Raw genomic sequence first — 111,213 nt, 5'->3', positions numbered from 1 at the left:
GGAGCGCTGCGAAGCACCCCGGACTCGCTGGCGCTCGACCCGCCCTGCCGGAAGTAAAAGCGTCTTCCGTCAGCCAGCCTTTGCCGTCTCCGATCAGCCCGTGGGCCTGACCTCCGACGGCGGCAGGAAGCTTGCGTAAGCCCGCTGTCAGCCCTTGGGGCTGCCTTCGGCCTCACTCCACCTTCCAACAAGCACCGCGCAGCCTGAGGCCTGCACGGGTAGCGCCATCTCCTCCGAGAGGAGGACTGGCGACTACGGGAAGCCGTCGAAAGTGTGCCGACACACTTCCGGAAGCATCTGGCAGTGTCTCGGGGATAGCAGCGCCACCAGATCTCTCCGGACCACTCCCGTGTCCGGTATGGAACAGGCAGGGATTCACCTCGCGCGCGAGGCGAAGCCGAGCGCGGTGGAGCGGAGCAAGAATAAGGGCAGCAAAGCAGCGCTGGGCCGCGCGGCGCTACGCCCGCCCCTTCGGCCAATGGCCGGAGGTGGTTTTTTTTGACCGCCGACAGTCTGCGAAGGACTCCGATATTGGCTCTCCATGAACGCCTCACACAGGAGCACGCCATGACCTTGAAGTACCACCAATCACCCGATTCCGGCACCTGGACTCGCTGCGTCGCTCGCGGCGCGAGTAACGGGGGAAGGGACTGCCCCTTCGGCGCGCCCACCGTCGACCACCTCGACCGCACCGAGATTGCCCTACGCAGCGGCGGCATCCTGAGGACGACACAGGGCGGCAAGGAGAAGCGCTTCGTTGTCACGCCCGTCATTGGGGGCGCGTACGCAGTTGTCGGCGCTGACGGCACTGCTCGCACCTACACGGAGAAGGGCGAGCTGATCCCCGCGAAGGCGCGGCGGGCGTTCTATGACAGCAAGCTCATGCCCGCGCTCACCGACCGACAGTCTGCGAAGGACAGCGGTGGGGGAGAGGAGACCAAGTCAGACGGCAGTGCGCCGGTCCACAGCACGCCCGACGACGACGGCAGTGATGCGGCGCACGGCTCCGGCAAGTCTTCGAGCAGTGCGCCGGTGCGCGGCTCATCGAGCGCCGCCGGCAAGACTCCTTTCCGACAGTCTGCGAAGGACAGGGCGAAGGCGCGGCACGAGGCCACCAAGGGCGTGCTTCGCTGGGTGGGCACGCTCGCAGCGGGCCACGGCAGCACGAGCGCATCACCGGCGCACAGCGCGAAGATGAGCAACGCGTGGAGCTTCCTCGTCGCCTGGTTCGCACAGCTGTTCACCGACACACAGCTCTGAGATCAACAGGTGTTGATGCGACACCTAGAGACTGCACCACCACGTCGAGCCGTAGATCTTGTAGCCGAGGTCTCGCGTGCCGAGGTCGGTCCACATGTTGCGACCGTCGCTCCCGATCTTGGCCCAATCAGCAAGCCGTTCGTAGACGTCAACTGTGATGTACGACGGGTATGCCGTGGGCAACGCCGCCATCTTCGCGGCGTTGTTGCTCGCATTGCCGACCCACACGAGGTCGTTGCTGCCACGGATGCCGGTGCGGGCGACGAACAACTGCGACGTGTCGATGCCGACGCGCTGTTTCAACTCGAAGTCCGTGTCGTACTTCTTTTCAAGCTTGGCTTGCACGATCTCCCGACAGGCCCAGTTGATCTGAAGAGCGCACTTCGCGGCCTCAGAGTTCTTGCGATCACCGATGAACACGCCCATCACGCGGTCGCCGTCGTAGGCGGTGATGCTGCCTCCCCGAGCGCGGATGATCTTCGACGCGCAGTAGAGGTAATTCTTGTAGACCTCGGCCGCGAACCAGTCCTTATAGCCCTTAGTCATCTTCGTGCTTGCCGCGAGGTCGGCGTAGAGCACGGTGGCGTCAAGCTCGACCGCGACATTGCTCAGTGGCAGGTCGTCGGGGTCGGGGACCTTCTGACCTTTGCGCCTCGTCCACTGATCATCGAGCACCTTCTGCACATAGGTCCCGAGCTCGTCCTTGAGTGCCATGTGTTGTCTCCTCCTCGCAGCTACAGGACCGTGATGAGTGCGGCGGCACCCGCGAACAACACGCCGAAGGCGAGCACGGCCAGTGCCCAACCACTGGCAAGAAACTTGCCGCGGGCGACGACGCTGTTGGCCCACACCTGAGCCGCCACCTCGCGAAAGTACCTCTCGTCGTCGCTCAGCAACTCCTTGACGGCATCCGCGTGGCTGTCGGCATCGCCCTTGTATCGACGGGCCACGTGCTCGAAGTAAAGCAACGAGACCGGCTCGCCGACACGCAGCGTGGGTATCAGTGCGTAGAGCGCGAGTCCGGCAGCGATGAGTGCCGCGACGCCAGACAGCACGCCGAACACGACTGCGCCGCAGGGCGCGGACTGGTACTTGTCGCTGAGGCCAGCAGAGGCAAGTGCACCGGCGAGGACGCCTGCGCCCGCCAACGCGCCTCCCGCTTTGGCGTCGGCGAAGCGCACCCACTCGTTGGTGGCGTTCAGCAGACGCCAGGCATCGTCAATCACGCTCGGCAAGTTACCTGCTGCCTCCGACAGTGTTCGGACCGAAAGCTTCGCAGGTCGTTGGTCACTTGGATGGTCAGGAGCGTCCGCGACATAGTGAACGCCCTCGGACCCGTCGCTTCTCGGTTCGAGCCGCGAGCTGTCGTCCCCGCCTGCGTCCCTCGTCACGCAGTTCGCGATGATCACATCCCTGAGTTGGCCCGTGCGCTGCTTGAAGTGAGTCAATGACTGACTGATGCGCCACCGCCTACAGATCGTCTCGCTTGATTGCGCTCACACGGCGCCGAAGCGATATTCCTTATGCCTTCATCAACTACGACCAAGGAGCAAGGCTATGAGGAAGTTTCACATCAACGGCAAGGGCGACGCAGAAATTTGCAGAAACGTTGACCGTTGTCAGCGCGGTGAGCTGGTTGAGCACTACGGCTCAGCATCTGCTGCGCGCCTCGGTTACGAACGATTCATGTTCGGTCACACACTTCCATTACCGCTGTCGAAGAGTCGACCCCGTGCCTAGGGGATGCTTCTACAGCCGTCGGCGCCGGAACGTGAAAATGCGTTGAGGCTCGGCATCGTCGTTTTGGGCTGCAGCCAAAGCGCCACCTCGTGCCGCGCAACAACGTCGTGTCACACGGGCCGACTCCGATATTTGCGACACCACCGCACGGAAGGTCCAGGCCCATGAGCAACACCCACGGCCAGACAGTCACCTATCTGCGAGTCAGCAGCGACACCCAGCAACTCGACCGCCAGGACGAGCTTCGCGAGCACGCCGATCGCGTCTTCGAGGAGTACGCGAGCGCTGCGACACGTCAGCGGCCAGTGCTCACCGAACTCATCGCCTACGTACGCGACGGCGACACCGTGCGCGTGTGGAGCATGGACCGTTTGGCGCGCTCGCTCACCGACCTGCTGGCGCTCGTCAAGGAACTGAACGGCAAGGGCGTCACCGTCAGCTTCACGAAGGAACGACTCGACTTCGTGCCGCATCACGACGACCCGATGAGCACGCTCCTGCTGCACGTCATGGGCGCGGTTGCGGAGTTCGAGCGCAGCGTCATCCGGCAGCGACAGGCTGAGGGTATCGCGAAGGCGAAGCAGCAAGGCAAGTACACAGGACGACAGCCCGTACTCGCTGCCGCTCAGGTAGATGAAGCGAAGGCTCGACTGGCTCTCGGCTTGTCGAAGGCTCAAGTCGCTCGGGAGCTGGGCGTCTCGCGGTCGACGCTGCACCGAGCGCTCGACGGCACTCTCGTCCTTCGGGGCTCAACGGTGGGACCATCCAGACGTGACCACGAAAGGCCGTAGCAATCACTCGTGGCAGCCGGGAGAGCGGAGCGGAGACACCTTCGTCACGGAGTGCGCTCACTGTGGCCTGCGCGAGTGCGAGCGCTGGCTGTCTGACGATCAGGGGAGGGCTGCTGTCGGACTCGTGTGGGCGAGTCCTTACGGCGCGACTGTCCCCGTGCGGCCGTTCAAGTTCAACAAGGACCGACGACCGGCGACGTGACCAACTACGGCCTGGCACGAAGAGTTCCCCGCCAACCTTCTTGGTCGCACGCCCATTTGCCCGAAGTCACGTCGCGCATGGGATACGCCCGGCAACTAGGAGGCGGAAAGACACTGCCGCGGCGCTCATCGCAAGTAGCCTGGCCAACGTGCCAGACCAAGACGATCCGACACATGTGCTCACCATCGCCGCGGTGCGCTGGGGCATCGACACGCTCGGAGAGCAGAAGCTCCACCCGACCTTTGTCCCGTACCTGTATCTACGTGAGCAGGCCCGCGCGGGACTACTCGACTCGGCATCCAGTGGCTCAAGCGAGATGCTCAAGCTCATCGAGATGCCGGGCCATCCGACGAAGCCGAACTACTTCCCACTGATCAGTCGCGGAAAGCGAGACGCTGGGCCGCTTGCCACGTTCTGGCGGGCAAGCAACATCGCGGGCAGCTGGTCGCCTGGCTCGATCGGTCGTCAGGTGTCCTGGCTTGAAGTGCCTGGTGGAGGCGCATACGCGATGCCTGATGACCACGTGCAGCGAGCGCTCACGGACATGCTCTACGGGGCGAAGGTATCGGCGCTGGCCCTTGGAGCGTACTTTCTGCGCAACGACGGGTTTGTGCTCAGCGACGCACCGACTGCTGATGACGTGATCGACGCCTTTCGAGATCGCTTTGACTACCCAGTCGACGCCGACGACGAGTTCGAACCGCTGTTCTCGACGGAGGTGCCCGACGTCGACTTTGAATGGTTCGAAGAAGTGACGCCCGAGCTGAGTGCGGAGTTCACGCCCGTCGAAGAGGAGCCGAGCGATGTTTGAGTCGTTGGTGGCCGGCGTGCGCACTCTGTCCGCTGACGATCTGGGCATCGGTGTGGAAGCGAAGGCGCAGACAACTCATGCTTCATCCGCGCCAGACGCCCCCGAGGTGCCAGCCGACCACCCGCGCGTGGTCGAGATCATGCGCCTCGCGAAGATCTTTGGCGGCGTGATCCTCTCCGGCCCGCCTGGCACGTCGAAGTCCTTCTACGCGGCTGCGGCCGCGGACCACATGACTGACCGCGATACGGAGCGGTACCGGTTCGTGCAGTTCCACGCGAGCTACCAGTACGAGGACTTCATGCTGGGCTTCGCTCCGACGACTACGGGGTTCACTCTCAAGCCAGGTCCGTTCCTCGAACTAGTCGAAAGAGGCAAAGACCGTCCTGACGATGAGCTGCATGTCCTCGTCATCGACGAGCTTTCGCGCGCAGACGTCGGCCGGGTCTTCGGCGAAGCTCTCACCTACGTAGAGCGCACCAAGCGCAAGCTGCCGTTCCGCATTGCCAACGGCCAAGAGATCTTCGTGCCGACTAACTTCGTCATCATCGCCACGATGAACCCCTTCGACCGAGGCGTCGATGAGGTTGACGCTGCCTTCCAGCGGCGCTTCGCCAAGGTCACGATGGACCCTGAGCAAGACGTACTCGAAGCGATACTCCTGCAGAACGACATGGACGAAGCGCTGCGCCGCCGGCTGCTCGCCTGGTTTGGACGCATCAACGGTTACGCGCAGAACAACCCCGCCGCCGCGGTGGGACACGCCTACTTCTCGGCTGCGAGCGACGAGGAGTCTTTGCAAGATGTGTGGGACTACCAGCTCAAGTACCTGGTCGAGCGAGCCTTCCGCCGCGACGAGAACAGGAGGGCAGATCTCGAAACGGCGTGGCGTCACGTGCTGGAGGGACCAGCGCGGCGTCAGCCTGCCGAGCCCGTCGAGGATGAGAGCGACGAAGCTTCGGCGGCCGCGGGCGAGACTGACACGCAGTGAAGGTTCGTGAGCGGGATGGTGTCGTCTATGTCGACTGCGTGGAGTACGAGCAGCTCGACATAGACGCGCGCCTGTGGCTAGGTGAGGGCCACGAGGCGATTCTGAACGCCGAGATCGACGGCCGCGACGTGATGCGAGCCAACTTCAGCAAGGGTCGGCTTCGCCTACAGGCAACGTCCTTCGTCGGAGTCATTCCGCTCAACGACCAGGTAGTCGTGCGAGTGAAGCCGCGAGTCCCCATTGCCAACCTCACTCGCATGGTCATCGACACTGGGCACGCGGTGTTGCCGCTGACCGCCATTCGCGACTACGCGGCACGTGGACGCGCAGACGAGTGGTCCATGAACCTGTACGCCGACGCGTTACTCGCCTACGTCGACGCGATCCTCGACGCCGGACTGCACCGCGAGTACGCGCAGCGGACCGGAGAAGGTGCCCACCCTCGCGGAAGATTGCTTGCCACGCAGACGATGCAGCGTTTCACTGCTCGTGGAGTGCCCAACAAGGCAGCTTTCACATGGTTCGAGCGAACGGTGGACACCGCCTTGAACCGCTGCGTACTCGCGGCAATGGAGGTCGTGTATGACTACCTCAACCAGGTGCGGGCGCAACCCCGAAAGGGCAATCGCGCACGTCTGGCGCGCCTCGCGGGCCATTTCGCAGCCTTCGAAGAGGTGACCTTCGATCGCGACTACCGCTTTCTGAACGACCGACGCGTCGCTGGGCACGAGCCCCTTCCAGACTCCCGCAACTACTACAAGCCCGCCCTCGACTTGTCGGTCGCGATCTTGCGTGAGACAGGACTGGCACTTGACCTCGGAGGTAGCGATGTGCAGCTTGGCTCGCTACTCATCGACACCAACAAGCTCTTCGAGAACTTCGTGCGCGTGAGCCTGGCACGTACAAGCGAGAAGGCCGGCTGGCCCGTCGACGTGCTCGACGGCAACACAGACGGCTACGTTGACCTCTACGACGTGCCCGACACTGTGCCCGCCCCGTTCGGAGTGCCGCTCACCGCCCTCTCGACGCAGGACAAAGGGCGCGCGCAGCCTGACGTGGTGTTTCGTCTACCCGATGGTGCGGTTCCACTCGTTGCAGAGGTGAAGAACACCGCGCATGGAAGTCGCGCGAAGGCCGACGACGTACTGCCGGAACGCGGTGAAGTTGAGCAAGCAGTCACGTATGCGCTGCGGTACAACCTGTCATTCACCGTGCTCATTCACCCGTGGATCAAGGGCACCAAGGGCCTCGCGTACGTGGGCCGCGTGCGCACCATCGACGTTTACGACTACCGACTCGATCTGTCGACCGACACTGGGCTAGATGCCGCCCTTGAAGACATGGCCCGCACCATGGCGCGGCTGTCAGGTGTGGACGCGGTCTAAGCGCCCACGTCCGGCTTGTTCATGAGCGGAACCAGGTCAACGCCGATCGCATCGCGCCGCTCCGCCACTGCCGTCTTGAGCGTCGTGCCCGTACCAGCGAACGGATCGAATACGACGCCGCGAGTGGGCTGCCCGTGACCGCAATCAGTCCATCCCACAGTGCGCTTGTTACCGAAGGTGAACTCGCGGAAGTACCCGCCCAGTGCGAGCTTCGCTTCGGCAGCGAGGCGCTGCACATCGAGGCTGTTACGCCCCGTGCCGTTCTGGTACTTCGTGGCCTTACCGACGTCTGACACGCCGAACGCCTGGATCGCTCGAATGTGAGCGGGAGTGAGCCCGCGCTCCTTCGCGAGCTCCATCGCGCGTCGAGCTTGCGGCCGCTTGGGATCGAGCTCGCCCGTGCGCTCGATGACGCGCTGACGAGGCGCGCCGCACTCGCCGCACACCTGCAGGGGAGCAGCGAGAAGGACTGCGCGGCGTACGAGTTCCTTGGGGTAGGGCGCAAGGTGCTGCCCCATGTTGCGCTCGGGATTGATCGTCCACACGTCGCCGGGGTTAGCGCCGTTGCCCATCTCGGCGGAGTAGCCCGCGAGGTCGTAGTAGTAGTTGGGCTTCGCGGTCAGGTGGATGACGTACTCATGACGGTTGGCGAGGCGGTTCTTCACGGGATCGGGCATGCCCGACTCCTTGGCCCAGATGATGCGGTTGCGCACGAACCAGCGACGGTTGTTCACCGCGTCCCACTCGATGCGCCCAGGAATGCCGAGCAGGGACTTCTTGTGGTACGTGTCGCCGACGTTGAGAAACACTGATCCGTGAGGCCTCAACACGCGCCGCCACTCGTCCAGGCAATCAAGGATCGCGTTGACATACGCCTCCGGTGTGGTCTCCTGACCGATCTGATCCGCATGCCCGTAGTCACGCTTGTTCCAGTAGGGCGGCGAGGTCACGATCAGGTCCACGGAGTTGTCCGGCAAGCCGGTCTCACGCGCATCGCCTGGAGTGAAGGTGAGTTGCGGTTCAGCGAGCTGCGACTCCCAGTCTTCGAGCTGGCCCACTGACGCCGCCGACAGTGTCGGACGTGCTGCTTGAGGGTCGGCGTCGTCGCGCCGTGCTTTCGCGGAAGACTCGCTCATCGGTTCTACAACTCTCCTGTGCCTGCCTGGCCTCCGTGGGTGCGACCGTGACTGTAGAGACAGCCGCCGACACATCACCAAACTGCAGCTGAACGAGACCAACCTACCGTGGTGCTTCGCCTGCCTTCGCGCATTGCCGACCCGTGTCAATGAGGTCGCACGACCCGACCGCTAGGCGTGTGCGAGACGCTCCTCGCTGCGGTCTAACGGGTGGTGAGCGCAAGGACACAACGTTGCCGCACGCACGGTGCTGTCCTGCTCCAACCGCTGCTACTTGCGCGCGGGCGACGTTGGCTGGGCGGGTGTCATCGTTAGCAGGAAAGTGAAGCTACAAATATGGGCTTCGACGCAACGTCATGACGCAACATTTCATGTGCTATGCATTAAACGCCGTTGACCTGCATCTTTGCGGTAGTTAGTGCATTCCCGCCAGCTCCACAGATGGGACTCTGACGGCTTGGTCTGCGCTGAATGCGCGGCCCAGGCCGTCAGGGCTTTTTCCTGCCGCCGGCGCCCTTGCGCCGCGTGGTTTGGTGGGAGACGGGTGCGAATGTTTCGGCCGTGACCGGTGGAGGTGACCGGAGTGACCCTCTTCTCGCTGGTGGTCACCGTCCTGGTGACGATCGGGATGGTGGTGCTGATCCTGCTGTTCGAGCGCAAGCGCGCGGAGGGCATCCAACGCGACCTACGGCGGCGGCGACCCGACGAGGGTCTGGACGGCCCGGACGACCGACCGGGGGCCGATCGGCCGTGACCGCGCGGCGGCGAGGGCTCGGAACGGCTGCGCCGGGTACGACGCGATCGTGGTGAGGAGACTCGGCGTCGAGGAGGAGCTGCTGCTGGTGGACCCCGACAGTGGGCGCCCCCGGCCGGTGGCCGCGGAGGCGCTGCGGGACCAGCGTGCGGACACCTCCGAGGTGGTGGAGTCCGAGCTCTTCCGCTACCAGGTCGAGACCGCCACCGACCCGTGCACCGGACTGGACGAGCTCGCCGACCAGCTGCGCGCCCGACGGCGTGCCGCGTCCGCGGTGGCCGAGAGCGTGGGTGTCGCGGCCGTCGCGGTGCCGACCCCGGTCCTGGCGGACGAGGGGGACGAGGTGACGCGCGCCCCGCGTTACGAGCGCATCCGTCAGGAGTTCGGCGAGCTCGCCCGGACCTCGCTCGCCTGTGCGATGCACGTCCACGTGGAGGTGGCACCGCAGGAGGGTGTCGCCGCCCTCGACGCGATCGCCCCCTGGCTGCCGGCGCTGGTCGCGGTCAGCGCCAACTCGCCGTACGTGCGCGGACGGGACACCGGGTACGCCAGCTGGCGCACCCAGGTGTGGTCGAGCTGGCCGTCCAACGGCACCGGTCAGGCGTTCGGCTCGTCCGCGGAGTACGACCGCGTGCGCGCCGCCCTCGTGCAGTGGGGCGCGGCGCTCGACGAGGGAATGGTCTACTTCGACGCTCGCCTGTCGGCCGCCTACCCGACGCTCGAGGTCCGCGTGGCCGACGTGTGCACGGACCTCGACGACGCGCTGCTCGTCGCCGCACTCGTCCGCGGCCTGGTCGCCACCGCCGCCGACGGGGCGCTCACCACCGACGAGCGCTGGCGCAGCGACCTGCTGCGCGCGGCGAACTGGCGGGCCTCCCGCTACGGGCTGTCCGGTCAGCTGGTCCACCCGATCCGGATGGAGCTCGCACCCGCACGGGCGGTGGTCGAGGACCTGGTCCACCGGATCCGGCCGGCCCTGGGGGAGGCGGGCGACGACGGTGCGGTCGCCGACCTGATGGAGCGCCTGCTCGCTCGCGGCGGCGGCGCGACCCGCCAGCGGCGGGTGCGGGAGAGTCGCGGCACCCTGGAGGCGGTGGTGGCGGACCTGGTCGAGCGCACCCGTGTCCCGGACTGAGGGGCGGACCCATCCGCGGCCTGGGCGGCCCCGAACCACCCCCATGCAACGCCGCACCCTGATCCGGGCGGGGCTCGCCACGCTCGCCGCCGTCGGGGTGACGCCAGCCCTGACGGGCTGCGGGCAGGATGTCCCCGTGCAGCGAGCAGACCCGACCGGCGGCCCGACCGGCGGCAGCCGACACGCCTACGGCGACCACCCGAGCCAGTACGGCGAGCTCGCCGTCCCCGAGGGCACCCCGCAGGGTGTCGCGGTGGTGGTGCACGGCGGCTTCTGGAAGGCGCAGTACGGCATCGAGTACGGCCGACCGGTCGCGGACGCGCTGCTCGCGAACGGCTGGACGGTGTGGAACATCGAGTACCGGCGGGTCGGCGACGGTGGGGGCGTGCCCGCCACACTGGACGACGTGCAGGCCGCGATCGCCCACCTCGACCGCCTGGACGTGGGGGTCGAGGTGGCCACGGTGCCGGTGCTCGGCGTGGGCCACTCCGCGGGTGGCCACCTGGTCACCTGGGCGGGCGCCGGCGGCCGGCTCAGCCACGTGATCAGCCAGGCCGGGGTGCTCGACCTGCGGGCCGCGGCGGACGCCGGACTGGGCGGCGGCGCGGTCGAGGCGTTCCTGGGACACCCAGCCGGGGAGGCCGACCGCGAGGTCGACCCGATCCGCGGGGTCCCGCTCGCGGTTCCGGTCTGGTGCGTGCACGGACGCGAGGACGGCACCGTCCCGATCAGCCAGTCGGCCGACTACGTCGCCGCCGCCACGGCCGCCGGTGGCCGGGCCCGCCTGGTCGAGGTCGACGGCGACCACTTCGCCGTGATCGACCCGGCCACCGCCGCCGGAGCGGCCACCCTCGAGATCGCCGCGGAGATCCTGCAGGAGCACGCCGCGTCCACCGGATCGGGCTGAGGCCACATGGCCCGCACCGCCGTTGTCGTCGGGTCCGGCCCGAACGGTCTGACCGCCGGGGTCGTCCTGGCCCGCGCCGGATACCAGGTGAGGGTGCTCGAGGCCCGGGACCAGCCCGGCGGCGGGACGCGCAGCGCGGAGCTCACCGTGCCGGGCCTGCTGCACGACGTCTGCTCGGCGGCCCACCCGACCGGCGCCGCCTCTCCGGCGTTCCGTGCCCTGGACCTGCACCGACACGGTCTGCGCTTCGCCCATGCTCCGGTGGAGGCCGCCCACGTGCTCGACGGCGGGCGCGCCGCTTCCCTGCTCCGTGACCTGGACGCCACGGCCACCGGTCTCGGCGTCGACGACCAGGCCTGGCGCCGGACGTTCGCCGGACCTGTGGACCGAGTCGACGACCTCACCGACGCGATCCTCGGCCCGCTGCTCCGCGTGCCTCGCCACCCCGGCGCACTGGCCCGCTTCGTGCCGCGGGCGGTGCTGCCCGCCACCGGTCTGGTGCGCGGCTGGCGGACCGAGGAGGCCCGTGCGCTGGTGGCGGGGATGGCCGCCCACGCCGGCCTGCCCCTGGACAGTGCCGGCACTTCCGGCATCGCGCTCCTGTTCGGCATGCTCGGTCACACCGTCGGGTGGCCGGTCGCGGTCGGAGGATCGCAGGCGATCTCGGTGGCGTTGATCGCGGCGCTGGCCGAGGCGGGCGGCACCGTGGAGACCGGGCGACGGGTGACCAGGCTGCCCTCCGCCGACCTGGTGCTGCTGGACACCTCACCGGAGGACGCGCTGCGGATCGCCGGGCCGATGGTGCCGCACCGGGTCGCGCGGGCCTACCGACGGTGGCGCCGGGGCGGCGCGGCGTACAAGATCGATCTCGCGGTCCGCGGTGGCGTGCCGTGGTCGGCTCCCGATGCCCGCCGCGCAGGCACGGTCCACGTCGGCGGTACGTTCGAGGAGGTCCATGCCGCCGAGCTCGCCGTCCGGGCCGGGCGGATGCCGCAGCGGCCGTTCGTCCTGGTCGGGCAGCAGTACCTCGCCGATCCTGGCCGGTCCGACGGGGACCTGCACCCGGTCTGGGCGTACGGGCACGTGCCCTTCGGCTCCACCGCTCGGGCCACCGACGCGGTGCTGGGGCAGATCGAGCGCTTCGCGCCGGGCTTTCGGGACTCCATCGAACACTTCGCGGTGCGCACGCCCGCAGAACTCGCGGCCGAGAACCCCAACCATCCGGGCGGGGAGATCGGCGGCGGCGCCGCGACCCTGCGGCAGACGCTGCTACGACCGCGTGCCGCCCTCGACCCCTACCGGATCGCGGACCACGTCTACCTCTGCTCGTCGTCGACGTCGCCCGGCGCCGGGGTGCACGGAATGTGCGGCTACCACGCGGCGCGGCACGCGATCGCCGACCACGCCGGGGCGGCGGGGGTCAGCGCGTCGCGGCGCTGACCGCCTCGGCGACCGGCACGTCGCCGCCGACCAGGTTCCACTGGTGTCCGGCGCTCTCCGGCGCGTCCAGGATCGCGGCCAGGGTCGCGGCCACGTCGGCCCGGGTCACCTCGCCGCGCTCGACGTCCGGTCCGAGCGCGACCAGACCGGTCGCCGGGTCGTCGGTGAGCAGGCCGGGGCGCACGATCGTCCAGTCGAGGTCGCTGGCGCGCAGGGCGACGTCCGCGTCCCGCTTGGCGGCGACGTAGGCCTTCCAGACCTCGCCGGCGTCGTCCGGCACCGGTCGGTCCACATCGATGGCGGAGACCTGGACGAAGCGGCGGATGCCGCGGGTCTGAGCACCGCGGATCGACTTCAGCGACCCCTCGAGGTCCACCGTCCGCTTCCGCTCGATGTCGCCGTCGGGTCCGCCGCCGGCGGCGAAGACCACCGCCTCGCAGCCCTCGAAGGCGGCGGCGAAGGCCTCGTCGCCGTCGTTCTCGATGTCCAGCAGCCGCACCTCGGCACCGATCTCCTCGAGCTCGGCGCGATACTCCTCGCGGCGGACCAGCGCCACCGGCTGGTGCCCGCCCGCGACCAGCAGCGGCTGCAACTGCAGGGCGATCTTTCCGTGTCCTCCGACAATCGCGATACGCATACCCCCAACCTACGAGCCCACCGGTGAGCACCCGCCTACGCTGGTCGTGCGTGAGCGTGCAGCCGCAGTGAGGAGCCCGGCATGAGTACGTCGACACCGGCGGCAGACACCCTGCCCGGCCCGGTCGAGGTGCTCGCCCGATGAGGCCGGACGCGCTGCTGGAGGCCGTCGCGCGCTGGGAGGTCGCCGGCGGGACCTGGCGGTTGAGTCCGACCGGCCCCGGCGCCGCCGATGTGGTCCTCTGCCGCTGCGACGGAGGCGAGGAGGTCGAGCGCCTGGCCTGCACCGATCCGGGCACCCTGACCCGGCTGCGGCGCCGGTCCGTGGAGCCGGGATGAGGACGTTGGTGGTGCTGGCCGCGGCGACTTCGCTGCTGCTCGCCCTCACCGCCTGCACGGGCACCGACGAGGAGCCGACCTCTCGCCCGAGCACCAGCCCGACCGGCAGCCCGACCAGCAGCCCGAGCGCGAATCCTGGGTCCTCGTCGCCGCTGCAGCCAGCCCCCGACCCGATCTCGGTGGCGGCGCTCGCCGACGCCGACCTCCCCGGCGGTGATCTCCGTCTGGGCGCGGTGCGCGAGCGGACCGACTCCTTCACCTCCTACGACGTCACCTTCGGCTCCACCCGGTCGGGGCGCGGAAGCCGCCGGATGACGATCAGCGGCGTGCTCAACGTGCCGACCGGGCGCGGTCCCTTCCCGGCGGTGGTGCTCGCCCACGGCTACATCGACCCCGCCTACTACGAGCGGGGCCAGGGAATGACCCGGGAGCGTGGCCACCTGGCGACAGCCGGCTACGTCGCCCTCCACGTCGACTACCGCAACCACGCGGAGAGCGACGACGACCCGCGGGTGGAGACGGCGGTCCGGCTCGGCTACAGCGCCGACGTGGTCGCCGCCGCGCGGGCACTGGCGGCGACCGACCGGGTCCGGGTCGACGCCGACCGGATCGCTCTCTTCGGCCGGTCGATGGGCGGGGGAGTGATGCTCAAGGCCCTGGGGGCCGAGCCCGGTCTCTTCGCGGCCGGCGTCGGTTGGGCGTCGGTCTCCAGCCTGGAGGCGGAGAACTTCGCGCAGTTCCAGGCCTCCGATGCCAGCACCGCCCGGCTGCGGGCGGCGACCCGCGGCCGCCACGGGCTCCCGACCGACGACCCGGCGTTCTGGCGGGGGATCTCCGCGCGGCCCCTGCTGGACCGGATCACCGAACCGGTCCTCCTGGTGCACGGCCGCCTGGACGAGACCTGCCCGCCGCGCTGGGCGAGCGCCACCCATCGGGCCCTGCGCCGCGCCGGCGTGGACGCCACCCTCGAGTGGTACGACGACCAGCACGCCTTCGGGCCCGCGTTCGTCACGGCGATGGACCGGACCGTCCGCTTCCTCCGGGACAGCATGCCGCAGTGACCGGGCCGGGCCCCGAGCGTGCGACCCGGCCGAGAAGTTCACCTCCGCCTCGCCGTGGCGCCACCTCACCCTGGTCGGCTGAGCGCCATGACATCTCGGAACTCTCGGGTCGGGGCACGCCCCGCCGCCCTGCTCACCTCGCTGACCGTCGCGCTCTCCGCCGGCCTCGCCCTCGGCGTGGCCCCGGCCCAGGCCGGTCCCGACCGCCACGGCCACCCCGGCCACTCCGCGCCGGACGGACACGGCAAGCCAGGCAAGCCCGGCAAGCCCGGCAAGCCCGGCAAGCCCGGCAAGCCCGGCAAGCCCGGCAAGCCCGGCAAGCCCGGCAAGCCCGGTCATGGCAAGCCCCACCGCGCCGGAGACCCCCTGGTCATCGCCCACCGCGGCGCCTCGGGCTATCGCCCCGAGCACACCCTGGCCGCCTACCGCCTCGCCATCGCCCAGGGCGCCGACTACATCGAGCCCGACCTCGTCTCCACCTCCGACGGGGTGCTGGTGGCCCGCCACGAGAACGAGATCAGCGGCACCACCGACGTCGCCGACCACCCCGAGTTCGCCGGCCGGCGCACCACCAAGACGATCGACGGCCGCCCGGTCACCGGATGGTTCACCGAGGACTTCACCCTGGCCGAGCTGCGCACCCTCCGGGCCGTCGAACGGCTCCCCGGGGTCCGCCCGGACAACACCGCCTACGACGGTCGGTACCAGGTCCCGACGCTGCAGGAGGTGATCGACCTGGCGCGGAGCGCGTCGCGTCGTACCGGCCGCCGGATCGGGATCGCTCCGGAGACCAAGCACCCGACGTACTTCGACTCGATCGGTCTCTCCATGGAGGAGCCGCTCGTCGCGACCCTCCGCCGCAACGGCCTGGACCACCGGCACGCGAAGGTGGTGCTGCAGTCCTTCGAGATCGACAACCTCCGCGATCTCGACGCGATGACCAGGGCGCCGATCGCCCAGCTGATCAACGGAAGCGGCGCGCCCTACGACGTGGTGGCGGCCGGCGGCTCCACCAGCTATGCGGAGATGACCACACCGGCCGGCCTCGCCGAGATCGCGACGTACGCCGAGTGGGTCTCGCCGGTGAAGGACCTGATCCTGCCCCGGGACGCGGCCGGCGCGATCGGTGAGCCGACCTCGGTGGTGGAGGACGCCCACGACGTCGGACTCAGTGTGGTCACCTGGACGATGCGGGCCGAGAACCAGTTCCTGCCCAGCAACCATCGCAGCAGCACGGACCCCAACGCCCACGGCGACCTGACGGGCGAGGTGACGGCGTTCCTGGAGGCGGGGGTCGACGCGGTCTTCTCCGACCACCCGGACATCGCGGTGGCGGCCCGCGACGACTTCGCCGACGGACACCGGTGGCACCGCCGCGCCGGATGAGACCGCGCCGGCAGGACCGTGCCTCTACCCTCCTGGCATGAGTGAGACCTCGGCCGGCTGCGTCTTCTGCGACATCGTCGCCGGCGACGCGCCGGCCGATCTCGTGCTCGACACCGAGGAGCTGGTCGGGTTCCTGGATCGCCGGCCGGTCTTCAAGGGACACGTGCTGCTCGTGCCCCGCCAGCACGTGGTGACCCTGCCGGACCTGCCCGCGGGCCTGCGGGACGGCTTCCTGTCCACCGCCCAGCGCCTGTGCACCGCGATGATCGACGGTCTCGGCGCCCAGGGCAGCTTCGTCGCGGTCAACAACACGGTCAGCCAGTCGGTGCCGCACCTGCACCTGCACGTGGTGCCTCGCACGAAGGGTGACGGGCTGCGCGGCTTCTTCTGGCCGCGACGCAAGTACGCCCCCGGCGAGTCCGCGGAGTACGCCGCCCGGCTACGGGCCTGCCTGGACGCGTAGGCTTCCGCCGACCGACCACCTGCCATAGGAGTAACCAGCATGGGCCGTTTCGACGGACGCATCGCCGTGATCACCGGTGCCGCACGAGGCATCGGGTTCGGCACCGCCACCCGATTCGCGGAGGAGGGCGCCTCGGTCGCGATCGTCGACCTCGACGAGTCCGCCGCCGGTGACGCCGCCGCCCGGCTGCCGCTGGCCGACGGCGTCAGGGCGATCGGGGTGGGCGCCAACGTCTCCGACGAGGCCTCGGTGGACGCCGCGTTCGAGCGGATCGTCGCCGAGTTCGGCGGCGTGCACGTGCTGGTCAACAACGCCGGCATCACCCGCGACAACCTGCTGTTCAAGATGACCGGCGAGGACTGGGACCTGGTCATGGGCGTGCACCTCAAGGGCGCGTTCCTGATGACCAGGGCCGCGCAGAAGCACTTCGTGGAGCAGAAGTACGGCAAGGTCGTGAACATCTCCTCCACCTCGGCGCTCGGCAACCGGGGCCAGGCCAACTACTCGGCCGCCAAGATGGGCGTGCAGGGCCTCACCCGGACCCTGGGCATCGAGCTCGGCCCGTTCGGCATCAACGTCAACGCGGTCGCCCCGGGCTTCATCGCCACCGAGATGACCGACGCCACCGCCGCCCGGCTGAAGATGGACGTGGAGGAGTTCCGCGCGCTGAACGCCGAGCACAACCCGGTGCGCCGGGTCGGCGAGCCCGCCGACATCGCCGCCGCGGTGACCTTCCTGGCCAGCGACGAGGCGTCCTACATCACCGGGCAGACGCTGTACGTCGACGGCGGCGTCTCCCTCGGCGTCTGAGCGTGCGCACGGGCGCCCGGCGGCGTTCGCCTCGGTCGACGACCGCTTCGCCCTCCAGGTCGCCTTCCCTCGGCGTTCGCCTCAGTTCCTAGCGCCCTGCACGTAAAGCGACACGCCCGCGCGGCTGCGCGGGCGTGGTCGCGTCGCGGCGGAGACTGATGTGTCGCCGCAGCCGAACAATCTCGTGAGACCGATCGGAGTACCGACGTGAAGATCCGCACCCGCGCCGCGCTGCCCGCGGCCCTGGTCGCCCTCAGCCTCAGTCTCGCCGCGTGCGGTGGGGACGAGGAGGAGCCGGCCTCGAGCGAGGAGTCCACCGCTCCCGCCGAGGAGGCCCCGCAGACCTGGCCGCTGACCGGCCTCGAGGCCACCGGGAAGCAGGACCCCGAGCAGGACCGCCCCGTGATGGTCGTGAAGATCGACAACACCGCAGGCAGCGCCCCCCAGGTCGGTCTGGACAGCGCCGACCTCGTCGTCGAGGAGCTGGTCGAGGGGGGCGTCACCCGACTGGCCGCCTTCTACTACTCCGAGGTGCCCGACCTGGTCGGGCCGGTCCGGTCGATGCGGGCCAGCGACATCGGCATCGTCTCCCCGGTCGACGCCACGGTCGCCACCAGCGGCGCCGCCCAGGTCACCCTGGACCGCCTGAAGGACGCGGGCGTCACCTGGGTCACCGAGGGGTCGACCGGGTTCGCGCGGGACGAGAGCCGGACCGCGCCGTACAACCTGATGGTGAACCTCTCCGAGGCCGCGAAGGAGCAGGAGGACGGGGAGACGGCCCGGCCCGATGACTACCTCCCGTGGGGCGCCGCGGACGACAAGACCGGCGGCAAGCCGGCGGGGACGCTCACCGCGGACTTCGGCTCGCACTCGACGGAGTGGACCTACGCCAAGGACGGCTACACCAACGCGAACAGCTATGCCGAGGCCGACAGCCAGTTCCCGGCCGAGAGCGTGCTCGTGCTGCGGGTGGAGGTCGGCGACGCCGGCTACACCGACCCCGCCGGCAACCCGGTGCCGGAGACGAAGTTCGAGGGCACCGGCGACGCGCTGCTGTTCCACGGCGGCAAGGTCGTGAAGGGCACCTGGTCGAAGAAGTCGCTGGAGTCGGCGATCCAGCTGGAGACGGCCGACGGCGAGCTCACCGTGCCGGCCGGCAAGGTGTGGATCGAGCTGGTCCCGAACGACGCCTCGGGCGGATCGGTCAGCTACGCCAAGTGATCGGCAGCGACTGACGCCGACGGCGTCGCTCAGCCATCGACCGGGTCGCCGTCGGCGGCCCGGTCGCTCACGTCCGGGAACTCCACCCCGGCCTCGACCAGGCTCTGCACCCCGCTGAGCAGGAAGCCGATCGCGGTCTCGACCCGCTGCGCGGCGAGCACCGGATCGCCGGAGGTGGCCACCGACTCGCCGGCCGAGGACATCGCGCCGAAGAAGATCCGCGCGTAGGTCTGCAGCATCTCCTCGTCGAGGTCCCAGGAGCCCGCCGCCAGCGTCGACCGCACGATCTCGAGCACGTTGGCGAACGTGGAGCGCTCCTCCTGCTCGCGGAACCGCTCGTAGCCGAGCACCGACGGGCCGTCGGCGATCACGATGCGTCGGTAGCGCGGCTCCTGCACCACGTTCAGGAACGCGCGAAGTCCCTCCCGCGCCTTCTCCCAGGGGTCGCCGTGCCCGCGCAGGGCGCGCTGGATCCGCTTGGCGGCGTCTTCCTCGACGCGCTCGAAGACCGCTTCGAAGAGCGCCTGCTTGCCGGCGAAGTGGTGGTACAGCGCGCCCTTGGTGACGCGGGCTCCCGCCACGACGGCGTCCAGCGAGGTGGCGGCGTAGCCCTGCTCGGTGAAGAGCTCCTCGGCGATGTCGACCAGCGCCCGCTTGGTCGAGGCCGAGTAGGCGGCCCGACGGGACTTCCCGGCCTTGGCGTCCACCCCGGGAACCTTCGGGACCTTGGGGACGAGCCGGGACATCGATGCCTTCGCCACGCAGGTCAGCATAGGAGTCCGGACCCGTGGCCGGTGCGCCGGGAGGTGACGGCGGTCACGGCGGCGGCAGGTGCCGGGGTGGGCCGAATCACGCTCGGAGAGGTTGGGGAGGACGCCGGCCAGAGCCATACTCGGAGTACGTACCAGCGGTATGTCGGATTCCCCGGGTATCGGCATTCAGTGCCCTTCCCCGTGGGAGGCCGGCTCCGCCAGAGGAGTGAGGAGCCCGACCATGACCTGGAAGGCTTTCCACAGCCGTGCCGAGGTGCTGCGTGCGGTGATCGACGCCGCCGATGCCCGGCGAGACGGTCGTCTGCCGATGGATGTCGAGGGCGTCGCCGGCGCCTTCGACGGCGAGCTCGACCTGCTCGCCGCGCTGCAGCTGAAGTGGCACACCCGGCTCGCGGGCCGCATCGAGCGCGTCTTCGCGGACCAGCCGATGGACCTGCCGGACGCCGTGGTGCAGGCGTGGCGCGAGAGCGCCCGGGAGCTGCCCGGTGTGCGCCGGGTGCTCGACCGCCATCGCGACCACCCGCTCGACGACGCGATGGCGGCCGCGATGTCCGTCGCCACCGACAAGGAGCACGTGTTCCTGGCGGTGATGGCCGGTCGCTCCAGTCTCGCCGACGACGCCGCGCGTGTCGTCGGTGCGGACCTCGAGGAGCGCGCCCGCCGGGGCGTCGACGCCGCTGCGACGGTGACGGAGACGTCCCGCCGCCCGCGTCTGCTCGACCGGCTCCGCGCGGTGGTCGCCGCCTGATCCCGGCTGACCACCGGCTGATCACCGCCCGATCTCCGGACCGCCTCCGCCCCCGCCCCCGCCGAGGCTCGCCTCGGGCCCCGGACTCGGCCCCGGACCTGCCGCACCTCCCTCCCTCCCCGCGGCACGGTCCGGGGTCGACCTCGTCCTGCGATGGGTCATGATGGAGCGGTGAGCACGACCGCTGCGCCGGCCCCGGGGATGCTGCTCCTGGCGAGTCCCGAGCTGCTGGATCCGAACTTCGCGGACACCGTCGTGCTGCTCCTCGACGTCAACGCCGAGGGAGCCCTCGGCGTGGTGCTCAACCGCCCCTCGGTCGTCCCGGTGGGAGAGGTGCTCGGTGCGTGGGGCGAGGTCGTCGAGGACCCGGAGGTGCTCTTCCAGGGCGGCCCGGTCTCCACCGACGGTGCACTCGCGGTCGCCGAGGCGCTCGGTGACGGCGAGGGTGCGGCCGGCTTCCAACGGCTGTGGGAGAACGTCGGTCTGCTCGACCTGGACACCCCGACCGAGCTCGTCGAGGGCACGGTGCACCGGCTGCGGATCTTCGCCGGGTACGCCGGGTGGGGCGCGGGCCAGCTCGAGGGCGAGATCGCGGAGGGGAGCTGGTACGTCGTACCGGCGGTCTCCGACGACGTCTTCAGCGGCGACACGCGAGATCTCTGGCGCCGGGTGATGCGACGCCAGCCCGGCGACCTGGCACTGCACCTGACCCGGCCGGCGGATCCCGAGCTGAACTGATCCTCGCGTCGGCGAATGCGCTCGTTTGAGACATTCACGCCTCAAATGAGACACTACTGTCTCAGGAGGTTCCGATGTCGACCAATGACTCCGTGCTCGCGGCGGCCCAGCGCTGCCTCAACGACGACCCGACCGCGTCGATGGCCCAGATCGCGGCCGCGGCCGGGATCGGTCGCGCCACCCTGCACCGCCACTACAGCAGCCGTGAGGCGCTGCTCCACGAGATCGGCAGCCGCTCGCTGGACCGTTGGTCGCAGAGCATGGCGGCGGCCGGCATCGACGAGGTCGCGGCCTCCGGTGACGCCGACCGGATCCGGGACTGCATCGACGAGCTGATCGCCCGGTACGTCGACGACCTCGAGGGCTTCGGCGTCGCCCTGACCGACATCGCCGTCATGTCGGCCGAGGACCTCCGGGCGCGCTGCGCCGAGCTCTTCGAGGTCGAGGTCGGCCTCTATGCTGCGGCGCAGCAGGTCGGCGTGCTGCGCGCCGATGCCTCGCCACGCTGGGTCGGTCACGCCGTCTACGGCCTCCTGGTCGCCGTGCAGGACGGGCTGCGCGACGGGGACCTCGCCCGACGGGACGGGGCGGCGATGGTGCGTCGCACGCTGTTCGACGGACTCCTCGTCGACGGAGGTGACCGGTGAGCGCGCCCGCCACCCGCCGCTGGGCCGGCCTTGCCGTGCTGGCCGCCAGCCTGCTGGTGGTCGTGATGGACATGACCATCCTCAACGTGGCCCTGCCCGACCTGAGCCGCGACCTCGGCACCGGCACCGTCGCCCAGCTGTGGATCGTGGACGTCTACGCGCTGGTCCTCGCCGGGCTGCTCGTGCCGGCGGCCGCGATCGGCGACCGGTGGGGTCGCCGCCGCACCCTGCTGATCGGCTTCGGGCTCTTCGCCGCGGCCTCCGCCGCCGCGCTGGTCGCCGACTCCTCCGGTGAGGTCATCGCGATCCGCGCCGTGCTCGGGGTCGGCGGCGCGCTGATCATGCCGGCCACGCTCTCGCTGATCCGGGTGCTCTTCCCGGACGCCCGCGAGCGGGCCTTCGCCCTCGGCCTGTGGGCGGCGACCGCCGCGGTCGGCGGTGCGATCGGACCGATCATCGGCGGCGCCCTGCTGGAGGCGTTCAGCTGGCATGCCGCGTTCCTGGTCAACGTGCCGGTGATGGCGCTCGGGGTGGCGGCGGGCCTGTGCTTCCTGCCCGAGAGCCGCTCGGCCCGGCCCGGCCGGATCGACGCCGCGGGCATCGTGCTCTCCGTCGGCGGGATGGTGGCCGCGGTCTACGGGATCAAGCACCTGGCCAAGCACCCGGACCTGCTCGGTGTGGGCCTCGTCGCGGTCGGAGCGGTGGTGCTCACCGCGTTCGTGCGCCGCTGCCTGGCCCAGGACGAGCCGATGCTCGAGGTCCGCCTCTTCGCCGACCGGGTGTTCCGGTCCGGGGTGGTCGGCGCGCTGGTGACCAGCACCGCCCTGATGGTACTGCTCTTCCTCGGCAGTCAGTGGATGCAGGTGGTCCAGGGGTGGTCGCCGATCCGCACCGGCGTCGCCCTGCTCCCGATGGCGATCGGGGGCCTGATCGGCCCGCCCTTCGCGCCGCGCCTCGCGGAGCGGATCGGAGCCCGGCCCGTGGTCGTCGGCGGCATGGCCCTGCTGGCGGCCGGGCTGCTCACCCTCGGCCTGCTGCCCCGTCCGTTGGAGTACACCGGCGTCGCGGTCGCCCTCCTGCTCGTCGGCTTCGGTACGGCGGCGCTCGGCCTCGCCTCGGCGCTGATCATGGGCAGCGCCCCGGCGGACAAGGCCGGGTCGGCGGCCGCGATGGAGGAGATGTCCTACGAGATCGGCGGCGTGCTCGGCGTGGCCGTGCTGGGCAGCATCGCCGGGGTGCTCTACCGCTCCGGTCTGCCGGCCGACGCGCCGGACTCCGCGCTGGAGTCCGTCACCGGGGCGGTCGGGAGTGCGGTCGAGGGGGCGGCGCTGGCGTCGTACGGGGACGCGTTCGCGATGGTGGGCCTGCTCGCGGGCGCGGTGGTGGCGGTGGTCGCGCTGCTCCTCTGGCGTGATCTGCCGGCCGATCTGGATGTCGGCGGCGGACACGGGGAGGACGCACCGGAGTCCGAGGCGGCTCCCGTAGACTCCCGTTCGTGACCACCATCGGATTCTCGACAGAAACGGATGTCCGCGAGGACCGCCGTACCGTCCCGACCGACTCCGGTGACCACGACCGAATGAGTCACTACGTCGCCAAGGAGAAGCTCACCGAGGCGATGGTGATGGGGACCCCCGTGGTCGCGCTGTGCGGCAAGGTCTGGGTGCCCAGTCGCTCCCCGGAGAAGTTCCCGGTGTGCCCGGAGTGCAAGGAGATCTGGGACGAGCTCCAGGGCGACGGCCAGGGTGGCGACCAGGGCTCTGGCGAGTGACGGGCGACGCCGACGGCGTCGCGCTCCCGCGCACCGGCCTCGGGCCGGCGTGGCCGGAGCGCGCCGCCTGGGGGACCGCCCAGTCCCTGCGTGCCTGGCAGTCGGCGGCGCTGACCGACTACCTCGAGCGCGGCCCGCGCGACTTCCTGGCGGTCGCCACGCCGGGTGCGGGCAAGACGACCTTCGCCCTCTCGGTGGCCGCCGAGCTGCTCGGTCGGCGGATCGTCGACCGGCTGATCGTGGTGGCACCCACCGAGCACCTGAAGACCCAGTGGGCGGCGGCGGCGGAGAAGGCCGGCATCCCGATCGACCCGAGCTATTCGGCGGGCAAGGGCAAGATCTCCAGCGACTTCGTCGGTGTGGCGGTCACCTACGCCGGGGTCGGGGTGAACCCGCTGGCCCTGCGGATCCGCACCGAGCGGTTCAAGACGCTGGTGATCCTCGACGAGATCCACCACGCGGGTGACTCGCTGACCTGGGGTGAGGGCGTGCGCGAGGCGTTCGAGCCTGCGGCCCGGCGCCTCGCGCTGACCGGCACCCCGTTCCGCTCGGACGTCAACCCGATCCCGTTCGTCGGCTACGAGCCGGGGGCGGGCGGCGTGCCGACGTCCCGCGCCGACTACACCTACGGCTACGCCGAGGCGCTCGCCGACCACGTGGTGCGTCCGGTCCTGTTCCTGGCTTACTCCGGAGCGATGAGCTGGCGCACCCGGGCCGGCGACGAGGTCGCCGCCGATCTGGGCGGGCCGATGACCAAGGACCTCACCGCACAGGCGCTGCGCACCGCGCTCGACCCGAACGGGTCCTGGATCCCGTCGGTGCTCGCCGCCGCCGACAAGCGGCTCTCCGAGGTGCGCCGGCACGTGCCGGACGCCGGGGGCCTGGTGATCGCCTCCGACCAGGACTCCGCCCGTGCCTACGCCAAGCTGCTCAAGCAGATCACCGGTGAGTCGGCCACGGTGGTGCTCTCCGACGAGAAGGCGGCGTCGAAGAAGATCTCGGAGTTCAGCGAGAGCGACAGCCGGTGGATGGTCGCGGTGCGGATGGTCTCCGAAGGCGTCGACGTCCCGCGTCTCTCGGTGGGCGTCTGGGCCACCACCACCTCCACCCCGCTGTTCTTCGCCCAGGCGGTCGGCCGCTTCGTCCGTGCCCGCACCCGCGGCGAGATCGCCTCGGTCTTCCTGCCCTCGGTGCCCGGCCTGCTGCGTTTCGCCGGCGAGCTGGAGATGCAGCGCGACCACGTGCTCGGCCGTCCGAAGGGCGCCGACGAGGGCGACATCTTCGCCGCCGAGGAGGACCTGATGGCGCGGGCGCAGGCCTCGGAGTCCGCCTCCTCCGAGCTGGACGGGGAGTCCTTCGAGGCCCTCGGCTCGCAGGCCCGGTTCGACCATGCGCTCTACGACGGAGCCCAGTTCGGCCACGAGGGCGAGGTGCAGGTCGGCTCGGAGGAGGAGATGGACTTCCTCGGCATCCCTGGTCTGCTCGAGCCGGACCAGATGAAGGACCTGTTGCGCAAGCGACAGGACGACCGCCGCCAGGCCCAGCGCAAGGCGCGGGAGGCCCTGGGCGCCTCGCCCGAGCCGGACAGCGTCGCCCAGGTCGCCACCCACGAGCACCTCGCCGTGCTGCGCCGCGAGCTGAACGGGCTGGTCGGCGCCTGGAACCACCGCACCGGCCAGCCGCACGGGATCACCCATGCCGCGCTGCGCAAGGAGTGCGGTGGGCCGGCAGCGGCGGTCGCCAACGCCGACCAGCTGCAGAAGCGGATCGACCGGATCCGGGACTGGGCCCTGCGACAGTCGTCCTGATCCACGGCGGCGGTCTCGAGGCTCTCTTCGCTCGCACGCCAACAGCCGGGGCGGGCCGTGATGCTGACACCGCGACCCTCATCACCAGGCCTGGAACGGGTTAGGTTAGCCTTTCCTTTCGTGATCTCCACTGTCGTCCCCGCCCTCCAGGGCGACGATCTCGTCCTCGGCTACCACCGCGAGGTGGTCGTGCACGGCGTCTCCGTCCACCTGGAGGCCGGTGCGGTCACCGCGCTGATCGGCCCCAACGGCAGCGGCAAGTCGACGGTCCTGCGCTCGCTGGCCCGGTTGCATCCGATCGCCGATGGCCGGGTACGGGTGGACGGCGCGGACGCCGCGCCGCTCTCCTCGCGGGAGTTCGCTCGCCGCGTCACCCTGCTCTCCCAGTCCCGGCCGCATCCGTCCGGGCTCGTCGTTCGTGACGTGGTCGCGTTCGGGCGCCACCCCCACCGCGGCCGTTTCGCCGCGGTCAGCGAGGCCGACCGCGCCGCGATCGACCACGCGATGGAGGTCACCGGCATCGACGTGATGGCCGACCGGCCGGTGGACCAGCTCAGCGGCGGCGAGCTGCAGCGCGTCTGGCTCGCCACCTGTCTGGCCCAGGACACCGGCGTCCTGCTGCTCGACGAGCCGACCAACCATCTCGACCTGCGCTACCAGGTGGAGATCCTGGACCTGGTCCGCGACCTCGCGGACCACCACGGCACCGCGCTCGGCGTCGTGCTGCACGACCTCAACCACGCGGCCTCGGTGGCCGACGAGGTCGTGCTGCTGCACCACGGACGGATCCGCGCCGCCGGCGCGGCCGTCGACGTACTGACCTCCGAGCATCTCAGCGAGGTCTACGGCCTGCCCATCCGCACCGTCGTCGACCCGGAGACGGGTCTGGTGCGGGTCGAGGCGCAGGGCAAGCACCACCAGCGGCGCCGCTGAGCGCCGACCGTTCCGGCCGGGGAGAACCCGGCCCCGTCATCCACGAGGACCCGATGAAGACACGCTCGATCGCTGCTGCGCTGACCGCGCCGCTCGCGCTGCTGCTGGTTGCCTGCGGCACCACCGAGACCGACGCGGACTCCGAGGCGCCGGTCGCCAACGACTCCGCCGACTGCGCCGACGACGAGACCACCACGTCGACCGACGCGGTCAGCCTCACCGACTCGTTCGGCCGCAGCGTCGAGCTCGACAAGCCGGCCGAGCGGGTCGCGGTCCTGGAGTGGCAGCAGACCGAGGACGTGCTCTCGCTCTGCCTCACCCCGGTCGCGGTTGCCGACGGCGCTGGCTACACGACCTGGGACACGGCCGAGGAGCTGCCCGAGGGCGTCCAGGACGTCGGCACCCGTCAGGAGCCGAACCTCGGCACGCTCTTCGACACCAGCCCCGACCTGGTGATCGTCGAGGCCTACTCGGCCGACGACGACATCATCAAGCAGCTGGAGAAGTACGACGTGCCGGTGCTGGCGACCAAGGGCGCCGACGCGGCCGACCCGATCGGCAACATGATCGCGACCTTCGAGCTGATCGCCCAGGCCACCGGTCGTGAGGACCGCGCTGCCGACGTGGTCGAGGACTTCGAGGACGCCCTCGCCGAGGGCAAGGAGGCGGTCGCCGCGACCGACGTCGACGAGTTCATCTACTTCGACGGCTGGGTCCAGGGCGGCAACGTCGCGATCCGGCCCTTCGGGCAGGGCTCCTTCCTCGGCGAGATCGGCGAGGAGCTGGGCATGACCAACGCCTGGACCGGCAAGGTCGACGAGGCCTACGGACTGGGGCAGACCGACATCGAGGGGATGACCAAGGTCGGCGATGCCACCTTCTTCCACACCGGCACCACCGACCCCGAGGGCGACGTGATGACCGAGCTGGCCAAGAACAAGGTCTGGCAGAGCATCCCGGCCGTCGCCGAGGGCCGCGACCACGCCTTCCCGCCGGGCATCTGGACCTTCGGCGGCCCGCGCTCGGGTGAGCAGGTCATCGACGCGTACGTCGACCTGCTGACCGACTGAGCAGGGAGGACCACGAGTGGAGCAGCAGCAGGCGACCCGGGTCGCCACGCCGACGGACGTGCCGGCCGGTCCGGCACGGGTCGGTCCGGCACGCGTCGGTGCGGCCGGGGCGCTGAGCGCCACCGGCGCGCTGCTGCTGCTCCTGCTCGGCCTGCTCGGGGTGTCGTTGTGGCACCTCACCCAGGGCACCTCCGGCGTCGGTGCGACCGACATCGTGCGTTGGGCCTTCGGTGGCGCCTCCGCCGGTGACGTCGACACCTGGGACCTCCTGCTCGGCTCCCGGATCCCCCGGCTGGCGGCCGGGATCGCGGTCGGCTTCGCCCTCGGCGTGGCCGGTGCCCTGTTCCAGTCGCTGGCGCGCAACGCACTGGCCTCGCCGGACACGCTGGCAGTCACCGGCGGCGCCTACCTCGCGGTCACCATGGTCGCCGCGTTCGGCCTCGCGGTGCCGGTGTGGGCGTCCGGGCTGACCGCTTTCGTCGGCGGTCTCCTGGCGGCCGGTCTGGTGCTCGGCCTGGCCGGTGGCGCGGGCACCTCGACGACCCGGCTGGTGCTGGCGGGCTCGGCGGTCGCGCTCGCCCTGCAGGCGGCCACGTCGACCCTGCTGATCCTCTTCGACGAGGAGACCACGGCGCTGTTCGCCTGGGGGAGCGGCTCGCTGACCCAGCTCGACCTGCGCTCGTTCGAGCGGGCTGCGCCTGTCGTCGTACTGGCCACGATTGCGGCGCTGGCACTCTCGCGCCGCCTCGACCTGTTGGGGCTCGGCGACGACTCGGCGTCGGTGCTCGGGGTCCCGGTCCGCTCCACCCGTGCCCTCGGCACCATCCTGGCCGTGCTGCTGACCGCGGCCGCGGTGACCCTAGCCGGCCCGATCGGCTTCGTCGGGCTCTTCGCGCCGGCCATCGTCCGACTGCTCGGCCGGTTCCTGCCCGCGCTCAACCGGCACGCGGTGCTGATTCCGGCCGCCGGCCTGACCGGCGCGCTCGCGGTGGTGGCCGCCGACGCCCTGGTCCGGGCCCTGCTCGGCGCCGAGGAGGCGCTGGCGATCCCCACCGGCATCGCGACCACGCTGGTCGGCGCCGTGGTGATGATCGCGCTCGCCCGCGGCAGCCGCGACTCCGGCCCGACCCGCCAGCCGCCCGCCGCCCGGGTCGGCGTGCGCAGTCGCAGCCGATTCCTCGTCGTGCTCGTGCTCGCGGTGGTCGCCGCGGTGGGCGTGGTGCTGCTCGGACTGCTCGCCGGCGACACCTGGCTGCGCACCGGCGACATCGGGCTCTGGCTCTCCGGCGAGGGAGCACCCAACATCCAGTTCGCGCTGGACGAGCGGGCCCCCCGGATCGCTGCTGCGGTGCTCGGCGGCGCCGCGCTCGCGCTGTCCGGATCGCTGGTCCAGGCCACCTGTCGCAACCCGCTCGCCGAGCCCGGCATCCTCGGGATCACCGGCGGCGCCGGCGTCGGCGCGGTCATCGTGGTGACCGGGGCGGGCGTCACCCAGGCCGCCGACAACACCTCGATCGTGATCGGCGCGACGATCGGCGCGCTGGTCGCGTTCGCCCTGGTCTACGGCCTGGCCTGGCGGCACGGACTCGACGCCGACCGCCTGCTGCTGATCGGCATCGGCACCTGGTACGGCTCGACCGCGCTGACCACGTTCCTCCTGGTGCGCTCCAACCCGTGGGACACCCCGCGCATCTACACCTGGCTGTCCGGGACCACCTACGGCCGCTCCTTCGAGCAGGTGGTGCCGGTCGCGGTGATGCTGGTGATCGCGATCCCGGTCGCCTACCTGGTACGTCGCGAGCTCGACCTGCTGGCGCTCGACGAGGACACCCCGCGACTGGTCGGCGTCGGCCTGGAGCGGGTCCGGCTGGCGGTGCTCGCGGTGGCGGCGCTGCTCGCGGCGATGAGCGTCGCGGCCGTCGGCGTGCTGGCCTTCGTCGGTCTCGTGGCGCCACACATGGCACGCGCCCTCGTCGGGGCGAAGCACGCCCGCTCGGTGCCGGTGGCGGTGCTGATCGGGGCGGTGCTGGTCGGCGTCGCGGACGCGATCGGACGGACCGTGATCTCCCCGGCGCAGATCCCGGCCGGCCTGATCGCCGCGCTGATCGGCGCGCCCTACTTCGTCTACCTGCTCGCGCGCACCCGGGCCTGAGCGCGGGGAGTGCCGCTGGCCGGCGGCCTCAGCCGCTGGCGCGCCGGGCGCCGGGGCCCGGGCGCCCGGCCACCGCGCGGTCGTCGACCCGGTGGTCCTCGGTGCAGCGCAGCTCGACGTGCACCGGGGCGCCGCAGTCGCGGTGCACGAACTCGCGCGGGGGGCCCGCCTGATCGGCGAGGTGCCGGTCGCCCCAGGCGGTGATCGCGATCAGGATCGGCTGCAGCTCGAGGCCGCGCTCGGTCAGCCGGTACTCGTGCCGGGTGCGGGCTCCGTCGTCGCGGTAGGGCACTCGGTGCAGGATGCCCTGCTCGACCAGCGTCGCCAGCCGGGCGGTCAGCACCTGCCGGGGGATCGCGGTGTGCCGCTGGATGTCGGCGAAGCGACGGACCCCGAGGAAGACCTCGCGCAGCACCACCACGGTCCAACGCTCACCCAGGATGGCCATCGTCCGGCCCAGGCTGCAGTTCTCCACCGACCAGGCGAGGGCGGGAGGTGTGTCGCGGGTCGCGGCGCCGGTGTCCGTGCTCATCGCGTCAGGATAGGACGATCTGAGTCTCATTGACAGACCCAGGTCTCCGCTGGTTCGATGAGTGCCATGGCTGAGTCCACCACCCAGACCCAGAGTGTCGACCCGACGACGCTGGACGGCTTCGAGCAGCTCACCGCGATCGTCGAGGGCCGGCTGCCGGCCGCGCCGATCGCGACCACTCTCGGCTTCGCCGGCATGTCCGTGCCCGAGCGCGGCTCCGCGATCTTCGAGCTGGACCCCGAGCTGCGCCACTACAACCCGATCGGCAGCGTGCACGGCGGGGTCTACGCCACCCTCCTCGACTCCGCCTGCGGATGCGCGGTGCACTCGACGCTGGCGGTGGGGGAGGGCTACACCTCGCTCGACCTGAACGTGAAGTTCCTGCGGGCGGTGACCGTCGACTCCGGCCGGTTGCGGGCTGTCGGGACGGTGCTGCAGCGCGGACGTCGTACCGCCCTCGCCGAAGCGAAGCTGTACGACGCCCGCGGTCGACTCGTCGCGCACGCGACCTCGAGCTGCATGATCTTCAGCTGATCAGCCGGCGTCGCCGACCAGCTCCGCCTCGGCCTCCTCCAGCGGGCTGGGCTCGGCGTCGCCGTGCAGGGCGGTGTGCACGGTGCGGGCGCCGGCCGCCATCACCACCACGCCGATCGCGACCGCGATGCCGCCGAACCAGAACGGGGTGTCGACGCCCTGGTTCTCGGCCAGCTTGAGGGCCACGTAGGGCCCGATCGCGCCGCCGGTGAACCGGACGAAGGAGTAGGCCGCGGAGGCGACCGGGCGCTCCACCGGGGCGCTGCCCATCACCGCCTCGGTGACCAGGGTGTTGATCACGCCGAGGAAGCCGCCGGCCGCCACGATGCCGGTGATCACCAGACCCTGGTGGGTGGTGCCGATGCCGATCACGAACAGGTCCAGGCTGAACAGGCCGAGGGCGGCGATCAGCGCAGGGACCGTGCCCAGCGCACGCTGCAGCGCCGGCGCCGCCAGCACCGAGGTGATCGCCAGCAGCAGGCCCCAGCCGAAGAAGACCCAGCCGATCTGCATGATCCCGAGCTCGGGCAGCGCGAACGGGCCGGCCGCGAGCAGGGTGAAGAAGCCCAGGTTGTAGCAGACCGCGACGACGGCGAGCACGGCCAGCGCCGGGTGGCGCAGGGCGCGGAACGGGTCGGCCAGGCTGGTCCGTCGACCGGTGGCGGGGGTCGCGGGCAGGAAGAAGGTGGTCGCCAGCAGGGCGACGGTCATCAGCACCGAGACGCCGAAGAAGGGCCCGCGCCAGGAGTGCTCGCCGAGCAGCCCGCCCACCAGCGGCCCCGACGCGATGCCGAGGCCGAGGGCGGCCTCGAAGAGGATGATCGCCTGCGCCAGGGACCCGCGTGAGGCGCTGACGATGGTGGACAGCGCCGTGGCGATGAAGAGGGCGTTGCCCAGGCCCCAGCCGGCGCGGAAGCCGATCACGGCGCCGACCGAGTCCGACATGCCGGCCAGCGCGGAGAAGGCGACGATGATCGCCAGGCCGATGAGCAGGGTGCGCTTCGGGCCGATCCGGGTGGAGATCACGCCGGTGATCAGCATCGAGACGCCCATCACCGCCATGTAGGAGGTGAACAGCAGCGAGACCTGGCTCGGCGTGGCGTCGAGCTTGGCGGCGATCTCCTTGAGGATCGGGTCGACGAGTCCGATGCCCATGAAGGCGATGACGCACGCGAAGGCGACCGCCCACACCGCGCGCGGCTGGTGCAGGATCGACCCTCCGGTCCGGGCGGGGCGGGTTCACGGGTGGCGGTGGTCATCGGGGGTCACTCCTCGGTTGCGGTGGTTGGTGTGGTGGCGGTGGGGTCGGTGGCGTCCAGCAGGTCGCGCAGCACCTCGACGGCGGTGTGCAGCGCGGCGAGGTCGTGGTCGGTGGCGGCGAGCCGGTCGGCCACGAAGCGGGCGTTGGCCGCGCGGTAGCGGGCCAGCTCGGCCGAGCCGTCGTCGGTGAGGTGGACCAGGGTGCTCCGCGCGTCCTCGGGGTTGGGCTGCTTGTTCACCCAGCCGAGCTCCACCATCCGGCTCACCGCGGCCGACATCGTCGGCTGGGTGCAGCGGTCGATGGTGGCCAGCGTGGTCACGCCGAGCGCGCCGTACTGGTCGAGGATCGAGAGCGTCCGCAGGTGGGCGCCGACCGGCTCCCGTTGGCGGACCGCCCGCACCAGGCGGGCCGCCTGGACGACGAGCTCGCTGTGCGGGTCGTCGGGGTCTTGGGTGGTCACATCTCCTCAATATACATAGGAAACCTATGTAAATCTAGACAGGTGGACCGTGACGCGTCAGACAACGACCGGCCGCTCAGTGCGCGGTCGTGTCGCCGCACGCCCGATCGAGGAAGCGGAGCAGCCGAGCGCGTCCGCCCGCGTCGGGCAACACGACTGCCGAGGTGTTCTCCGTGTCCCGGCCGATCCGGAGCCAGACTCGGAAGGTCACCGGCTGAGACGCCTGGGAGCGGGCGTGCTCGTCGCAGCGCCCGGGGTCGACCCGGACCGGCAGTCGCGCGCGGGCCCGGTCCGGCCGCAGTGCCGAGGGTCCGCGGCCCGGGAGCGAGAGGTCGAACAGCACCGACCCGGCGACCTCGGTCAGCGCCACCTGCGGGCCGGTGCGGCCGCCGGAGCGGTCCAGCGCGAGCCGCATCGTCAGCACCGGACCGTCGGTGCGGTCGGGCACGATCCAGCTCAGCCGCACCAAGGAGGCGACCCGTTCGCGGGCGCAGGCCTCCGACCACAGCCGGGTCAGGAAACGCATCCCGGCCTCGTCGATCGGGCGGCGCACGGTGCGCTGCCCGTCGGCGGTGGCGGTGACCGCGATCCCGGTGGCCGGGGGAGCGGTCTCGGCGTCCTCGACGTCGACCGTGCAGTCCGGGGCCGGCAGGCGCATCGGAAGGTCGAGTGTGGCCCCCGCGCCCACCACCTCGGCGCGGGGCAGGGTGGGGCCGGGGAAGCCCGGCCACCGCACGCCGATGCGCCGTACCCGCAGGTCGCCGGCGGTGATGTTGATGATCCGCAGGTCGGCGCGGTCGGTGCCCTCGTCGAGGCGCTGCTGCACCACCGAGAGCGCGATGCCCGGCTCGGCCGGAGGCGGGGTGATCACCACGTGATCGGTGGTCGGTCCCGGCTCGGCGCGGTCGGGGTCCGAGGTGCCGGTGCTGCAGGCGCCGAGGCCGGCCGCCAGCACCAGTGCCAGCGCCAGCGCCAGCGCCGCCGGGACGGCGAGCGCCCCGCGGAGACCGGCACCGGCGACCCGCAGCATCGGTCCAGTCTCGGTGCAGACTGCTGCCATGGCGACCCAATTGGCGTTCCTGCGGGCGATCAACCTCGGCGGGCGACGGACCTTCGGCAAGGACCGGATCATCGCGGCGACCGAGTCCATCGGCTTCGACGGCGTTGCCACCTACATCAACACCGGCAACGTCCGCTTCGACACCCGGATGCGCTCGCGCGCCCGGATCGAGCGCGCCCTGGAGGCCGCCTACCTCGAGCACGCCGGGTTCGAGGTGCCGACGATCGTCTTCACCGCCGCCGAGGTGGCCGCGATCCGGGACGAGGCGGACCGACTCGACCACGACCGGCGCCACTACGTCTCCCTGCTCAAGGAGGAGCCGAGCGCGCAGGCCGTCGCGGCCCTCCAGGCCGCGGTCGCCGACGCGGGGATCACCGACGAGCGACTGCACGTCTCCGGGCGGGCGGTCCACCTGCTGCTCGGCGAGAACTACCACCAGTCGCGGCTGGACAACGCCTTCCTGGAACGCCACCTCGGCGTGGCCACCAACCGCAACCTCACCGTGATCCGCGAGGTCGCCGCCCGGTGGTGCGGCTGATATCCGACGTGGATCGCCGGTGTGCCACGATGGGCGGGTGATGACCGCGAGCCCCACCAAGGCGGATCCGGGGGTCGAGGAGGACCTCACCCCCGACGCGGTCGTGGTGGCCGACACCCCGTGGGTGACGCTGGTCTGGAACGACCCGGTCAACCTGATGTCGTACGTCGCCTACGTGTTCACCAGCTATTTCGGCTACTCCAAGAAGAAGGCGGAGAAGCTGATGCTCCAGGTGCACGAGGAGGGCAAGTCCGCGGTCAGCAGCGGCACCCGCGAGGAGATGGAGCGCGACGTGCAGGCGATGCACGAGTACGGACTGTGGGCGACCCTGCAGAAGTCAGAGTGAGGAGGCGAAGCTCGATGGCCGGGTTCGTCCGTGACCGCCGCAGCAAGAACATCATCGCCACCTTCTCGGCCTTCGAGGCCGACCTGATCCGCTCGCTCGCGGCCCAGCTGGTGGAGCTGCTGCACAACGAGGCCGCCGTACCGAAGCCGGACGACGATCCGCTCGCGGCGCTCTTCGACTTCACCGGACCCGTGGAGGAGCCCGAGGACCCGGTGCTGGCCAGGCTCTTCCCCAACGCCTACACCGGCGACGGCGAGGCGGCCGGCGAGTTCCGGCGCTTCACCGAGGGCACGCTGCGCGACTCGAAGTCCCGCGCGGCGGGCACCGTCATCGACACCCTCGAGGAGGCCGGGCTGCCGGCGGAGCCCGACGGGGAGGACCTGACCATCGACGTCGAGCTGGCGCCCGACACCGCCCAGGTCTGGATGCGCTCGCTGACCGACCTCCGGCTCGCCCTGGCCACCCGGCTGGGCGTCGCCGAGGACGACGAGGACTACTGGGACTCGCTGCCCGAGGAGGATCCTCGCGCCCAGGCGCACCACATCTACGACTGGCTCGGCTTCCTCCAGGAGACCCTGGTCCTGGCCGTCTCCGGCCGCCGCTGAGGGCGGTCGGGTCCACCGGTCCTCGGCTACTGCGCGTCCTCGTCCGGCTTGACCGCCAGCACCGGGCAGTGCGCGTCGAGGATCACCCGTTGCGCCACGCTGCCGAGCAGCGCCTTGCCGACCGCCGTACGACGCCGCACACCGACCACGATCAGGGACGCCTCCTCGGCGTCGGCGACCGCCACCACCGCGTCGGCGACGTCGTCGACCAGGTCGTGACGGACCGACACCGCCAGGCCGTCGGCGCTCAGCTCGCGCTCCAAAGCGGCCAGCTCGTCGTCGGCGGCGAACCGCTTGTCGACGTAGGCGTCCCCGCGGGTGGCGTTGACGATGATCAGGGCGACGCCGTCCGTGCGGGCGGTCCGCGCCCCGTGGTCCAGGGCGGCGCGTCCGAACCGGTCGGGGGCGTAGGCGACCACGACGGGTCCCTCCGGGTGGGTGGGCCGGGTGCTCATCGGTGCGACTCCTGGTGGTCGGTGCTGGTCGGGTCGGGGTCGGTCGGGTCGGTGCGGTCGGCCTCGACCGTGTGGTGCGCCCGGCGGCGCAGCGCGCCCACGCCGGCGACGAAGGCCAGCAGCGCCATCACCGCGTAGACCACCACCGCGACCGGCTCGCTCCAGAGGGTGGTGACGTCACCCTGGCTGATGGTCAGCGCCTGGGTGAGCTGCAACTCCAGCTCGGGACCCAGGATCACCGCGACGATCAGCGGCAGCACCGGGAGCGCGAACCGCCGCATCGCGACGCCGAGCAGGCCGAGCAGCAGGAGAAGGACCAGGTCGAAGGCCTGGAAGTTGACCGTGTAGGCGCCCAGGCAGGCGAAGAACAGGATGCCGGCGTAGAGCTGGGGGCGCGGCACCCGCAGCAGCTTGGCCCACAGCGGAGCCATCGGCAGGTTGATCACCAGCAGCAGGGCGTTGGCGATGATCAGGCTGGCGAGCAGGCCCCAGACCAGCCCCGGCTCGGCGTCCAGCAGCTGCGGACCCGGCTGGATGCCGTAGCCCTGCAGGGCCGACAGCATCACCGCGGCGGTGGCCGTCGTCGGGAGTCCCAGCGTGAGCAGCGGCAGTAGGGTGCCCGCGGCCGAGGCGTTGTTGGCCGCCTCCGGGCCCGCCACGCCCTCGATCGCGCCGCGGCCGAACTCCTCGGGGTGCCGGCTCAGCTTCTTCTCCGTGGCGTAGGAGAGGAAGGTGGGGACCTCGGCGCCACCGGCGGGCAGCGCGCCGAACGGGAAGCCGTAGGCCGTGCCACGCAGCCACGGCGCCCAGGAGCGCCGCCAGTCCGAGCGGCTCATCCAGGGCTGGCCGACCGGGATGATCTCCAGCGGCTTGCGCCGCAGGTGGGCCGCGACCCAGAGCGCCTCGCCGATCGCGAAGATGGCGACCGCGACCACCACGATGTCGATGCCGTCGGCCAGCAGGGGCTGGTCCAGGGTCAGCCGGGCCTGGCCGGTCTGGGTGCCGACCAGGGCGATGGCCAGGCCGAGGAAGAGCGAGATGAAGCCGCGCAGCTTGGACGCGCCGAGCACCATCGTCACGGCGAAGAAGGCGAGCAGCATGATCGCGAAGTAGCTGGGGGCGCCGAGCTGGACCACGACGTCGGCCACCCGGGGGACCAGCACCCAGAGCAGCACGGTGGCGATCGAGCCGGCCACGAAGGAGCCGATCGCGGCGGTGGCCAGCGCCTGGGCGGCCCGGCCGGCCTTCGCCATCTTGTTGCCCTCGATGGCGGTGATCACCGAGGAGGACTCGCCGGGGGTGTTGAGCAGGATCGAGGTCGTCGACCCGCCGTACATGCCGCCGTAGTAGATGCCGGCGAACATGATGATCGCGCTCTCGGGGCCGACGGTGTAGGTGATCGGCAGCAGCAGCGCGAGCGCCATCGCCGGGCCGATGCCGGGCAGCACGCCGACGGCGGTGCCGAGCAGCACGCCGATGGTGGCGAAGAGCAGGTTCTCCGGGGTGAGAGCGGTCGCGAATCCGTCGAGCAGCAGGTCCATCAGAGAATCCCGTCCAGGATGCCGGCCGGGATCGGGACCCCGAGGCCGACGTAGAAGCCGTACCAGCTGCCGATCGAGAGCGCCGTGCCCACGGCCAGGTTGCGCACCCAGGTCCGCGAGCCGAGCGCCCAGGTGGCGCCGGTGAAGAGGAGGGCGCCGGTGATCGCCCAGCCGAGCCAGTCGATGAGCAGTAGGTTGCCGACCAGCACCGCGCAGAGCAGCCCCAGCGTGCGCAGGTCGGTGCCCTGGGTGAGGTCGACGTCCTCGCCGTCCTCGGCCTGGGGCTGGTCGCCGCGCGCGGTGGCCACGGCCAGCGCCACGCCGAGCAGCACCAGCACGGCGCCGATCACGTAGGGGAAGGTGTAGGCGTGCACCGGCTGGTCGGCGTAGCCCTCGGTCAGGGTGGAGGCGTCCCAGACGACGAAGCCGCCGACCAGCACCAGGAACCCGGCCATCACGTACTGGGCCTTGTCGACCGCTTCGGTGCCCCCGGTTCCCGCGCCCTTGCCGCCCCCGGTGCCGACGGCCTGGCCGGCGGTGCTCACGAGAGCCCCAGCTCGGTCAGGGTGTCGGCCACCCGGGTGTCCTGCTCGCGGAGGAACTCCTCGAACTCCGCGCCGGTGGCGAAGTTGTCCTCCCAGCCGTTGGCCTCCATGGCGTCCTTCCACTCCTCGGTGTCGTGCATCTCGGTGAAGAGGTCGGTGAGGTAGTCGACCTGCTCCTCGCTGATGCCGGGCGGCGCGAGCACGCCGCGCCAGTTGGTGAAGACCAGGTCGATGTCGGACTCGGTCAGGGTGGGTGCGTCGATGCCGTCGAGGCGCTCCTCGCCGGAGACGGCGAGCACCCGGAGCTTGCCCTCGGCGATCTGGCCCTCGAACTCGCCCAGGCCGGAGAAGCCGACGTCGATCTTCTCGCCGAGCAGCGCGCTGGTGAGCGGTCCGCCGCCGTCGTAGGGGACGTAGGTGACGTCGTTGGGGTCGATGCCGATGGTGTCGGCGAGCTGCATCGGGAAGAGGTGGTCGGGGCCGCCGTTGCTGGAGCCGCCGCCGACGACCACTGCGGACGGATCGGCCTTCCACGCCTCGACCAGGTCGTCGACCGTCTCGAACGGCGAGTCCGCGGGGACCAGGATGCCCTCCTGCTCCTCGACCAGCCGCGCGATCGGCGTCATCTCCTGGGTGGTCGCGTCCGAGCCGTTGGTGTAGACGGCACCGACCACGCCGAGTCCCATCACCATCACCAGGTCGTCGGCGCCCTCCTCGTTGAGCAGCCGCTGCATGGCGACGGTGCCGCTGGCGCCGAGCACGTTGGTGATCTCGAACCGGCCGGTGAGGTCGTTGTCCTCCATCGCCTTGGCAGCCGCCCGCCCGGTCAGGTCGTACCCGCCGCCGGCGCTGTTCGGGATCATCATCCGGAGCCGCCGGTTGTCCGGGTCGTCGCCGCCGCGGGTGACCCCGCAGCCGGTGACGAGCAGGAGCAGCGCCAGCGCGGCGCCGAGCGCCGCGATCAGCGATGATCGGGAGCGGCGTGGGTCGGGCATCGGGTGGTCCTCCGTGGTGCGGGTCTCGGGTGGGCGTCGGGTGACCGTGGTCACGCCGGCCGTCCGTGGAAGCATGGCGCCACCCTGTGGCGCCGGTCACGCTTGCGGACGCAAAGGAGGTTGTGGTCGTTGTGGTCACCAGGAGCGGGTTGAGCCGCCGGGAGTTCAGCCTGGCCGGCCAATTCCTGCTGCTCCAGCTGGTGGTGGTCGCCGCCCTGCTGACGATCGTGGCGGTGCTGAGCATCCGTCAGTCCGACGCCGCCTTCGAGCGGGAGCGCGGCGCGCAGATGCGCTCGGTCGCCGAGTACGTCGCCAACCTGGAGCCGTTGCGGGTGGAGATGGCCGCCGCCGCCGACCCCGACGACCCGGCGTCGACCGACTTCACCCCCGGCCAGCTGGCGCCGTACGTCGACCGCGGGATCAACCTGGCCGGCGCCACCGAGGTCAGCGTGGTCGGCGTCGACGGCCGGGTCTATGCCTCCTCCGACCGCAGCCAGGTGGGGGAGGAGGTCGACCTCGGCGGGAGCGACGTGCTGGACGGGCGCCAGTGGTCGGGTGACGTGGAGACCGACGACGGGCGGGCGGTGGCCGCCCACGCCCCGGTGCTGAACGACCGCGGGGAGCTGATCGGGGTGGTGGTCGCCGAGCAGACCTACCCCACGCTGGCCGAGCGGTTCTCCGGCGCCGCGCCGGACCTGCTCCTCTTCCTCGGCGTCGGCGCGGTCCTCGGCGGTCTCGGCAGCTTCGCGGTGTCCCGGCTGCTCAAGCGACGCTCCCAGGGGCTGGCGCCGACCCAGATCGCCGAGCTCGCCGACCACCGCCAAGCGCTGCTGCACGCCATCCGCGAGGGCGTCGTCGCGGTGGGCACCGACGGCCGGGTGACGATGATGAACGACGCGGCGCGGGCCACCCTGGGCGTCGAGGGCGGCGACCCGCGCGGTCGGCCGGTGCGCGAGCTCGGCCTGCCCGGCGAGGTGGTCGACCTGCTGGTGGGGCGGCCCCGGCCGAGGACACCGCCGCCCTGGTCGCCGGGCGGGTGGTGGTGTTCAACCGCCGGGAGGCCGCCGCCGGCGGGCGCGGGATCGGGTCGGTGACCACGGTCCGCGACCGGACCGAGCTGCTGTCGTTGCAGAGCCGGCTCAGCGCCAACCTCTCGATCACCGACACCCTGCGCGCGCAGACCCACGAGTTCGACAACCTGCTGCACACCATCTCCGGCCTGGTCCAGCTCGGTGAGTACGACGAGGTCACCGAGCTGGTCGGCACGCTGGCCCGATCCCGGGCCGAGGTGAGCGGGTTCGTCGCGGATCGGATCTCCGATCCGGCCGTCGCCGCGCTGCTGGTCGCCAAGCACGCCGTGGCGGCCGAGCGCCAGGTGCTCCTCGACCTGGACCCGGGTCCCGTCTCCCGGACCTGCCCGCCGACCTGGCCGCGGACCTGATCGCGGTGCTCGGCAACCTGGTCGACAACGCCGTCGACGCCTGCGTCGAGGTGGCCGGCCCCGAGCGGGCGCAGGCGACGGCCCGCCGACGGGGGCGCGGGTGGAGGTCTGGCTGCTGGTGGACCGGGACGCGGTCGAGGTCCGGGTGCGGGACAACGGCCCCGGAGTGCCGGCCGACCTGGCCGGGTCGGTCTTCGTGCGCGGGTTCTCCACCAAGCCCGACCTGCCCGGGGGCCGGGGCATCGGACTCGCGCTGGCCCGGATGGTCTGCCGCCGCCGGGGCGGTGACGTCACCCTCTCCCCGGCCCGGCCCGACAGCGACCTGCCGGGGGCCGAGTTCCGGGCGGTGCTGCCCCTCGCCGCCGCCGAGCGGCAGGATGCTCCGGGGACGGAGGTGACGCGATGACCGGGGCGCAGCGGCGGGTGTGGCGGGTGCTGGTCGTCGACGACGACTTCATGGTCGCCCGGATCCACGCCCGGTTCGTGGAGCGGACCGCCGGGTTCGAGGTGGCCGGCACGGCGCACACCGGTGCCGACGCGCTCGCCCGGATCGGGGCGGAGGAACCCGACGTGGTGCTGCTCGACGTCCACCTCCCCGACCTCAGCGGGCTGGAGGTGCTCGCCCGGCTGCGCAGCGCGGGGAGCCGGGCGGCGGTGGTGATGGTCACCGCCGAGCGTGGCGCGGAGGCGGTCCGTGCGGCGCTGCACGGCGGCGCCCAGCAATACCTGGTCAAGCCGTTCGACCACGCCGACCTCGCCGACCGGCTGCAGCGGGTGGGGACGGTGCTGGCCAGCCTGGCCGAGGCGGGCGCCGACACCGACGAGGCCGAGGTCGACCAGGCCACCATCGACCGGGCGTTCGGCGGGGTCGGCCCGCCCGTCGTCGTACCGGCCCGGTTGCCGAAGGGGCTCAGCCCGGAGACGGCGGAGCTGGTGCTCGCCGAGCTGCGGGTCGCGGGGGAGGCCTCGGCGAGCGAGGTGGCCGACACCGTCGGGATGGCCCGGGTGACGGCGCGCCGCTACCTGGAGCACTTCGTCGACGCGGGTGCCGCCGTGGTCCGCCTGCAGTACGGGAGCACCGGCCGGCCCGAGCGCCGCTACCGCACCGGTGGCGCGGCGGACGGCGCTGTCCGTGGCCCGGGCTGATTCCCCCGCCCGCGCGGCGACGGCCTAGGGTGAGACGCGTGTTGAGGATCGATCAGTCATTCGTCGACGCCATCGTCGCGCACGCCAAGCGGGACCACCCGGTGGAGGCGTGCGGCATGGTCGTCGGACCGATCGGCACCGGCCGTCCCGAGCGGCTCGTCGAGATGGTGAACGCCGCCGGCAGCCCGACCTTCTACGAGTACGACTCCACCGATCTGCTGGAGCTCTACAAGGAGATGGACGACCGGGACGAGGAGCCGGTGGTGATCTACCACTCGCACACCGCGACCGAGGCCTACCCGAGCGTCACCGACATCAAGCTCGCCGGCGAGCCCGGGGCGCACTATGTGCTGGTCAGCACACGTGACTCCTTCGACGGGGCCGGGGGGAATAACGACGGCGCTGTGGAGTTCAGGTCCTACAGAATCGTCGACGGCGAGGTCACCGAGGAACCGGTGGAGGTCGTCGACACCGTCACCCCGAGCGACAACCCGAGGAGCGAGTCCTGATGGCCATCGAGGTCCGGATCCCGACCATCCTGCGTACCTACACCGGCGGCGAGAAGGCCGTGTCGGGTGAGGGCGACAGCCTGAGTGGGCTGATCGACTCCCTCGAGGCGAACCACCCCGGCATCAAGGAGCGCCTCATCGAGGGCGGGGACCTGCGCCGCTTCGTCAACATCTACATCAACGACGAGGACGTCCGCTTCCTGGGCAGCCTCGACGCCGAGCTCTCCGACGGCGACCAGGTCGTCATCCTGCCGGCCGTCGCCGGCGGCTGAGCCGGACCGTCGGGAGGCATCGTGGTGGGTGAGCGTCGTACCTTCGTCCTCGTCGACGGCGAGAACATCGACGCCACCCTCGGCAACTCCCTGCTCGGCCGGCGACCGGCCCCGGAGGAGCGACCCCGCTGGGAGCGGGTGACCTCCTTCGCCGAGCGGACCTGGGGCCAGCCGGTCACCGGGCTGTTCTTCCTGAACGCGACCAGCGGCAGTCTGCCGACGTCGTTCGTGCAGGCCCTCCTGGCGATGGGCTACCGCCCGGTGCCGCTCAGCGGCGGACCGGACGAGAAGGTCGTCGACCTCGGCATCCAGCGCACCCTGGAGGCGCTGCTGGGGCACGAGGACGCCGACGTGATGCTGGCCAGCCACGACGCCGACTTCGTGCCGCAGCTCTCCGCGCTGGCCGGTGAGGGACGCCGACTGGGGGTGCTCGCGCTCCGCGAGTACACCAGCACCCAGCTCACCGGACTCGGCATCCCGCTGTTCGACCTCGAGGACGACGTCCACGCCTTCAACCAGCCGCTGCCGCGGGTGCGGATCATCCCGATCGACGAGTTCGACCCGGAGCGCTTCCTGCGTTAGCCCAGGATGCCGAGCTCGTAGGCGGTGGCCACCGCGGCCGCCCGGTCCGCGGCGCCGAGCTTGTCGTAGATGTGGGCGAGATGGGTCTTCACCGTCGCCTCGCTGACGAAGAGCTCCTCGGCGATCTCCCGGTTGGGTCGGCCGCGCGCCACCAGCACGAGCACCTCCCGCTCCCGGGCGCTGAGCCGCGCGCTGCGCCGTGGCGCCCGAACGTGGGACGCCAGCCGGGTCGCCACCGCCGGCGACAGCACCGTCTCCCCGGCCGCGGTCGCCCGGACCGCCTCGACCAGGGTCTGGGCCGGCGCGTCCTTGAGCAGGTAGCCGGCGGCGCCGGCCTCGATCGCGGCCACCATGTCCGCATCGGTGTCGTACGTCGTCAGCACCAGCACCGCCGCTCGCAACCGCCGGCGTTTCATCGCTCGCACCGCCTCGACGCCGCCCCCACCCGGCATCCGGAGGTCCATCACCACGACGTCCGGGTCCAGGGCGGCGGTTCGGCGCACAGCCTCCGGTCCGTTGTCGGCCTCGCCGACAACCTCGAAGTCCGGTTCGGCCGCGAGTCGGCCGACCACCCCGTCGCGGACCACGGGATGGTCGTCGACCACCAGGATTCTGATCACGCCGCTCCCGCCCCGAGTGCCGGGAGACGGGCGGACACAGCGGTGCCCCCGCCCGGACGGGTCTCCAGCTCGAGCGCACCGGCCAGTCGCTCGGTGCGCTGCCGCATGCCGCGGAGCCCGAACGAGGTCGGCGGCGCCGCGGCGACGGGGTCGAAACCGACCCCGTCGTCGCGCACGTCGAGGATGACCTCGGTGTCGTCGTAGGTGAGCGTCACGCCGACCCGGCCGGCGCCGGCGTGCTTGGCGACGTTCGACAGTGCTTCCTGGGTGATCCTGAGGACGGTGGCCTCCACCTCCGGATGCAGCGGTCGTACCTCCCCGGTGATCACGACGTCGGCCCGCGCGGCCTGGTCGGCCGCCCACGAGTCGACCAACCCGGTCATGGCGTCGGCCAGGTCGTGATCGGTCAGCGGGGCAGGGGAGAGGTCCAGCATCGACCGTCTCGCTTCGGTGAGGGCCTCACGCGCGAGTTCGGTGGCCCGGCTGATCCGGCCGCGCGGGTCGGCATCGTCCTGGGCGGCCTGCAGTTGGCTGAGCACCGCGGCCAGGGACTGCGCGATCCCGTCGTGGATCTCCCGGGCGAGCCGTTGGCGCTCCTCCTGCATGCCGGCCGCGCGGGCCTGCTCGACGACGGTCGCGTGCAGGGCGACGTTCTCGGCCGCGGTCTGCTCGAGCTCTGCGTTGAGGCGCTCCAGCTCGGTGATCATCTCGGCCCGCTGGTCGCTGGTCGCGGTCATCCAGGTCGCCCACCGGCTCATCGATGCGGAGAGGCCGAAGTTGACCCCGACGAGGATCACGAAGAGGGCGGTGTGACCGAACGAGTCGAACGGGAGCCCGCCCGACTGGCCCAGCGCCAGGATCACCGAGCACGCCCCGAGCGCACCCCAGACGGCCCGGCCCCGGAAGTGCTCGTCGGCGTCGAGGAACCCGATCCAGCCGAAGAGGCAGAACAGCGGGTTGAGCAGTGTGAGCAGGAGGGCCAGTGCGGTGCGGACGACGTAGAAGGCGATGCCCTCGCGACGGCTCGCGTCGCGGCGACCGAGCCACGTGCCCCAGGCCAGGCAGGCGAGGGTCGCCACGAGGACGACGAGCTGGGCCGTGAGCCTCCACCCGGGCGAGGTGGCGCCGGTGTGGGGCCCGGTCAGGAGCGCGACCACCGCGGCGACCGCGAGCACGACGTAGGGGATGCGGGCGAACATCTGCCCCCACCGCTCCTCGAAGGACTCCACCGGGCCCGTGACCGGGCTCGGTGCTGGGTTCGCTGCTGGGCTCATCGGCTGCAGCCTCTCACTCCCAGCGGAACCTGCGCACCGCGACGAACCCGAGCAGGAGCGTCCAGGCCAGCATCGTGGCCAGGTGGTCCAGCGGGGGGAACTCGCCGACGGCGGCCCGGTTGAGTGCCTCGGTGGCCGCCCCATCGGGGTGCGGATGACGATCTCACGCAGCGTCTCCGGCATCGCCTGCACCGCGATCCACACTCCGGCCGTGAACATCGAGGTGAACATCACGACCATCCCGAGCACGTTGGCGACCGACGTCGTCGGCGAGAGCGCCGTGATCGCGGCACCGGTGGCCATCATCGCGGCGAGGGCCAGCAGATAGGCGACGAGGTACCCGACCAGGTCCCGCGGCAACGGGGCGTCGTAGGCGATCCGGCCGATCAGCAGGCAGAGCACGGTGGCGACCACGACGGCGGCCGCGTGGGCGACGACGTGGGCGAGGAGCAGACGGGCGGGACCGACCGGCGTGGTCTGCAGGCGTCGCAGGATGCGCCGCTGCCGGTAGCCGACCATCACCTCGGGCATCGCCTGCGCGCCGACCACGATCATCGAGAACAGCACCATCGTGGGGACGTAGAGCTGGAGCACGGACTGGCCGCCCAGGTCGTCGCTGGGCTCGCGGAAGGAGGGCACCAGTCCCAGCCCGAGGAGCAGCAGCGGTGGGAACGCGGTCACCCAGAAGACCGAGATCGGCTCGCGGAGGAAGAGCCGGGTCTCCGAACGGATCAACGCGGTGGTGGCGGAGGTCATCGGGTCTCCTCGGGGCGGGCTGGAGGTGGTCGGTCAGGTTGAGGTAGGCGGTGTCGAGCGTGCCGTCGACGACACGGAGGTCGCGGGGCGTGACGTCGAGGCGACGCAGGGTCGTGATCGCCCCCCATGCCGTTCCCTCCACGCCTTCCACGACGATGCGGCCGGAGTCGCTGCGGACCTGGGTCACGCCGTCCACCTCACGCAGGGAGGCGAGATCCACCGGCCGGTCGGCGCGGAAGGAGGTGACGGTGGCGGCCGTGGTGGCGCGGATCAGGCCGTCGGGCGTGTCGAGTGCCCGCAGCCGGCCGTCCTGCACGATCGCGATCCGGTCGCACAGCTCCTGCGCCTCGTCCATCCCGTGGGTGACCAGCAGCACCGTCACGCCTGCATCACGCAGGTCGCGGACGATCTGCCAGACGTCGCGGCGCGCGCGGGGGTCCAACCCGGTGCTCAGCTCGTCGAGGATGGCCACCCTTGGGTCCCCGACGAGGGCCAGCGCGATCGACAGACGCTGCTGCTGGCCGCCGCTGAGCTTGCCGAAGCGGCGATCGAGGTGGTCGGTCAGCCCGAGTCGTTCGGCGAGCGGCGACCAGGGCGCCGGGTCGTCGTAGAAGGAGGACCACAGCTGCAGCGCCTCCCGCACGGTGATCTTCTCCTGCAGCTTGCTCTCCTGGAGCTGGATCCCCAGCACCCGCGAGACCGCACCGCGCTGCCGCCACGGGTCGAGGCCGTGCACCCGGACGCTCCCGGCGTCGCCGGTGCGCAGGCCCGCGATCAGCTCGACCGTGGTCGTCTTGCCGGCGCCGTTGGGACCGAGGATGCCGAAGATCTCGCCGGTCTCGACGGTGAAGCTCACCTCGTCGACGGCCACCTTGTCGCCGTAGGACTTGCGCAGTCCGTCGACGACCACCGCTGTCTGTGTCATGAGCCCATCGTGTCGGGCCCGGTCGTCTCGCACATCGGGCAGGAAGCCACGAAGAGCATCATCCGATCGGCGGATGCGAGACTGGAGGCATGCGCTTCGACAACCTGCTCAGCTCCGTCGGCGGCACGCCGCTGGTCGGTCTGCCCCGGCTGTCGCCCACGCCGGACGTGCGGATCTGGGCGAAGCTCGAGGACCGCAACCCGACCGGCTCGATCAAGGACCGTCCGGCCCTGAAGATGATCGAGGAGGCGGAGAAGGACGGCACGCTGCGTCCCGGCTGCACGATCCTCGAGCCGACCTCGGGCAACACCGGCATCTCGTTGGCGATGGCGGCCAAGCTCAAGGGCTACCGGATCGTCTGCGTGATGCCGGAGAACACCTCCGAGGAACGTCGTCAGCTGCTGCGGATGTGGGGCGCGGAGATCATCTCCTCGCCCGCCGCCGGCGGATCCAACGAGGCCGTCCGGGTGGCCAAGCAGGTCGCCGCCGAGCACCCGGACTGGGTGATGCTCTACCAGTACGGCAACGCCGCGAACGCCCTCGCCCACGAGGAGGGCACCGGACCGGAGCTGCTGGCCGACCTGCCCTCGATCACCCACTTCGTCGCCGGGCTCGGCACCACCGGCACGCTGATGGGCGTCTCCCGCTACTTCCGCGGCGCCCGGCCCGACGTCAGGATCGTGGCCGCCGAGCCCCGCTACGGTGAGCTCGTCTACGGGCTGCGCAACCTCGACGAGGGCTTCGTCCCCGAGCTGTACGACGCCAGCCTGATCGACAGCCGCTTCTCGGTCGGTCCGCGCGACGCCGTCCGCCGGGTGCGCGAGCTGCTCGAGCTCGAGGGCATCTTCGCCGGCATCTCCACCGGCGCGATCCTGCACGCCGCGCTCGGCCAGGCCGCCAAGGCGGTCAAGGCCGGGGAGAGCGCGGACATCGCGTTCGTGGTCGCCGACGGTGGCTGGAAGTACCTCTCCACCGGCGCCTACGAGGGCACCATCGACGAGGCGGAGGACCGCCTCGAGGGCCAGCTCTGGGCGTGACCCGCCGACGGGGCGACCCGGCCCGCTGACCTCACCGGTCGACCCAGCGCAGGTCCTGCCGCCGGTCCCACCGGCTGCGCGGCACCGGGCCGAGTCCGAGCAGGTCGAGAGCGACGTTGGCCAGCTCCCCGTTGCGGACCGGCTGGCGTCCGCGGAACCGGGGACGCCGCGTCCGCGGGTCACGGCGCCGGTCCGGGTTGGCCCGATAGAGCCGTACCGCGTCGACGCCGGGGCCCCAGACGACGAACGGCACCCGGTAGTTGTGCCGGTTGCGGATCGCCTCGTGGTGCCGGGTGCCCGGCCGTCCACCGTGGTCCGCGGTGAGCACGATCCGCAGGTCGGTGATCTGCCGCTTGCGCAGCACCCGCAGCACGGAGCCGATCATCGTGTCGGCCCGCCGGACCGCGCGCAGGTAGGGACGGCTCATCCAGCCGCGGGCGTGGCCGGCCCGGTCGACCATGCCGAGGTGCCAGAAGGTGAACGCCCGCGTGCGGCGGGCGAGGTCGCGGCGCAGTGCGCGGGCCACCTGCCGGTCCTTCCCGTGCCGGATCACCTCACGGTCCACCGCGGCCGGCCAGGAGCGGGAGAACAGGCTGAACTTCGACTTCGCCGCGAACACCGCGTTGCGGCCCCCGGCCGCGTGCACCACGGAGAAGACCGAGCCGACCCGCGGGTCGCCGCTGGCCTTCTCGACGGTGGTGCCGGGCCGGTCGGTGTTCCAGGTGACGCCGTGCCCACCGCGGGCGGCGGCGACCCGGCGACCGGTCACCATGCTGGTGTGGTTGGGCAGCGTCGAGGTGCTCTCCACCTGGGTGCGCGCGTTGGTGGTCGCCGCGCCGTTGCGCAGCAGTCGGTGCAGGGCCGGCGTGCGCGACCGGCCCAGCCGCCGCAGCGCGGTCGGGTTCAGCCCGTCGACAGAGATCGCCAGCACGCGGCCCTCGGGGCCGCGCCGGTCGCGCCGGCCGCGGTCACGCTCCGCGTCCGGGGCGCGCTGGCGGACGTCGTACAGGCGGCGAGGGGGGTGAGCAGCACCACCGCGAGGGCGGCGACGACGGCCCGGACCGGAGCGGCCGATGTGGTCACACCGGCAGCCTAGGGCTTGGCCAGCCGGACGTGACCTGCGTCCTGAATCCGACCGGTCGCCGCCCGGACGTTCTAGGGTGGGACGGTGCAGCAGCAGGACCCCGACGCCGTGGCCGACGAGATCGTCGATGCGCCGATCGGCATCTTCGACTCGGGATTCGGTGGGCTGACCGTGGCCCGGTCGGTGATCGACCAGCTGCCGCACGAGTCGATCACCTACCTCGGAGACACCGCCCGGCAGCCGTACGGCCCGAAGAAGATCGCCGAGGTGCGCGAGTATGCGCTCGAGTGTCTCGACCACCTCGTCGCGCAGGGCGTGAAGGCGCTGGTCATCGCCTGCAACTCCGCCAGCGCCGCGATGCTCCGCGACGCCCGGGAGAGGTACGACGTCCCGGTGGTCGAGGTGATCCTGCCGGCCGCCCGCCGCGCCGTCGCCGCCACCCGCAACGGCCGGGTCGGGGTGATCTGCACCCGGGCGACCGCCGAGTCGATGGCCTACGAGGACGCCCTCGCCGCCGCACCCCACCTGGACCTGACCACCCGCGCCTGCCCGCGCTTCGTCGACTTCGTGGAGGAGGGCGTCACCGGCGGCGACGAGCTGCTCGCGATCGCGCACGAGTACCTGGACCCGCTGATCGAGCTGGACATCGACACGCTGATCCTGGGCTGCACCCACTACCCCCTGCTCACCGGCGTGATCTCCTACGTGATGGGGGAGGGAGTCACCTTGGTGAGCAGCGCGGAGGAGAGTGCGAAGTCGCTCTACCACGTGCTCGCCGACCGGGGCCTGATGCGGCCCGGCGGGGAGCCGACCCACTCCTTCACCACCACGGGCTCCCCGGCGGAGTTCGCCACCATCGGTCGCCGCTTCCTCGGCTCGGAGCTCGTCGCGGCGGGGCAGTACGCAGGAGGTCTTGCATGAACGTGCCGGTCGGCGGGATGCGGGTGACGGTGGTCGGCTGCTCGGGTTCCTACCCGGGGCCGGGCTCGCCGGCGAGCAGCTATCTGGTGCAGACCCGCGACCCGGACGACCCGTCGCGGGTGTGGAGCCTGGTGCTCGACCTCGGCAACGGAGCGCTCGGCGCGCTGCAGCGCTACGTCGATCCGCTCGCCATCGACGCGGTGCTGCTCAGCCACCTGCACGCCGACCACTGCGTCGACATGACCAGCTACTACGTACTGCGGAAGTACCACCCGAGCGGTCAGCAGCCCCGGATCCCGGTGTGGGGTCCGAAGGGCACCGCGCGCCGGCTGGCCCGCGCCTACGACCTGCCCCGCAAGCCGGGCATGCGCGAGGAGTTCGAGTTCCGCACGTTCTCCGCCGAGCCGTTCACCGTCGGCCCGTTCACCGTCGAGGCCGCCGAGGTGGACCACCCGGTGCCGGCCTGGGCGATGCGGGTCTCCGCCCACGGCAAGGTGGTGTCCTACTCCGGCGACACCGGCCCCACGCCGGCGCTGCTCGACATCGCCGCGGACGCCGACCTGTTCCTCTGCGAGGCGTCCTTCCGCGACGGCGACGACAACCCGCCGAACCTGCACCTGACCGGCGTCGAGGCGGGGGAGGCCGCCACCAAGGCCGGGGTACGACGCCTGGTGGTGACCCACGTGCCCCCGTGGCACGAGGCGGAGGGCATCTTCGCCGAGGCGGTCTCCGCCTTCGACGGCCCGTGCGAGCTGGCCGCGGCCGGCGCCGTCTACGACCTGTGAGCTGACGCGACGGCTGCCGCCACAGCGCTCGTGGTCACGCTCCTGCGTCGTGCACGCAGATCGCGATCTGCACCCGGTTGGTCGCGCCCAGCTTGTCGAAGAGGCGGGAGACGTGCGCCTTCACCGTCGGCACCGAGAGGTGCAGCTCGGCCGCGATCTCGGCGTTGCTCAGGCCGCGTCCCACCGCGCCGGCCACCTCGCGCTCACGCTCGGTCAGCCCGGCCAGCCGCGCCCGGGCCCGGGCGGTGCGGCCCTGGGAGGGGTCGTTGAGACGCTCGATCAGGCGCCGGGTCACCGAGGGGGAGAGCATCGGCTCGCCGTCGACCACCTTGCGGATCGAGGCCACGATCTCCGGCGGCGGGGTGTCCTTGAGCAGGAAGCCGGCGGCGCCGGCGCGGAGCGCGGAGACGACGTGCTCGTCGGCGTCGAAGGTGGTCAGCACGATCAGCTTGGGCGGTTGCGGGTCCGCCAGCAGCGCCGAGGCCGCGCTCAGCCCGTCCATCCGCGGCATCCGGATGTCCATCAGCACCACGTGCGGGCTCAGCGACCGGGCCTGGTCGAGCCCGTCCCGGCCGTCGACGGCCTCGCCGACCACCTCGAGGTCCGGCTGTCCACCGAGCATCAGCGCCAGTGCCGAGCGGACCAGCGGGTCGTCGTCGACGATCAGGATTCGGATCGGGGAGCTCACGCGGACCACGGTAGCCAGGCGCGCAGCTCGAAGCCCGCGTCGGTGGTGCCGTGCCGCAGGCTGCCCCCGCTCACCTCGGCGCGCTCGGTCAGCCCGACCAGGCCCAGGCCGCTGCCCGGGGTGCGGGTGGGGCCGAACCCGACCGGGTTGCGCAGCAGCACCGTGACGCCGTCCACCTCGTCCCCGTCGACGGTGATCCGCAGCGTCGCTCCCGGTGCGTGCTTGGTCGCGTTGGTGATGCCCTCCTGGACCACGCGGAAGACGGTCCGCCCGACCTGCTCGGGCATCCGGTCGGCATCGGCGACGCGCGCGTCGTACCGGATGCTGGCGCCGGCGGCCCGGGCGGCCTCCACCAGGTCCGCGACGTCGGCGTAGGTGGGCTGCGGCCCGGACAGCGCCCCGCTGTCGTCGCGCAGCACCCCGAGCACCTCGCGCAGGTCGGTCAGCGCCTCGTGCGCCTTCTGCTGGATCACCGTGGCGCTCGCGCGCATCTCCGCCGCGGAGAGGTCCTCGCGGTAGGTCAGCGCGCCGGCGTGCATCGAGATCTGGGAGATCCGGTGCGCGAGCACGTCGTGCATCTCGCGGGCGATCCGGGTCCGCTCGCCGGAGCGGGCCTGCGCCGCCCGGCGGTCCCGCTCGGCCTCCGCGGTCCGCGCCCGCTCCTCCAAGGTCCAGACCAGCTCGCGGCGGGAGCCGATGAACATGCCGAAGGCCAGGCTGGCCGCGACCATCAGCACGGTGAACACGGCGAGCAGCCAGATCGGCTCCGCCTCGGTGACCGGCTGCACCGCGTAGTACCCGACGGTGCCGGCCATGTTCAGCACCGCCACCACGACCAGCTCCCACCACACCCGGCGGGTGGCCAGCGAGATGCTGCCCAGCGCGATGAAGCCCGCGCCGAGCGAGGTGAACGGGGTGAGCAGGCACAGCGCCACGGCGATGGCGAGGGGCCGGCGTCGCCGGAACCACACCAGCACCCCGGCCAGTACCGCCACCGCGATGTCCAGCCAGAACAGACCCGGCCGCCGCTCGGCCTGCGCCTCCATCACCGGCAGCCAGGTGGACATCCCGATCACCAGGCACAGCAGGTACCGCCACAGATGGCTCCACCAGTGCAGCCGTGGCTGCCACGGGGCGTCGGTGCGGGTCACGAGTCAGCAGCCTAGGCACCCTCGGCAGGGGCCGGACAGCGCCCGCGGTCCGGGACCACCCCCTACTTTCGTCGGCGCGGCGTCGCCCAGGGTCCCGTGCGTGGCGCAGGGGCGTCGGGCAGGCTAGGGGCATGATCCAGGTCGATCACCTCACCAAGACCTACGGCGGGTTCACCGCCGTGGACGATGTCAGCTTCACCTGCCAACCGGGCCGTGTCACCGGCTTCCTGGGTCCCAACGGCGCCGGGAAGACCACCACGATGCGGGTGATGGTGGGCCTCACCCTGCCCACCCGCGGCCAGGTCACGATCGGCGGGCACGACTTCCGCCACATCCCGAACCCGGGACGTCACGTGGGCGTGCTGCTGGACGCCTCGGCACAGCACGCCGGCCGCACCGGCCGCGAGATCCTGGCGCTCGGTGCCACCACGATGGGGCTGCCGTCGTCCCGGGTCGACCAGATGCTGGAGCTGGTCGGCCTCACCAAGAGCGAGGCCAAGCGCCGGCTGCGCAACTACTCCCTCGGCATGAAGCAGCGGCTCGGCATCGCCCACGCCCTGCTGGGCGACCCGTCGGTGCTGATCCTCGACGAGCCGGCCAACGGCCTGGACCCGGCGGGCATCCGGTGGATGCGCGGCCTGCTGAAGGGGTACGCCGACCGCGGCGGCACCGTGCTGCTCTCCAGTCACCTGCTGCACGAGGTGGAGCTGATCGCGGACGAGATGATCCTGATCGGCAACGGCCGGATCGTCGCGCAGGGTGACCGGGCCTCGCTGATGGCCTCGCGGGTCGGCACGGCCAGCACGTTGGTGACCTCGCTCGACAACGCGGCGCTGAGCGCCGCCCTGGAGGCGGCGGGTCACCCCGTCACCCCGCGGGCGGCGGGCTGAAGGTGTCGGCGACGCCGGAGCAGGTCGGCCGGACGGCGCTCTCCGCGCAGGTGGTGCTGACCGACCTGCGCGACGGCGGCGCCAACCTCGAGGACCTCTTCCTCGAGCTCACCTCCTCCAACCAGCGCGACCAGATCGGAGCCCCGGCATGAGCACCACCGCACCCCCGCTGCACCTGGACGTCTCGGGCACCGCGCCGATCCCGTTCTGGCGCCAGGTCCGGGTCGAGTTCCGCAAGTCCTACGACACCCGCGCCGGATTCTGGCTGCTGGCCACGATCGGCATCCTGGTGGCGCTGGTCGAGGGCTTCATCCTGATCGCCACGCTGGTCCAGGAGACGTCGATCCTGTGGAGCGACTTCGCCTACACCGCCGGTGGGATCACCTCGCTGCTGCTGCCGGTGCTCGCGATCCTGCTGGTGACCAGCGAGTGGTCCCAGCGCAGCGCGATGGTCAGCTTCGCCCTCGAACCGCGCCGCTCCCGGGTGGTCGGCGCCAAGCTCGCCGTCTCCGCGGTCTACGCGGCGCTCACCATGGTCGCGATGCTGGTGATCGGCGTGGTCGGCACCGGGATCTGCGAGCTCGTCCAGCCCGAGCTGACCGAGTGGGACTTCGACGCCAAGCTGGCGATCGCATTCCTGGTCTCGCAGCTGCTGACCATGGCGCTGGGCTTCGCGTTCGGGGCGCTGCTGCTGAACACCCCGGCGGCGATCGTGGTCTTCTTCATCTATTGGTACATCGTCCCCACGGTGCTGTTCGCGGTCGGCTCGCTGCGCGACTGGCTGGGCGACCTGCTCGAGTGGTTCAACTTCCAGGCGGCACTGCAGCCGCTGGTCGACTGGGAGCTGAACACCGGCGAGGAGTGGGCCAAGCTGCTGGTCTCGGGCGTGATCTGGATCGGCCTCCCGCTGGCCGGCGGTCTCTACCGGATCCTGCGCGCCGAGGTGAAGTGAGGCTCGTCGGCGCGGACCGGTAACTTGCGGTGTCATGACGACAACTCCCCGCGAGGACGGCCGCGCCGACGACGAGCTGCGCAGCATCACCATCACCCGGAACTGGCTGGACCACCCGGCCGGCTCGGTGCTGGTCGAGTTCGGTCGCACCCGGGTGCTGTGCGCGGCATCGGCGTCCGAGGGCGTCCCGCGGTGGCGGAAGGGCTCCGGCCTGGGCTGGGTCACCGCCGAGTACGCGATGCTGCCGGCCGCGACGAACACCCGCTCGGCGCGGGAGTCGGTGAAGGGCCGCATCGGCGGCCGCACCCACGAGATCAGCCGGCTGATCGGTCGCTCGCTGCGGGCGGTCATCGACGACGCCGCGCTCGGGGAGAACACCATCCAGATCGACTGCGACGTGCTGCAGGCCGATGGCGGGACCCGCACCGCCGCGATCACCGGGGCGTACGTCGCGCTGGCCGACGCCTGCGCCACCCTGGGTGTGCCGAAGGCGCTGACCGGCTCGGTGGCCGCGGTCAGCGTCGGGATCATCGACGGCGTTCCGCGCCTGGACCTCCCCTACGTCGAGGACGTGCGTGCCGAGACCGACATGAACGTGGTGATGACCGGCGACGGCAGGTTCGTCGAGGTGCAGGGCACCGCCGAGGGGGCGGCGTTCGACCGCTCGGAGCTGGACGCCCTGCTCGGGTTGGCCGAGCGGGGCTGTGCCGACCTCACCCGGCTGCAGGCCGAGGCGCTGGCCGCGCCCGCCGCCGGCTGAGGCGGGACCGGGATGAGCACCGACAGCCCGCGCGTGGTGGTGGCCACCCGCAACGCGAAGAAGCTCGAGGAGATGCACCGCATCCTGGTGCAGCACCTGCCGTCGGTGACGGTGCTGGGTCTGGACGACGTGACCCCCTTCGACGAGCCGGTCGAGGACGAGCCGACCTTCGCCGGCAACGCGCTGCTCAAGGCCCGCGCGTCGGTCGCGGCCACCGGCCTGCCGGCGATCGCGGACGACTCCGGCCTCTGCGTCGACGCGTTGAACGGAATGCCCGGAGTGCTCTCCGCGCGGTGGAGCGGCCCGCCGAAGTCCGATGCCCGCAACAACGAGCTGCTGCTCGCTCAGCTGGCCGACGTCCCCGACGAGCGCCGAGGCGCGCACTTCGTCTGCGCGGTGGCCTTCGTCCGCCCCGACGGTCACGAGCTGGTGGTCGAGGGGCGGATGGACGGCGCGGTGGTCCGCGAGGTCCGCGGCGCCGGCGGCTTCGGCTACGACGTGCTGTTCGTCGCCGACGAGCGCCCGGACGTCACCACCGCCGAGCTCGCCCGCGAGGAGAAGGACGCGATCTCGCACCGCGGCCGGGCGTTGCGCGAGATCGCGCCGCAGGTCGCGGCGCTGCTCGGCTGACCGGTCGGGACCGGCCCGACCCTTAGTCCGGGAGACCGACGGGTCGGGGTCGGGACCGACGGGGTCGGGAGAGGGTGCCGAAGGCGGGAGTCGAACCCGCACGCCCTGAGGCACAGGTACCTAAAACCTGCGTGTCTGCCGTTCCACCACTCCGGCGATCGGACGAGCAGCGCCCGTCCGGGGACATCATCCCAGCCCTGCCGGGCCCGGATCAGCCGGCGTCCAGCCCCAGGTCGCGGCGCAGCTTGGCGACGTGGCCCGTGGCCTTCACGTTGTACTGCGCCAGCTCCACCGTGCCGTCGGAGTCGACCACGAAGGTGGAGCGGATGACGCCCTCGACGACCTTCCCGTAGAGCTTCTTCTCGCCGAACGCGCCGAACGCCCGGTGCACCTCCAGCTCGGGGTCGGAGAGCAGCGGGATGGTCAGCCCGTCGCGCTCACGGAACTTGGCGAGCTTGGCCGGGGTGTCCTTGGAGATCCCGAGCACCGTGTAGCCCGCGGCCCGCAACGACTCGAGCGAGTCGGTGAAGTCACAGGCCTGCTTGGTGCACCCGGGCGTCATCGCGGCGGGGTAGAAGTAGACGATCACCTTGCCCTCGGCCCGGGCGTCGGCGAGCGACACCTGGTTGCCCCGGTCGTCGGGGAGCGTGAAGTCGGGGGCGGTGTCGCCGGCGGCGAGGCGAGCGCTCATGGCATCTCCAGTCAGGTCGGGTGGGCATCCGTCGAGCGACTGGCAGTTGTTGTTGCAACGGCTTCGCAATAGGCTCGCGGACGGGGTCGACCCCATCCAACTACACCCGCCCCGAGGCGCCGACACCTCCCGGCACCCACCACAGGAGTGGCCATGCACGTGCCTGACGGCTTCCTCGACGCCCCCACCTCGATCGCCACCGGTGCGGTCGCGGTCGTCGGCGTCGGCATCGCGCTGCGCAAGGCACGCAACGAGCTCGACGACCGCACCGCCCCGATGGCGGGCCTGGTCGCCGCCTTCATCTTCGCCGGCCAGATGATGAACTTCCCGGTCGGCGCCGGCACCAGCGGTCACCTGCTCGGCGGTGCGCTCGCCGCCGTGCTCGTCGGACCGTGGACGGGGGCGCTCTGCGTCAGCGTGGTGCTCCTGGTCCAAGCCCTCTTCATGGCCGACGGCGGTCTCACGGCGCTCGGCACCAACATCACCCTGATGGCCTTCGTCGGCGTCTTCGTCGGATACGCCGTCTTCCGCCTGGTCCTCGCCGTGCTGCCGCAACGACTGCCGTCGGTGCCGATCGCGGCCGCGATCGGAGCGCTGATCTCGGTGCCGGCCGCGGCGACGGTCTTCACCCTGCTGTTCGCGATCGGGGGCACCGCCGACATCGCGACCGCCAAGGTACTGACCGCGATGCTCGGCTGGCACACCGTGATCGGACTGGGCGAGGCGGTGATCACCGGACTGGTGGTCAGCGCGGTCGTGGCCTCGCGCCCGGACCTGGTCTACGGCGCCCGCGGCATCGTCAGCGCCCGCCCCCTGATCACCGGGGCGGTGGCCCGATGAGCGCCTCCACCGAGGTCCGCCCCGAGCGGCAGCGCGGCCACCGTCGCTTCCTGGTGATCGGAGTCCTGCTCGCGCTGCTGGTCGCCGGGGTGGGCAGCTTCTACGCCAGCGCGCACCCCGACGGACTGGAGTTCGTCGCGGAGAAGACGGGTTTCCTCGACACCGCCGAGGACTCCCACGTCGCCGACAGCCCCTTCGCGGACTACGCGACCGACGGTGTCGACGACGAGCGGCTCAGCGGCGGGATCGCCGGGGTGGCCGGGGTGGTCATCGTGCTGCTGCTCGGGTCCGGTCTGTTCTGGGTGCTGCGGCGTCGTACCGGTCCGCGGGCGGACGATCCGCCGACCGAGGACTGAGGGCGTGGGCGCCGGGCACGGCCACCGGCTCTACTACCACGGTCACTCCTTCCTGCACCGCGCGCCGGCGCACCTGAAGATCCTGGCGCTGCTCGCCTTCGTACTGGTGGTGGTGGCGACCCCGCGCACCTGGTACGCCGCCTACGCCGGCTACCTGCTGGTGATACTCGCAGTGGTGGTGGCGGCGCGGATACCGCTGGGCTACCTGCTCAAGCGCGCCGTGATCGAGGTGCCGTTCCTGCTCTTCGCGGCACTCGTGCCGTTCGTGGCCGAGGGGCCGCGGGTGCCGCTCTTCGGTTGGGAGGCGGTGACGGTCTCCCAGCCGGGCCTGGTCGCCGCCTTCGGCCTGGCCGCGAAGGGGACGCTCGGCGTCCTCGCCTCGCTCACCCTCGCCGCCACCACCGAGCCCGACGAGGTGCTGATCGGGTTGCAGCGCCTCCGGATGCCCCACCTGATCGTGCAGATCATGGGCTTCATGATCCGCTACCTCGATGTGGTCAGCGCCGACCTGGGGAGGATGATGACGGCCATGCGATCGCGTGGCGTCGACCCCCGCTCGCCACGCCAGTGGCCGGCGCTGGGCCGCACCCTGGGCGCCCTCTTCGTCCGTTCCTACGAACGGGGGGAGCGGGTCCACCTCGCGATGCTGTCGCGCGGGTACGACGGCAGCCTGCCCGACGAGCTGCGCCGGGCGCCGCGATGACCCCGGTCCTCGACGTCCGCGACCTGGCGTTCGCCTACCCCGACGGACACCAGGCACTGTTCGGCGTGGACCTGCACGTGCACGCCGGCGAGCGGGTCGCGCTGCTCGGCCCGAACGGAGCCGGCAAGACCACCCTGGTGCTGCACCTGAACGGCATCCTGACCGCCGAGGCCGGACGCGGCGCCGGGTCGGTGTCGGTGAGCGGGCTGCCGGTGCGCAAGCCGCACCTGCTGGAGATCCGGCGGCGGGTCGGCATCGTGTTCCAGGACCCCGACGACCAGCTCTTCCTCGGCTCGGTGCGCGCCGACGTCGCGTTCGGCCCGGCCAACCTCGGGCTGAAGGGGGCGGCGCTCCAGCAGCGGGTGATGGAGGCGCTGGAGATGGTCGGGATGGCCGACTTCGCCGACCGTCCGCCGCACCACCTCTCCTTCGGTCAGCGGCGCCGGGTGGCGGTGGCCACGGTGCTCGCGATGCAGCCGGAGGTGCTGGTCCTCGACGAGCCGTCCTCCAACCTGGACCCGGCGTCGCGGCGGGAGCTGGCCGACATCCTCCGGAGCCTGGAGGTCACCGTGCTGATGGTCACCCACGACCTTCCCTACGCCCTCGAGCTGTGCCCGCGCGCGGTGGTGCTGAGCGAGGGCAGGGTGGTCGCCGACGGCACGACGTACGACGTGCTCACCGACGCCGAGCTGATGCGTGCCCACCGGTTGGAACTCCCGTTCGGCTTCGTGCCGACCCGCGTTGATAACCTGCAGGAGTGAGCAACCAGCCTTCCGACATCGAGCGTGAGATCGAAGAGACCCGCGAGCGACTCGCCGGGACCATCGACCAGCTCCTCTACCGCTCGCACCCCAAGACGATCGTGAGTCGTGAGATCGCCCAGGTGAAGGCGCACTACGTGGACCCGGTGACGGGGGAGCCGCGCACCGACAACATCTTGAAGACCGTCGGTGGCGTGGTGGGCGTGATCGCCCTGGTGGTGCTCGTCCGCAAGATCGCCGGCTGAGGCGACGCGCGGACGTGGCTCAGAGCGTGGCAGGGGCCGACAAGACCCCGATCAAGATGCTGCACGACCGCATCCTCTGCGAGGTCGACAGCGAGGCCGGTGAGCGTCGCTCCTCCGGCGGGATCGTGATCCCGGCGACCGCGGCGATGGGCGGACGACGCCTCGCCTGGTCGCGGGTGGTCGCCGTCGGGCCGCACGCCCGGGCCGTGGAGGCCGGCGACAAGGTCCTCTACGACCCGGCGGAGAAGGCGGAGGTCGAGGTCTCCGGGGAGACCTACGTGGTGATGCGCGAGCGGGACGTCCACGCCGTCGCCGCCCAGCGGCTCGCCGACGAGGCGGCCGGCCTCTACCTCTGACCGGCTCCGGCACCGTCCGGGACCGGTCTCAGTAGTAGTAGCGCTCGAAGTAGTCGTAGAAGCGCTGGGTCTGCTCGGTGTTGTCGGCCGCGTCAACCTGCAGGATCTCCGGCAGCGGCTGCTCGCAGCCGCTCCCGGCGCAGTCCTTGATGGTGAGCCACGCCTGGTGCAGCGCGCTCACCACGTCGGTGTTGCTCCGCATCCACTGCCGGTCGACGGCGAGGTTGTCCCACTGCTGCGGGTCGCGCCAGTTGTCGTAGATCTCGAGCTCTCCGCTGCGGTGGCGCAGGTAGAGGTAGCGCGCGGTGCGGACGCCGGCACTGGTGCGCGGGTCACCCCGGAACGCCTCGATCCGGCCCGGGGAGACCGGGTTCACCCCGGCCTCGGTCAGCACGCCGTTGCTCCACCCCGGTCGCTCCCGGTCAGCACCGGCAGCATCGAGGCTCCGTCGGGGGCGTGCGGAGGCTCGGCGTCCGCGATGTCGAGCAGGGTGGCGGTCAGGTCGGTGACGGTCATCGGGTCGTCGCGGGTGCTGCCGTCGCGCAGGCCCGGCCCGGTGAACATCATCGGCACCCGTAGCGCGGGTTCGTAGGGGTCGACCTTGCCGTCCATCCGGCCGTGCTCGCCCTGGAAGAACCCGTTGTCGGACCAGAAGGCGAGCACCGTGCGGTCCCACTCGCCGTCCGCCTGCAGCTGTTCGACCAGACGCTTGATCTGACGGTCCATCACCACGATCGAGGCCGCCCGGGCGCGGGCCAGCCGCACCTGCGCGCGACGCGCCGAGGGGTTGGTGGGCCGGCCGATGGAGAGGCGTCCCGGCTTGTCGCTCAGGTCGGACTCTCCGGTGCCGTTGCGCCGCACGCCCAGGGGGCGGTCGATGGACCGCACGATCGGCAGCTTCATCGCCCAGTCGGGCGCGGTCGGCGTACCGAGCTTGCGGCGGACGCCCTGCGGGTTGCGGAAGTAGACCGTGTCCACCCGCTTGCGACTCAGGTCGTTGTGCGGGGCGATGTGGTTCACCGAGAGGAAGAAGGGGGCGCCGGTCTCCTCGCGCTGCTCGTGGAAGGAGTGGGCGAGATCGACCGACTGGTCGCCGATCAGGGTCGTCGAGTAGGTCTGCCAGCCGGCGGCGGTGGGCGTGCCGTTGTCGGAGTAGGCATAGCTGAAGTAGCTGTAGGCGTCGCCGCAGGCCGGGTCGCAGTTGACCCCGGTCACCGCCGCCTGCCACTCGTCCCAGCCGTTCGGCACGAAGTACTGCGACATCGGGATCGGCCCGTCGTCGCCCGCCTCCTCCGCCTCGCGGACCAGCTGCAGCGGCCGGTGGTTGCCGTAGCCGTTGAGATACTTCCCGACCAGCCCGGTGGTGTAGCCCCGGTCCTTCAGCGAGGTGGCGATGCTGGTGGAGTCGTCGAACGCGCGGTAGCCGGTGGGGCGCTTGATGTCGTACACGCCGTGGTTGTGCGTCTCCAGTCCACTGAAGAACGAGGCCCGCGCCGGGCAGCACAGCGGGTAGGAGGAGAAGCCGTTGCGCATCGACACGCCCTGCTCGGCGACCAGCCGCCGCAGGTTCGGCGCGTAGCGCAGGTCGTCGAAGCGCATGTCGTCGGCGACGATCTCGACGATGTTCAGGGCGTCCGGGTCGGCCGACGTGGTGCCGGCGTCTCCGCCCGCCTGCTCGCCGAAGCCGCCGTCGGAGATCAGCGAGCAGGAGCTCAGCAGCAGGGCGAGGGCGAGCATGCCCAGCAGAGCCGCACGAGCCCGGTGGGTCGACGGCCGGAACTTTCCACGGCACGGGCCCAGCACGCCGAACACTGTAGGCAGGCCGTCCCAGGGACGGCGCACTAGGGTGGGGTCCGGTGGTGGGGGGACCGCCGCCCCGACGCGCTGGCTGTGGAGTGGCTGCGCGGGGAGGGTGCCCCGGCCAGCGATACTGGTCCCGGCGCCGCGCGACTCGCCGCGGGGGCCGCAAGCCAGGTTGACGGCGACGAGGAGGGGGAGCGACGTGGCGAAGGGGCCGGGCCGCGACCAGCGGGGTCCGATGGAGCGACTGGTGCGGATCGCGGCGGTGCTCGCCGCTGCCGGGCCTGCCGGTGTCCACCGCGACCGCCTCCTGCGGTTGGCCGGATTCGAGGGCGCCGACCCTGCCAGCCAGCTCAGCCGCGAGCTGCGGCACCTGACCAACCAGGGCTGGCAAATCGACAACATCGCCGAGTCCGGCGACGACGCCGTCTATGCGATGACCACGGTCGACAACCGGCTGCGTCTGCGGCTGAGCCCGGCCCAGCAGACCCAGTTGCGCCGCGCCGTGCTGCTCGCCGACCGTGACGACCTGGTCAGCCGGCTCGGTCTGCCCGCCGACGCACGGCCCAAGGACGTCGCGGCCACCGTGCCCGCGGTGCGGGACGGGGCCGGGTCGGCACTGTCGACGGTGATCCGGGCGGTCCGCGACCGGGCCGTGCTCCGGTTCGGCTACAAGGGCACCGCCCGGGTGGTGCACCCGGAGTCGCTGCGCAGCCAGAACGGCACCTGGTACCTGCGGGGTCTCGAGGACGCCGCGGTCGAGGCCGGCGGGCCGGTCAAGGCCTTCGTGGTCGCCCGGATGAGTGCCGTCGACGCGGGCGAGCCGGGTTCGGCCGGAGCGGTGCCCTCGGTGCGGCACACCGGGCTGCACCCGATGACCTGGGAGATCGACCCACCGGTGCAGGTGGTGCTGCGGGCCGATCGGGCCTACGAGCCCGACGTGCGACGCTGGCTCGGGACCCCGAGTCGACGACCGCGGCGGAGGGTGACCAGGTGCTGCTGACCTACCGGGTGACCAACCGGGAGGCCCTGCGGGCACGCCTCAACGAGCTGGGCCGCCGGGTCTGGATCGAAGGGCCCGAGGACGTCCGCCGTGAGGTGGTGACCGCGCTGGCCCGGGCTGCCGGTCACACCTCGGTCGAGGAGGAGGTGGGCAGGTGAGCGCCAACGTCCCCAAGTACGCCGCCCGCATCGCCCGGCTGCCGCGGGTCTTCGAGCGGCTCGCCGTGCACCCGGACGGGCTGCGCCTCGACGACCTGGCCGCGGACCTGGGGATCCCGGCCGCCGAGCTGCGCGACGACCTGCTGGCGTTCTACACCGCCGACGTGAGCGCCGAGTGGCTGCTGGGCCTGACCCGGCCCGACGTGCTGGAGTTCCTCGGGCCCGACGGTGACGACGCCGACCCGACCGAGGCCGAGGTGGTCCGGTTCGTGGAGGAGCACGGCGAGCTCGGCGTCGAGTACGTCGACGCCGCGGAGCTCGCGCTGGTCCACTCGGCGGCCACCTCGTTGCTGGACATCGAGCCGGACAACGCCGACCTGATCGACGCCATCGGCGTGCTGACCGAGACGATGCTCGGCACCCCCGGGGCCGACCCCGGCCGGCCCGACTGGAACCGGCCGCTGCCGTTGCTGCAGGAGGCGCTCGACCAGCGTCGAGCGGCCCGGATCGTCTACTCCCGGGCGTGGCGCCAGGGCGTCTCCGAGCGGGAGATCGAGCCCTACCGGCTGGTGCAGACCCGCCGCGGGTGGGAGGTCGACGCGGGTCCGCCCGCCGAGGACGGCTCGCTGCGCACCTACCTGCTCTCCAACGTCCGCGAGGTCGAGGTGCTGGACCGGGGGTTCACGGTGCCGGCCGGCGCGGCCGAGCTGCTCGAACAGATGCGGCGGACCGAACGGGTGCGGGTGTGCCTGCCGCAGGCGGGCCGCTGGGCGGCGGACTTCTACGCCGAGGAGGTCACCGTGGTCAGCGACGACGAGGAGTCGGTCGAGCTCGATGTCGACCTGCTGCCGCCGCTGGAGCACCGGGTGGGCCTGCTGCTGCTGGCGGCCGGGGAGGACGCGTTCGTGGTGGAGCCGGCGGCGCTCGACTCCGCCGGCGCGGTGCTGGCCGAGGAGCTCCTGCTGCACCACACCAGCTGATCGGAGCTGATCGGAGCTGACCGGGCTGGAGCTGATCGGGCGAGAGCCGATCGGGCGCGGTCAGCTGCTCAACCGGCGCTCCTCGGATCCGCCGTCCAGGCGTGCCCGGCCGGCCGCGCGCCGACCCTCCCCGGCCGCGCCGGGGGCGATGTCCATCGAGGAGCGCCGGTCGCCGCGCCACGTGCTCCGGATCCGGTTGCGGCGCAGGGCCTCGGCGAAGTAGTCGTGCACCGCCACCTCCTTCTGGCGCAGGGCGAGCGCGGTCTCGGTGGAGGTGGCGACCGGCTCGGCGGTCGGGCTCGCCGTCGCCTCGGCGATCGCGTCCTGGCGGGCGGACTCGAGACGCTGCCCGATCCGCAACGCGTAGGCCTCGTAGAACGCGAGGCGTGCGGTGATCGTGGCCACCGGCTTGGTGCGCCACCGCCGCCGCTGCTTGTCCCAGGTGCGGACCGGCTCGCGGTGCCCGGAGGCCAGGTAGCGCTCGCAGTCCGCCACCATCTGGACCAGGAGCGACTCGTAGAGCGCCTTGGTGACCTCGATGTCGGCGGCGAAACCGTAGAGGGTGACCGCGGTCGAGTCGTGGCTGATCGTGCATCGCAGGTCGTTGGGGTGGGCGATGTTGACCAGCAGCCGCACATAGCGGGCAAGACCCCGCTTGCCCGGCTCTCCGATCCGGTAGTTCTCCGCCACCGGACGATCGGTCCGCTCCGCGCGGGCGGTGTGCGCGCGGGCCAGCGCGAGGGCGATCGAGTGGCGGGTGGCCAGGCCCTGGGCCTTGGCCAGGAAGGCGGCCTGCTCGTGCTCGTTGCGGGTGCCCTCGGCCTGCCGCAGCAGCTTGGCGATCTTCGCCAGGGTGCCGTCGTCGACCGTGTGGGTCACCTGGCCCAGTCCCTCCTCCGCGTAGGCGTGCTGCAGCAGCTCGGCCAGCACCGGCTGACCGAGGTCCTCCAGCAGGCGCAGGAAGGTCGCCCGGAACGCCGGCCCGTGTCCCGGCTCCCCGTGCAGGTGGTGGGCCACCTCGTGCAGCACGACCAGCCCACGCAGCGCCCAGCGGCCGCCGTGAGCGAACGGCGGCACCGCGATCGTCGCGTCCTCGAAGGTGTAGGTGGCCGCGCGCGGTCCACGCCGCGCCCGGACGTGGGCCGGGACCCGCTCGCGTCCGTCGTACCGCTTGTCGTGGGAGGTGAGGTGGGCGAGCACCTGGTCGACGTAGCGCCCGACGGCGTCCGGGTCGGTGAAGCGCGGCTCGGTCTCGGGGCGGAAGGAGCGGCCGTCCACCGTGATCTCCTCGTGGCCGGGCCCCAGGGTGTCCAGCCAGCCGGCGACCTGGTCCTCGGCGGTGTAGACGGCTGGGCGGTCCGGGTCGGTGCTCATGGGGCGAGTCTGCCGGGTGCCCCCGACAGGTTCACCCTCGTCACGGGTTGTCCACAAGGACTAGCGTTCCCGGCATGGCCGCCACTCTCGCCCGGATCGCCCTCGGCTCCGTGATGACCCTCGCCGGCATCACCCACCTCACCGTCGCCCGCGACGAGTTCCAGGCGCAGGTCCCGGACTGGTTCCCGCTCGACAAGGACTTCGTCGTCGTCGCCTCCGGCGTCGCCGAGATCGGACTCGGCGCGGCGTTCCTCGCGCTGCCGAGGCACCGTCGGACCGTCGGCATGCTGCTGGCGCTGTTCTTCATCGCGATCTTCCCGGGCAACATCGCGCAGTACGTCGAGGGCACCGACGCGTTCGGTCTGGACACCGACACCAAGCGGCTCGTCCGGCTCTTCTTCCAGCCGGTCCTGGTGCTGCTGGCCCTGTGGGCCGGTGGCTGGATCGGCTCCCGCGGCGACCGGAGGACCGACGCCGCGGGCTGAGCCGGGTCGAGCCCGATCGGCGGCAGCGTCACTCCTCGCCGCGCGCCCGCTCCAGCAGTGCCATGCCGTGGTAGAGCACGATCGCGGCCACGGTCCCCAGGGTGATCCCGGTGAAGGTCATCTCCCCGGCGTGCAGGGTCAGGTCGCCGATCCCGATGATCAGCGCGGCCGCGGCGGGGAACTGGTTGGCCGGGCGGGAGAAGTCGACCCGGTTGTCGACCCAGATCTTCACACCGATCAGGCCGATCAGGCCGTAGAGGGCGACCGTGACGCCGCCCAGCACGCCGGCCGGCACGGTGTTCAGCAGCGCACCGAACTTGGGGGAGAGGCTGAGCAGGATCGCGATCGCGCCGGCCACCCAGTAGGCGGCGGTGGAGAAGACCCGGGTCGCGGTCATCACGCCGATGTTCTCGCCGTAGGTCGTGGTCGGCGAGCCCCCGCCCAAGCCGGCCAGGCCGGTGGCGACGCCGTCAGCGATCAGGGCCGTCCCCGTGCGGTCGTTGATGGAGTCGTCACCGACCAGGTGGGCGACGGAGCGGACGTGGCCGACGTTCTCGGCGATCAGCACCAGCACCACCGGCAGGAACATCGGGACCACCGACCAGGTCACCGTGGGAGAGGAGAACTCGGGCAGCCCGATCCAGTCGGCGGAGCGCACCGCGTCGAAGTCGAGGTCGCCGGCCAGCGCGGTGGCGACGTAGCCGACGACGACGCCGATCAGGATGGAGAGGCGGGCGGCCATGCCCCGGAGGCCGGCCGCGACGACGCAGATGGTGACCAGGGTCAGCGTCGCGATCCACGGGCTGGCCGCATAGTTGGCGGTGGCGGCACCGCCGAGGTTGAAGCCGATCAGCGCGACGATCGCGCCGGTCACGACCGGCGGCATCAGCACGTCGATCCACCCGGTCCCGGTGGCCACCACGATCCCGCCCACCACGGCGAGCAACGCACCGGTGACCAGGATGCCGAAGAGCGCGGCACCCATGCCGTGGTCGCCCATCGCGGCCAGGATCGGCGCGATGAACGCGAACGAGCTGCCCAGGTAGGAGGGGAGCCGGTTCCGGTTCAGCGCCAGGAAGAGCATCGTGCCGAGGCCGGAGAAGAAGAGCGTGGTGCTCGGTGGGAAGCCGGTCAGCAGCGGCACCAGGAAGGTGGCGCCGAACATCGCCACCACGTGCTGGGCACCGAAGCCGATCGTCCGCGGCCACGACAGCCGCTCGGTCGGCGCCACGATCGCATCGGTGGCGACGTTGCGCCCGTCTCCGTGCAGCTTCCAGGACCAGTTCTGGGACATGACGTGCTCTCCTCCCGGGCGTCACGAGGGTCCGTGGCGCCCGGGCGACTCTAGCGAGCCGTCGGCTCAGGACTCCCGTTCGGTCAGGGTCCCGCCGTGCTCGACATAGGTTCTGCCGGTCTCCGCGCAGCGGTGATGGCCGTCGCCGAGGGGCTCCAGGGGTGTGCCGGCGCGTCCGACCCAGCGAATCCGGCGTGCCGGCACTCCGGCGACCAGTGCAAAGTCGGGCACGTCCCGCGTGACCACTGAGCCGGCGGCGACCATCGCCCAGCGCCCGATCGTCAGCGGAGCGACGCAGACCGCCCGCGCGCCGATTGAGGCGCCGGTGCGCACGACGACACCGACCGCCTCCCAGTCGTCGCCGGTCTTGAGAGTTCCCTCGGGAGTAACCGCTCGCGGGAAGTAGTCGTTGGTGAATACGACCGCGGGGCCGACGAAGGCGCCGTCCTCGAGGACCGCCGGCTCGTAGACCAGCGCGTGGTTCTGGACCTTGCAGCGATCGCCGATGCGTACGCCGGGTCCCACATAGGCCCCACGACCGATGATGCAGTCGTCACCGATGACAGCCTGCTCTCGGATCTGGGCCAGGTGCCAGACGAGTGTCCCACTGCCGATCGAGGCGCGGTCGTCGACGTCGGCGGACGGTTCGAGGCGGGCCGGGGAGACGGTCATGGGACCATCCGAGCCGCCACCGGCCGCGACCATCAGATCGAGCTCACCGCGTCCTCAAAAACGGTGATGCTCGGGGGCCAAAGGCGGCCTTCGGACACTGTTCGCAGATTGGCCTCCGGGATAGGTACCCAATAGCAGGGAACGAGGCCGATTTCGCCGCCCGCTCGGCGTCCGGTGGCCGAAGGTGGCGACGTGGTGCAGCGCCTCGCGTGCTGCCATGCCTCAGGAGGTGGAAGAGCGTGCGGCCGGACCAGCAAAGACGGTACGACGGCGGTGCCGTTGTCAGTGTGGTCATCCCTGCTCACAACGAGGGCGCCGTGATCGGCGCCAATCTCCAGCATCTGGTCGACGGCGTGCCCCCATGGAATGCTGGAGGTGGTCGTCGTGTGCAACGGCTGCACCGACGACACGGCTGCCCGCGCACGCACCGTCGAGGGCGTGCGTGTCGTGGAGGTGCCGGAGCCGTCGAAGGCCGCAGCGGTGAATGTCGGCAATCGAGTCGCGACGGTGCTGCCGCGTGTCCACCTGGACGCCGACGTCTCGATCTCGGGTCCCGACATTTTGACTCTGGTGGACGCCCTCGGTGGAGACGTGCACGCTGCGGCGCCCAAGAGAGAGATGCCGATGGCGGGCGCCTCCTGGTCGGTGCGCAGCTACTACCGCGTCTGGGAGGCCCTGCCCCAAGTCCGACGGGGTCTGTTCGGCCGCGGCGTCATCGCGCTGTCCGCAGAGGGCCAGCGTCGGGTGGACCGATTGCCGTCGGTCATGAGTGACGACCTTACCGTCTCCGAGGCGTTCGACGACCACGAGCGGCGGGTCGTGGACGACGCGCACGTCGTCGTACGTCCGCCTCGGACGACAGGTGACCTGCTGCGAAGGCGGGTGCGGGTGGTCACGGGCAACGTCCAGGCCACCGAGCTGGGTGTTCGTCATCGGTCGTCGATGACGAGCCCGGCCGTGCTGGCGAGATTGGCAGTACAAGAGCCGGCGGTCGGACTGCGCCTGCCGGTATTCCTCGGGATCGGGCTGATCGCCCGTTGGAAGTCGCGGCGCGCGGTGCGCGCCGGTGACTTCACCACTTGGTTGCGTGACGAGAGCTCGCGGGTCACCGCGACCGACGCGAGTTGAGACGAGGAAGATCGAGATGTCGAACTACTCCGGGAAAAGCTCCGCCCGTACCCGTCGTCGGCGTCGTGCCGCCGGGTGGATGGCCCTGCTGGTGCCGCTCGCGGGTCTTTCGATCGTGACCGTCAGCCCCTCGCCCGCGGCGGCAGCCGTCTGCGGCCCTGGCGGCAACGAGATCGCCTGCGAGAACAGCAAGCCCGGAACCGACCCATCGGTGTGGGACGTGGACGGCGCTGGGGACGAATCGATCCAAGGTTTCGCCACCGACATCAGCGTCGATGTGGGCGACAGCATCGACTTCAAGATCGACACGAACGCATCCGACTACGACATCACCATCTATCGGATCGGGTACTACGGCGGCGACGGAGCCCGCGAGATCGACACTGTCGATCCATCCGCATCCTTGCCGCAGACCCAGCCACAGTGCATCACCGACGCCAGCACCGAGCTGTACGACTGCGGCAACTGGGCGGTCTCGGCAACGTGGACGTGCCGTCCGAGGCGGTCTCCGGCGTGTACATCGCGCGTCTGCATCGCGCCGATCGCAACGACTCCAGCCACATCACCTTCGTGGTGCGCGACGACTCGAGCCACTCCGACGTCGTGTTCCAGACCTCGGACCCGACCTGGCAGGCGTACAACGCCTACGGCGGTTCGAATTTCTACCGCGGCGCCGACAACGGGCGTGCCTACAAGATCAGCTACAACCGCCCGGTCACCACCCGCAGCGACGTCCCTTGGGGGCGCGACTTCTTCTTCGCCAACGAGTATCCGATGGTCCGATTCCTGGAGCGCAACGGGTACGACGTCAGCTATTTGGCCGGCGTCGACTCCGACCGCTACGGGTCACTCCTCCAGAACCACGAGGTGTTCCTCTCGGTCGGGCACGACGAGTACTGGAGCAAGGCGCAGCGAGCAAACGTCGAGGCAGCCCGCGATGCCGGGGTGAACCTCCAGTTCCTCAGCGGCAACGAGATCTACTGGAAGACCCGCTACGAGGCGTCGGCTGATGCGTCGAACACGCCGTACCGCACGCTCGTCAGCTACAAGGAGACGTGGTCGAACTCCAAGATCGACCCGTCGGAGGAGTGGACCGGCACCTGGCGCGATCCCCGCTTCGCTCCCAAGAGCCGGGGTGGCGGCATGCCGGAGAACGGGCTGACCGGCACCGCCTACATGGTCAACTACAGCGACCTGGCGTTGTCGGTCAGCGCGGCGCAGGGCAAGACCCGGCTGTGGCGCAACAGCGGTCTGGCGACCATGTCCGGCTCTAGCACCACGCTCGCCCCGCACACGGTCGGGTATGAGTCCAACGAGGACCTGGACAACGGCTCGAGGCCGGAGGGCCTGATCCGACTCTCGACCACGACTGGCGCGGTGCCCGAGTACCTGCAGGACTACGGGAACAACGTGGCGCCCGGCACGACGACCCACCACCTGACGATGTATCGCGCACCGAGTGGCGCGCTGGTCTTCAGCGCGGGGACCGTGCAGTGGACGTGGGGACTCGACGAGGAGCACGACAGTGGCTTCGCGCAGGAGTCGGCGGATCGCCGCATGCAACAGGCGCAGGTGAACCTGCTCGCCGACATGGGCGCCCAACCGACCACGCTGATGTCGACACTCGCGGCGGCGACGCCATCGACGGACATCACCGGACCGACCGTCTCCCTCAACGCTCCCGCGGCGGGATCGACCCAGGCGAATGGCACGTCGGTGACCGTCAGCGGCACCGCGACCGACTCCGGCGGCGGAGTGGTCGCCGCGGTGGAGGTGTCCACCGACGGGGGCAGCACCTGGCACCCGGCGACGGGAACGAACGCATTCAGCTACACCTACATCCAGCACGGGCGCGGGGCCAACGACATCCGCGTGCGCGCGGTGGACGACAGCGCGAACATCGGCACCGCGACCACCCGGGCGGTCAGCGTGACCTGCCCGTGCAGTGTCTTCGGTGAAGAGGTGCCGAAGATCACCGCCGCGGCCGACGACGACTCTGCCGAGCTCGGGCTGCGGTTCTCGGCGACCAACGACGGGTTCGTCACCGGTGTCCGGTTCTACAAGGGCGCCGGGAACACCGGCACACACGTGGGCTCGCTGTGGTCGAGCAGCGGCGAGCAGCTCGCTACGGTCACGTTCACCGGCGAAAGCGCCACCGGGTGGCAGTCGGCGACCTTCTCCTCGCCGGTGGCGGTCGCTGCAGGGCAGACGTACGTCGTCTCCTACACGGTGCCCAACGGGCGATACGCGATCGAGCCCAACGCCTTCACCTCGGCCGGGGTCGACGCCTCCCCGCTGTTGGTCGACGGTGGATTCGGTGCGGCGCCCGCCGGGGTCTACGGCAACGCCGGGCGGTTCCCCAACAGCAGCTATCAGAACTCCAACTACTACGTGGACGTGCTGTACACGACCACCGATGAGTCCCCGCTCACCGCGACCAACCACTGGCCGCTGGCAGGATCGTCGTCGGTGCCGCGCTCCACGACGATCACCGCGAGGTACTCCAAACCGCTCGTCCAGGGTTCGGCAGGGATCGTCGTCAAGGACGGCAACGGCACGACCGTCAACGGCACGACCGCCTACGACGCGGCGACACGAACGGTCAGCTTCACTCCGTCGGCCGACCTAGCCGGTTTCGTGCAGTACACGGCGAGCCTCTCCGGCACCGACACGCAGGGCAACCAGGTCAGCACCGGCAAGACCTGGTCGTTCCGCACTGCGAAGCCGCCGGCGACTCCGGGCGTCTGTCCGTGCACGATCTTCGACGAGGACACCCTCCCGGCGCTGCTCCAGGACCCCGACACGGTCCCTGTCACGCTGGGCATGCGATTCAGTGCGGATGTCGGCGGCACCGTGACCGGTGTCCGGTTCTACAAGGGCGTCAACAACACCGGCACCCACACCGGCTCCCTGTGGTCCGCATCGGGCGCCCTGCTCGCGCAGGGCACCTTCACCGGCGAGTCGACGACGGGCTGGCAGACGCTCACCTTCGACGAGCCGGTGGGGATCACGAAGGACACCGACTACATCGTGTCGTACCGCACCGAGGTCGGCCGGTACTCGGCGACGCCCAACGCCTTCGCCACCAGTGACCTTTCGCGGGGGCCGCTCAACGTGACGTCATCCTCGGGCGCCTACACCTACGGAAGCGGCTTCCCGTCATCGACGTCACCGTCCAGCTATCTGGTCGACGTGGTCTTCGAGAAGGGCACACCCACGCTCAACATCACCGGCCAGGACCCGGCGCCGGGTGCGGTGGACGTGCCGCGCCAGGCACCGATCAAGGTGGACTTCTCCGCCGCGATCGGGCCCGGCTACTCCATCAGCGCCACGCAGGGAACGACACCCCTGCCGGGAGTCGCTGCGCTCAGCTCCGACGGCACGAGCCTCACCTTCACCCCGAGCGTCGCGATGCCAGCCGATGCTTACATCACCGTCACGCTCACCGGGGTGACCTCCCTCGAAGGGGTGTCGCTGGCCGCCCAGACCTGGACCTTCCACACACGTGCCGCGAACTCCACCACCGCCCAGACCCTCTTCGGTGACGTGGTTCCCGGGGTCGCCGCCGCGAGCGACGGGGCCGCCGTCGAGCTCGGCACCGCGTTCTCGCCGACCAAGAACGGCACGATCACCGCGATCCGCTTTTACAAGGGAACCGGGAACACCGGCACGCACACCGGGTCACTGTGGTCGTCTTCGGGCACTCGGCTGGCGACGGTGACCTTCACCGGCGAGAGCGCCACCGGGTGGCAGCAGGCCACTTTGGCCAATCCGGTCGAGGTGACGGCGGGAACCACCTACGTGGTGTCGTACCTGGCGCCTCGTGGGCGCTACTCCTACACGTCCGGATTCTTCAACGGGGGCTACACCTCGGGCGACCTGACGGCTCCGGCCGGCAACAACGGTCGCTATCTCTACGGCGCGGCCGGCGGCTTCCCGATCTACTCCTGGGGGGCGTCGAACTACTTCGTCGACGTCGTCTTCGAACGGGCCCCGTCGACCGTCTCCGTGCTCGATCGTGCGCCCGCTTCAGGCGCCACGGACGTCCCCCGCTCCGCCAAGCCCAGCATCACGTTCTCGGCGCCACTCGACACCGGCTGGTCGATGACAGTGAAGCAGGGGACGACGACGATCCCCGGCACCGCCGCCCTCTCGGCCGACGGACAGACCGTCACCTTCACGCCGGCGGCGCAGTTGCCGGCGGACGCTCCGCTCACCGTGACCGTCGCCGGCATCGAGTCGACCGACGGCGCGACGATGGCCGACCAGACGTGGTCGTTCCGCACGGAGGCGGGCGCCTCCACATTGACCTCGTTGCTCACCGGGGTGACCCCGTCGCTCCCGTCGATCAACGACAGCGATGCGGTCGAGCTCGGCATGGCGTTCGTCCCATCGGTCGCGGGCACGGTGACGGCCATCAAGTTCTACAAGGGCGCGGGCAACACCGGCACTCACACGGGATCGCTCTGGTCATCGGCGGGCACACGACTGGCAACGGTCACGTTCACCGGCGAGACGGCATCGGGCTGGCAGTCGGCGACCTTGGCCTCGCCGGTGGCGCTCACCCCGGGCCAGACCTACGTCGTGTCCTACTACGCACCCAACGGGCACTACTCCGGCACGCCTGCCTACTTCAGCAGCGCTCGGACCTCGGGGCCGTTGACCGCTCCCGCGGGCAGCAACGGCCGCTACCGATACGGCGCCGGCGGCGGCTTCCCGACCGGGTCCTGGAACTCCACGAACTACTTCGTCGACGTGGTCTTCCGGACCCAGAACTAGGGCTCCCCAAGTTGGGGTAACCCCCACGCGTTTCTCGGCGGCCCCGGGGCGTGCCGACTGAAATGGTGCGCACCGGGGCCGTTGTCGAGGGGCGGTCCGACTCGATGGGGGACCGATGGAATCTGAGCGTCTCGGCGTGGCTGTCGTCGGAGCGGGGTACTGGGGCCCCAATCTGATCCGCAACTTCCGCACCAGTGAGGAGTGGGACCTGGTCGCCGTCTGCGACCTCGACCCGGACCGCGCCCGCAAGGTGGTCGGCGAACGAAGCGGGGTCGACGTCACCGATGACTTGAGCGCGGTCCTTGCCCGGCACGACGTGGATGCGATCGCGATCGCCACTCCGGCACGGACCCATCAGGCGATCGCGTGCCAGGCGTTGGCCGCCGGCAAGCACGTGCTCGTGGAGAAGCCATTGGCCGACAGCGTCGCCGCAGGGCGGACCATGGTCGAGCTGGCCCGCAGCAACGGATTGACCCTGATGACCGACCACACCTTCTGCTACACCCCGGTGGTGCAGAAGATCGCGGAGCTCGTCGCGAGCGGGTCCCTCGGCGACCTCCTCTATGTCGACTCGGTGCGGATCAACCTCGGCCTCGTGCAACCTGACGTCGACGTCTTCTGGGACCTCGCGCCGCACGACCTCTCCATCCTCGACTACATCCTTCCCGGAGGGCTCCGCCCGAAGGCGTGGCCGCTCAGGGTGCCGATCCCGTCGGCGCCGGGAAGTCGTGCGTCGGGTACCTGACCCTTCCACTGGCCGGGGGCGCGATGGCGCACGTGCACGTGAACTGGCTCAGTCCGACGAAGATCCGCCAGATGGTCATCGGTGGCACCAAGCGGACACTCGTGTGGGACGACCTCAACCCCCAGCAGCGGCTCAGCGTGTTCGACCGTGGCGTAGACCTGGTCCAGCAGAGTGTCGACAGCGCGGACCGGCGGACCGCCTCGATCTCCTACCGGCTCGGCGACACCTGGGCCCCGGCACTGCAGGAACGGGAGGCACTCGGCGAGATGGTGCGCGAGTTCGCGGCCAGCATCCGTGACGAACGGCCCCCGCAGACCGACGGCGCCGCGGGTCTGCGCGTGCTGTCGGTCCTCGAGGCAACCGCTACCAGCCTGAGGGCGCGCGGGGCGCTCGTCGATGTCGTCTCCACCGACCAGCCCGAACTGGAGATCGTGCGATGACCGCACTCAGCGGAGCACGCGTCCTGGTGACCGGAGGGGCCGGCACCATCGGCTCCACCCTGGTCGACCACCTGCTGGACGCAGACGTCCAGCAGGTCGACGTGCTGGACAACCTCGTCCGAGGGCGTCTCGCGAACCTTGAGCCCGCGATCAGCAGTGGTCGGGTCCACCTCGTCGAGGGCGACGTACGGGACCGCGAACTCGTGCACGATCTGTGTGCCGGGAAGGACCTGGTCTTCCACCAGGCCGCGATCCGGATCACCCAGTGTGCCGAGGAGCCGCGCCTGGCGCTCGAGGTGCTCGTCGACGGCACGTTCAACGTGATCGAAGCCGCAGCCGCAGCGAACGTCGACAAGATCGTCGCGGCATCGTCGGCATCGGTCTACGGTCTGGCCGAGACGTTCCCGACCGATGAGCGCCATCACCATCACAACAACGACACGTTCTACGGCGCGGCGAAGTCGTTCAACGAGAGCATGCTCCGCAGCTTCCGGTCGATGGCCGACCTGGACTACGTGGCGCTGCGCTACTTCAACGTCTACGGGCCCCGCATGGACGTGCACGGCCTCTACACCGAAGTGCTCGTGCGGTGGATGGAGCGCATCGCCGACGGACTGCCGCCGCTGATCTTCGGCGATGGCCAACAGACGATGGACTTCGTCTTCACCCGAGACATCGCCCGTGCCAACGTCCTGGCCGCGGCCGCCGACGTCCACGACGGTCACTACAACGTCGCCAGCGGCACCGAGACGAGTCTGCTCGAGCTCGCCGAGACGTTGCTGCGGGTGATGGGGTCCGACCTCGGTGTCGAGCATGGTCCCGAGCGTGCCGTCAACGGCGTCGTCCGTCGTCTTGCGGACACCACCGCCGCAGCGCGCGACCTCGGCTTCAAGACCGAGGTCGGACTGGAGGAGGGGCTGCGTGAGCTGGTCGAGTGGTGGCGTCCGCTGCGCGCGGAGATCGCCGCCGGCCGCCCGAAGGTCGGCGCGCGATGACCCGCATCAACGTGATGCAGCCCTGGATGGGTCAGGAGGAGATCGCAGCTTTGGCGGCGGTCGTGGAATCCGGCTGGGTGGCGCAGGGGGCGCGGGTCGCGGAGTTCGAGACCGCCTTCGCAGCCATGCAGGGCGCGGAGCATGCCGTGGCGACCTCGAGCTGCACGACCGCGCTGCACCTGGCACTGCTCGTGGCGGGTGTCGGCGACGGGGATGACGTGGTGGTGCCGTCGTTCTCGTTCATCGCCACCGCGAACGCACCGACGTACGTCGGTGCTCGCCCCGTCTTCGCCGACGTGGACCCCACGACGGGCAACCTCACCGCCGCGACCCTGGAGGTCGCGCTCACGCCCGCCACCAGAGCGGTCGTCCTCGTCGACCAAGGAGGAGTGCCCGCAGACCTGGAGTCGGTCCGGGCCTTGTGCGACCCGCGCGGCATCGTGGTGATCGAGGACGCTGCGTGTGCGGCGGGGTCGACGTACCGCGGGAGCCCGGTGGGAGCAGGCGCCGACATCGCCGCCTGGTCGTTCCACCCACGGAAGATCCTGACCACCGGAGAAGGTGGGATGGTCACCACCGCCGATGCCGCATGGGCCACCCGTGCGCGTCGACTCAGGGAGCACGCGATGAGTGCTTCGGCTTCGGCGCGGCATGCGAACGTCCTCGCTCCACCGGAGGAGTACGCCGAGGTCGGGTTCAACTTCCGGATGACCGACCTCCAGGCTGCTGTCGGCCTCGTCCAGCTCGCCCGTCTGCCCGAGGTGGTAGAGCGTCGGCGCTCGCTCGCGGCCGGTTACCAGAAGGCGATCGCGGAGATCGATGGACTTCGAGCAGTCACGGATCCGTCCTGGGGCACGTGCAACTACCAGTCGTTCTGGGTGGAGGTGGAGGAAGCCTCCCCGTTCGACCGCGAGGAGCTGATGGTCCGGCTCGCCGAGGCGGAGGTGTCCGCCCGGCGGGGCATCATGGCCGCGCACCGTCAGCCGGCCTACCGCACGGGGGACCACGGAGCTGCCAGCCTGCGCGCCACCGAGCGTCTGACGGACAACACCCTCATCCTGCCTCTCTTCCATCAGATGTCGGACTCCGAGCAGACCCGGGTGATCGACGTCCTGCGCTCTGCGGCGGCGAAGGCATGAGACGCCTGCTCCTGGTCGCTGCCAGCGGCCTCGCGCGAGAGGTGCTCGCGGTCGAGCGGCGCCTTGGTGTCTACGCGGACGTCCATGTCGTCGATGACGATGAGGGGCGCTGGGGGAGCGACCTGGACGGCGTCCCGATCGTGGGTGACATCGGGCTGGCGCGGGAGTACGACGACCACGAGGTGCTGGTCTGCGCCGGAAGCGGTCGGGCGCGCCGCGCGATCGTCGGCCGTCTGGCGGGGTTCGGCGTCGGTGAGGATCGCTTCACCACCTTCGTCGACCCCTCCGTGCAGGTGCCCGACGACAGCACCGTCGCCGCCGGCAGCATCATCCTCGCCGGCGCCGTGCTGACCTCGGCGGTCACGTTGGGGCGTCACGTCGTCGTCATGCCGAACGTGACTCTCACCCACGACGTGGTCCTCGCCGACTTCGTGACCCTGTGTGCCGGGGTGAGTCTCGGTGGCGGAGCCGCGGTGGGGGAGGGCGCGTACCTCGGCATGAACGCCACCGTGCGGCAGGGCGCGAGAGTCGGTGTCGACGCCACCCTCGGCATGGGTGCAGCGCTGCTGACGGACCTCCCTGCCGGCGAGACCTGGGTCGGAGTCCCGGCGCAGCCCATTCACAACCCCGCGAGGCAGCTCTCATGAAGATCCCGCTCGTCGACCTGGCCTCCCAGCACGCCGAGATCGCGGACGAGATCCGTCCGGCCCTGGACAGGGTGTTCGCGACGACCGGCTTCATCGGGGGCCCTGAGGTCGCTGCCCTCGAGGAGGAGTACGCCGCCTTCGTGGGCGCCGACCACTGCGTCGGAGTCGCCAACGGCACAGATGCGCTCGAGCTCGCGCTGCGCGCGCTCGGCGTGGGCCCGGGCGACGAGGTGATCCTGCCGGCCAACACCTTCATCGCGACGGCCGAGGCCGTCTCCCTGGCTGGCGCGACGCCGGTCCTCGTCGACGTCGACGAGGAGTATCTCCTGATCGACCCCGCGCAGGTGGAGCGCGCGATCACCGGGCGTACCAAGGCGATCGCACCGGTCCACTTGTTCGGCCAGACCGCCTTCGTCGACGAGCTCCAGGGTCTCGCCGATGCAGCCGGTGTCCCGATCCTCGAGGACGCTGCCCAGGCCCAAGGAGCAATGCGTCTCGGTCGTGCGGCCGGCTCCCTGGGCAGGGTCGCGGCCACCAGCTTCTACCCCGGAAAGAACCTCGGCGCCGCTGGCGATGCCGGAGCGGTCACGACCAACGATCCCGAGCTCGCGGAGCGGGTGCGGGTGATCGCCGCCCACGGCTCGCCCAGCAAGTACGTCCACGACGTGGTCGGACGCAACTCACGCCTCGACGCGATCCAAGCCGTCTACCTCCGTGCCAAGCTCGGCCGCCTGGAGAAGTGGAACGACCTGCGTCGTCAGGCGGCCGACCGCTATGCCGAGCTCCTCGCCGACATCCCCGGCGTCCGCACTCCGCGCAGCGCGCCGGGCAATCAGGACGTGTGGCACCTGTACGTGGTCCGCGTCGACGACCGGGACCGGGTCCTGGACACGCTGGCCGAGTCAGGCGTCGGCGCCGGCATCCACTACCCGACGCCCGTCCACCTGACCGCCGCGTACGCCCACCTCGGGCTTGGCCGTGGAGCGTTCCGAGTGGCTGAGGAGGCGGCTTCCCAGATCCTCTCGCTCCCGATGTTCCCACACCTTGGCGCGGAGCAGCAGAATCACGTCGCGTCGACGTTGGCGCGGGCGGTGGGCACGTCGGACGCCTGATGACGACGACGGAAGCACAGCGGACTGCAGGAGGTCGCCGCGCCAGCCAGGCGCTCGTGTGGAGCTTCGCCAACACGGCCCTCGCGAAGTTCGGCACGTTGGCGATCGGCATCGCCCTCGCCCGGATCCTGGGACCGGAGGAGTTCGGATCGTTCGCTGTCGCAATGGTGGCACTGATGGCGATCCTTAGCTTCAATGAGCTCGGCGTGAGCCTAGCCATCGTGCGTTGGCGCGACGATCCTGCCGGCATCGCGCCGACAGTGACCACGATCTCCGTCGCGATGAGTGCGGCGTTGACCGTGCTGACGATCGTCGCCGCCCCAGCGTTCGCCCGAGCGATGGGAGATCCCGAGGCGGCGATCGTAGTCCAGCTGCTGAGCCTCTGCATCCTGGTGAACGGAGTCGTTGCGACTCCCGCCGCGCTGCTGCAGCGCTACTTCCGGCAGGACCAGCGGACGATTGCCGATCAGGTCAATGTGTGGGTCGGAGCGGTGACCTCGGTCGGCCTGGCGCTTCTCGGGCTCGGGGCGATGGCGCTGGTGGTGGGAAGATTGTCCGGCGCCGTCCTCTCGGCGCTACTCCTGCTTCGCTACTCCCCGCTGCCGTACCGTTTCGGCCTGGACCGCCTCAGGGTTCGAGCGCTGTTGGGGTTCGGCGTGCCGCTGGCCGGAGCCAGCGTCATCGTCTTCCTGGTCGGGTTCGTCGACCAGTTGGTCGTCGGGAGCGTCCTCGGCGCGACGTACCTGGGCTATTACGTGCTGGCCGCGAACCTGGCCAACTGGCCGGTCACGATGTTCTCCCAACCCCTACGGATGGTCGCTCCCGCGTTGTTCGCGCGCCTTCAGGACGATCCAGGGGCGATGCGGGCAGCATTCCCGCGCGTGCTGCGGCCGCTCTCGGGGGTCGCGCTTCCCGTCTGCGTGGCACTCAGCGTGGCCGCACCGGAGGTGGTCGGCTTCATCTACGGCGAGGAGTGGCTGCCGGCGGCACCCGTGCTGCGCTGGTTGGCGCTGCTCGCCGCCGTCCGGATCCTGTTCGAGCTGGCATACGACTACCTGGTGGTACTCGGACGGTCTCACTCGATCCTGGTCCTGCAGGTGGTGTGGATCGTCGCGCTCGCCCCGGCACTGTGGATCGGGATTCGGACCGGTGGGCTGGAAGGTGCGGCGTTCGCGGTCTTTCTCGTGGGCGTGGCGCTTAGCCTCCCGATGTACGTGGGAGAGCTGGCCCGCTCGGGGCAGCACCTAAAGGGGATTCTGGCGGCCGTGGCGATGGCGTCCGGGCTCGCCCTCGGGTTGGCGGGTCTCTTGATCGTGTCTCTTGCTGCATTCCCCGGAGGCTGGGTCTCACTCGTGATCGTGGGTGCGCTGACCGGCACAGCCGCGACCGCCCAGTTGTGGCGCTGCCGAGACGACCTGAAGGTATTCCAGACCGGAGACCCTCGATGAGGATCCTGGTCTATCCGCACAGCATGGAGATCGGTGGCAGCCAGACGAACGCCGTCGAGCTTGCCGCCGCCGTACGCGACCGTGGACACGAGGTCATCGTGTACTCCGACGACGGGCCGATGGTCGAGCGGGTGAGCCACCTGGGGCTCGAGCACCTCGCACGGCGTCGCTCCCGTTTCCGTCCGGGGGTTGGGACTGCGCTCGACCTCCGGCGCATCGCGAGCGCAAGGGGGATCGATATCGTCCACGGCTACGAGTGGCCGACGATCTTCGAAGCCGAGGCGGCAACGACTGGCACCCGAACGGAGGCATTGGGCACTATCATGTCGATGGCGGTGGCGCCGTTCCTGCCGTCATCGGTGCCACTAGTTGTCGGCACGGCCGCTATCCAGGCGGTCGCCGAGTCCACGCGTAGGGGCCCGGTCCACCTGATTGAGCCGCCGGTGGACACCGGCAGCAATCGGCCCACCGTCTCCGTGGAGGTGCCCGCGATTCCCGGCTTGAGCGCCGAGGCGATTCGTGTGGTGATCGTTTCGCGGCTGGTTCCCGAGTTGAAACTTGAGGGGATCCTCACGGCGATCGCAGCGTGCGACCGACTTGGAGAGGATCACGCACTGCAACTCGTCATCGTTGGGGACGGGCCAGCTCGGAAGGAGGTCGAAGAGCACGCGGCAGCAGTCAACAACCGGCTGGGGCGTGTGGTCGTCGTGGTGGCAGGGGAGTGGCCCGATCCGCGATGGGCTTACGCCAGCGCGGACGTCTGCCTGGGGATGGGAGGCTCCGCTCTTCGTGCCGCTGCCTTCGCAAAGCCGCTAGTCGTTCAGGGCGAGCGCGGATTCTTCGAGCTGCTGGAGCCGAACACGGTCGACCAGTTTTTTGAGCAAGGCTGGTACGGCGTCAGCGATCTCACTCCGTCGGACGCCGTCCGACGACTGGTCGAACTCCTCGGTCGCCTGCTGAAGGACGGTGGTGAGCGGATGCGGATCGGAAAGTACGCGCGTCAGGTGATCGAGGATCGCTTCAGTCTAGATTCCGCTGCCCGCCGGCAGGAGGAGTTATACAATCTCGCAATCGAGCGCCCCCGCGGCACACTGTCGCAGTTCGCCGGACTAGCCCACGCTTCCGGGGGGCTCATCGCCTACAAGGTCCGCTGCCGACGCGCGATCGCCGCCGGAGCATCAACCGCCGACGACTTCAACGCCCGTCCAGTCCTCGGGGTCAGCTCCGTTTAGGACGCTGAGGAGAGCGTCGGCGCGGCGTTGCCAACTGTGTCGACGCGCGAATTTCCGACCTTCAACCGCGGCCGCAGCGGTGGAGGTCGCGAGTGCGGAGGCCACCTCGGCGGCGAATTCCGCCGGACCCTTGGCAGTGTGGATCAGTGACGTGTCGAGGGCAGTGACGGCCGGTAAGGGAGTGGAGACGACGGGGAGCCCGGCCGCGAGGTACTCCAGAGTCTTTAACGGAAAGCTGGCTCGATTGAACGCAGTGTTCCTGTAGGGGGTGAGACCGACGTCCATCGCGCGGAGGTACGACGGCAGTGACCCGTACGGCCGAGAACCCACCCACTGGACCTGCGGGCGATCGATCAGCGCGGCGACGCGCGCCGTCTCCCAGCCGGGGCTGATCGGGCCCACCAGAAGGATGGAGATTCCCGAGTCAACCACCGCCTCTAGGAGCGAAAGGTCGATCCGAGAGGACAGTTGGCCGACGACCCCGGCAACCGGGCGCGACAAAGCAACATCGGCGGCGCGGTCCCCAGACTCCAGATCGGCATAGTGGTCAACATCACAACCGTTAGGCAGTACAAAGCGTGGACGTGTCGCTCCCTCCCATCTCTCCGCAACCGCGTGAGTGATGGCGCCGACTTCGTCAGAACCACGGACAGCGCGGCGCTCGCAGCGTCCGATCTGCCGGACACTCGTGCCCATGAGTCGCGCGCCAGCAACGAAGTCGTCGGTGGCGTAGTAGACGGCCCGCACACCAGGCACAGCGTCGGCGTCGAAGTACGGATTCGTTCCCACCGTCGCAAGCGGCTGGCGGCCGTCACGACGCACGGCTTGTCGGATCGCGCGGCGGAGCAGCCGTGTCGTCAGGCCGCTGACCCCACGGCGCCGGGGGAAAGGGGTCGTGGTCACGATCAGCCGGCGAATGCCGTGGTCGACCTCGGTGACGAAAGAGTGTGCAGCGGATGGGCGCAGGGGGCGAACATGGGCAGCAGAACGTGGCGGATCTATCCAAAGGATATCGACCGTAGATGTCAGTTTCTTGACGAGCTGTCGATCCGTTCCGACCACGTCGTCCCAGGTCACTCCGGCCTGCCAAACCACCAAGGGCCGCCCCGAGAGTCCGTCTGCCATGACGTCATCGTGGCACGTTTCTCCATCACATTCGCCCGGAGTGCGAGTCGGGCATCCCCAACCTTAAGTACAGCGGTGCCGTTGCCGTGGGATGAGGTCCTTCCAGGCCGTCAAATGGGGTCGTCAGTCCCGATTCCGAGAGTAGTGAGCGCACATGGGGATTCACGTCGCGGTGGGTGTGGCGACCTCGCCGCTCGGTAGTTCAGATCCGATGTGCGGCTCGGTGGGCCGGTGACCGTCGCCGACTTCTTGTCCGCGCTGGGGCGACGTTGGTACGTCGGCCTGGTCGTGGTGCTCATGTTGGGACTAGCAGGGCCAGTACTCCTGAAGCCGGCGGACACCTACTGGGGACGACTCACATTGGTCGTGTTGCCCCCCAAAGTGACCACCGGCACTTGGAACGTGCTGTTAGACCGGGCACCAGTCGCGGTGGCGTCCCTAAGCGTCATGGAGGTCAATCAGTCGCCTTTGGCGGTACACGCGGCGTCCTCGGACGCGACCCTAGTCGGGCTAGGGGTCACCGATGGAGTGCTCGTTCAAGTCCGCGCCACCGGTGGACAGTGGACACCGGCAGCTGGCAACGCGTACATCGATGTCGAAGCGGCAGGACCCTCGGTGGAGATTGTCGAGGCGAGGTTGGAGCGGGCTGTTGCGGACGTGCGGAGCGCTGTCGCCGAGCGTGAGGTCCAGTTTGAGGTCGCGCCCCGGAATCGGACCCTGATCGAGGAGTCATCCGGTGACGACACCTCGGTCGTTCTTGTACCGGTGAGTAGAAGCAGAGCGTTGGGCGGCATCGTCCTGCTGGGCGGACTCATCTTGGTGGGAGCGGTACTCCTGGCCGACCGGCGTATTGCGCCAGCGTGGCATCGCTTGCGTGAAGGGAGGGGCGCCAGGTGAAAGGCGGCCGTATCAGTTCGCAACGACGTGCAGAGCGAAAACGAGGGAAGTCATCGTACGACGTAAGTAGGAGGAACTGACTTGCAAGGTATCGTCGAGGTTCTGTGGCGCCGGCGCTGGTTCGCGCTCGCGGCGATAGTTCTGACCGTTGCTGGCGCAGTGGCACTGGGCCTCAGAGCGAGCCCGAGTTACAGCTACAGCTCAACTGTGTTGTTGCTACCGCCGGAGTTGTCCCGAGTTCAAGAGCCGGACACCGTCGACTACACGAAAGGAAACCCGCTCTTCTACCTTGGATCGCTCACCCAGTCGCGGGACATCCTCATCAACGGACTGAGCGCCCGGGACATCCAGTCCGACCTCGCGAAAGCGTATCCGACCACGGCTTTCGCCATTGAGCCGGATATTCTTTCGTCGACTCCGGTCGTGGTGATCACTGCAACGTCCTCGTCCGACGCCGAGGCGAGCGCCGCCGCAGCCCAGTTGACCGCTATGGTTCCGACCGAACTGGCGCAGCTCCAAGCCGGTTTGGGTGTTGAGGAGGACGCACAGATCACATCGCATGATGTGCTTGAGGACACCACTCCCGAAGTCAGTCACAAAGGACAGATCCGCCAGGCGCTGGTGGGTGGCGCGGGCCTTGCACTCCTCTTAATGCTGGCCATCGGAGCCATTGACGGTCTCCTTCGGGCTCGCGCTGCCCGCAGGTCGAACGCCGACGCTCCGGCTACTGAGGACGAAGCGGTCGTCGCCGAGCCGCGGGCGCCGATTGCCCTGCGGTTCGAGTCGGACGCCGCCGCCGCTGGTCCGCGGGCGGTTCCCTACCGACTGAATCGCCGCCGCTAAGCCGCCACTGACAGGAGATGCTGGTCGATGGTGACGGTGACGCAGAGCGGCTTCGACGGCACTCGCTTGTTGACCGCGTACTGGATTACCCTTCTAGTTGTCCCAGCGCCGATGGTCATCGGCGCACTCGGGCAGGTGGGCGGTCCATCGACCCTCATCGCGCTGACGTGCGCCCTGGCCTGGGGATGGGAGCAAATCAACCGCAGCGAGCCTGCTCCCACGTTGCCGAACATGGTACGAAATGCTGCTTTGGTCTTCCTGGCAGCGATCCTGGTGTCCTATGTGAACTCGGCATTGCTCCCGCTTCCGGGCGACGAAAGGAGCCCGGCCGACGGCGCATTGCTGAAGATGGTAGGCGCGGTCGGAGTCGTGTGCCTTCTTTGCGAAGGAATCCGTTCGATGAATCAGCTTTGGAAGCTCGTCGAACGCATTGTGCTCGGGATGGGCGCGGTCTCGGCTCTGGCAATGTTTCAGATGGCCACCGGGGAGGTGTGGGTGGACCGTATCTCCGTCCCGGGCCTATCTGCCGCCGAAGGTCTCAGTGTCATACAAAGAGGTGCGATCACCCGCCCCAGCGGCACCGCAACTCATCCAATTGAGTTCGCGGCCTTTCTCGCCATCGGAATGCCATTTGCGCTCGCTGTAGCAGCACGCGCGCGACATCATTCCTGGTTGTATCGAACGATTGCCGTGTTGGTGCCCCTTCAGTTGCTCTTAGTCGGGTCGCGAACTGCGATCGTGTGCGGAGCGGTCGCCTTCTTGGTGATGCTCGCCGCCTGGCGGGGGCGGACCAGGCTGCTGGCGCTCGGAGGCTCGGTGGTCATGATGGCGGTCTTGTTCGTCGCGATGCCTGGACTCGTCGGCACGATCAGAGGCCTGTTTGAGGGGGCATCTGGCGACCCGAGCGTGAAGTCGCGAACGAACAGCTATGTCATTGTCGGAGAATTCTGGTCACACCACCCCTGGTTTGGTCGCGGAGTCGGGACCTTCTTGCCGAAGTATTGGATTCTCGACAATCAGTACCTAAACCTCCTGATGGGTGCGGGGTTGGTCGGCGTGGTCGGGTTGCTGGCACTTGTCGCTGTCGCCAGCGCCGCTGCGGGACGTTCCGCACGGGTTTTCGACGACGCCCACGATCGAGTACTGGCCGTCGCTGCCCTCGCGGCGATAGTGGCCGGTGCCGTCTCGCTGGCGCTCTTCGACGCGTTCAGCTTTCCTCAGGCGGCCGGCCTCTTTTTCATGAGCATAGGTATCAGCGGCTGTCTCCAACGTCTATCGCGGCTGCAGTATGTGAAGTCGCTCACTGCACAGCCTGGCGAGCCAGCGCGGGCGCTGATCGGGTTGACATCGACGATGCCTCCCAACGTGGTGGGAAACACTATCCCGAGATTGGGAAAGGGGAGGCGTAGTGAGTGGTGCGCCCGGTAAGGCCGGTCCCAGTAGATCCGAGCCGCGAATGCGCGTGCTCGTGGTCGCGAACACCGAGTTCACTCCTCCTTACGTGGACGAGCGGGCAGCGCATATTCTGGCAGGCGCAGAACCGAGATCATGGATACATGGTGTTGATGCCGACTTGACGTTCCTCGATCAGCGGTTGCTAACAGGCCCGCCCCGCTTGATGCGCTCCTTCTATCGGCGACTGCCATTTCGGCTAGTTCAGGTTCTGGAGGCATACCGTGTAGGACCACGGTTCGACGTAGTGCTCTGTTGGAGCATTGCTGACGTGACCCTTGTCCTGGCGTCCTTGCTCAAAATCACGGGTCGCAAGGTGCCGATTGTCGCGTTGCTGACGAGGGTCTCCGAGGCGAAGAAGGCACGACTCTTGCGATTCAGTCACTCCCGAATTGCGCGCATCATTCTCCCGCCCGAGTCGCAGCGAGAATTTGCGATTTGCAAGCTTGGAGTGCCGCCTGGGAAGTTCGTAGATCTTCCGTGGACGGTTGACACCGAGTTCTGGCACTCGGAGGACTCGGCGGCGACGACGACGATTTCGGCGGCGGGGGGTGAAATGCGTGATTACGCTACTCTGATTCGGGCAATGGACGGTCTTGATATTCCCTGTCACATCGCAGGGAGCCTTGACCCGAATCGCCGTGACTGGTGGCGAGATGACAGCGACCGGGCACATGCGCTCCCGTCGAATGTGACGGTCCGCCCGATGTCCCCGGTCGAGTTGCGTGAACTGTACGAAAGATCTCGGTTCGTCGTATTGCCTCTGCAATCGACCGACAGTGACAACGGCATCACGTCGATGAATGAAGCCTGGTCAATGCAGCGTGGAGTGGTCTGTTCGCAGGTTGCTGGACAACGCAATGCGTTCACTCCTGGAGTCGAAGGCGTGTGGGTCCCCCCGGGGATGCTGATGCACTCCGAGAAGCGGTCCTAGCGTTGTGGAATGACGTCGAACGCGCCCGCGGTATGGGTCTAGCGGGCCGGCGTCTGGTGCTTGGACAGAAGCGAATCGAGGCATTCAGTGAAGGCGTGACCGCCGCGCTCCGAGATGTGGCCAACTCCGATTGACACCATTAGGAGTCACCGACTGCTCTGGATTCTGACCGGTTCGTACGTCCTGGGAGAAGGATAAGGACATGAGTATCTAGCATATTGGAGGTGCCGTGACAGCTGAGACTGACCGTGCCGGGTCGCGTCCGCGACACGATGAGGACTTTCAGATGAACAATACGACGGGTGGGTCATTCAACGGAGCGCGAGCGGAGTCGCGGAGGCACTCGGACGAACTGGTTGCTGCCATCGTCACCTACAACAGCGGAGAGTACCTCGAGCGCCTGACAACATCGATCCCCGAATGGGGTGGTCCGTTCCGAGTGCGTCCGCTCGTTGTCGACAACGCTTCGTCGGACGATACCGTTGCGGTCGCGCGGTCGCTCGGACTCGAGATCGTCGAGGCTGGCGGTAACTTTGGCTATTCCGCCGCGATCAACCTGGCCCGGTCGCGTGCGGTTGGCTCGTACCTGCTGGTGCTGAACCCAGACCTTTTCTTGGCCGAGGGAGCGATCGACCGCCTGGTGGCCGCATTCGATTCCGATGAGGTCGGGATCGCCATTCCGCGCCTCACCGACGGCGAGGGTGAGTGGTATCCGCACCTCAGGCGTGAGCCGTCCCTTTGGGGGGCGTTGGGAGACGCGGTCTTTGGCGCGAAATGGCCCGGTCGGCCGCAACTGCTGACGGACAGGTTGCTTCATGAGTCAGACTATCGACAGGACCGCGATGTAGCTTGGGGTGGTGGCGCGGCCTTGCTGATCTCTGCGGCCTGCAGCGAGGCGGTCGGTGAGTGGTCCGCGGATCGGTACTTCCTCTACGCCGAAGAGACCGATTACCAGCGACGAGCGCGAAACGCGGGATTCCGGGTCCGGTACGTGAGCGGAGCCCAGGTGGTGCACGAAGGTGGCGGTTCTGGCACCTCGCCGCAGCTACTCGCCTTGATGTCGGTCAACCGCATCAGATACTTCCGATCGTTCCACGGTCCGCTGCCGTCCGCGGCCTACAGGGGAGCGGTGGCTGTCGGGCACCTGCTGCGAGCGAGGAACCCTGACCACCGGGCAGCTCTGATGACGGTGTTGGACGCAGGACGGTGGTCGGACCTGCCTGGCCCCACGAAGAGCGAGCCCGAGTCCGCGCCTGCACCGGTGCGCACCGACGGACAGGAGCGGTCCGGCCCGGTGGCATCGCTGTGCCTGCACGGTGTCGGGGAACCGCAGCGCGCGCTTGAGGCGGGCGAGGAGCGGTTCTGGATCGAGGCGGAGGTGCTGACGGAGGTTCTCGACCTGGTGGTGCAGCACCCTGCCGAGGTCGAGCTGACCGTCGACGACTCCAACGCCTCGGACTTCGAGCACATACTCCCGGCGCTCCGTGAGCGCGGACTGAGCGCCACGTTCTTCGTCATCACCGACCGCATCGACACCCCTGGCTCCCTCAGCACGGCACAGATCCGGGAGCTCCACGACTCCGGGATGACGATCGGCACCCACGGCGCGACCCATCTCCCGTGGCGCGACCTTGGGCGGGAGGCCCTCGACGCGGAGCTGCGTGAGTCGATGGGACGGCTGACGGCGATCACCGGGGAACGGGTGCGGTATGCCGCCTGTCCCCGGGGCTCCTACGACCGAGGCGTGCTGGCGAGTCTGCGACGGTTCGGCATCGAGCGGGTCTACACCGTCGACGGAGGAGGAACCCGGGCGGCTGCGTGGGCACGATCGCGCTACACGATCACCCGGCACGACACCGCCGACACGATCCGCGCCTGGCTGGACCGACCGGCCGGCGATCTCCGGGAGCAGCTGACCCGGTCGGGGCGGAGCGCGGTGAAGAGATGGCGATGACCGACCGGAGGCCTCGGGTGCTGGTCGGTTTCGCCGAAGCGTTCGCCGCGGTCGAGACGGCCTGGTCGTTACAGCGGGCGGGGTTCCGGGTGGTGCTGCTGCACCGTGCTGGCAGCCGGTCGTCGAGTCGATTCCTGTGGGGCGTGGAGCGCGTCGAGGTGCCGGCGCCGGAGACCGACATCGGAGCCACCGTTTCCGCCATTCAGGCATACGTGGCCTCCGCACGCCCGGCGGCCTTCGTGCCGTTGGACGACGGGGCGCTTCTGGTCTCCACGCTGGTGACCTGGGGCGACACCACGATGGTCGGACCCGGCGCCGCCGGGGCTCGGTTCGCGCTGGACAAGGCGGCGCAGGTCGATCTCGCAGCCGAGGTCGGTCTCCCCGTACCGCCGTCCAAGGCCTACGACAGTGTCGGTGGCGTCGAGTCCATCACCGCACCCAGCATCATCAAGCCCGTGGATGCGGTCCGCGTTCAGGACGGACGACTTGAGCGACCGAACGGCCGTGTGGTGTCCGACGCAGCGGAGCTCTCCGCCGCCGAGGAGGCGATGCAACCGGGCCGAGTGCTGGTGCAGCCATTGGTGACCGGTGTCGGCGAGGGCATCTTCGGCTACTGCGACGAGGCAGGAGTTCAGCAGTGGTCGGCCCATCGTCGGGTGCGGATGGTCAACCCGCAGGGCTCGGCCTCATCCGCCTGCGAGTCGATCGAGCCGGACCGCGCCCTCCAGCCGATGATCACCGAGTTCCTCGCGCACGTGGGATGGCGAGGACTGTTCATGGTCGAGCTGCTCCGCGGGACCGACGGCGTCCCCTGGTTCATGGAGCTGAATGGGCGAGCCTGGGGCAGTCTGGCGCTGGCGCGTCGACGCGGGCTTGAGTATCCGGCGTGGGCCGTGGAGGCCGCGCTCGGACGACCGCAAATGCCGGCCCCGCCCGCGCATCCGCCGTACGTGCGAGCGCGACATCTCGGACGGGAAGCGCTGCACCTCGCCTTCGTCGTCCGGGGTCCACAGTCGGCTGCGTTCGCGGAGCGCTGGCCGCGCCCCTTGGTGACGAGCAAGCGGCTGCTCACGTTTCGACGTGGTGACCGTCTCTACAATTGGAACCTGCGACAGCCGTGGGTGTTGGTGGTCGACACTCTCGAAACACTGGCCGCCCAGTGGCGAGGAAGAAGGAGTCGATAGCGGATGCGTCTGGCAACGCACATCCACTCGACCTGGTCGGACGACGGCACGTGGGACCTTCGACGGATCCGGGACTGGCTGCGGCGGTTCGGGTACGACGGTGCGCTGGTGTGCGACCACGACCGGACGATGACCGAGGAGCGTTGGCGGTCGCTGGTAGCGGAGTGTCGCAAGCTCAGCGGCGACGGTTTCCTCATTGTGCCCGGGGTCGAATACCAGGATCCGGACCATGTGGTGCACCTTCCGGTGTTCGGGGATGTTCCGTTCCTCGGGCGCAGCCCGCGACCGCTGACAGTGCTGGCAGAGGCGGACGCGGCGGGGGCAGCCACGCTTTTCGCGCATCCGGCTCGCCGCGACGCCTGGCGGCGCTTCGACCCGGCGTGGGTGCCGCACCTGCACGGGGTGGAGGTATGGAGTCGGAAGTACGACGGGCTGACCCCGAACACGTGGGCTCTGGAGACGGCGCAGCGGTTCGGACTGGTCCCGGCCGTCTCGCTCGACTTCCACGGACCACGCCAGTTCTTCCCGATGTCGATCGTGGTCGACTCACCACCGGAGGAGCGGGCGGTCGTGGCTGCCCTCAGGACTCGTCAGGCCAGGGGAAGCGTCCTCGGTGTCACGCCCGACCACTTCGCCCGCGGGTGGCCGGCCAGGACTGCGTCGGGGCTGGAGCGGACCAGGCGCGCGGTCGCGCCGCGACTCCGGTGGATCGAGTCGAAGGTACGGCGCTCGGCCGACTGAGCCCTCGTGATCAGGTCCGACTTGCCAGCCGGAGTTTGACGCGATCGAGGGCGTCCCTGCCACCGACCTTGAGCACCGTCTCCTTGACGACACGGCGCGCCGACTCCCGCGCGGCCCGTTGCGGCTGCGCCACGAGACGGTCCCGCCAGACCATACCCGCGTCCGGTTCTGGAACATCGTCGATCAGACCACCGAACCGTCCTCGGTGACGCATAGGGGACACCAGTCGTCCCCGGACCCGGTTGCTCACGTTCTGGTCATGGATCACCTGGAGCCAGGCCGGCGGGCCGTCGACGGCTTCGGTCGGCATCCGCTGCGCAAGCAGGTTGTGCCACTCCGACCAGCAGGTCAGCGGGCTGGCGTCCCACCGCTCCCAGACAGAGCAGAAGGCGTTAACCGGGTCGTCGCGGAGATAGACGCCGTTGCTGCTCTTGATCAGGCCGTGCCGCATGTAGATCCCCATCCTCGGGAGGGTGGTCCGGACCTGCTGGAGACGCTCGACGAAGTCGACCGCCAGGCCGTCGTCGTTGTCGAGGTTCGTGGTGAGCAGGTGGCCGGCAGGCCGTCCCACCGCCAGTAGGAGATCAGCGGCAAGGTCCTCGTGGTCGACCCGCTCGCGAAAGATCGGGTGGACCCGGGAGTCGCTCGCAAGGGTCTCCATCTTAGCCTTCAGCCAGGCCGGACTCTGCGGGTCGAGGTAGATGATCCACCGGAAGTCCGGGCACGTCTGCAACGACATCAGGGACGGCACTGTGTAGCGCTCGAATAGCGCGATCCGTTCGGTCAGCCAGTCTTCGCGTGCGCGGATAAGGCTCTCGGCTCCTTCGCTCGGCAGGTTGAACCTGGTGAGGAACACATGGTCCAGATCGGTGCTCATGCTCGACCTCCCTCCGCGGCGACGCACCGCGAACTGTCGTCGCGTTCCCAGCGGGTTGCCGACCCCCACCGGTTGACGATGCGTCCGGCCACCGCGAAGGCCGCATAGATCCCTGCGTCCACGACGCCTCTCGGCGTTCGGACGCCTCCCAGCAGCTTGACGACCGTCCCGGATGCGGTCGAGCGGACGGGGCTGTCGTCGTCCGCTCGCTGCTCAGCGACACCACGGCTGCTCCTGCGCACGATGGCCAGCAGGCTTCGGCTGTCGCGCGGACCGAAGACAGTGACGGGCGGAGCGCCGGGCGCAGTCTTCTCCTCGTCGGCGAACAAGGAGTCGACGTACAGGTCGTCGGCAACGACGTCGGGGAAGTCGTCGAACCGGCTGCGCCCGTCGACGCCGAGTACGAAAGCTCCAGCCCCCCACAGCGGTGTGCGTTCCGTTGCGAGACGTGCTCGCGCCCGGTAGTAGGAGCGCACCGGCCAGGTCGCGCCGTCGAGATCGATGACGTATGGGGCGCGGACGGCCAACGGGCCACCGGGCGTTCGCACGGCATGGAACAGGGCGCCGAGCGTCTCCGACGGCACCGTGATGTCGGCATCGAGATACAGCCGTGGCCACGCGGTAGCGATCTGCTCCGCAGCATTGATCGCCGCGGACTTGGAGGGTCGGTCGAGTTCGATCACCTGGACGCCGCGGAACCTGCCGGCGATCTCAGCGGTGTCGTCGGTGCAACCGTTGCAGGCGATCACCACTTCGACTCCGCCGGTTTCGATCGCCGGCTGCAGAGCCCGCAACGTCCGGCCAATGACCGCAGCCTCGTTGTGTGCAGGGATCACCACGGAGCCAGGGCCTGCCGGCGGACTATCGATGCCCGTGAGTGCCGTGTACCCCGCGTCCTCCCAACGGGGAGTTCCCATCTGGCTGCCCGAGTGCAAACGGAGCTGACGGTAGGCCGGCGGCCCGTCCACCAGGTAGCGCCGTGCGAGGCGCCGCGGCTCCTTGGCCAACCGGTATGCCCACTCGACCCCGTGCCGCGACGCCCACGCAGGCGCCCGCTCGACCCGACCGGCGAGGAAGTCCACCACGGCGCCGAAGGCGAGGAGGACAGGGGCGCCACTCCTGGCTCCGTACTCGGTGATCCACAACTCCTGGCGGGGCTTGCCGAGGCAGACGACGAGGATGTCGACGCCTGACTCACGGATCTCGTCGGCGAGGTGCCCGGACCGGTCACGGTCGGCGAGATCTTCTCGCTCCGGGCTCCAACACCCGGCCAGCCGAAGGTGCGGGTGTGTGTGGGGGAGTTGACTGCGCAACATCGCGTGGGTCTCGGGAGCGCCCCCGACGAACCCGATTGACAGTCCATCAGCCGCGGCGCCACGGAGGATGCCTTCGATGATGTCGCTGCCTGCTAGGCGCGGCCACCGGCCACCGGTGAGCCGATTCGCCCGATGGACCAGAGGCGCACCATCTAGGAGCGTGAGCCACGAGACCGCTCCCGTTCTCTCGGCATGCTCCAGAACGCCGTCCCATCGGCTTCCTCTCCCGAAGTGATGGACGTGGTCCAGGTTGGCGGAGAGGACCCCGAGCGGCACCGGACCTGGGTGACGGGCCCCGTCGAGGATCGCATCGGTGGCCTCGCGCTCGATCGCGAGCTCGACACGTGAGCCTCCGAGGGACACGGCAGGGAACAACTCGCGTGCGGGGGATCGGACCGACGTGGCGTCGCGGGTCTCGACACGCGCTGTCGTCTGGGTGGTCACGTGAGTCTCCTCTGTAGCGGTCATGGCCGCACCACCGCGGGCGACCAGGCTTGTTCGATCAAGAGCTCGGGCTCCGCGTCGGCCTCCGTGTCGAGGGACCAGACGTCGGTGACCCCCGGTTCGTCCTCGCGGGCCAGCCCGTAGAGGAGCGTGTCGTCGTCGAGCCACGCGATCTGGTCATCGACATTGCGCTGTTCGCCCGCGAGCACCTCGCGCTCACCGGTGCTCAGGTCCAGCACTGTCGGCGTCCACCAGGTCTGTCCGTCGCGCTCGGTCGCCTCCTTGAAGGCGACCTTGGTGTGGTCGGGGGAGAGGGACGGGCACTCGACGTGGTCGGCGATCGAGGTCAGCGTGCGGTCGTCGAGGTCACCCTCGACGAGGTAGGTGTCACCGCCCGTGCCGACGGTGGCGTAGAAGGTGGTGTCGTCCGGCATGAAGGTGACGCCCCAGATGTTCCGATCGACCGGTGAGACCGTCTCGCCGTCGATCACCAGGGTGAACTTCTCGAGGTTGCCGAAGCCCTTGCCACCGACCGCGCGTATCTCGGTCGCGGTCGAGAAGCCGACCTGCATGTAGGAGTGGCCGCTCACGAAGGTCGTAGTCGACACGAGCGTGCCGTCGTCGGACAGGCGGGTTCGACTCGGGATGCCGGGCACCGCCACCTTCTGGAGTTCGTTCCACTCCGCGTCGTATTCGGTGAGGGAGTACTTGGTGACGACACCCCGCTCCGTGCGCAGGCACGCGCCGGTGGTGTCGGTGGCGTCGACGCGATCGCAGACCACATCGGTGAAGGCGCGGGCACCGCTCGGGTCGGACAGCGATACGGCCGCGACGACTCCGTATTCCTCGTCGATGCCGGTGTGCCGAAAGACGATCCGCGGCCCATAGGTGAGGTCCTCGTCGGCGGAGGCGACCGGGACCGACGGCGGCCGGTCGTGGTTGCGCCGGTAGTCGTTGGCGGCGGCAACGGCGTAGGCCGTGACGCCGGTGACGACCACGAAGACGAGGCCGGCGAACAGCACGATCCTGGATTTCTGGCTCACGGGGTCACCTCGGCCGCCCGATCGAGGCTCCGGATCGAACTGGAAGCGATGGGGAGGACAAGAGCCAGGACGACGCCGACGCCCAGGAGGGCGGCTTGTGCCCCGAGCAGGAACCAGAGCACGCCGAAGATCGCGGAGGAACCCATCCTGGCCACGGCCACGACCGTCTGGGCGGACGCGATCCCGCTGGCGCGCACCTCGGGCGCGACCAGACGACTCGCCAGTGCGGCGATGACCCCATCGGTCGCGGCGTAGAAGAGGCCCAGCAGGAAGAGGGAAGCCATTGTTGACGCGGCGAGATCGATTGGGGCGGCGACGATGACGTAGGCGCCCAGCAGGGCGAGGTGTCCGCCGATGAGAACCCTGGCTTTGCCCACCCGATCAGCAAGCCGGCCGATCGGGATGGCCAATGCCAGGAACGCGACATTGGTTCCGACATAGAGCAACGGGAACCAGTGGGCGGCGAACCCGCCACGATCGAGGAGCGCAAGGTAGATGAACCCATCGCCCACCGTCAGCAGCCCGAGTACGCCGGCGACCGCGAGCAGACGGGTCATTCCGGGCCGGGCGACCTGGCGCCAGTTGACCGACGAACGTATCGGCTTCGGCTCGGCCGTCCCTCGGTCCTCCACGAACAGACCGAGGAGAGCGACACCCAGCACGGCGAAGCCGAAGGACACGACCATGACCGTGAGGTAGCCGTCCGGGATCCACCACAGGATGGCGAAGGCGATCAGCGGTCCGAGTGCGGCGCCGGTCGTGTCCAGGGCGCGGTGCACGCCGAAGGCATAGCCGAGGTCCTCCTTCGCCGTGGCGGACGAGATCATCGCGTCGCGTGGCGCGGTCCGGATGCCCTTGCCGATGCGGTCCGCAGAGATCACCGCGGAGATGGCCGCCAGACCGGTGCTGAACAGGAGGAAGAAACGTGCCACCGTGGATGTCCCGTAGCCGAGCAGCGCCACCCACTTCGGATGCCCACCTCGATCGGCGGCCCAGCCGCCACCGATCCGGACCAGCGCGCTGACCCCTTGATAGAGGGTGTCGATGAAGCCGTAGGAGATCGATGACAGGCCCACGACGGCGGTCAGGTAGAGCGGCAGGATCGCGGCGACCGACTCCGAGGAGATGTCGGTGACCAGGCTGACGATCCCCAGCATGATGACCACCCGGGGCACGTGGCGCCGCTTGGTCGGTCCGGTTCGGACCTCGCTCCCCGGCCGGTCGCTCAGCGTCAGGTACACGAGTGGGTCACGCCCCTTCGACCAGCAGCGTGGCGTAGACCGAGTAGGTCCGCCCCGCTCCCGGGTCGAGGGTGACGACCACCGTGCTGCCATCGCGCTCGAATGCCGCCGACTCGGCACTGCCGACAGACAACGACTCACCTTCGGTGAATCCAGCGCTGCTCAACTTCTGCCGATAGAAGCGGAGGAGCGCATCCTCGCTGCGGCGACGCTGTCCCACCAGAGCGACCTGGACCCGGCCTTCTGAGGGCGACACGCTGCTGTTGACCACGGTCGAGCCTGGCGCGATGGGCAGCAGACCTTCTGGATACCCCTCAGCCAGCTTCCCGTCGGAGAACTGCGGCTCGTCGGCGAAGTCGGTGCGGTCAGGCAGTGGCGTGTCCCCGCCTCTCTCGCCACTACTCCTGTTGTCCAGGCCGGGTAGTCCCGCCGTCGTTTGAGCAGGATCCTCGGGCATCACCTCGACGCCACCGTTGCCGTCAGCCGAGTTGGCCGAACCGCCGCGACCCTCGCCTCCGTCCTCGGCGGGCGCGTCGAATTGGCGGTCCCCGGGCTCGGCGGCAGTCGACAACTCCCCGTCTGAGTTCACGTCAGGCGCCGCATCGGCGGAGGCGGCCGTCTCCACGCTGCTCCCGTCGGCGCTGCCCACGCGGGGTCCGATCTGTGTGCCCACCGCGACCGCGAGCACAGCGGCAAGCACGACCGCGATGACGAGCTTGCGACGTTCGGACATGCGCAGGGACTCCAGGCGCCAGGGAGGGCCCGTCTGGCCCCCGCTCTGACTACGAGACTGAGCGACTTTCCCCCCGCGCCCCGCGGCGACCGAAGGCAGTTACCCAAGCTTGGGGAGCGGCTCCGAAAGTCGTCTCCCAGACAATGACCCGAAGGCGGGCGAGGGGTCAGCGCGACTGCGCCGCACACGCAGAAGACCCCCGGTCCGCCTCTCGGCGACCCCGGGGGTCTTGCTCTGTACGCCATCAGGGACTCGAACCCCGAACCCGCTGATTAAGAGTCAGCTGCTCTGCCAATTGAGCTAATGGCGCATGCCTTCGAACCGTGCCGAACGCGAGATGAAACATTACCAGCGCGGGGCGCCCGGATGAAATCGGCGGGGCGACGCCTCGGACGGTCCGCACCCCGCCCGCACCCCGCCCGCACGCCCACGTGCGTGACCGTGGCCCGCCCGGGGTCGACACCGTCACCTCAGCGCCGTTCCAGGACCGCCTGCGCCGCGTTGTGACCGCCGAGACCGCTGACCGCGCCGCCGCGTCGGGCGCCCGACCCGCAGACCAGCACGCTGGCCAGGTCCGTCTGCACCCCCCAGCGCTCGGCGGGCGTCTCCAGGCGCGCGCGGGCGGGGCCCACGGCCACTCCAGATCCCCGTGGAAGATGTGTCCGCCGGGCATCGCCAGGTCCGCCTCGATGTCCTGGGGATCTTGGCCTCGATGCACGGTGTCCCGTCCGCGGTTCGCAGCACCACCTCGTCGATCGGCTCGACCAGGTGCTCGTCGAGGGCCGCGAGGGCCCGCCGCACCGCTTCGGCCCTGGTGGCCTCCGGGTCGGCGTCGAAGAGCGAGGCCGGGGTGTGCAGCCCGAAGTAGGTGAGGGTGTGCGTGCCCGCGGGCATGTCGCCGAGGATCGAGGGGTCGGTCAGGGAGTGGCAGTACACCTCGCCCGGCATCGGGTCGGGCAGTACGCCGGCGGCCGCCGCCGCATGCGCGGCCTCGACCTGGGTGAGGGTCTCGGCGAGGTGGAGCGTGCCGGCGAACGCCTCGGCCGGGTCGGCGCCCGAGCGCAGCCGCGGCAGACGCGACAGCAGCACGTTGATCTTGAGCTGCGCGCCCTCGGGCTTCACGACCTCGCCGGGGTCGCGCCCCAGCAGTCGGTGCAGCACCCAGGGCGCGACGTTGGAGAGCACGGTGCCGACGTCGATCCCGTGGTCGCCGTCGGGCCCGGCCCAGCGGACCACCGCACTGGGTGCGTCCGCCGTGGCCTCGACGGCGGTGACCTCGGCGCCGGTCAGGATCTCGGCCCCCGCGCTGCGGGCGGCCTTCTCCAGGGCGCCGGTCACCGCGCCCATGCCGCCGACGGGCACCCGCCACTCACCGTTGCCGTTCCCGATGAGGTGGTAGAGGAAGCACCGGTTCTGGACCAGCGACTCCTCGTGCAGGGAGGCGAAGGTGCCGATCAGTGCGTCGGTGCCGACGACCCCGCGTACCAGGTCGTCGCGGAAGCGCCGCTCGACGGCCTCGCCGAGCGGGCGCTCGACCACGTCGCGCCAGATCTCGGCGTCGACGACGGCGCGCAGGTCGTGCTCGGAGGGGAGCGGCCCGGTGAGCGTCGGTGCCACCTGGCCCGCCAGGTCGGCGACGCCTGCGTAGAAGGCCCGCCAGGCGTCGTACTCGGTGTCGTCGCCGGTCAGCTCGGCGAAGGACGCGCGGGTCCGCTCGCCCTCGTCGCGCTCCACCAGCAGGCCGCCCGCCACCCCGTCGCGCAGGTACGGCGAGTACGAGGCGGTACGACGCCGCGCCAGCGCGATGTCCAGGTCGAGGTCGCGGGTGATGGCGTCGGGGAGCAGGGAGACCAGGTAGGAGTAGCGGGAGAGCCGGGTGGGGAAGTCCGGGAAGGCCTGCGCCGAGATCGCGGCACCGCCGACCCGGTCGCGCCGCTCCAGCACCAGGACGGAGAGGCCGGCACGGGCGAGGTAGGCGGCGGCGGTCAGGCCGTTGTGGCCGCCACCCACCACCGCGACGTCGTAGGAGCTTCGCTGCGGGGAGGGGCTCATCCAGCGACCCTAGCGGCAGGGAATGGAGGACACCCCTAAGTGGTTGATCAGGCAACTACTTCTTCAGGGAGGTGGGCCTCATGCCCGCGATCACCGTCGACGACCTCACCACGCTCTCCCGCATCGGTTCGCCGGGGCTGGGCGACCAGCCGCGTCCGGTCCGGCAGATCACCACGGCTCCCCAGGGCTACGAGGGCGAGGGGTTCCCGGTCCGCCGCGCGTTCGCCGGGCTCGAGCTGCGCGACCTCGACCCGTTCATCATGATGGACCAGATGGGCGAGGTGGAGTATGCGCCGGGCGAGCCCAAGGGCACCCCCTGGCACCCGCACCGCGGCTTCGAGACCGTCACCTACATGATCGACGGCGTCTTCGACCACTCCGACAGCCACGGCGGGGGCGGCACGATCACGAACGGCGACACCCAGTGGATGACCGCCGGCGCCGGCCTGCTGCACATCGAGTCCCCGCCGGAGTGGCTGGTCCGGGCCGGTGGACTGTTCCACGGCATCCAGCTCTGGGTGAACCTGCCGCGCAGCGACAAGCTCACCGCCCCGCGCTATCAGGACATCCGGTCCGGGGAGGTCCGGCTGCTGACCTCGGCCGATGCCGGCGCCCTGGTCCGGGTGATCGCGGGGGACGTGGCCGGTCACGCCGGTCCGGGCTCGACGCACAGCCCGATGAGCCTGGTGCACCTCACCCTCGAGCCCGGTGCCCGGATCGACCTGCCCTGGGAGGTCGACTTCAACGCACTGGTCTACGTCCTGAACGGCGCCGGGAGCGTCGGCGTCGAGGGTCGACCGATCAGTGCCGGGCAGACCGCGCTGCTGGGCGCGGGAGACTACCTGACCGTCGCCGCGGATCTCGCGCAGGAGGCACGCTCGCCCCGGCTCGACGTGGTGGTGCTCGGCGGCCGCCCGATCCGCGAGCCGATCGCCTGGGCGGGACCGTTCGTGATGAACAGCAGGTCCGAGGTGCGCAGCGCCTACGAGGACTTCCAGAAGGGCCGGTTCGGCCACATCCCCGCCGGGTGACGCCCGCGACGAGGTCCGGCCGCTCGCCCTCGCCTCACCGGGGTCGGTCCTTGGCGAAGAAGGCCTCGGCGTACGGGTTGTCGTTGTACCGCTCGATCGGCCGGTAGCCGGAGCGCTCGTAGAGGGCGATCGCCTCGCCGAGCGTGCCGTTGGTGTCCAGCACCACCCGGTCCGAGCCGCGTTCCCAGGCGAGGGCCTCCAGGTGACGCAGCATCCGGGCGCCCAGGCCCGCCCCGCGCCAGTCGCCGTCGACCCACATCCGCTTGATCTCGGTGACCCCGGCCCCGCGCCCGGCTCCGGCCGCAGCCCGCCGTGGGCGACGACGGCGCCGTCGCTGATCGCCACCACCGAGACGCCGTCGGGCTCGGCGACCGGCCGGCCCGGGTCGAAGCCGCCGGGGAAGCGGTCGTCGAGCTCGGCGACGTAGCGCCGGGTCGCCGCGATCGCGCGCGGGTCGTCGGTGGGGACCTCGACCAGGTCCACCGTGGCGGCGCGCACCAACAGGTCGGCGGTGCCGAGCGCCGCGGCCAGGCGGGCGCGCTGGCGCGCGGTGAGCGGGGAGACCAGCGCCGCGGCACGCTCCTCGGAGCGGCGCTCGAGGTCGTCGTACGCGCTCGTGCCGGCGGGCGTGAGCCGTACGACGCGCACCCGGCGGTCGTCCGGATCCGGCTCGGTCCGCACCAGTCCGTCCGCCTCCAGCGTCCGGAGCAGCCGGGCGAGCTGGCCGGAGTCGAGGGCGAGCAGGTCGCGCAGGCCGCGCACGGTGCAGCCGCCGGCCACCCCGACCTCGTAGAGCACCCGCGAGGCGGCCAGCGGGCGACCGGTGCCCAGGAACGACTCCTCCAGGACCCCGATCCGCCGGGTGTAGGTGCGGTTGAAGCGGCGCAGGGTGGTCGTGGGGGTCTCGTCGGTCATATCTCTGACTTTAGTCAGAGATTGACCGCCGGTCGAACCGACCCCGCGCGGTGGCCGACCCGTGCCACGATGCCGGACATGGCTGTTGACCCCCGAGGCATCGACCTCAAACGCTTCCTCGACGACGATCCCGGCGGCCCCGTCGTGATGCTCAACCTGCTGCGCTTCGCCGAGGGCGGACGCCCGCTCTACGACGAGTACGGCGCCGCCGTGGCCGACACCTTCCTGCCGCGCGTCGGCGGGGAGATCCTCTACTCCGGGGACGGGCACCCGGCGCTGGTGGCCGAGTCCGGCCAGTCCTGGGACGCCGTCGTGCTGGTCCGGTATCCGTCGCGGGCGGCGTTCGCCCGGATGGTGGCCGACCCGGAGTACCAGGAGGTGACCGGGCTGCGTACGCGGGCGCTGGCCGAGGCCGTGCTGCAGCCCACCACGGCCTGGCACTGACGCGACGAGCCCCGGCCCGCTGTCGCGGACCGGGGCTCGTATCGGGTGGGGTGAGTAACGGGACTTGAACCCGCGACATCCGCGACCACAACGCGGCGCTCTACCAGCTGAGCTATACCCACCATGCCGCGTCCGGCGTCGAGCCGGAACAGCGGGAGAGAGTCTAGACGGATCGGTGGCCGATCGCTGAATCGGGGGCCCGGGAGCGGGGCTCACGGGCGGTTCAGGAGCCGGAGAGGCCGGTGATCGACCCGCCGTGCCGCTCGGCGGCCTCGCGCGCCGCCTCGGACTCGGGGCCGGGCAGCGGGACGAAGACGGTGTCGCGGTAGTAGCGCAGCTCCTCGATGCTCTCCTGGATGTCGGCCAGGGCGCGGTGGTTGCCCCGCTTGGTGGGCGCGTTGAAGTAGGCCTTCGGGTACCAGCGCCGGGAGAGCTCCTTGATCGAGGAGACGTCCACGATCCGGTAGTGCAGGAACGCGTCGAGCGTCGACATGTCGCGGGCCAGGAAGCCGCGGTCGGTGGCCACGGAGTTGCCGGCCAGCGGAGGACGGCTCTCCGCGGGGCAGTGCTCGCGCAGGTAGGTCATCACCTGCTCCTCGGCCTCCTCCAACGTCACCCCGCCGTCGAGCTCGTCGAGCAGGCCGGAGTTGGCGTGCATGTTGCGCACGAACTCGATCATCTGGTCCAGGGCCTCGGCGGGCGGCTTGATGATGATGTCGACGCCGTCGCCGAGCACGTTGAGGTCGAAGTCGGTCACCAGCGCCGCGACCTCGACCAGCGCGTCGGCGCCGAGGTCGAGTCCGGTCATCTCGCAGTCGATCCAGACGAGTCGTTCGTTCACGACCAGCCACCCTACGCGGTCGCCGCCGTGCCGATCGCTCTCAGTCGGCGTTCAGCCCCGACCACTACTCTCACTGCTGTGGAACGGGTGGGACGTGCGTGGCCGTGGGTCGGGCTGCTGGCGCGCCTGGTGACCGGCGGTGTCTGGCTGGTCGCGGGCGCGCTGAAGGTGACCACCCCCGAGGAGAGCATCAACGCGGTCCGCGCCTACCAGCTGCTGCCGCCCGCGGTCGCCGACCTGGTCGGCCTGGTGCTGCCCGCCCTGGAGATCGCGGTCGGGCTCGCCCTGATCCTCGGCGTGCTGACCCGGGCGGCCGCGCTGGTCTCGTCGGTCCTCTTCGTCGCGTTCATCGTCGGGATCGCCTCGGTCTGGGCCCGCGGCATCGAGATCGACTGCGGCTGCTTCGGCGGTGGGGGAGCCGAGGCGGGAGCGGCCGACGCGTACCCGTGGGAGATCGCCCGGGACGCCGCCCTGCTGGCGGCGTCGCTGCTGGTGCTCGTGCTGCGCCGCACGGCCCTCGCCCTCGACAACGTCCTCTTCCCCGACCACACCCACGACTCCCGCCCGAGACCGTGCTCGACACCACGTCGAGCTGATCGAAGAAGGAAAGCTGAACCGATGGCATCGACCTCCAAGAAGGCCGCTGAACGACAGGCGAAGGCCGCCGCCGCCCGCGCCGAGCAGAAGCGCCGCGAGCAGCGGCGCCGGGTGCTGACCATCGGTGGGGTGGTGCTGGCGATGGCGGTGATCGTCGGGGGCGCCATCTGGATCAGCGTCAGCAACACCGAGGAGGTCGACGCCGCCCCCGCCGGAGCCAGCGAGTTCGGCGTCACCATCGGCGAGGAGGACGCGCCGCACACCGTCGTCATCTACGAGGACTTCCTCTGCCCCTACTGCGGCGCCCTCGAGGGAGAGACCCGGGACGACCTCACCCAGCTCGCCGCCGACGGCAAGGTGTACGTCGAGTACCGGCCGTTCGACCTGCTCAGCGACAGCTTCGGCGACTACCCGATCCGGGCCGCCAACGCGTTCGCCGTGGTGCTGGACGCCGCCGGGGCCGAGGTCGCCAAGGAGTACCACGACCTGCTCTTCGAGAACCAGCCCTCCGAGCAGGACCCCGACGCGATGACCGACGACGACCTGGTCGACCTCGCGGTCGAGGCGGGCGCCGACGAGGCCGACGTGCGCGACGGCATCGAGGGTCTGACCGAGGAGCAGTGGGTCACCGACGCCACCGAGGAGGCGAAGAACGCCGGGGTCACCGGCACCCCCACCGTCCTGCTCGACGGCGAGCAGTTCACCGACGGTCGCACCGTCCAGGACCTGGCCGACAACCTGGTCGCCGAGCTCGAATGAGCACGGCCGACGGCCTCGGCGACTTCATCGCCGGCCTCCCGAAGGCGGAGCTGCACGTCCACCACGTCGGCTCCGCCTCGCCGGAGATGGTCGCCGAGCTCGCTGCCCGGCACCCGGGCACCGTGCCGACGGACCCGGTCGAGCTCGCCAGGTTCTTCGAGTTCCGGGACTTCGCGCACTTCATCGAGGTCTACCTCGCCGTCGTCGACCTGATCCGCACACCGGACGACATCCGGTTCCTGACCTACGAGGTGGCGCGCGAGCTCGCCGGCCCCCAGGCGGTGCGGTACGCCGAGCTCACCTGCACCCCCTACACCTCGGTGCGCCCGCACGAGGACGACAGGGGAATGCCGATCGAGGCCTACACCGAGGCGATCGAGGACGCCCGGGTGTCGGCCCAGCGTGACTTCGGGATCGAGCTGCGCTGGATCTACGACATCCCCGGCGAGGCCGGGCTGCCGGCGGCCGACGCCACCCTCGCCTACGCGCTCGACCACCGTCCCGACGGCCTGATCGGGTTCGGGCTGGGTGGACCCGAGATCGGGGTGCCGCGACCGCAGTTCGCCCCGCACTTCGCCCGGGCCGCGGCGGCCGGTCTGCACTCGGTGCCGCACGCCGGCGAGACCACCGGGCCGGAGACGGTCTGGTCCGCGCTGCGTGACCTCGGCGCCGAACGGATCGGGCACGGCACCACCGCGGTGCAGGACCCGGCCCTGCTGGCCCACCTCGCCGAGCAGCGGATCCCGCTGGAGGTGTGCCCGTCGTCCAACGTGGCCACCCGCGCCGTCGCCTCCCTGGCCGAGCACCCGCTGCAGGCGTTCGTCGACGCGGGCGTGGTGGTGACCGTCAACTCCGACGACCCGCCGATGTTCGGCACCACGCTCAACGCCGAGTACCGGATCGCGGCCGACCTGCTCGGACTCGACGCGCAGGGCGTCGCAGACCTGGCCACGGTCGCGGTCGACGTGTCGTTCGCGCCCGAGGACGTCAAGGCGCGGCTGCGCGCCGAGATCGCGGACCACGTCGCCGGCTGACCGGATCGGGGCGTGGCACGGCGCCCCCGGCAGGAGTCGAACCCGCAACCATCGGAGTAGAAATCCGCTGCGCTATCCATTGCGCCACGGGGGCCAGTGAGGCGAGAGTACCGCCGCGCGTCGCCCGCCCGACGGTCAGGCTCATCCAGGCTCAGCCGCGCAGCCGCCCCATCCACTCCTCGACGCCGGCGACGTCGCGGGGGAGGGCGGCCGAGAGGTTGCGGACCCCGTCCGCGGTGACCACGACGTCGTCCTCGATCCGGATGCCGATGCCGCGCAGCTCCTCGGGGACCAGCAGGTCGTCGGCCTGGAAGTAGAGGCCGGGCTCGACGGTCAGCACCATGTTCTCGGCGAGGATGCCGTCGCGGTAGGACTCGGGTGCGGCCTGGCCGCAGTCGTGGACGTCCATCCCGAGCATGTGGCTCACCCCGTGCAGCGTCCACCGGGCGTAGACCTTCGAGGACGGGTCGAGCGCCTCCTCGACCGGCACCGGCAGCAGGTCCAGGTCGGCCAGCCCGTGGGCCAGCACCTCCATCGCCGCGTCGTGGCCGGCCAGGAACGGCCGGCCGGGGGCCAGCGCTGCGATCGAGGCCTCCTGGGCGTCGTACACCAGGGTGTAGAGGTCGCGCTGGAGCGGTGTGAACGACCCCGACACCGGCATCGTGCGGGTCACGTCCGCGGTGTAGAGGTTGCGGTTCTCCACGCCCATGTCGCACAGGATCAGGTCGCCGGGACGCACCGGACCGGTGTTGTCGATCCAGTGCAGCGTGGTGGCGTGCGGGCCGCCGGCCACGATCGAGTCGTAGCCGATGTCGTTGCCCATCGCGCGGGCGCGGCGGAAGAAGGTGCCCTCCAGCCAGCGCTCGCCGTAGCGCAGCACCTGCTCCCACTCGCGGATGCCGTCCTCGAAGCCGAGCACGGTCGCGTCCACGGCCTCGCCGAGCTCGCCGAGCTCCCAGGCGTCCTTGACCAGGCGCATCTCGGAGACCACCCGGGCGAGCTCGCCGTCGCGGCCCGGGTCGGCGCCGACCAGGGCGTCCACGTCCGCGGAGACGCCGCGGTGCACCCGGGTCTTGCCCGGCCGGGCGAGGGCGTCGCTCAGCCCGGAGAGGTGCCGCACCGGCAGCCCGAGCGACGCCTCCAGCTCGCCGAGCGAGGGGCGCTCGCCGGCCCAGAGGGTGCCGTACTGCCGGTCGCGGAAGAACTCGTCGCTGTCCCGGCCCGAGCGCGGCCGGGCGTAGAGGACGGCCTCGCCGTCGGACTCGACCACCAGCACCGCGTCGGTGGTCTGGTTGCCGGTGAAGTAGGTGTGCGCGGTGTCCGGGCGGAACCGGTAGTCGGTGTCGTTGGCGCGGACCTTGTACGTCCCGCGGGCAGCACCAGCCGCTCGCCGGGGAACGTCGCCGCCAGGCGCGCACGACGATCGGCGGCGTACGGCGCGATCGGGTGCGGCTCGACCTCGTGCTCACGCTCGTCCCAGCCGGTGCGCATGAAGGCGGCGTAGGCGTCGGGCACCGCCGGGTCGTGGGACTCGGTGCGCGGCGACTCGGCAGCCTCCGGGGCGCTGCCGGTCGGGTCGGTCGGGTCGGCGGGTGTGATCTGCTGCTCCACGGTGCCCCAGCCTACGTCGCCGAAGCACGACTCAGAAGTCAGTGCCGATAGGCTTGACAGACATGGGACCTCATCGTCGCGAGGGCGTCGCGTTCACGGTCGTGGTGACCGTCGCGGTCGGCCTCGGGGCGGTCGCCGTCCTGCTGCTGCTCGCGCTCAGCGGAGCGCCCTCGATCACCCTGCTCGCGACCGTCCTGGCCGCGCTCCCGGTCGGGCCGGCGCTCGCGGCGTACCTGTGGCTCGACCGCTACGAGCCGGAGCCCCGGAGCCTCCTCCTGCTCGGCCTGCTGTGGGGCGCCTGCGTGGCGACCGCGGCGGCGCTGGTGGTGCAGGGTCTCGGCGGCTTCCTGGTCGGCTTCACCTCGACGGTCTCGCTGGCGGTGGTGGCGCCGGTCACCGAGGAGGCGTTCAAGGGGCTGTTCCTCCTGCTCCTGCTGTGGTGGCGCCGTGCTGAGGTCGACGGCATCCTGGACGGCATCGTCTATGCCGGGATGGTCGGCATCGGCTTTGCCTTCTTCGAGAACATCCTCTACCTGGCCGCCGCCTACGACGGCGCCGACGGGATGGCGCCCGGTGGGATCGCCGGGATCACCTCCACGTTCGTGGTGCGCTGCCTGTTCAGCCCGTTCGCCCACCCGCTCTTCACCACGTTCATCGGGATCGGGGTCGGCATCGCGGTGACCTCCCGCTCGACCGGCGTGCGGGTGGCCGCGCCGCTGGTCGGCTATCTGTGCGCCGTGGTCAGCCACGGCATCTGGAACGCCTCGACCGTGTTCGGCTTCGGCTCCTTCGTGGTCGTCTACCTGGTGCTGATGGCCCCCGCGTTCGCAGGGATGATCACGCTCGCGATCTGGGCCCGCAACCGCGAGCGCGAGATGCTCACCGCGGCGCTGCAGGACGCAGCCGCCCGCGGGCTGCTCCCCGCCACCGACATCGGCTGGCTGGTCGACCTCGGCGCGCGGCGACTCGCCCGCGAGCACGCCCGCGCCTACGGCGGTGAGGCCGCCGGGCGCGCCGTACGCGACTATCAGCAGGCGGCGGTCGAACTCGGCTACCTTCACCACAGGTTGCTCCGGGGCACCGCCCCGACCGACTGGCAGGCTCGGGGGCAGGAGTTCCTGGCACGCATCCAGGCGAGCCGGCCCCGGTTCGCCTTTCCTGGACAGGTGGTACCGCAACGATGACCGGAACCGAGGCAACCGAGCTCGACGCGCTCGGGGACGCCGCCGGCGGCAAGCTGCTGACCGAGGTGGTCCGTCTGCACGGCGCGCTCCAGGCCGCGCCGCTGCCGCTGGATCTGCCGGGCGCGGAGCCGCTGCGGACCGCCCGGAGTCAGACCATCGAGCAGCTCGAGGACTACGTCATCCCGCGCCTGATGACGCTGGACGCGCCGCTGCTCGCCGTGGTCGGCGGATCGACCGGTGCCGGCAAGTCCACCCTGGTCAACACGCTGGTCGGCCACCGGGTCACCTCGCCCGGCGTGCTGCGCCCCACCACCCGCTCGCCGGTGCTGGTGCACCACCCCGAGGAGGGGCACTGGTTCGGCCCCGACCGTCTGCTGCCCGACCTCAAGCGGGTCGCCGAGCCGACCGTCGACCAGGACTCGATCCAGCTGGTGGCCACGGACGCGGTGCCGCGGGGCGTCGCGATCCTGGACGCGCCCGACGTCGACTCCGTCGACGAGCGGAACCGCGAGCTCGCCTCGCAGCTGCTCGCGGCCGCCGACCTCTGGCTCTTCGTCACCTCCGCCGCCCGCTACTCCGACCAGGTCCCGTGGGAGCACCTCAAGCTCGCCGCCGAGCGCTCGACTGCCGTCGCGCTGGTCCTCGACCGCACGGCGCCCGACGCGGTGCCGACCGTCTCGGCGCACCTGGCCCGGATGATGTCCTCGCGCGGACTGAAGGACTCCCCGCTCTTCGGGGTCGCGGAGGGGCCGGTGACCGAGGACGGGTTGCTTCCGGCCGACCACGTGGCCGAGATCCGCGGGTGGCTCGAGCAGCTGGCCTCGGACGTCACCGCGCGTCGGACGGTGGTGAACCAGACGGTGTTCGGCGCCGTCCGCACGGTCACCCGCAAGGCCTTCCCGATCGCCGACGCCGCCAGCGCCCAGGTCGAGGCCGTCGGTGACCTGCTGGCGGTGGCCGACCGGATGTACGACGAGGCCCAGACGCGCCTGCTGACCGCCGCGACCGACGGTACGGCGATGCGCGGCGACCTGCTCGCACGCTGGCAGGAGTTCGTGGGCAGCGGCGAGCTCGTCCGCTCCCTGGAGGCCAAGGTGGGCTTCGTGCGCGAGCGCCTGCTCAACGCGATCAAGGGCAAGCCGCAGCAGGCCGAGCGGGTCTCGGTGGCGGTGGAGCTGGCCGTGGAGAACCTGGTCGTCGACCACGCGGAGCAGGCGGCCCACGACGCCGCCCGTGCGTGGGAGGGGACCGACCACGGGTCCGCGATGATGCAGGTCGTTGCCGACGACCTCACCCGTGCCGGCCGGGGCCTGCGACCGCGCGCGGCCAAGGAGGCACGCGACTGGCTCGCCGAGCTCCACGGTGTCGTCAAGGACGGCAGCGGCGAGGTGCGCACCACCGCCCGCTTCCTGGCGCTGGGAGTGCGCGGACTCGGGGTCGCCCTGGCCGTCGTCGCGCTCAGCGAGGATGCTCCGGAGTCCGGACCGGCCTCCACCGCCGCCACCGTCGAGCTGGGTCGGCGGTTGCTGACCACCGTGCTCGGTGAGGCCAGGGCGGAGGCGATGATGCAGGAGGCGAGCGCGTCGCTGCGACGCCGGCTCGAGCAGCTGATGGCCGGGGAGCGCGCCCGCTACTTCGCGCCGGCCCAGGAGTGGGAGCTCAAGCCCGAGGCACCGGACCAGCTCCGTCAGGCCGCGCGCCGGGTCGACGACCTGCGGTTCGCGCTCAGCAAGCAGAAGGGAACGGGGGAGCACCTGTGACGTCCGGGAGTGAGCAGCAGGTCGGGTCGACGCCGCCGGCGGCACCGACGCCGGCCGAGGAGGCCGCGCAGATCCGGGAGCTGGCCACCCGCGGCACCGAGCTCGGCGAGCGGATCGCCGGACTCGAGGCCGCGGTCGACGCCGCCCGTGGCCGCCTCGACGAGCAGGTGCTCGCGGAGGCGATGGCCACGGTCGAGCGGACCACCGGCCGGCTGCGTCTCTCCGCCCGCCACACGGTGATCGGGATCGCCGGCGCCACCGGGTCGGGCAAGTCCTCGACGTACAACGCCCTGGTCGGGCTGGAGCTCTCCTCGATCGGCGTCCGGCGCCCCACCACCTCCTGGGCCACCGCCGTGGTCTGGGGAAGCGAGGGTGCTGCCGAGCTGCTCGAGTGGCTCGGCATCCCGCCGCGCCACCAGACGATGCGCGACTCGCTCCTCGACGCGCGCCGGGACGAGGGCTCGCTCGACGGAGTCGTGCTGATGGACCTGCCCGACCACGACTCCACCGAGGTCGCCCACCACCTCGAGGTCGACCGCCTGGTCGAGCTCGCCGACCTGCTGGTCTGGGTGGTCGATCCGCAGAAGTACGCCGACGCCGCGCTGCACGACCGCTACCTGAAGCCGCTGGCCGGCCACCAGGACGTGATGGTGATCGCGGTCAACCACATCGACACCATTCCCGCCGACGAGCGCGACGCGCTGGTGGGCGATGTCCGCCAGCTGCTGGTCGAGGACGGTCTGGACCGGGTCACCGTGATGCCGATCAGCGCGAAGGAGGGTCTCGGCATGGACGCGCTGCGCGCCGAGATCAACGCGCGGGTCGACAGCAAGCGGGCGACCGCCGCGAAGGTCGAGGCCGACGTGGCCGCCGCCGCCGACAAGCTGGCCGCGCTCGGTGGCGACGCCCCGATGCGCGAGGTGGAGGGCGCGGTCGTCGACGACCTGCGCCGCCGGGTCGAGGAGGCAGCCGGGGTGCCGGTGGTCGTCGACGCCGTCGAGCGCAGCGTCGGCGCCCGGGTACGCCGCGCCACGACCTGGCCGCCGCTGATGCTGCTGGGCAACGGGAAGGGTGAGCTCGCCGACGAGCTCGCCGAAGCGGGTGTCGAGCTCGACGCCGACTCGGTCCCACGGATCGGGGCCGTCGACCACGGCGCGGTCCGCACCGCCGCACGTGACCTCGCCGACGAGGTGGCCGGGGCCACCGCCCTGGAGTGGCGCTCGGCCGTGACCGACGCGGCGGTGACCGGCGGCGAACGGGCGGCCGAGACGCTGGACGCCACGCTGCCCGGGGTCGACCTCCGGGCCGCACGACTTCCCGCCTGGGCCGGATTCGTGCGGGTCGTCCAGTGGCTCGCCCTGCTCGGTGCCGTCGGTGGAGCGGGCTGGTGGATCGCCGGTGCCGTGGGCGCGACGGAGGACCCCGACTGGTTCGGTGTCCCCGCGGGGGCGGTCGTGCTCGTCGGGTGCCTGGTGCTCGGGCTGCTGCTGATGGCCGTCGGTCGTGCCGGCGCCGGCCGGGAGGCACGGGCCCGCGGACAGCGCGCCGGAGAGCGACTCCGCTCGGCGGTCGCCGACGAGCTGGACGGCTCGGTGGTGCAGCCGGTGGTCGCCGCATCGGCGGACTACCGCAGGTTCCGCAGCGGCCTGGTGGCCGCGCGTCGTACCGCCTGACCCGGGTCGGGCCGCCCACCGTCCACAGCCGGCGCCGTGGGGAGAGGTCTCCACAGCCACCGACGCAGTCGGCGCGCCGGCCGCGCTACCGGTGTGGACTCCTCGTGCCGCTCCGACCGGAGCGGGACGTGAGGAGGAACGATGAGCAACGAGACGATGGTGACGCTGCAGGGCTGGATCGGCAGCACGCCGGTGGGACGCGACGTCGGGGAGGCCTCGGTGACCAGTTTCCGGCTGGCCTGCACCCCACGCCGCTTCCACCGCGGGCGGCAGGAGTGGGTCGACGGCGAGACCCAGTGGTACACGGTGAACGCCTGGCGTGCGCTGGCCGGGCACAGCCTGCGGTCGCTGAACAAGGGCGACCCGGTGCTGGTGCACGGGCGGCTCACCCACCGCACCTACGTGAACAAGTCCGAGGTGGAGGTGGTCTCCCTCGAGGTCGAGGCCACCACGATCGGCCACGACCTCACCCGGGGCTGCAGCCAGTTCCTCAAGAGCCCGCCGCGCGAGACCGGCGATACCCGGCCCGACGTCGCGGAGCGGGCCGCCTGAGACGGCCGCGCCCCCGGCGGGACGGCACCCGTCGGGGAGCGGCGGGCCCGGCCGACCCCCGACGGGCTTTCCGCCACGATCCTGCGTAGCCTTTCCGCCATGGCGGAATACATCCTCTCCCTGCGCAACGTGCGCAAGGCACATGGCGACAAGGTCGTCCTCGACAACGTCACGTTGTCGTTCCTGCACGGCGCCAAGATCGGCGTCGTCGGCCCCAACGGCATGGGCAAGTCCTCGCTGCTCAAGCTGATGGCGGGTCTGGACCAGCCGAACAACGGCGACATCGTCCGGGACCCCGACGCCACCGTCGGCATGCTGCAGCAGGAGCCGCCACTCACCGAGGGCAAGACGGTCCTGGAGAACGTCGAGGAGGCCGTCGGCGACCTCAAGGCCAAGATGAAGCGCCTCGAGGACGCCTACATGGAGATGGGCGACCCCGACGCCGACCAGGATGCGCTGATGGCGGAGACCGGCGAGCTCCAGACCGAGCTCGACAACGCCGGCGCCTGGGACCTCGACAGCCGGCTGGAGCAGGCGATGGACGCGCTGCGCTGCCCGCCGTCGGACCTGCTCGTCGACAACCTGTCCGGTGGCGAGCGGCGCCGGGTGGCGCTGTGCAAGCTGCTCCTCCAGCAGCCCGACCTGCTGCTCCTCGACGAGCCCACCAACCACCTGGACGCCGAGTCCGTGCTGTGGCTGGAGGGCCACCTCAAGTCATACCCCGGCGCCGTCCTGGCGGTCACCCACGACCGCTACTTCCTGGACAACGTCGCCCAGTGGATCGCCGAGGTCGACCGCGGTCAGATCCACGGCTACGAGGGCAACTACTCCACCTACCTGGAGACCAAGAAGGAGCGCCTCAAGATCGAGGGGCAGAAGGACGCCAAGCGCGCCAAGATGCTGGAGAAGGAGCTGGAGTGGGTCCGCTCCAACGCCAAGGCCCGGCAGACCAAGTCGAAGTCGCGCCTCGCGCGCTACGAGGAGCTCGCCGCCGAGGCGGACAAGGCCCGCAAGGTGGACACCGCCGACATCAACATCCCACCCGGCCCGCGTCTGGGTGACGTCGTGCTGGAGGCGCACGACCTGGTCAAGGCCTTCGACGGCCGGACCCTGTGGAACGACATCTCGTTCACCCTCCCGCGCGCCGGCATCGTCGGCATCGTCGGCCCCAACGGCGTCGGCAAGACCACCCTGTTCCGGATGATCACCGGCTCCGAGGAGCCCGACTCCGGCACCCTGAACGTCGGCCAGACGGTGAAGATCTCCTACGTCGACCAGTCCCGCGGCGGCCTCGACCCCAACAAGAACGTCTGGGAGGTCGTCTCCGACGGGCTGGACTTCATCAAGGTCGCCAACTTCGAGATGAACTCGCGCGCCTACGTCGCCTCGTTCGGGTTCAAGGGCCCGGACCAGCAGAAGAAGGCCGGCGTGCTGTCTGGCGGAGAGCGCAACCGGCTCAACCTGGCGCTCACCCTCAAGCAGGGCGGCAACATGCTGCTGCTCGACGAGCCCACGAACGACCTGGACGTCGAGACCCTCTCCAGCCTGGAGGACGCGCTGCTCGACTTCCCCGGCTGCGCCGTGGTCACCTCGCACGACCGGTGGTTCCTCGACCGCATCGCCACCCACATCCTCGCCTGGGAGGGTGACGAGGAGGACGGCGGCAAGTGGTTCTGGTTCGAGGGCAACTTCGCCTCCTACGAGGAGAACAAGATCGAGCGCCTCGGCGTCGAAGCCGCCCGCCCGCACCGGGTCACCCACCGCCGGCTCACCCGGGACTGAGTTGGATGGGCCGAGCGTGTCGGCGCTTCGCTTGACACGCTGCCGGCCGCGCAGTTGACGTTGGCAGGCCGCCAGGTTTCCTGGCGGCCTGCGGCGTCTGCGCGCGAGGAAGCTTCTCGGCTCGCTCCGGTCGCTCGTTCCTCGCTTCCTGCGTTCGCCTCGGCGCGTTCCTCGCGGTGGCAGACGGCCGGGGGTTGGGGCGCGAGCGATGTCGCTCGCTTGGCTCGCGCCACGCTGCCGCGCTCGCGGTTGACATTGGCAGGCCGCCGGGTTTCCTGGCGGCCTGCGGCGTCTGCGCGGCGAGAGTGCGTCTCTTCCCGTGCGGCTACCGCAGCTCGCGGTCGGGGTGGTCGCCGATCAGGCGGTCGGCGACGGCGTCCATCACGCGACGCAGGGCCGCGAAGTCCTCCG

The 111,213-nt window shown here is 70.5% G+C and carries 114 protein-coding genes, 4 tRNA genes and 4 pseudogenes (1 of these 122 cut by a window edge); 80 read left to right on the top strand and 42 right to left on the bottom strand.

Annotated elements, in window-relative coordinates:
• Positions 1-567: 567 nt before the first annotated feature.
• Positions 568-1,260 (top strand): hypothetical protein, encoded by a 693-nt coding sequence (locus tag FIV43_RS11300; RefSeq protein WP_141014209.1) that lies wholly within the window; start codon positions 568-570, stop codon positions 1,258-1,260.
• Between the two features lie 24 nt (positions 1,261-1,284).
• Here the strand turns inward: FIV43_RS11300 and FIV43_RS11295 are convergent, their stop codons facing one another.
• On the bottom strand, positions 1,285-1,974 hold the full coding sequence (locus FIV43_RS11295; protein WP_141014208.1) for an adenylate/guanylate cyclase domain-containing protein: 690 nt from the start codon (positions 1,972-1,974) through the stop codon (positions 1,285-1,287).
• Positions 1,975-1,994: 20 nt separating this feature from the next.
• On the bottom strand, positions 1,995-2,486 hold the full coding sequence (locus FIV43_RS11290) for a Pycsar system effector family protein (protein WP_141014207.1): 492 nt from the start codon (positions 2,484-2,486) through the stop codon (positions 1,995-1,997).
• A gap of 678 nt (positions 2,487-3,164) precedes the next feature.
• On the opposite strand from FIV43_RS11290, the gene FIV43_RS11285 reads away from it, so the two are divergent.
• The 4 genes from FIV43_RS11285 to FIV43_RS11270 all read left to right on the top strand — a co-directional run bounded on the left by FIV43_RS11285 (position 3,165) and on the right by FIV43_RS11270 (position 7,177).
• Positions 3,165-3,791, top strand: a complete 627-nt coding sequence (locus tag FIV43_RS11285) for a recombinase family protein (RefSeq protein WP_141014206.1) — start codon at positions 3,165-3,167, stop codon at positions 3,789-3,791.
• 350 nt (positions 3,792-4,141) lie between these two features.
• Entirely contained in the window at positions 4,142-4,804 is a 663-nt protein-coding gene (locus tag FIV43_RS11280; protein WP_141014205.1) for a hypothetical protein, read from the top strand.
• A complete protein-coding gene (locus FIV43_RS11275; RefSeq protein WP_141014204.1) occupies positions 4,797-5,792 on the top strand; it encodes an McrB family protein in 996 nt (331 codons plus the stop codon). The genes FIV43_RS11280 and FIV43_RS11275 overlap by 8 nt, the downstream gene beginning before the upstream one ends.
• Complete coding sequence (locus tag FIV43_RS11270) at positions 5,789-7,177, top strand: 5-methylcytosine restriction system specificity protein McrC (RefSeq protein ID WP_141014203.1); 1,389 nt, start codon at positions 5,789-5,791, stop codon at positions 7,175-7,177. Before FIV43_RS11275 ends, FIV43_RS11270 begins: the two co-directional genes overlap by 4 nt.
• Here FIV43_RS11270 and FIV43_RS11265 read toward each other — a convergent pair.
• A complete protein-coding gene (locus FIV43_RS11265) occupies positions 7,174-8,313 on the bottom strand; it encodes a DNA-methyltransferase (protein WP_141014202.1) in 1,140 nt (379 codons plus the stop codon). The two genes, FIV43_RS11270 and FIV43_RS11265, sit on opposite strands and share 4 nt — an antisense overlap.
• A gap of 583 nt (positions 8,314-8,896) precedes the next feature.
• Between FIV43_RS11265 and FIV43_RS21020 the strand changes: the two genes are divergently transcribed.
• From FIV43_RS21020 to FIV43_RS11250, 4 genes are all read left to right on the top strand, one after another.
• A complete protein-coding gene (locus tag FIV43_RS21020; RefSeq protein ID WP_181407458.1) occupies positions 8,897-9,067 on the top strand; it encodes a hypothetical protein in 171 nt (56 codons plus the stop codon).
• Between the two features lie 49 nt (positions 9,068-9,116).
• Positions 9,117-10,202 (top strand): carboxylate-amine ligase, encoded by a 1,086-nt coding sequence (locus FIV43_RS11260; RefSeq protein WP_141014201.1) that lies wholly within the window; start codon positions 9,117-9,119, stop codon positions 10,200-10,202.
• A gap of 136 nt (positions 10,203-10,338) precedes the next feature.
• Positions 10,339-11,109 (top strand): alpha/beta hydrolase family protein, encoded by a 771-nt coding sequence (locus FIV43_RS11255; RefSeq protein ID WP_231123046.1) that lies wholly within the window; start codon positions 10,339-10,341, stop codon positions 11,107-11,109.
• Between the two features lie 6 nt (positions 11,110-11,115).
• The gene (locus FIV43_RS11250; protein ID WP_141014199.1) at positions 11,116-12,549 is read left to right on the top strand and encodes a phytoene desaturase family protein; all 1,434 of its coding nucleotides are present in this window, start codon (positions 11,116-11,118) and stop codon (positions 12,547-12,549) included.
• On the opposite strand, the gene FIV43_RS11245 is transcribed toward FIV43_RS11250, so the two are convergent.
• Positions 12,530-13,186, bottom strand: coding sequence for an SDR family oxidoreductase (locus FIV43_RS11245; protein ID WP_141014198.1), 657 nt, complete (start codon positions 13,184-13,186; stop codon positions 12,530-12,532). The genes FIV43_RS11250 and FIV43_RS11245 overlap by 20 nt on opposite strands.
• A gap of 140 nt (positions 13,187-13,326) precedes the next feature.
• Here FIV43_RS11245 and FIV43_RS11240 point away from each other — a divergent pair, with 140 nt between their 5' ends.
• The 6 genes from FIV43_RS11240 to FIV43_RS11215 all read left to right on the top strand — a co-directional run bounded on the left by FIV43_RS11240 (position 13,327) and on the right by FIV43_RS11215 (position 18,465).
• Entirely contained in the window at positions 13,327-13,524 is a 198-nt protein-coding gene (locus FIV43_RS11240) for a hypothetical protein (RefSeq protein ID WP_141014197.1), read from the top strand.
• A complete protein-coding gene (locus tag FIV43_RS11235) occupies positions 13,521-14,585 on the top strand; it encodes a prolyl oligopeptidase family serine peptidase (protein ID WP_141014196.1) in 1,065 nt (354 codons plus the stop codon). The genes FIV43_RS11240 and FIV43_RS11235 overlap by 4 nt, the downstream gene beginning before the upstream one ends.
• 87 nt (positions 14,586-14,672) lie before the next feature.
• The gene (locus tag FIV43_RS11230; RefSeq protein ID WP_141014195.1) at positions 14,673-15,971 is read left to right on the top strand and encodes a glycerophosphodiester phosphodiesterase; all 1,299 of its coding nucleotides are present in this window, start codon (positions 14,673-14,675) and stop codon (positions 15,969-15,971) included.
• Positions 15,972-16,008: 37 nt separating this feature from the next.
• Entirely contained in the window at positions 16,009-16,434 is a 426-nt protein-coding gene (locus FIV43_RS11225) for an HIT family protein (RefSeq protein ID WP_141014194.1), read from the top strand.
• A 39-nt stretch (positions 16,435-16,473) separates the two neighbouring features.
• A complete protein-coding gene (locus FIV43_RS11220) occupies positions 16,474-17,244 on the top strand; it encodes an SDR family NAD(P)-dependent oxidoreductase (RefSeq protein ID WP_141014193.1) in 771 nt (256 codons plus the stop codon).
• A 207-nt stretch (positions 17,245-17,451) separates the two neighbouring features.
• On the top strand, positions 17,452-18,465 hold the full coding sequence (locus FIV43_RS11215; RefSeq protein WP_141014192.1) for a DUF3048 domain-containing protein: 1,014 nt from the start codon (positions 17,452-17,454) through the stop codon (positions 18,463-18,465).
• 29 nt (positions 18,466-18,494) lie between these two features.
• On the opposite strand, the gene FIV43_RS11210 is transcribed toward FIV43_RS11215, so the two are convergent.
• Entirely contained in the window at positions 18,495-19,226 is a 732-nt protein-coding gene (locus tag FIV43_RS11210) for a TetR/AcrR family transcriptional regulator (protein ID WP_141014191.1), read from the bottom strand.
• 232 nt (positions 19,227-19,458) lie between these two features.
• Here FIV43_RS11210 and FIV43_RS11205 point away from each other — a divergent pair, with 232 nt between their 5' ends.
• From FIV43_RS11205 to FIV43_RS11165, 9 genes are all read left to right on the top strand, one after another.
• The gene (locus tag FIV43_RS11205) at positions 19,459-19,986 is read left to right on the top strand and encodes a hypothetical protein (RefSeq protein WP_141014190.1); all 528 of its coding nucleotides are present in this window, start codon (positions 19,459-19,461) and stop codon (positions 19,984-19,986) included.
• A gap of 171 nt (positions 19,987-20,157) precedes the next feature.
• Positions 20,158-20,724 (top strand): YqgE/AlgH family protein, encoded by a 567-nt coding sequence (locus tag FIV43_RS11200; protein ID WP_331251021.1) that lies wholly within the window; start codon positions 20,158-20,160, stop codon positions 20,722-20,724.
• A 74-nt stretch (positions 20,725-20,798) separates the two neighbouring features.
• Positions 20,799-21,371 (top strand): TetR family transcriptional regulator, encoded by a 573-nt coding sequence (locus FIV43_RS11195; RefSeq protein ID WP_141014188.1) that lies wholly within the window; start codon positions 20,799-20,801, stop codon positions 21,369-21,371.
• Positions 21,368-22,870, top strand: a complete 1,503-nt coding sequence (locus FIV43_RS11190; RefSeq protein WP_231123044.1) for an MFS transporter — start codon at positions 21,368-21,370, stop codon at positions 22,868-22,870. Before FIV43_RS11195 ends, FIV43_RS11190 begins: the two co-directional genes overlap by 4 nt.
• Positions 22,867-23,142, top strand: a complete 276-nt coding sequence (locus tag FIV43_RS11185) for a DUF3039 domain-containing protein (RefSeq protein ID WP_407938821.1) — start codon at positions 22,867-22,869, stop codon at positions 23,140-23,142. The genes FIV43_RS11190 and FIV43_RS11185 overlap by 4 nt, the downstream gene beginning before the upstream one ends.
• The gene (locus FIV43_RS11180) at positions 23,139-24,950 is read left to right on the top strand and encodes a DEAD/DEAH box helicase (protein ID WP_141014187.1); all 1,812 of its coding nucleotides are present in this window, start codon (positions 23,139-23,141) and stop codon (positions 24,948-24,950) included. Before FIV43_RS11185 ends, FIV43_RS11180 begins: the two co-directional genes overlap by 4 nt.
• 120 nt (positions 24,951-25,070) lie before the next feature.
• On the top strand, positions 25,071-25,883 hold the full coding sequence (locus FIV43_RS11175; RefSeq protein ID WP_231123042.1) for an ABC transporter ATP-binding protein: 813 nt from the start codon (positions 25,071-25,073) through the stop codon (positions 25,881-25,883).
• A gap of 53 nt (positions 25,884-25,936) precedes the next feature.
• Complete coding sequence (locus FIV43_RS11170; RefSeq protein WP_141014185.1) at positions 25,937-26,953, top strand: iron-siderophore ABC transporter substrate-binding protein; 1,017 nt, start codon at positions 25,937-25,939, stop codon at positions 26,951-26,953.
• Between the two features lie 16 nt (positions 26,954-26,969).
• Positions 26,970-29,105 carry an iron ABC transporter permease gene (locus FIV43_RS11165; protein WP_231123036.1) on the top strand — a complete coding sequence of 712 codons (2,136 nt, stop codon included), beginning with the start codon at positions 26,970-26,972 and terminating at the stop codon, positions 29,103-29,105.
• Between the two features lie 28 nt (positions 29,106-29,133).
• Here FIV43_RS11165 and FIV43_RS11160 read toward each other — a convergent pair whose 3' ends face one another.
• Positions 29,134-29,637, bottom strand: a complete 504-nt coding sequence (locus tag FIV43_RS11160) for a winged helix-turn-helix transcriptional regulator (protein ID WP_141014184.1) — start codon at positions 29,635-29,637, stop codon at positions 29,134-29,136.
• Positions 29,638-29,703: 66 nt separating this feature from the next.
• Here FIV43_RS11160 and FIV43_RS11155 point away from each other — a divergent pair, with 66 nt between their 5' ends.
• Positions 29,704-30,171 carry a PaaI family thioesterase gene (locus tag FIV43_RS11155; RefSeq protein WP_196780769.1) on the top strand — a complete coding sequence of 156 codons (468 nt, stop codon included), beginning with the start codon at positions 29,704-29,706 and terminating at the stop codon, positions 30,169-30,171.
• On the opposite strand, the gene FIV43_RS11150 is transcribed toward FIV43_RS11155, so the two are convergent.
• The 3 genes from FIV43_RS11150 to FIV43_RS11140 form a co-directional block, all read right to left on the bottom strand.
• Positions 30,172-31,326: an MFS transporter gene (locus tag FIV43_RS11150; RefSeq protein ID WP_141014182.1), complete on the bottom strand. Its 1,155-nt coding sequence runs from the start codon at positions 31,324-31,326 to the stop codon at positions 30,172-30,174. It lies immediately after the preceding gene.
• A 110-nt stretch (positions 31,327-31,436) separates the two neighbouring features.
• Positions 31,437-31,892, bottom strand: a complete 456-nt coding sequence (locus tag FIV43_RS11145) for a MarR family winged helix-turn-helix transcriptional regulator (RefSeq protein ID WP_141014181.1) — start codon at positions 31,890-31,892, stop codon at positions 31,437-31,439.
• A gap of 76 nt (positions 31,893-31,968) precedes the next feature.
• Positions 31,969-32,922 carry a hypothetical protein gene (locus FIV43_RS11140; protein WP_141014180.1) on the bottom strand — a complete coding sequence of 318 codons (954 nt, stop codon included), beginning with the start codon at positions 32,920-32,922 and terminating at the stop codon, positions 31,969-31,971.
• A gap of 28 nt (positions 32,923-32,950) precedes the next feature.
• Here FIV43_RS11140 and FIV43_RS11135 point away from each other — a divergent pair, with 28 nt between their 5' ends.
• From FIV43_RS11135 to FIV43_RS11125, 3 genes are read left to right on the top strand one after another with little or no spacing between them, the layout of a single operon-like run.
• Positions 32,951-33,490 carry a DUF1697 domain-containing protein gene (locus FIV43_RS11135; protein WP_141014179.1) on the top strand — a complete coding sequence of 180 codons (540 nt, stop codon included), beginning with the start codon at positions 32,951-32,953 and terminating at the stop codon, positions 33,488-33,490.
• A 40-nt stretch (positions 33,491-33,530) separates the two neighbouring features.
• On the top strand, positions 33,531-33,836 hold the full coding sequence (clpS, locus tag FIV43_RS11130; protein ID WP_141014178.1) for an ATP-dependent Clp protease adapter ClpS: 306 nt from the start codon (positions 33,531-33,533) through the stop codon (positions 33,834-33,836).
• 14 nt (positions 33,837-33,850) lie between these two features.
• Positions 33,851-34,441, top strand: coding sequence for a DUF2017 domain-containing protein (locus FIV43_RS11125; RefSeq protein WP_141014177.1), 591 nt, complete (start codon positions 33,851-33,853; stop codon positions 34,439-34,441).
• 26 nt (positions 34,442-34,467) lie between these two features.
• Here the strand turns inward: FIV43_RS11125 and FIV43_RS11120 are convergent, their stop codons facing one another.
• The 4 genes from FIV43_RS11120 to FIV43_RS11105 are packed head-to-tail and all read right to left on the bottom strand — an operon-like array spanning position 34,468 to position 38,052.
• Positions 34,468-34,896 (bottom strand): universal stress protein, encoded by a 429-nt coding sequence (locus FIV43_RS11120; RefSeq protein WP_141014176.1) that lies wholly within the window; start codon positions 34,894-34,896, stop codon positions 34,468-34,470.
• The gene (locus tag FIV43_RS11115; protein ID WP_141014175.1) at positions 34,893-36,437 is read right to left on the bottom strand and encodes a tripartite tricarboxylate transporter permease; all 1,545 of its coding nucleotides are present in this window, start codon (positions 36,435-36,437) and stop codon (positions 34,893-34,895) included. The genes FIV43_RS11120 and FIV43_RS11115 overlap by 4 nt, the downstream gene beginning before the upstream one ends.
• The gene (locus FIV43_RS11110; protein WP_231123034.1) at positions 36,437-36,982 is read right to left on the bottom strand and encodes a tripartite tricarboxylate transporter TctB family protein; all 546 of its coding nucleotides are present in this window, start codon (positions 36,980-36,982) and stop codon (positions 36,437-36,439) included. Before FIV43_RS11110 ends, FIV43_RS11115 begins: the two co-directional genes overlap by 1 nt.
• On the bottom strand, positions 36,979-38,052 hold the full coding sequence (locus FIV43_RS11105; protein WP_231123032.1) for a Bug family tripartite tricarboxylate transporter substrate binding protein: 1,074 nt from the start codon (positions 38,050-38,052) through the stop codon (positions 36,979-36,981). The genes FIV43_RS11110 and FIV43_RS11105 overlap by 4 nt, the downstream gene beginning before the upstream one ends.
• A gap of 74 nt (positions 38,053-38,126) precedes the next feature.
• Between FIV43_RS11105 and FIV43_RS11100 the strand changes: the two genes are divergently transcribed.
• The 7 genes from FIV43_RS11100 to FIV43_RS11070 all read left to right on the top strand — a co-directional run bounded on the left by FIV43_RS11100 (position 38,127) and on the right by FIV43_RS11070 (position 41,927).
• Positions 38,127-39,071: a PAS domain-containing protein gene (locus FIV43_RS11100; RefSeq protein ID WP_141014174.1), complete on the top strand. Its 945-nt coding sequence runs from the start codon at positions 38,127-38,129 to the stop codon at positions 39,069-39,071.
• On the top strand, positions 39,068-39,418 hold the full coding sequence (locus FIV43_RS11095) for a sensor histidine kinase (RefSeq protein WP_181407457.1): 351 nt from the start codon (positions 39,068-39,070) through the stop codon (positions 39,416-39,418). Before FIV43_RS11100 ends, FIV43_RS11095 begins: the two co-directional genes overlap by 4 nt.
• A 100-nt stretch (positions 39,419-39,518) precedes the next feature.
• Positions 39,519-39,824, top strand: a complete 306-nt coding sequence (locus FIV43_RS21015; protein ID WP_181407456.1) for an ATP-binding protein — start codon at positions 39,519-39,521, stop codon at positions 39,822-39,824.
• Positions 39,821-40,564, top strand: a complete 744-nt coding sequence (locus FIV43_RS11085) for a response regulator (RefSeq protein ID WP_231123030.1) — start codon at positions 39,821-39,823, stop codon at positions 40,562-40,564. The genes FIV43_RS21015 and FIV43_RS11085 overlap by 4 nt, the downstream gene beginning before the upstream one ends.
• A gap of 38 nt (positions 40,565-40,602) precedes the next feature.
• A complete protein-coding gene (locus tag FIV43_RS11080; RefSeq protein WP_141014171.1) occupies positions 40,603-41,073 on the top strand; it encodes a Mov34/MPN/PAD-1 family protein in 471 nt (156 codons plus the stop codon).
• A complete protein-coding gene (locus FIV43_RS11075; RefSeq protein ID WP_141014170.1) occupies positions 41,073-41,345 on the top strand; it encodes a MoaD/ThiS family protein in 273 nt (90 codons plus the stop codon). The genes FIV43_RS11080 and FIV43_RS11075 overlap by 1 nt, the downstream gene beginning before the upstream one ends.
• Positions 41,346-41,369: 24 nt before the next feature.
• Positions 41,370-41,927 carry an NYN domain-containing protein gene (locus FIV43_RS11070; protein WP_196780768.1) on the top strand — a complete coding sequence of 186 codons (558 nt, stop codon included), beginning with the start codon at positions 41,370-41,372 and terminating at the stop codon, positions 41,925-41,927.
• Here FIV43_RS11070 and FIV43_RS11065 read toward each other — a convergent pair.
• The 3 genes and pseudogenes from FIV43_RS11065 to FIV43_RS22370 all read right to left on the bottom strand — a co-directional run.
• Positions 41,924-42,547 (bottom strand): response regulator, encoded by a 624-nt coding sequence (locus tag FIV43_RS11065; protein ID WP_141014168.1) that lies wholly within the window; start codon positions 42,545-42,547, stop codon positions 41,924-41,926. The two genes, FIV43_RS11070 and FIV43_RS11065, sit on opposite strands and share 4 nt — an antisense overlap.
• Positions 42,544-44,577, bottom strand: coding sequence for a sensor histidine kinase (locus FIV43_RS21470; RefSeq protein WP_196780767.1), 2,034 nt, complete (start codon positions 44,575-44,577; stop codon positions 42,544-42,546). The genes FIV43_RS11065 and FIV43_RS21470 overlap by 4 nt, the downstream gene beginning before the upstream one ends.
• A gap of 514 nt (positions 44,578-45,091) precedes the next feature.
• A pseudogene (locus FIV43_RS22370) lies at positions 45,092-45,502 on the bottom strand (ATP-binding cassette domain-containing protein); the annotation flags it as partial.
• An 89-nt stretch (positions 45,503-45,591) separates the two neighbouring features.
• On the opposite strand from FIV43_RS22370, the gene FIV43_RS11045 reads away from it, so the two are divergent.
• Positions 45,592-46,539 (top strand): PLP-dependent cysteine synthase family protein, encoded by a 948-nt coding sequence (locus FIV43_RS11045; RefSeq protein WP_141014166.1) that lies wholly within the window; start codon positions 45,592-45,594, stop codon positions 46,537-46,539.
• Positions 46,540-46,570: 31 nt separating this feature from the next.
• Here the strand turns inward: FIV43_RS11045 and FIV43_RS11040 are convergent, their stop codons facing one another.
• Complete coding sequence (locus FIV43_RS11040; protein WP_181407455.1) at positions 46,571-47,470, bottom strand: alkaline phosphatase family protein; 900 nt, start codon at positions 47,468-47,470, stop codon at positions 46,571-46,573.
• A 237-nt stretch (positions 47,471-47,707) separates the two neighbouring features.
• On the opposite strand from FIV43_RS11040, the gene murI reads away from it, so the two are divergent.
• Complete coding sequence (gene murI / locus FIV43_RS11035; protein ID WP_231123028.1) at positions 47,708-48,544, top strand: glutamate racemase; 837 nt, start codon at positions 47,708-47,710, stop codon at positions 48,542-48,544.
• Entirely contained in the window at positions 48,541-49,329 is a 789-nt protein-coding gene (locus FIV43_RS11030) for an MBL fold metallo-hydrolase (protein WP_231123026.1), read from the top strand. Before murI ends, FIV43_RS11030 begins: the two co-directional genes overlap by 4 nt.
• 34 nt (positions 49,330-49,363) lie before the next feature.
• Here the strand turns inward: FIV43_RS11030 and FIV43_RS21465 are convergent, their stop codons facing one another.
• Complete coding sequence (locus FIV43_RS21465; RefSeq protein WP_407938898.1) at positions 49,364-49,951, bottom strand: response regulator; 588 nt, start codon at positions 49,949-49,951, stop codon at positions 49,364-49,366.
• A gap of 62 nt (positions 49,952-50,013) precedes the next feature.
• Positions 50,014-51,168, bottom strand: a complete 1,155-nt coding sequence (locus tag FIV43_RS21460) for a sensor histidine kinase (protein WP_231123019.1) — start codon at positions 51,166-51,168, stop codon at positions 50,014-50,016.
• Positions 51,169-51,299: 131 nt separating this feature from the next.
• Here FIV43_RS21460 and FIV43_RS11020 point away from each other — a divergent pair, with 131 nt between their 5' ends.
• From FIV43_RS11020 to rdgB, 5 genes are read left to right on the top strand one after another with little or no spacing between them, the layout of a single operon-like run.
• Positions 51,300-52,058 (top strand): ABC transporter ATP-binding protein, encoded by a 759-nt coding sequence (locus tag FIV43_RS11020; protein WP_231123017.1) that lies wholly within the window; start codon positions 51,300-51,302, stop codon positions 52,056-52,058.
• Positions 52,059-52,060: 2 nt separating this feature from the next.
• A complete protein-coding gene (locus FIV43_RS22365; protein ID WP_231123000.1) occupies positions 52,061-52,210 on the top strand; it encodes a hypothetical protein in 150 nt (49 codons plus the stop codon).
• Positions 52,207-53,010: an ABC-2 transporter permease gene (locus tag FIV43_RS11015; RefSeq protein ID WP_141014164.1), complete on the top strand. Its 804-nt coding sequence runs from the start codon at positions 52,207-52,209 to the stop codon at positions 53,008-53,010. The genes FIV43_RS22365 and FIV43_RS11015 overlap by 4 nt, the downstream gene beginning before the upstream one ends.
• Positions 53,011-53,044: 34 nt before the next feature.
• Positions 53,045-53,770: a ribonuclease PH gene (rph, locus tag FIV43_RS11010; RefSeq protein WP_141014163.1), complete on the top strand. Its 726-nt coding sequence runs from the start codon at positions 53,045-53,047 to the stop codon at positions 53,768-53,770.
• A 12-nt stretch (positions 53,771-53,782) separates the two neighbouring features.
• Entirely contained in the window at positions 53,783-54,400 is a 618-nt protein-coding gene (gene rdgB, locus FIV43_RS11005) for an RdgB/HAM1 family non-canonical purine NTP pyrophosphatase (protein WP_141014162.1), read from the top strand.
• Positions 54,401-54,475: 75 nt separating this feature from the next.
• On the opposite strand, the gene FIV43_RS11000 is transcribed toward rdgB, so the two are convergent.
• Positions 54,476-54,556: transfer RNA gene (locus FIV43_RS11000), tRNA-Leu, on the bottom strand.
• A gap of 55 nt (positions 54,557-54,611) precedes the next feature.
• A complete protein-coding gene (gene bcp, locus FIV43_RS10995; RefSeq protein ID WP_181407454.1) occupies positions 54,612-55,091 on the bottom strand; it encodes a thioredoxin-dependent thiol peroxidase in 480 nt (159 codons plus the stop codon).
• Positions 55,092-55,244: 153 nt separating this feature from the next.
• Between bcp and FIV43_RS10990 the strand changes: the two genes are divergently transcribed.
• The 6 genes from FIV43_RS10990 to FIV43_RS10970 are packed head-to-tail and all read left to right on the top strand — an operon-like array spanning position 55,245 to position 58,352.
• Complete coding sequence (locus tag FIV43_RS10990) at positions 55,245-55,931, top strand: energy-coupling factor ABC transporter permease (RefSeq protein ID WP_181407453.1); 687 nt, start codon at positions 55,245-55,247, stop codon at positions 55,929-55,931.
• Entirely contained in the window at positions 55,928-56,287 is a 360-nt protein-coding gene (locus FIV43_RS21010; RefSeq protein WP_181407452.1) for a PDGLE domain-containing protein, read from the top strand. Before FIV43_RS10990 ends, FIV43_RS21010 begins: the two co-directional genes overlap by 4 nt.
• A 4-nt stretch (positions 56,288-56,291) precedes the next feature.
• Positions 56,292-56,990 carry a cobalt ECF transporter T component CbiQ gene (gene cbiQ, locus FIV43_RS10985; RefSeq protein ID WP_141014161.1) on the top strand — a complete coding sequence of 233 codons (699 nt, stop codon included), beginning with the start codon at positions 56,292-56,294 and terminating at the stop codon, positions 56,988-56,990.
• Positions 56,987-57,751, top strand: a complete 765-nt coding sequence (locus tag FIV43_RS10980; protein WP_141014160.1) for an energy-coupling factor ABC transporter ATP-binding protein — start codon at positions 56,987-56,989, stop codon at positions 57,749-57,751. Before cbiQ ends, FIV43_RS10980 begins: the two co-directional genes overlap by 4 nt.
• Entirely contained in the window at positions 57,748-57,996 is a 249-nt protein-coding gene (locus FIV43_RS10975; RefSeq protein WP_141014159.1) for a DUF3618 domain-containing protein, read from the top strand. The genes FIV43_RS10980 and FIV43_RS10975 overlap by 4 nt, the downstream gene beginning before the upstream one ends.
• 56 nt (positions 57,997-58,052) lie before the next feature.
• Positions 58,053-58,352 (top strand): GroES family chaperonin, encoded by a 300-nt coding sequence (locus FIV43_RS10970; RefSeq protein WP_141015883.1) that lies wholly within the window; start codon positions 58,053-58,055, stop codon positions 58,350-58,352.
• A 28-nt stretch (positions 58,353-58,380) separates the two neighbouring features.
• On the opposite strand, the gene FIV43_RS10965 is transcribed toward FIV43_RS10970, so the two are convergent.
• Entirely contained in the window at positions 58,381-58,746 is a 366-nt protein-coding gene (locus FIV43_RS10965) for a hypothetical protein (protein WP_141014158.1), read from the bottom strand.
• The gene (locus FIV43_RS10960) at positions 58,740-60,155 is read right to left on the bottom strand and encodes a sulfatase-like hydrolase/transferase (RefSeq protein ID WP_181407451.1); all 1,416 of its coding nucleotides are present in this window, start codon (positions 60,153-60,155) and stop codon (positions 58,740-58,742) included. The genes FIV43_RS10965 and FIV43_RS10960 overlap by 7 nt, the downstream gene beginning before the upstream one ends.
• Positions 60,156-60,354: 199 nt before the next feature.
• On the opposite strand from FIV43_RS10960, the gene FIV43_RS10955 reads away from it, so the two are divergent.
• The 3 genes from FIV43_RS10955 to FIV43_RS10950 are packed head-to-tail and all read left to right on the top strand — an operon-like array spanning position 60,355 to position 62,293.
• Positions 60,355-61,155 carry a WYL domain-containing protein gene (locus FIV43_RS10955; RefSeq protein WP_181407450.1) on the top strand — a complete coding sequence of 267 codons (801 nt, stop codon included), beginning with the start codon at positions 60,355-60,357 and terminating at the stop codon, positions 61,153-61,155.
• Complete coding sequence (locus FIV43_RS21005; protein ID WP_181407449.1) at positions 61,146-61,313, top strand: hypothetical protein; 168 nt, start codon at positions 61,146-61,148, stop codon at positions 61,311-61,313. The genes FIV43_RS10955 and FIV43_RS21005 overlap by 10 nt, the downstream gene beginning before the upstream one ends.
• Positions 61,310-62,293, top strand: coding sequence for a helix-turn-helix transcriptional regulator (locus tag FIV43_RS10950; protein WP_141014156.1), 984 nt, complete (start codon positions 61,310-61,312; stop codon positions 62,291-62,293). The genes FIV43_RS21005 and FIV43_RS10950 overlap by 4 nt, the downstream gene beginning before the upstream one ends.
• Before the next feature lie 60 nt (positions 62,294-62,353).
• Here FIV43_RS10950 and FIV43_RS10945 read toward each other — a convergent pair whose 3' ends face one another.
• On the bottom strand, positions 62,354-63,667 hold the full coding sequence (locus FIV43_RS10945) for a TIGR04338 family metallohydrolase (RefSeq protein ID WP_141014155.1): 1,314 nt from the start codon (positions 63,665-63,667) through the stop codon (positions 62,354-62,356).
• A 74-nt stretch (positions 63,668-63,741) separates the two neighbouring features.
• On the opposite strand from FIV43_RS10945, the gene FIV43_RS10940 reads away from it, so the two are divergent.
• Positions 63,742-64,152 (top strand): DoxX family protein, encoded by a 411-nt coding sequence (locus FIV43_RS10940; RefSeq protein ID WP_141014154.1) that lies wholly within the window; start codon positions 63,742-63,744, stop codon positions 64,150-64,152.
• Positions 64,153-64,180: 28 nt separating this feature from the next.
• Here FIV43_RS10940 and FIV43_RS10935 read toward each other — a convergent pair whose 3' ends face one another.
• Both FIV43_RS10935 and FIV43_RS10930 read right to left on the bottom strand, forming a co-directional pair.
• Positions 64,181-65,446: a uracil-xanthine permease family protein gene (locus tag FIV43_RS10935; RefSeq protein WP_141014153.1), complete on the bottom strand. Its 1,266-nt coding sequence runs from the start codon at positions 65,444-65,446 to the stop codon at positions 64,181-64,183.
• Between the two features lie 66 nt (positions 65,447-65,512).
• The gene (locus tag FIV43_RS10930) at positions 65,513-66,118 is read right to left on the bottom strand and encodes an acyltransferase (protein WP_141014152.1); all 606 of its coding nucleotides are present in this window, start codon (positions 66,116-66,118) and stop codon (positions 65,513-65,515) included.
• Positions 66,119-66,484: 366 nt separating this feature from the next.
• Here FIV43_RS10930 and FIV43_RS10925 point away from each other — a divergent pair, with 366 nt between their 5' ends.
• From FIV43_RS10925 to FIV43_RS10880, 11 genes and pseudogenes are all read left to right on the top strand, one after another.
• Positions 66,485-67,246 (top strand): glycosyltransferase family protein, encoded by a 762-nt coding sequence (locus FIV43_RS10925; RefSeq protein ID WP_196780765.1) that lies wholly within the window; start codon positions 66,485-66,487, stop codon positions 67,244-67,246.
• A 16-nt stretch (positions 67,247-67,262) separates the two neighbouring features.
• Positions 67,263-68,707, top strand: a pseudogene (locus tag FIV43_RS23810) (N,N-dimethylformamidase beta subunit family domain-containing protein); the annotation flags it as partial.
• Positions 68,690-72,025, top strand: a complete 3,336-nt coding sequence (locus FIV43_RS10915) for a DUF4082 domain-containing protein (protein ID WP_407938897.1) — start codon at positions 68,690-68,692, stop codon at positions 72,023-72,025. The pseudogene FIV43_RS23810 and the gene FIV43_RS10915, both read left to right, overlap by 18 nt.
• Positions 72,026-72,161: 136 nt before the next feature.
• Positions 72,162-72,770, top strand: a complete 609-nt coding sequence (locus FIV43_RS21455) for a Gfo/Idh/MocA family protein (protein WP_196780764.1) — start codon at positions 72,162-72,164, stop codon at positions 72,768-72,770.
• The gene (locus FIV43_RS21450) at positions 72,713-73,210 is read left to right on the top strand and encodes a Gfo/Idh/MocA family oxidoreductase (RefSeq protein ID WP_196781140.1); all 498 of its coding nucleotides are present in this window, start codon (positions 72,713-72,715) and stop codon (positions 73,208-73,210) included. The genes FIV43_RS21455 and FIV43_RS21450 overlap by 58 nt, the downstream gene beginning before the upstream one ends.
• Positions 73,207-74,205, top strand: a complete 999-nt coding sequence (locus tag FIV43_RS10905; RefSeq protein WP_141014149.1) for an NAD-dependent epimerase/dehydratase family protein — start codon at positions 73,207-73,209, stop codon at positions 74,203-74,205. Before FIV43_RS21450 ends, FIV43_RS10905 begins: the two co-directional genes overlap by 4 nt.
• On the top strand, positions 74,202-75,344 hold the full coding sequence (locus tag FIV43_RS10900; RefSeq protein WP_141014148.1) for a DegT/DnrJ/EryC1/StrS family aminotransferase: 1,143 nt from the start codon (positions 74,202-74,204) through the stop codon (positions 75,342-75,344). Before FIV43_RS10905 ends, FIV43_RS10900 begins: the two co-directional genes overlap by 4 nt.
• Positions 75,341-75,991, top strand: a complete 651-nt coding sequence (locus FIV43_RS10895; RefSeq protein ID WP_141014147.1) for a DapH/DapD/GlmU-related protein — start codon at positions 75,341-75,343, stop codon at positions 75,989-75,991. Before FIV43_RS10900 ends, FIV43_RS10895 begins: the two co-directional genes overlap by 4 nt.
• Positions 75,988-77,103 carry a DegT/DnrJ/EryC1/StrS family aminotransferase gene (locus tag FIV43_RS10890; RefSeq protein WP_141014146.1) on the top strand — a complete coding sequence of 372 codons (1,116 nt, stop codon included), beginning with the start codon at positions 75,988-75,990 and terminating at the stop codon, positions 77,101-77,103. The genes FIV43_RS10895 and FIV43_RS10890 overlap by 4 nt, the downstream gene beginning before the upstream one ends.
• Positions 77,103-78,551: a lipopolysaccharide biosynthesis protein gene (locus FIV43_RS10885; protein WP_141014145.1), complete on the top strand. Its 1,449-nt coding sequence runs from the start codon at positions 77,103-77,105 to the stop codon at positions 78,549-78,551. Before FIV43_RS10890 ends, FIV43_RS10885 begins: the two co-directional genes overlap by 1 nt.
• Positions 78,548-79,783 (top strand): glycosyltransferase family 4 protein, encoded by a 1,236-nt coding sequence (locus FIV43_RS10880; RefSeq protein WP_141014144.1) that lies wholly within the window; start codon positions 78,548-78,550, stop codon positions 79,781-79,783. Before FIV43_RS10885 ends, FIV43_RS10880 begins: the two co-directional genes overlap by 4 nt.
• Here the strand turns inward: FIV43_RS10880 and FIV43_RS10875 are convergent.
• Complete coding sequence (locus FIV43_RS10875) at positions 79,730-80,908, bottom strand: glycosyltransferase (RefSeq protein ID WP_141014143.1); 1,179 nt, start codon at positions 80,906-80,908, stop codon at positions 79,730-79,732. The two genes, FIV43_RS10880 and FIV43_RS10875, sit on opposite strands and share 54 nt — an antisense overlap.
• A gap of 231 nt (positions 80,909-81,139) precedes the next feature.
• Here FIV43_RS10875 and FIV43_RS10870 point away from each other — a divergent pair, with 231 nt between their 5' ends.
• The 7 genes from FIV43_RS10870 (at position 81,140) to FIV43_RS10840 (ending at position 88,913) form a co-directional block, all read left to right on the top strand.
• The gene (locus tag FIV43_RS10870; RefSeq protein WP_141014142.1) at positions 81,140-81,805 is read left to right on the top strand and encodes a hypothetical protein; all 666 of its coding nucleotides are present in this window, start codon (positions 81,140-81,142) and stop codon (positions 81,803-81,805) included.
• Positions 81,806-81,886: 81 nt separating this feature from the next.
• Complete coding sequence (locus FIV43_RS10865) at positions 81,887-82,648, top strand: Wzz/FepE/Etk N-terminal domain-containing protein (protein ID WP_141014141.1); 762 nt, start codon at positions 81,887-81,889, stop codon at positions 82,646-82,648.
• A gap of 27 nt (positions 82,649-82,675) precedes the next feature.
• A complete protein-coding gene (locus tag FIV43_RS10860; protein ID WP_141014140.1) occupies positions 82,676-84,076 on the top strand; it encodes an O-antigen ligase family protein in 1,401 nt (466 codons plus the stop codon).
• A gap of 295 nt (positions 84,077-84,371) precedes the next feature.
• Positions 84,372-85,034, top strand: a complete 663-nt coding sequence (locus FIV43_RS10855; RefSeq protein WP_141014139.1) for a glycosyltransferase — start codon at positions 84,372-84,374, stop codon at positions 85,032-85,034.
• Between the two features lie 229 nt (positions 85,035-85,263).
• Positions 85,264-86,988 (top strand): polysaccharide deacetylase family protein, encoded by a 1,725-nt coding sequence (locus tag FIV43_RS10850; RefSeq protein ID WP_141014138.1) that lies wholly within the window; start codon positions 85,264-85,266, stop codon positions 86,986-86,988.
• Positions 86,985-88,172: a hypothetical protein gene (locus tag FIV43_RS10845; protein ID WP_181407448.1), complete on the top strand. Its 1,188-nt coding sequence runs from the start codon at positions 86,985-86,987 to the stop codon at positions 88,170-88,172. The genes FIV43_RS10850 and FIV43_RS10845 overlap by 4 nt, the downstream gene beginning before the upstream one ends.
• 3 nt (positions 88,173-88,175) lie before the next feature.
• On the top strand, positions 88,176-88,913 hold the full coding sequence (locus tag FIV43_RS10840; RefSeq protein ID WP_141014136.1) for a PHP domain-containing protein: 738 nt from the start codon (positions 88,176-88,178) through the stop codon (positions 88,911-88,913).
• Positions 88,914-88,923: 10 nt separating this feature from the next.
• Here the strand turns inward: FIV43_RS10840 and FIV43_RS10835 are convergent, their stop codons facing one another.
• The 7 genes from FIV43_RS10835 to FIV43_RS10805 form a co-directional block, all read right to left on the bottom strand.
• Positions 88,924-89,790: a glycosyltransferase gene (locus tag FIV43_RS10835; RefSeq protein WP_141014135.1), complete on the bottom strand. Its 867-nt coding sequence runs from the start codon at positions 89,788-89,790 to the stop codon at positions 88,924-88,926.
• On the bottom strand, positions 89,787-91,550 hold the full coding sequence (locus tag FIV43_RS21445) for a WecB/TagA/CpsF family glycosyltransferase (protein WP_196780763.1): 1,764 nt from the start codon (positions 91,548-91,550) through the stop codon (positions 89,787-89,789). The genes FIV43_RS10835 and FIV43_RS21445 overlap by 4 nt, the downstream gene beginning before the upstream one ends.
• Positions 91,551-91,570: 20 nt before the next feature.
• Positions 91,571-92,593 carry a TolB-like translocation protein gene (locus FIV43_RS10825; RefSeq protein ID WP_141014134.1) on the bottom strand — a complete coding sequence of 341 codons (1,023 nt, stop codon included), beginning with the start codon at positions 92,591-92,593 and terminating at the stop codon, positions 91,571-91,573.
• Positions 92,590-93,750, bottom strand: coding sequence for an MFS transporter (locus tag FIV43_RS10820; RefSeq protein WP_231123954.1), 1,161 nt, complete (start codon positions 93,748-93,750; stop codon positions 92,590-92,592). The genes FIV43_RS10825 and FIV43_RS10820 overlap by 4 nt, the downstream gene beginning before the upstream one ends.
• Positions 93,751-93,841: 91 nt before the next feature.
• The gene (locus FIV43_RS10815) at positions 93,842-94,567 is read right to left on the bottom strand and encodes a hypothetical protein (RefSeq protein WP_141014132.1); all 726 of its coding nucleotides are present in this window, start codon (positions 94,565-94,567) and stop codon (positions 93,842-93,844) included.
• Positions 94,568-94,804: 237 nt separating this feature from the next.
• Positions 94,805-94,877: transfer RNA gene (locus tag FIV43_RS10810), tRNA-Lys, on the bottom strand.
• A 155-nt stretch (positions 94,878-95,032) separates the two neighbouring features.
• Entirely contained in the window at positions 95,033-96,619 is a 1,587-nt protein-coding gene (locus tag FIV43_RS10805) for a phytoene desaturase family protein (protein ID WP_331251020.1), read from the bottom strand.
• A gap of 80 nt (positions 96,620-96,699) precedes the next feature.
• Between FIV43_RS10805 and FIV43_RS10800 the strand changes: the two genes are divergently transcribed.
• Positions 96,700-97,650 (top strand): pirin family protein, encoded by a 951-nt coding sequence (locus FIV43_RS10800; protein WP_141014131.1) that lies wholly within the window; start codon positions 96,700-96,702, stop codon positions 97,648-97,650.
• 34 nt (positions 97,651-97,684) lie between these two features.
• Here the strand turns inward: FIV43_RS10800 and FIV43_RS22360 are convergent, their stop codons facing one another.
• Complete coding sequence (locus FIV43_RS22360) at positions 97,685-97,909, bottom strand: GNAT family N-acetyltransferase (RefSeq protein ID WP_231122994.1); 225 nt, start codon at positions 97,907-97,909, stop codon at positions 97,685-97,687.
• Positions 97,910-98,328: 419 nt separating this feature from the next.
• Positions 98,329-98,565: pseudogene (locus tag FIV43_RS23805) on the bottom strand (MarR family transcriptional regulator); the annotation flags it as partial.
• Between the two features lie 69 nt (positions 98,566-98,634).
• On the opposite strand from FIV43_RS23805, the gene FIV43_RS23800 reads away from it, so the two are divergent.
• Positions 98,635-99,009, top strand: coding sequence for a DUF1330 domain-containing protein (locus FIV43_RS23800; protein WP_407938896.1), 375 nt, complete (start codon positions 98,635-98,637; stop codon positions 99,007-99,009).
• 46 nt (positions 99,010-99,055) lie between these two features.
• On the opposite strand, the gene FIV43_RS10785 is transcribed toward FIV43_RS23800, so the two are convergent.
• Positions 99,056-99,131 (bottom strand) — tRNA-His (locus tag FIV43_RS10785).
• 101 nt (positions 99,132-99,232) lie between these two features.
• Positions 99,233-99,850, bottom strand: coding sequence for an oligoribonuclease (gene orn / locus FIV43_RS10780; RefSeq protein ID WP_141014129.1), 618 nt, complete (start codon positions 99,848-99,850; stop codon positions 99,233-99,235).
• A 78-nt stretch (positions 99,851-99,928) separates the two neighbouring features.
• Here orn and FIV43_RS22350 point away from each other — a divergent pair, with 78 nt between their 5' ends.
• Together FIV43_RS22350 and FIV43_RS10765 are read left to right on the top strand one after the other, a co-directional pair.
• On the top strand, positions 99,929-101,206 hold the full coding sequence (locus FIV43_RS22350; RefSeq protein WP_231122984.1) for a MauE/DoxX family redox-associated membrane protein: 1,278 nt from the start codon (positions 99,929-99,931) through the stop codon (positions 101,204-101,206).
• Complete coding sequence (locus FIV43_RS10765) at positions 101,203-102,240, top strand: adenosine deaminase (RefSeq protein ID WP_141014128.1); 1,038 nt, start codon at positions 101,203-101,205, stop codon at positions 102,238-102,240. The genes FIV43_RS22350 and FIV43_RS10765 overlap by 4 nt, the downstream gene beginning before the upstream one ends.
• Before the next feature lie 21 nt (positions 102,241-102,261).
• Here FIV43_RS10765 and FIV43_RS10760 read toward each other — a convergent pair.
• From FIV43_RS10760 to FIV43_RS22340, 3 genes and pseudogenes are all read right to left on the bottom strand, one after another.
• Positions 102,262-102,334 (bottom strand) — tRNA-Arg (locus FIV43_RS10760).
• Between the two features lie 57 nt (positions 102,335-102,391).
• Positions 102,392-103,219 (bottom strand): M24B family metallopeptidase, encoded by an 828-nt coding sequence (locus tag FIV43_RS22345; RefSeq protein ID WP_407938895.1) that lies wholly within the window; start codon positions 103,217-103,219, stop codon positions 102,392-102,394.
• Between the two features lie 165 nt (positions 103,220-103,384).
• Positions 103,385-103,549, bottom strand: a pseudogene (locus FIV43_RS22340) (aminopeptidase P family protein); the annotation flags it as partial.
• 364 nt (positions 103,550-103,913) lie between these two features.
• Between FIV43_RS22340 and FIV43_RS10750 the strand changes: the two are divergent.
• The 5 genes from FIV43_RS10750 to ettA all read left to right on the top strand — a co-directional run bounded on the left by FIV43_RS10750 (position 103,914) and on the right by ettA (position 110,802).
• Positions 103,914-105,035, top strand: coding sequence for a PrsW family intramembrane metalloprotease (locus tag FIV43_RS10750; RefSeq protein ID WP_141014127.1), 1,122 nt, complete (start codon positions 103,914-103,916; stop codon positions 105,033-105,035).
• Positions 105,032-106,795 carry a dynamin family protein gene (locus tag FIV43_RS10745; protein WP_141014126.1) on the top strand — a complete coding sequence of 588 codons (1,764 nt, stop codon included), beginning with the start codon at positions 105,032-105,034 and terminating at the stop codon, positions 106,793-106,795. Before FIV43_RS10750 ends, FIV43_RS10745 begins: the two co-directional genes overlap by 4 nt.
• Positions 106,796-106,875: 80 nt before the next feature.
• A complete protein-coding gene (locus FIV43_RS10740) occupies positions 106,876-108,468 on the top strand; it encodes a GTPase (protein ID WP_407938894.1) in 1,593 nt (530 codons plus the stop codon).
• 141 nt (positions 108,469-108,609) lie between these two features.
• On the top strand, positions 108,610-109,020 hold the full coding sequence (locus tag FIV43_RS10735) for a single-stranded DNA-binding protein (protein ID WP_141014125.1): 411 nt from the start codon (positions 108,610-108,612) through the stop codon (positions 109,018-109,020).
• A 99-nt stretch (positions 109,021-109,119) separates the two neighbouring features.
• Entirely contained in the window at positions 109,120-110,802 is a 1,683-nt protein-coding gene (ettA, locus tag FIV43_RS10730; protein ID WP_141014124.1) for an energy-dependent translational throttle protein EttA, read from the top strand.
• A gap of 325 nt (positions 110,803-111,127) precedes the next feature.
• Here ettA and FIV43_RS10725 read toward each other — a convergent pair whose 3' ends face one another.
• Positions 111,128-111,213: the 3' end of a MarR family winged helix-turn-helix transcriptional regulator gene (locus FIV43_RS10725; protein WP_231122981.1), read on the bottom strand. The gene runs 424 nt beyond the window's last position; only the last 86 of its 510 coding nucleotides appear in the window; the start codon falls outside the window, past its right edge; its stop codon occupies positions 111,128-111,130.

This window comes from Nocardioides sambongensis (genome assembly GCF_006494815.1).
Classification (GTDB): Bacteria; Actinomycetota; Actinomycetes; order Propionibacteriales; family Nocardioidaceae; genus Nocardioides; species Nocardioides sambongensis.
The sequence above is the reverse complement of the archived record's forward strand: the minus strand, read 5'-3'. Positions and strand labels throughout refer to the sequence as shown.

What these genes read in the sequence shown, in the direction of transcription:
- FIV43_RS21470 (WP_196780767.1), bottom strand. Translation starts at nt 44,577, where the DNA reads ATGACCTCCGCCACCACCGCGTTGATCCGTTCGGAGACCCGGCTCTTC.
- FIV43_RS11120 (WP_141014176.1), bottom strand. Translation starts at nt 34,896, where the DNA reads ATGAGCACCCGGCCCACCCACCCGGAGGGACCCGTCGTGGTCGCCTAC.
- FIV43_RS10905 (WP_141014149.1), top strand. Translation starts at nt 73,207, where the DNA reads ATGACCGCACTCAGCGGAGCACGCGTCCTGGTGACCGGAGGGGCCGGC.
- FIV43_RS11030 (WP_231123026.1), top strand. Translation starts at nt 48,541, where the DNA reads ATGAACGTGCCGGTCGGCGGGATGCGGGTGACGGTGGTCGGCTGCTCG.
- FIV43_RS11115 (WP_141014175.1), bottom strand. Translation starts at nt 36,437, where the DNA reads ATGGACCTGCTGCTCGACGGATTCGCGACCGCTCTCACCCCGGAGAAC.
- FIV43_RS11015 (WP_141014164.1), top strand. Translation starts at nt 52,207, where the DNA reads ATGAGCACCACCGCACCCCCGCTGCACCTGGACGTCTCGGGCACCGCG.
- FIV43_RS11170 (WP_141014185.1), top strand. Translation starts at nt 25,937, where the DNA reads ATGAAGACACGCTCGATCGCTGCTGCGCTGACCGCGCCGCTCGCGCTG.
- FIV43_RS21465 (WP_407938898.1), bottom strand. Translation starts at nt 49,951, where the DNA reads ATGCTCGGTGGACAGCCGGACCTCGAGGTGGTCGGCGAGGCCGTCGAC.
- FIV43_RS11075 (WP_141014170.1), top strand. Translation starts at nt 41,073, where the DNA reads ATGGCCATCGAGGTCCGGATCCCGACCATCCTGCGTACCTACACCGGC.
- FIV43_RS10735 (WP_141014125.1), top strand. Translation starts at nt 108,610, where the DNA reads ATGAGCAACGAGACGATGGTGACGCTGCAGGGCTGGATCGGCAGCACG.
- FIV43_RS10765 (WP_141014128.1), top strand. Translation starts at nt 101,203, where the DNA reads ATGAGCACGGCCGACGGCCTCGGCGACTTCATCGCCGGCCTCCCGAAG.
- FIV43_RS11105 (WP_231123032.1), bottom strand. Translation starts at nt 38,052, where the DNA reads ATGCTTCCACGGACGGCCGGCGTGACCACGGTCACCCGACGCCCACCC.
- FIV43_RS11300 (WP_141014209.1), top strand. Translation starts at nt 568, where the DNA reads ATGACCTTGAAGTACCACCAATCACCCGATTCCGGCACCTGGACTCGC.
- FIV43_RS10840 (WP_141014136.1), top strand. Translation starts at nt 88,176, where the DNA reads ATGCGTCTGGCAACGCACATCCACTCGACCTGGTCGGACGACGGCACG.
- FIV43_RS10800 (WP_141014131.1), top strand. Translation starts at nt 96,700, where the DNA reads ATGCCCGCGATCACCGTCGACGACCTCACCACGCTCTCCCGCATCGGT.
- FIV43_RS10845 (WP_181407448.1), top strand. Translation starts at nt 86,985, where the DNA reads ATGACCGACCGGAGGCCTCGGGTGCTGGTCGGTTTCGCCGAAGCGTTC.
- FIV43_RS10815 (WP_141014132.1), bottom strand. Translation starts at nt 94,567, where the DNA reads ATGTCCGAACGTCGCAAGCTCGTCATCGCGGTCGTGCTTGCCGCTGTG.
- FIV43_RS11085 (WP_231123030.1), top strand. Translation starts at nt 39,821, where the DNA reads ATGACCGGGGCGCAGCGGCGGGTGTGGCGGGTGCTGGTCGTCGACGAC.
- rdgB (WP_141014162.1), top strand. Translation starts at nt 53,783, where the DNA reads ATGAGCACCGACAGCCCGCGCGTGGTGGTGGCCACCCGCAACGCGAAG.
- FIV43_RS10820 (WP_231123954.1), bottom strand. Translation starts at nt 93,750, where the DNA reads ATGCTGGGGATCGTCAGCCTGGTCACCGACATCTCCTCGGAGTCGGTC.
- FIV43_RS11195 (WP_141014188.1), top strand. Translation starts at nt 20,799, where the DNA reads ATGTCGACCAATGACTCCGTGCTCGCGGCGGCCCAGCGCTGCCTCAAC.
- ettA (WP_141014124.1), top strand. Translation starts at nt 109,120, where the DNA reads ATGGCGGAATACATCCTCTCCCTGCGCAACGTGCGCAAGGCACATGGC.
- FIV43_RS11135 (WP_141014179.1), top strand. Translation starts at nt 32,951, where the DNA reads ATGGCGACCCAATTGGCGTTCCTGCGGGCGATCAACCTCGGCGGGCGA.
- FIV43_RS11285 (WP_141014206.1), top strand. Translation starts at nt 3,165, where the DNA reads ATGAGCAACACCCACGGCCAGACAGTCACCTATCTGCGAGTCAGCAGC.
- FIV43_RS10885 (WP_141014145.1), top strand. Translation starts at nt 77,103, where the DNA reads ATGACGACGACGGAAGCACAGCGGACTGCAGGAGGTCGCCGCGCCAGC.
- FIV43_RS10835 (WP_141014135.1), bottom strand. Translation starts at nt 89,790, where the DNA reads ATGAGCACCGATCTGGACCATGTGTTCCTCACCAGGTTCAACCTGCCG.
- rph (WP_141014163.1), top strand. Translation starts at nt 53,045, where the DNA reads ATGACGACAACTCCCCGCGAGGACGGCCGCGCCGACGACGAGCTGCGC.
- FIV43_RS21010 (WP_181407452.1), top strand. Translation starts at nt 55,928, where the DNA reads ATGAGCGCCTCCACCGAGGTCCGCCCCGAGCGGCAGCGCGGCCACCGT.
- FIV43_RS11230 (WP_141014195.1), top strand. Translation starts at nt 14,673, where the DNA reads ATGACATCTCGGAACTCTCGGGTCGGGGCACGCCCCGCCGCCCTGCTC.
- FIV43_RS10970 (WP_141015883.1), top strand. Translation starts at nt 58,053, where the DNA reads ATGCTGCACGACCGCATCCTCTGCGAGGTCGACAGCGAGGCCGGTGAG.
- FIV43_RS11150 (WP_141014182.1), bottom strand. Translation starts at nt 31,326, where the DNA reads ATGGGCATCGGACTCGTCGACCCGATCCTCAAGGAGATCGCCGCCAAG.
- FIV43_RS23800 (WP_407938896.1), top strand. Translation starts at nt 98,635, where the DNA reads ATGCCGGACATGGCTGTTGACCCCCGAGGCATCGACCTCAAACGCTTC.
- FIV43_RS11225 (WP_141014194.1), top strand. Translation starts at nt 16,009, where the DNA reads ATGAGTGAGACCTCGGCCGGCTGCGTCTTCTGCGACATCGTCGCCGGC.
- FIV43_RS11295 (WP_141014208.1), bottom strand. Translation starts at nt 1,974, where the DNA reads ATGGCACTCAAGGACGAGCTCGGGACCTATGTGCAGAAGGTGCTCGAT.
- FIV43_RS11155 (WP_196780769.1), top strand. Translation starts at nt 29,704, where the DNA reads ATGGCTGAGTCCACCACCCAGACCCAGAGTGTCGACCCGACGACGCTG.
- FIV43_RS10860 (WP_141014140.1), top strand. Translation starts at nt 82,676, where the DNA reads ATGGTGACGGTGACGCAGAGCGGCTTCGACGGCACTCGCTTGTTGACC.
- FIV43_RS10900 (WP_141014148.1), top strand. Translation starts at nt 74,202, where the DNA reads ATGACCCGCATCAACGTGATGCAGCCCTGGATGGGTCAGGAGGAGATC.
- FIV43_RS11020 (WP_231123017.1), top strand. Translation starts at nt 51,300, where the DNA reads ATGATCCAGGTCGATCACCTCACCAAGACCTACGGCGGGTTCACCGCC.
- FIV43_RS10980 (WP_141014160.1), top strand. Translation starts at nt 56,987, where the DNA reads ATGACCCCGGTCCTCGACGTCCGCGACCTGGCGTTCGCCTACCCCGAC.
- FIV43_RS11045 (WP_141014166.1), top strand. Translation starts at nt 45,592, where the DNA reads ATGCGCTTCGACAACCTGCTCAGCTCCGTCGGCGGCACGCCGCTGGTC.
- FIV43_RS10935 (WP_141014153.1), bottom strand. Translation starts at nt 65,446, where the DNA reads ATGTCCCAGAACTGGTCCTGGAAGCTGCACGGAGACGGGCGCAACGTC.
- FIV43_RS11240 (WP_141014197.1), top strand. Translation starts at nt 13,327, where the DNA reads ATGAGGCCGGACGCGCTGCTGGAGGCCGTCGCGCGCTGGGAGGTCGCC.
- FIV43_RS10990 (WP_181407453.1), top strand. Translation starts at nt 55,245, where the DNA reads ATGCACGTGCCTGACGGCTTCCTCGACGCCCCCACCTCGATCGCCACC.
- FIV43_RS10745 (WP_141014126.1), top strand. Translation starts at nt 105,032, where the DNA reads ATGACCGGAACCGAGGCAACCGAGCTCGACGCGCTCGGGGACGCCGCC.
- FIV43_RS10945 (WP_141014155.1), bottom strand. Translation starts at nt 63,667, where the DNA reads ATGAGCACCGACCCGGACCGCCCAGCCGTCTACACCGCCGAGGACCAG.
- FIV43_RS22345 (WP_407938895.1), bottom strand. Translation starts at nt 103,219, where the DNA reads ATGCGCCTGGTCAAGGACGCCTGGGAGCTCGGCGAGCTCGGCGAGGCC.
- FIV43_RS11140 (WP_141014180.1), bottom strand. Translation starts at nt 32,922, where the DNA reads ATGCTGCGGGTCGCCGGTGCCGGTCTCCGCGGGGCGCTCGCCGTCCCG.
- FIV43_RS10930 (WP_141014152.1), bottom strand. Translation starts at nt 66,118, where the DNA reads ATGACCGTCTCCCCGGCCCGCCTCGAACCGTCCGCCGACGTCGACGAC.
- FIV43_RS11265 (WP_141014202.1), bottom strand. Translation starts at nt 8,313, where the DNA reads ATGAGCGAGTCTTCCGCGAAAGCACGGCGCGACGACGCCGACCCTCAA.
- FIV43_RS11160 (WP_141014184.1), bottom strand. Translation starts at nt 29,637, where the DNA reads ATGAGCACGGACACCGGCGCCGCGACCCGCGACACACCTCCCGCCCTC.
- FIV43_RS10805 (WP_331251020.1), bottom strand. Translation starts at nt 96,619, where the DNA reads ATGAGCCCCTCCCCGCAGCGAAGCTCCTACGACGTCGCGGTGGTGGGT.
- FIV43_RS22360 (WP_231122994.1), bottom strand. Translation starts at nt 97,909, where the DNA reads ATGTGGGTCGACGGCGACTGGCGCGGGGCGGGCCTGGGCGCCCGGATG.
- FIV43_RS11235 (WP_141014196.1), top strand. Translation starts at nt 13,521, where the DNA reads ATGAGGACGTTGGTGGTGCTGGCCGCGGCGACTTCGCTGCTGCTCGCC.
- FIV43_RS10890 (WP_141014146.1), top strand. Translation starts at nt 75,988, where the DNA reads ATGAAGATCCCGCTCGTCGACCTGGCCTCCCAGCACGCCGAGATCGCG.
- FIV43_RS11205 (WP_141014190.1), top strand. Translation starts at nt 19,459, where the DNA reads ATGACCTGGAAGGCTTTCCACAGCCGTGCCGAGGTGCTGCGTGCGGTG.
- bcp (WP_181407454.1), bottom strand. Translation starts at nt 55,091, where the DNA reads ATGAGCGCTCGCCTCGCCGCCGGCGACACCGCCCCCGACTTCACGCTC.
- clpS (WP_141014178.1), top strand. Translation starts at nt 33,531, where the DNA reads ATGACCGCGAGCCCCACCAAGGCGGATCCGGGGGTCGAGGAGGACCTC.
- FIV43_RS10895 (WP_141014147.1), top strand. Translation starts at nt 75,341, where the DNA reads ATGAGACGCCTGCTCCTGGTCGCTGCCAGCGGCCTCGCGCGAGAGGTG.
- FIV43_RS11275 (WP_141014204.1), top strand. Translation starts at nt 4,797, where the DNA reads ATGTTTGAGTCGTTGGTGGCCGGCGTGCGCACTCTGTCCGCTGACGAT.
- FIV43_RS11125 (WP_141014177.1), top strand. Translation starts at nt 33,851, where the DNA reads ATGGCCGGGTTCGTCCGTGACCGCCGCAGCAAGAACATCATCGCCACC.
- FIV43_RS10875 (WP_141014143.1), bottom strand. Translation starts at nt 80,908, where the DNA reads ATGGCAGACGGACTCTCGGGGCGGCCCTTGGTGGTTTGGCAGGCCGGA.
- FIV43_RS10880 (WP_141014144.1), top strand. Translation starts at nt 78,548, where the DNA reads ATGAGGATCCTGGTCTATCCGCACAGCATGGAGATCGGTGGCAGCCAG.
- FIV43_RS11250 (WP_141014199.1), top strand. Translation starts at nt 11,116, where the DNA reads ATGGCCCGCACCGCCGTTGTCGTCGGGTCCGGCCCGAACGGTCTGACC.
- FIV43_RS10750 (WP_141014127.1), top strand. Translation starts at nt 103,914, where the DNA reads ATGGGACCTCATCGTCGCGAGGGCGTCGCGTTCACGGTCGTGGTGACC.
- FIV43_RS10925 (WP_196780765.1), top strand. Translation starts at nt 66,485, where the DNA reads ATGCTGGAGGTGGTCGTCGTGTGCAACGGCTGCACCGACGACACGGCT.
- FIV43_RS11245 (WP_141014198.1), bottom strand. Translation starts at nt 13,186, where the DNA reads ATGCGTATCGCGATTGTCGGAGGACACGGAAAGATCGCCCTGCAGTTG.
- FIV43_RS10940 (WP_141014154.1), top strand. Translation starts at nt 63,742, where the DNA reads ATGGCCGCCACTCTCGCCCGGATCGCCCTCGGCTCCGTGATGACCCTC.
- FIV43_RS10915 (WP_407938897.1), top strand. Translation starts at nt 68,690, where the DNA reads ATGTATCGCGCACCGAGTGGCGCGCTGGTCTTCAGCGCGGGGACCGTG.
- FIV43_RS11220 (WP_141014193.1), top strand. Translation starts at nt 16,474, where the DNA reads ATGGGCCGTTTCGACGGACGCATCGCCGTGATCACCGGTGCCGCACGA.